This is a genomic window from Sulfitobacter sp. SH24 (genome assembly GCF_965641895.1).
Lineage (GTDB): Bacteria > Pseudomonadota > Alphaproteobacteria > Rhodobacterales > Rhodobacteraceae > Sulfitobacter > Sulfitobacter dubius.
The window spans coordinates 560,271-671,551 of record NZ_OZ282575.1; the positions used below are offsets into that span (position 1 = coordinate 560,271).

111 protein-coding genes, 1 tRNA gene and 1 pseudogene (2 of these 113 cut by a window edge) are annotated in these 111,281 nt (G+C 58.9%); 63 read left to right on the top strand and 50 right to left on the bottom strand.

What is annotated here, in order from left to right:
- The 5 genes from ACSQ16_RS05185 to ACSQ16_RS05205 form a co-directional block, all read right to left on the bottom strand.
- Positions 1 to 1,719, bottom strand: partial view of a TonB-dependent receptor domain-containing protein gene (locus tag ACSQ16_RS05185; RefSeq protein ID WP_243261395.1) — the 5' portion only. 264 nt of this gene lie to the left of the window's left edge; the window shows 1,719 of its 1,983 coding nt (coding positions 1–1,719); the start codon lies at positions 1,717 to 1,719; its stop codon lies off the left edge, out of view.
- Positions 1,720 to 2,258: 539 nt separating this feature from the next.
- Positions 2,259 to 2,333 (bottom strand) — tRNA-Gln (locus ACSQ16_RS05190).
- Positions 2,334 to 2,395: 62 nt separating this feature from the next.
- Complete coding sequence (locus ACSQ16_RS05195) at positions 2,396 to 3,739, bottom strand: mechanosensitive ion channel family protein (RefSeq protein WP_317405779.1); 1,344 nt, start codon at positions 3,737 to 3,739, stop codon at positions 2,396 to 2,398.
- A gap of 67 nt (positions 3,740 to 3,806) precedes the next feature.
- Positions 3,807 to 4,799, bottom strand: a complete 993-nt coding sequence (locus tag ACSQ16_RS05200; protein WP_243261393.1) for an NADPH:quinone reductase — start codon at positions 4,797 to 4,799, stop codon at positions 3,807 to 3,809.
- Positions 4,800 to 4,876: 77 nt separating this feature from the next.
- Positions 4,877 to 5,386: an SH3 domain-containing protein gene (locus ACSQ16_RS05205; RefSeq protein WP_243261392.1), complete on the bottom strand. Its 510-nt coding sequence runs from the start codon at positions 5,384 to 5,386 to the stop codon at positions 4,877 to 4,879.
- Positions 5,387 to 5,541: 155 nt separating this feature from the next.
- Between ACSQ16_RS05205 and ACSQ16_RS05210 the strand changes: the two genes are divergently transcribed.
- The 5 genes from ACSQ16_RS05210 (at position 5,542) to ACSQ16_RS05230 (ending at position 12,090) form a co-directional block, all read left to right on the top strand.
- Entirely contained in the window at positions 5,542 to 6,528 is a 987-nt protein-coding gene (locus ACSQ16_RS05210; RefSeq protein WP_243261391.1) for a 2-hydroxyacid dehydrogenase, read from the top strand.
- A gap of 101 nt (positions 6,529 to 6,629) precedes the next feature.
- Positions 6,630 to 8,033, top strand: coding sequence for an FAD-binding oxidoreductase (locus ACSQ16_RS05215; protein WP_243261390.1), 1,404 nt, complete (start codon positions 6,630 to 6,632; stop codon positions 8,031 to 8,033).
- A 262-nt stretch (positions 8,034 to 8,295) separates the two neighbouring features.
- Positions 8,296 to 8,649 (top strand): TM2 domain-containing protein, encoded by a 354-nt coding sequence (locus ACSQ16_RS05220; RefSeq protein WP_243261389.1) that lies wholly within the window; start codon positions 8,296 to 8,298, stop codon positions 8,647 to 8,649.
- 205 nt (positions 8,650 to 8,854) lie between these two features.
- Complete coding sequence (locus ACSQ16_RS05225; protein WP_243261388.1) at positions 8,855 to 11,347, top strand: GcvT family protein; 2,493 nt, start codon at positions 8,855 to 8,857, stop codon at positions 11,345 to 11,347.
- Between the two features lie 11 nt (positions 11,348 to 11,358).
- Entirely contained in the window at positions 11,359 to 12,090 is a 732-nt protein-coding gene (locus tag ACSQ16_RS05230) for a hypothetical protein (RefSeq protein WP_243261387.1), read from the top strand.
- Between the two features lie 92 nt (positions 12,091 to 12,182).
- On the opposite strand, the gene ACSQ16_RS05235 is transcribed toward ACSQ16_RS05230, so the two are convergent.
- The 11 genes from ACSQ16_RS05235 to xdhA all read right to left on the bottom strand — a co-directional run bounded on the left by ACSQ16_RS05235 (position 12,183) and on the right by xdhA (position 24,612).
- A complete protein-coding gene (locus ACSQ16_RS05235) occupies positions 12,183 to 12,971 on the bottom strand; it encodes a glycoside hydrolase family 25 protein (RefSeq protein WP_243261386.1) in 789 nt (262 codons plus the stop codon).
- A complete protein-coding gene (locus tag ACSQ16_RS05240) occupies positions 12,968 to 13,621 on the bottom strand; it encodes a DUF938 domain-containing protein (protein ID WP_243261385.1) in 654 nt (217 codons plus the stop codon). Before ACSQ16_RS05240 ends, ACSQ16_RS05235 begins: the two co-directional genes overlap by 4 nt.
- Positions 13,618 to 14,556, bottom strand: coding sequence for an aldo/keto reductase (locus ACSQ16_RS05245; RefSeq protein ID WP_243261384.1), 939 nt, complete (start codon positions 14,554 to 14,556; stop codon positions 13,618 to 13,620). The genes ACSQ16_RS05240 and ACSQ16_RS05245 overlap by 4 nt, the downstream gene beginning before the upstream one ends.
- A 65-nt stretch (positions 14,557 to 14,621) precedes the next feature.
- On the bottom strand, positions 14,622 to 15,239 hold the full coding sequence (locus ACSQ16_RS05250; protein ID WP_243261383.1) for a glutathione S-transferase family protein: 618 nt from the start codon (positions 15,237 to 15,239) through the stop codon (positions 14,622 to 14,624).
- A 114-nt stretch (positions 15,240 to 15,353) separates the two neighbouring features.
- Positions 15,354 to 16,427: a BMP family ABC transporter substrate-binding protein gene (locus ACSQ16_RS05255; RefSeq protein WP_243261382.1), complete on the bottom strand. Its 1,074-nt coding sequence runs from the start codon at positions 16,425 to 16,427 to the stop codon at positions 15,354 to 15,356.
- 71 nt (positions 16,428 to 16,498) lie between these two features.
- The gene (locus ACSQ16_RS05260; protein ID WP_243261381.1) at positions 16,499 to 17,419 is read right to left on the bottom strand and encodes an ABC transporter permease; all 921 of its coding nucleotides are present in this window, start codon (positions 17,417 to 17,419) and stop codon (positions 16,499 to 16,501) included.
- On the bottom strand, positions 17,419 to 18,501 hold the full coding sequence (locus tag ACSQ16_RS05265; protein WP_243261380.1) for an ABC transporter permease: 1,083 nt from the start codon (positions 18,499 to 18,501) through the stop codon (positions 17,419 to 17,421). Before ACSQ16_RS05265 ends, ACSQ16_RS05260 begins: the two co-directional genes overlap by 1 nt.
- A 42-nt stretch (positions 18,502 to 18,543) precedes the next feature.
- Complete coding sequence (locus tag ACSQ16_RS05270; protein ID WP_243261379.1) at positions 18,544 to 20,061, bottom strand: ABC transporter ATP-binding protein; 1,518 nt, start codon at positions 20,059 to 20,061, stop codon at positions 18,544 to 18,546.
- Positions 20,058 to 20,813, bottom strand: a complete 756-nt coding sequence (gene xdhC / locus ACSQ16_RS05275; RefSeq protein ID WP_243261378.1) for a xanthine dehydrogenase accessory protein XdhC — start codon at positions 20,811 to 20,813, stop codon at positions 20,058 to 20,060. Before xdhC ends, ACSQ16_RS05270 begins: the two co-directional genes overlap by 4 nt.
- Positions 20,810 to 23,224 (bottom strand): xanthine dehydrogenase molybdopterin binding subunit, encoded by a 2,415-nt coding sequence (gene xdhB, locus ACSQ16_RS05280; RefSeq protein ID WP_243261377.1) that lies wholly within the window; start codon positions 23,222 to 23,224, stop codon positions 20,810 to 20,812. Before xdhB ends, xdhC begins: the two co-directional genes overlap by 4 nt.
- A complete protein-coding gene (gene xdhA, locus ACSQ16_RS05285) occupies positions 23,221 to 24,612 on the bottom strand; it encodes a xanthine dehydrogenase small subunit (RefSeq protein ID WP_243261376.1) in 1,392 nt (463 codons plus the stop codon). Before xdhA ends, xdhB begins: the two co-directional genes overlap by 4 nt.
- Positions 24,613 to 24,811: 199 nt before the next feature.
- Here xdhA and dnaE point away from each other — a divergent pair, with 199 nt between their 5' ends.
- On the top strand, positions 24,812 to 28,348 hold the full coding sequence (dnaE, locus tag ACSQ16_RS05290; protein ID WP_243261375.1) for a DNA polymerase III subunit alpha: 3,537 nt from the start codon (positions 24,812 to 24,814) through the stop codon (positions 28,346 to 28,348).
- Positions 28,349 to 28,444: 96 nt separating this feature from the next.
- The gene (locus tag ACSQ16_RS05295; RefSeq protein WP_243261374.1) at positions 28,445 to 29,011 is read left to right on the top strand and encodes a hypothetical protein; all 567 of its coding nucleotides are present in this window, start codon (positions 28,445 to 28,447) and stop codon (positions 29,009 to 29,011) included.
- Between the two features lie 13 nt (positions 29,012 to 29,024).
- Here ACSQ16_RS05295 and ACSQ16_RS05300 read toward each other — a convergent pair whose 3' ends face one another.
- Positions 29,025 to 29,219, bottom strand: a complete 195-nt coding sequence (locus ACSQ16_RS05300) for a SlyX family protein (RefSeq protein WP_093928613.1) — start codon at positions 29,217 to 29,219, stop codon at positions 29,025 to 29,027.
- Between the two features lie 167 nt (positions 29,220 to 29,386).
- Here ACSQ16_RS05300 and hisS point away from each other — a divergent pair, with 167 nt between their 5' ends.
- The 3 genes from hisS to hisG are packed head-to-tail and all read left to right on the top strand — an operon-like array spanning position 29,387 to position 32,651.
- Positions 29,387 to 30,883 (top strand): histidine--tRNA ligase, encoded by a 1,497-nt coding sequence (hisS, locus tag ACSQ16_RS05305; protein WP_243261373.1) that lies wholly within the window; start codon positions 29,387 to 29,389, stop codon positions 30,881 to 30,883.
- Positions 30,883 to 31,965: an ATP phosphoribosyltransferase regulatory subunit gene (locus ACSQ16_RS05310; protein WP_243261372.1), complete on the top strand. Its 1,083-nt coding sequence runs from the start codon at positions 30,883 to 30,885 to the stop codon at positions 31,963 to 31,965. The genes hisS and ACSQ16_RS05310 overlap by 1 nt, the downstream gene beginning before the upstream one ends.
- Entirely contained in the window at positions 31,962 to 32,651 is a 690-nt protein-coding gene (gene hisG, locus ACSQ16_RS05315) for an ATP phosphoribosyltransferase (protein ID WP_093928178.1), read from the top strand. Before ACSQ16_RS05310 ends, hisG begins: the two co-directional genes overlap by 4 nt.
- A gap of 172 nt (positions 32,652 to 32,823) precedes the next feature.
- Here the strand turns inward: hisG and ACSQ16_RS05320 are convergent, their stop codons facing one another.
- Positions 32,824 to 33,276, bottom strand: a complete 453-nt coding sequence (locus ACSQ16_RS05320; protein WP_394805066.1) for a DUF1489 family protein — start codon at positions 33,274 to 33,276, stop codon at positions 32,824 to 32,826.
- Between the two features lie 134 nt (positions 33,277 to 33,410).
- Here ACSQ16_RS05320 and ACSQ16_RS05325 point away from each other — a divergent pair, with 134 nt between their 5' ends.
- Positions 33,411 to 35,690, top strand: coding sequence for an adenosylcobalamin-dependent ribonucleoside-diphosphate reductase (locus ACSQ16_RS05325; RefSeq protein WP_243261371.1), 2,280 nt, complete (start codon positions 33,411 to 33,413; stop codon positions 35,688 to 35,690).
- 534 nt (positions 35,691 to 36,224) lie between these two features.
- Here the strand turns inward: ACSQ16_RS05325 and ACSQ16_RS05330 are convergent.
- From ACSQ16_RS05330 to ACSQ16_RS05340, 3 genes are all read right to left on the bottom strand, one after another.
- A complete protein-coding gene (locus tag ACSQ16_RS05330; protein ID WP_435988600.1) occupies positions 36,225 to 38,066 on the bottom strand; it encodes a TniQ family protein in 1,842 nt (613 codons plus the stop codon).
- Positions 38,067 to 38,396: 330 nt separating this feature from the next.
- Positions 38,397 to 40,184: an ATP-binding protein gene (locus tag ACSQ16_RS05335; RefSeq protein ID WP_435988601.1), complete on the bottom strand. Its 1,788-nt coding sequence runs from the start codon at positions 40,182 to 40,184 to the stop codon at positions 38,397 to 38,399.
- 2 nt (positions 40,185 to 40,186) lie between these two features.
- Positions 40,187 to 41,302, bottom strand: a complete 1,116-nt coding sequence (locus ACSQ16_RS05340; protein ID WP_435988602.1) for a hypothetical protein — start codon at positions 41,300 to 41,302, stop codon at positions 40,187 to 40,189.
- Between the two features lie 480 nt (positions 41,303 to 41,782).
- Here ACSQ16_RS05340 and ACSQ16_RS05345 point away from each other — a divergent pair.
- Positions 41,783 to 42,785, top strand: a pseudogene (locus ACSQ16_RS05345) (IS110 family transposase).
- 261 nt (positions 42,786 to 43,046) lie between these two features.
- On the opposite strand, the gene ACSQ16_RS05350 reads toward ACSQ16_RS05345, so the two are convergent.
- The 7 genes from ACSQ16_RS05350 to ACSQ16_RS05380 form a co-directional block, all read right to left on the bottom strand.
- Positions 43,047 to 43,397 carry a hypothetical protein gene (locus ACSQ16_RS05350; protein WP_435988603.1) on the bottom strand — a complete coding sequence of 117 codons (351 nt, stop codon included), beginning with the start codon at positions 43,395 to 43,397 and terminating at the stop codon, positions 43,047 to 43,049.
- Positions 43,398 to 43,724: 327 nt separating this feature from the next.
- Positions 43,725 to 44,345: a DUF6634 family protein gene (locus ACSQ16_RS05355; protein ID WP_435988604.1), complete on the bottom strand. Its 621-nt coding sequence runs from the start codon at positions 44,343 to 44,345 to the stop codon at positions 43,725 to 43,727.
- Positions 44,335 to 45,225 carry a metallophosphoesterase gene (locus tag ACSQ16_RS05360; protein WP_435988605.1) on the bottom strand — a complete coding sequence of 297 codons (891 nt, stop codon included), beginning with the start codon at positions 45,223 to 45,225 and terminating at the stop codon, positions 44,335 to 44,337. The genes ACSQ16_RS05355 and ACSQ16_RS05360 overlap by 11 nt, the downstream gene beginning before the upstream one ends.
- A 355-nt stretch (positions 45,226 to 45,580) precedes the next feature.
- Positions 45,581 to 46,519, bottom strand: a complete 939-nt coding sequence (gene rarD, locus ACSQ16_RS05365) for an EamA family transporter RarD (RefSeq protein WP_435988606.1) — start codon at positions 46,517 to 46,519, stop codon at positions 45,581 to 45,583.
- A gap of 179 nt (positions 46,520 to 46,698) precedes the next feature.
- A complete protein-coding gene (gene pcaF / locus ACSQ16_RS05370; protein ID WP_435988607.1) occupies positions 46,699 to 47,898 on the bottom strand; it encodes a 3-oxoadipyl-CoA thiolase in 1,200 nt (399 codons plus the stop codon).
- Complete coding sequence (locus ACSQ16_RS05375) at positions 47,895 to 48,572, bottom strand: 3-oxoacid CoA-transferase subunit B (RefSeq protein WP_435988788.1); 678 nt, start codon at positions 48,570 to 48,572, stop codon at positions 47,895 to 47,897. Before ACSQ16_RS05375 ends, pcaF begins: the two co-directional genes overlap by 4 nt.
- A 17-nt stretch (positions 48,573 to 48,589) precedes the next feature.
- Positions 48,590 to 49,309 (bottom strand): 3-oxoacid CoA-transferase subunit A, encoded by a 720-nt coding sequence (locus ACSQ16_RS05380; protein ID WP_435988608.1) that lies wholly within the window; start codon positions 49,307 to 49,309, stop codon positions 48,590 to 48,592.
- 105 nt (positions 49,310 to 49,414) lie between these two features.
- On the opposite strand from ACSQ16_RS05380, the gene ACSQ16_RS05385 reads away from it, so the two are divergent.
- Positions 49,415 to 50,176 (top strand): IclR family transcriptional regulator domain-containing protein, encoded by a 762-nt coding sequence (locus ACSQ16_RS05385; RefSeq protein ID WP_435988609.1) that lies wholly within the window; start codon positions 49,415 to 49,417, stop codon positions 50,174 to 50,176.
- Between the two features lie 71 nt (positions 50,177 to 50,247).
- Here ACSQ16_RS05385 and ACSQ16_RS05390 read toward each other — a convergent pair whose 3' ends face one another.
- Both ACSQ16_RS05390 and ACSQ16_RS05395 read right to left on the bottom strand, forming a co-directional pair.
- A complete protein-coding gene (locus ACSQ16_RS05390; RefSeq protein WP_435988610.1) occupies positions 50,248 to 50,466 on the bottom strand; it encodes a DUF2798 domain-containing protein in 219 nt (72 codons plus the stop codon).
- Positions 50,467 to 50,681: 215 nt separating this feature from the next.
- Positions 50,682 to 51,575, bottom strand: coding sequence for a LysR family transcriptional regulator (locus tag ACSQ16_RS05395; protein WP_435988611.1), 894 nt, complete (start codon positions 51,573 to 51,575; stop codon positions 50,682 to 50,684).
- A gap of 133 nt (positions 51,576 to 51,708) precedes the next feature.
- Between ACSQ16_RS05395 and ACSQ16_RS05400 the strand changes: the two genes are divergently transcribed.
- Positions 51,709 to 52,131, top strand: coding sequence for a DoxX family protein (locus ACSQ16_RS05400; RefSeq protein ID WP_435988612.1), 423 nt, complete (start codon positions 51,709 to 51,711; stop codon positions 52,129 to 52,131).
- Positions 52,132 to 52,190: 59 nt separating this feature from the next.
- The gene (gene ygiD, locus ACSQ16_RS05405) at positions 52,191 to 53,015 is read left to right on the top strand and encodes a 4,5-DOPA dioxygenase extradiol (protein ID WP_435988789.1); all 825 of its coding nucleotides are present in this window, start codon (positions 52,191 to 52,193) and stop codon (positions 53,013 to 53,015) included.
- Positions 53,016 to 53,079: 64 nt separating this feature from the next.
- Here the strand turns inward: ygiD and ACSQ16_RS05410 are convergent, their stop codons facing one another.
- The 3 genes from ACSQ16_RS05410 to ACSQ16_RS05420 all read right to left on the bottom strand — a co-directional run bounded on the left by ACSQ16_RS05410 (position 53,080) and on the right by ACSQ16_RS05420 (position 55,967).
- Entirely contained in the window at positions 53,080 to 54,372 is a 1,293-nt protein-coding gene (locus ACSQ16_RS05410) for a TRAP transporter large permease (protein WP_435988613.1), read from the bottom strand.
- A complete protein-coding gene (locus ACSQ16_RS05415; protein ID WP_435988614.1) occupies positions 54,369 to 54,869 on the bottom strand; it encodes a TRAP transporter small permease in 501 nt (166 codons plus the stop codon). Before ACSQ16_RS05415 ends, ACSQ16_RS05410 begins: the two co-directional genes overlap by 4 nt.
- 66 nt (positions 54,870 to 54,935) lie before the next feature.
- Entirely contained in the window at positions 54,936 to 55,967 is a 1,032-nt protein-coding gene (locus tag ACSQ16_RS05420) for a TRAP transporter substrate-binding protein (protein ID WP_435988615.1), read from the bottom strand.
- Between the two features lie 299 nt (positions 55,968 to 56,266).
- Here ACSQ16_RS05420 and ACSQ16_RS05425 point away from each other — a divergent pair, with 299 nt between their 5' ends.
- The 11 genes from ACSQ16_RS05425 (at position 56,267) to ACSQ16_RS05475 (ending at position 66,542) form a co-directional block, all read left to right on the top strand.
- Entirely contained in the window at positions 56,267 to 56,740 is a 474-nt protein-coding gene (locus tag ACSQ16_RS05425; protein WP_435988616.1) for a MarR family winged helix-turn-helix transcriptional regulator, read from the top strand.
- Between the two features lie 210 nt (positions 56,741 to 56,950).
- Entirely contained in the window at positions 56,951 to 58,096 is a 1,146-nt protein-coding gene (locus ACSQ16_RS05430) for a muconate/chloromuconate family cycloisomerase (protein ID WP_435988617.1), read from the top strand.
- Between the two features lie 72 nt (positions 58,097 to 58,168).
- Entirely contained in the window at positions 58,169 to 59,557 is a 1,389-nt protein-coding gene (gene benA / locus ACSQ16_RS05435; RefSeq protein ID WP_260013273.1) for a benzoate 1,2-dioxygenase large subunit, read from the top strand.
- An 11-nt stretch (positions 59,558 to 59,568) separates the two neighbouring features.
- Entirely contained in the window at positions 59,569 to 60,096 is a 528-nt protein-coding gene (gene benB / locus ACSQ16_RS05440) for a benzoate 1,2-dioxygenase small subunit (RefSeq protein WP_260013272.1), read from the top strand.
- A gap of 71 nt (positions 60,097 to 60,167) precedes the next feature.
- A complete protein-coding gene (gene benC / locus ACSQ16_RS05445) occupies positions 60,168 to 61,190 on the top strand; it encodes a benzoate 1,2-dioxygenase electron transfer component BenC (protein WP_260013271.1) in 1,023 nt (340 codons plus the stop codon).
- Entirely contained in the window at positions 61,187 to 61,966 is a 780-nt protein-coding gene (benD, locus tag ACSQ16_RS05450; RefSeq protein WP_260013270.1) for a benzoate diol dehydrogenase BenD, read from the top strand. The genes benC and benD overlap by 4 nt, the downstream gene beginning before the upstream one ends.
- A 40-nt stretch (positions 61,967 to 62,006) precedes the next feature.
- Entirely contained in the window at positions 62,007 to 63,179 is a 1,173-nt protein-coding gene (locus ACSQ16_RS05455) for an ABC transporter substrate-binding protein (protein WP_260013269.1), read from the top strand.
- A gap of 57 nt (positions 63,180 to 63,236) precedes the next feature.
- Positions 63,237 to 64,106: a branched-chain amino acid ABC transporter permease gene (locus ACSQ16_RS05460; protein ID WP_435988618.1), complete on the top strand. Its 870-nt coding sequence runs from the start codon at positions 63,237 to 63,239 to the stop codon at positions 64,104 to 64,106.
- Positions 64,107 to 64,110: 4 nt separating this feature from the next.
- On the top strand, positions 64,111 to 65,115 hold the full coding sequence (locus ACSQ16_RS05465) for a branched-chain amino acid ABC transporter permease (RefSeq protein WP_435988619.1): 1,005 nt from the start codon (positions 64,111 to 64,113) through the stop codon (positions 65,113 to 65,115).
- Complete coding sequence (locus ACSQ16_RS05470; RefSeq protein WP_435988620.1) at positions 65,108 to 65,851, top strand: ABC transporter ATP-binding protein; 744 nt, start codon at positions 65,108 to 65,110, stop codon at positions 65,849 to 65,851. The genes ACSQ16_RS05465 and ACSQ16_RS05470 overlap by 8 nt, the downstream gene beginning before the upstream one ends.
- Positions 65,844 to 66,542, top strand: a complete 699-nt coding sequence (locus ACSQ16_RS05475; RefSeq protein WP_435988621.1) for an ABC transporter ATP-binding protein — start codon at positions 65,844 to 65,846, stop codon at positions 66,540 to 66,542. The genes ACSQ16_RS05470 and ACSQ16_RS05475 overlap by 8 nt, the downstream gene beginning before the upstream one ends.
- 43 nt (positions 66,543 to 66,585) lie before the next feature.
- On the opposite strand, the gene ACSQ16_RS05480 is transcribed toward ACSQ16_RS05475, so the two are convergent.
- Both ACSQ16_RS05480 and ACSQ16_RS05485 read right to left on the bottom strand, forming a co-directional pair.
- On the bottom strand, positions 66,586 to 67,485 hold the full coding sequence (locus ACSQ16_RS05480) for a LysR family transcriptional regulator (RefSeq protein ID WP_435988622.1): 900 nt from the start codon (positions 67,483 to 67,485) through the stop codon (positions 66,586 to 66,588).
- Between the two features lie 96 nt (positions 67,486 to 67,581).
- The gene (locus tag ACSQ16_RS05485; RefSeq protein WP_435988623.1) at positions 67,582 to 68,457 is read right to left on the bottom strand and encodes a dioxygenase; all 876 of its coding nucleotides are present in this window, start codon (positions 68,455 to 68,457) and stop codon (positions 67,582 to 67,584) included.
- Positions 68,458 to 68,695: 238 nt separating this feature from the next.
- Between ACSQ16_RS05485 and ACSQ16_RS05490 the strand changes: the two genes are divergently transcribed.
- The 7 genes from ACSQ16_RS05490 to ACSQ16_RS05520 all read left to right on the top strand — a co-directional run bounded on the left by ACSQ16_RS05490 (position 68,696) and on the right by ACSQ16_RS05520 (position 74,278).
- Entirely contained in the window at positions 68,696 to 69,076 is a 381-nt protein-coding gene (locus ACSQ16_RS05490; RefSeq protein ID WP_435988624.1) for a hypothetical protein, read from the top strand.
- Entirely contained in the window at positions 69,073 to 69,930 is an 858-nt protein-coding gene (locus ACSQ16_RS05495; RefSeq protein ID WP_435988625.1) for an alpha/beta fold hydrolase, read from the top strand. The genes ACSQ16_RS05490 and ACSQ16_RS05495 overlap by 4 nt, the downstream gene beginning before the upstream one ends.
- An 80-nt stretch (positions 69,931 to 70,010) precedes the next feature.
- Positions 70,011 to 70,777, top strand: a protein-coding gene (locus ACSQ16_RS05500) for an IS5 family transposase (protein WP_435988626.1) whose coding sequence is annotated in 2 segments (ribosomal slippage) — positions 70,011 to 70,359 and positions 70,359 to 70,777 — 768 coding nt in all. Because the reading frame shifts where the segments join, the coding sequence is not laid out codon by codon here.
- A gap of 84 nt (positions 70,778 to 70,861) precedes the next feature.
- Entirely contained in the window at positions 70,862 to 72,376 is a 1,515-nt protein-coding gene (locus ACSQ16_RS05505) for a sensor histidine kinase (RefSeq protein WP_435988627.1), read from the top strand.
- Positions 72,373 to 72,981 carry a response regulator transcription factor gene (locus ACSQ16_RS05510; RefSeq protein WP_435988628.1) on the top strand — a complete coding sequence of 203 codons (609 nt, stop codon included), beginning with the start codon at positions 72,373 to 72,375 and terminating at the stop codon, positions 72,979 to 72,981. The genes ACSQ16_RS05505 and ACSQ16_RS05510 overlap by 4 nt, the downstream gene beginning before the upstream one ends.
- Before the next feature lie 91 nt (positions 72,982 to 73,072).
- The gene (locus tag ACSQ16_RS05515; protein ID WP_435988629.1) at positions 73,073 to 73,555 is read left to right on the top strand and encodes a GlcG/HbpS family heme-binding protein; all 483 of its coding nucleotides are present in this window, start codon (positions 73,073 to 73,075) and stop codon (positions 73,553 to 73,555) included.
- A gap of 57 nt (positions 73,556 to 73,612) precedes the next feature.
- On the top strand, positions 73,613 to 74,278 hold the full coding sequence (locus ACSQ16_RS05520) for an ankyrin repeat domain-containing protein (RefSeq protein ID WP_435988630.1): 666 nt from the start codon (positions 73,613 to 73,615) through the stop codon (positions 74,276 to 74,278).
- A 414-nt stretch (positions 74,279 to 74,692) separates the two neighbouring features.
- On the opposite strand, the gene ACSQ16_RS05525 is transcribed toward ACSQ16_RS05520, so the two are convergent.
- Positions 74,693 to 75,004: a bestrophin family ion channel gene (locus ACSQ16_RS05525; RefSeq protein WP_435988631.1), complete on the bottom strand. Its 312-nt coding sequence runs from the start codon at positions 75,002 to 75,004 to the stop codon at positions 74,693 to 74,695.
- Positions 75,005 to 75,044: 40 nt separating this feature from the next.
- The gene (locus tag ACSQ16_RS05530) at positions 75,045 to 75,914 is read right to left on the bottom strand and encodes a LysR family transcriptional regulator (protein WP_435988632.1); all 870 of its coding nucleotides are present in this window, start codon (positions 75,912 to 75,914) and stop codon (positions 75,045 to 75,047) included.
- Positions 75,915 to 76,079: 165 nt separating this feature from the next.
- Between ACSQ16_RS05530 and ACSQ16_RS05535 the strand changes: the two genes are divergently transcribed.
- The 11 genes from ACSQ16_RS05535 (at position 76,080) to ACSQ16_RS05585 (ending at position 85,607) form a co-directional block, all read left to right on the top strand.
- Positions 76,080 to 77,195 (top strand): S-(hydroxymethyl)glutathione dehydrogenase/class III alcohol dehydrogenase, encoded by a 1,116-nt coding sequence (locus ACSQ16_RS05535; protein WP_435988790.1) that lies wholly within the window; start codon positions 76,080 to 76,082, stop codon positions 77,193 to 77,195.
- Positions 77,196 to 77,252: 57 nt separating this feature from the next.
- The gene (gene fghA, locus ACSQ16_RS05540; RefSeq protein WP_435988633.1) at positions 77,253 to 78,092 is read left to right on the top strand and encodes an S-formylglutathione hydrolase; all 840 of its coding nucleotides are present in this window, start codon (positions 77,253 to 77,255) and stop codon (positions 78,090 to 78,092) included.
- 255 nt (positions 78,093 to 78,347) lie between these two features.
- Positions 78,348 to 78,602, top strand: coding sequence for a DUF6522 family protein (locus ACSQ16_RS05545; protein ID WP_435988634.1), 255 nt, complete (start codon positions 78,348 to 78,350; stop codon positions 78,600 to 78,602).
- A complete protein-coding gene (locus ACSQ16_RS05550; protein WP_435988635.1) occupies positions 78,599 to 79,792 on the top strand; it encodes an NnrS family protein in 1,194 nt (397 codons plus the stop codon). The genes ACSQ16_RS05545 and ACSQ16_RS05550 overlap by 4 nt, the downstream gene beginning before the upstream one ends.
- Complete coding sequence (locus ACSQ16_RS05555; RefSeq protein ID WP_435988636.1) at positions 79,789 to 80,457, top strand: NnrU family protein; 669 nt, start codon at positions 79,789 to 79,791, stop codon at positions 80,455 to 80,457. Before ACSQ16_RS05550 ends, ACSQ16_RS05555 begins: the two co-directional genes overlap by 4 nt.
- A 229-nt stretch (positions 80,458 to 80,686) precedes the next feature.
- The gene (locus tag ACSQ16_RS05560; protein ID WP_435988637.1) at positions 80,687 to 81,139 is read left to right on the top strand and encodes a c-type cytochrome; all 453 of its coding nucleotides are present in this window, start codon (positions 80,687 to 80,689) and stop codon (positions 81,137 to 81,139) included.
- Between the two features lie 12 nt (positions 81,140 to 81,151).
- Complete coding sequence (locus ACSQ16_RS05565; protein WP_435988638.1) at positions 81,152 to 82,501, top strand: cbb3-type cytochrome c oxidase subunit I; 1,350 nt, start codon at positions 81,152 to 81,154, stop codon at positions 82,499 to 82,501.
- 2 nt (positions 82,502 to 82,503) lie between these two features.
- Complete coding sequence (locus ACSQ16_RS05570; protein WP_435988639.1) at positions 82,504 to 83,298, top strand: CbbQ/NirQ/NorQ/GpvN family protein; 795 nt, start codon at positions 82,504 to 82,506, stop codon at positions 83,296 to 83,298.
- Between the two features lie 5 nt (positions 83,299 to 83,303).
- A complete protein-coding gene (locus ACSQ16_RS05575; protein ID WP_435988640.1) occupies positions 83,304 to 85,187 on the top strand; it encodes a nitric oxide reductase activation protein NorD in 1,884 nt (627 codons plus the stop codon).
- 1 nt (position 85,188) lies between these two features.
- Positions 85,189 to 85,371 carry a protein NnrT gene (locus ACSQ16_RS05580; protein WP_435988641.1) on the top strand — a complete coding sequence of 61 codons (183 nt, stop codon included), beginning with the start codon at positions 85,189 to 85,191 and terminating at the stop codon, positions 85,369 to 85,371.
- Positions 85,350 to 85,607 carry an NnrT protein gene (locus ACSQ16_RS05585; protein WP_435988642.1) on the top strand — a complete coding sequence of 86 codons (258 nt, stop codon included), beginning with the start codon at positions 85,350 to 85,352 and terminating at the stop codon, positions 85,605 to 85,607. Before ACSQ16_RS05580 ends, ACSQ16_RS05585 begins: the two co-directional genes overlap by 22 nt.
- Before the next feature lie 109 nt (positions 85,608 to 85,716).
- Here ACSQ16_RS05585 and hemN read toward each other — a convergent pair whose 3' ends face one another.
- Positions 85,717 to 87,072: an oxygen-independent coproporphyrinogen III oxidase gene (gene hemN, locus ACSQ16_RS05590; RefSeq protein ID WP_435988643.1), complete on the bottom strand. Its 1,356-nt coding sequence runs from the start codon at positions 87,070 to 87,072 to the stop codon at positions 85,717 to 85,719.
- Between the two features lie 185 nt (positions 87,073 to 87,257).
- On the opposite strand from hemN, the gene ACSQ16_RS05595 reads away from it, so the two are divergent.
- The gene (locus ACSQ16_RS05595) at positions 87,258 to 87,806 is read left to right on the top strand and encodes a cytochrome c oxidase subunit 3 (RefSeq protein ID WP_435988644.1); all 549 of its coding nucleotides are present in this window, start codon (positions 87,258 to 87,260) and stop codon (positions 87,804 to 87,806) included.
- Entirely contained in the window at positions 87,803 to 88,072 is a 270-nt protein-coding gene (locus ACSQ16_RS05600; RefSeq protein WP_435988645.1) for a nitric oxide reductase F protein, read from the top strand. Before ACSQ16_RS05595 ends, ACSQ16_RS05600 begins: the two co-directional genes overlap by 4 nt.
- Before the next feature lie 82 nt (positions 88,073 to 88,154).
- Here the strand turns inward: ACSQ16_RS05600 and ACSQ16_RS05605 are convergent, their stop codons facing one another.
- The 4 genes from ACSQ16_RS05605 to ACSQ16_RS05620 all read right to left on the bottom strand — a co-directional run bounded on the left by ACSQ16_RS05605 (position 88,155) and on the right by ACSQ16_RS05620 (position 90,518).
- Complete coding sequence (locus ACSQ16_RS05605; RefSeq protein ID WP_435988646.1) at positions 88,155 to 88,250, bottom strand: hexameric tyrosine-coordinated heme protein; 96 nt, start codon at positions 88,248 to 88,250, stop codon at positions 88,155 to 88,157.
- Between the two features lie 86 nt (positions 88,251 to 88,336).
- Positions 88,337 to 89,428: a YeeE/YedE family protein gene (locus ACSQ16_RS05610; RefSeq protein ID WP_435988647.1), complete on the bottom strand. Its 1,092-nt coding sequence runs from the start codon at positions 89,426 to 89,428 to the stop codon at positions 88,337 to 88,339.
- Positions 89,429 to 89,537: 109 nt separating this feature from the next.
- Positions 89,538 to 89,945, bottom strand: coding sequence for a YbaN family protein (locus ACSQ16_RS05615; RefSeq protein ID WP_435988648.1), 408 nt, complete (start codon positions 89,943 to 89,945; stop codon positions 89,538 to 89,540).
- A gap of 144 nt (positions 89,946 to 90,089) precedes the next feature.
- Positions 90,090 to 90,518, bottom strand: coding sequence for a pseudoazurin (locus ACSQ16_RS05620; protein WP_435988649.1), 429 nt, complete (start codon positions 90,516 to 90,518; stop codon positions 90,090 to 90,092).
- 100 nt (positions 90,519 to 90,618) lie between these two features.
- Here ACSQ16_RS05620 and ACSQ16_RS05625 point away from each other — a divergent pair, with 100 nt between their 5' ends.
- Complete coding sequence (locus tag ACSQ16_RS05625) at positions 90,619 to 91,308, top strand: Crp/Fnr family transcriptional regulator (RefSeq protein ID WP_435988650.1); 690 nt, start codon at positions 90,619 to 90,621, stop codon at positions 91,306 to 91,308.
- Here the strand turns inward: ACSQ16_RS05625 and ACSQ16_RS05630 are convergent.
- A complete protein-coding gene (locus ACSQ16_RS05630; protein ID WP_435988651.1) occupies positions 91,302 to 91,526 on the bottom strand; it encodes a DUF1858 domain-containing protein in 225 nt (74 codons plus the stop codon). The two genes, ACSQ16_RS05625 and ACSQ16_RS05630, sit on opposite strands and share 7 nt — an antisense overlap.
- 221 nt (positions 91,527 to 91,747) lie before the next feature.
- On the opposite strand from ACSQ16_RS05630, the gene nirK reads away from it, so the two are divergent.
- From nirK to ACSQ16_RS05645, 3 genes are all read left to right on the top strand, one after another.
- Positions 91,748 to 92,896: a copper-containing nitrite reductase gene (gene nirK, locus ACSQ16_RS05635; protein WP_435988652.1), complete on the top strand. Its 1,149-nt coding sequence runs from the start codon at positions 91,748 to 91,750 to the stop codon at positions 92,894 to 92,896.
- Positions 92,897 to 92,953: 57 nt separating this feature from the next.
- Positions 92,954 to 93,790 carry a formylglycine-generating enzyme family protein gene (locus tag ACSQ16_RS05640; RefSeq protein WP_435988653.1) on the top strand — a complete coding sequence of 279 codons (837 nt, stop codon included), beginning with the start codon at positions 92,954 to 92,956 and terminating at the stop codon, positions 93,788 to 93,790.
- Between the two features lie 96 nt (positions 93,791 to 93,886).
- Positions 93,887 to 94,429 (top strand): flavodoxin domain-containing protein, encoded by a 543-nt coding sequence (locus tag ACSQ16_RS05645; RefSeq protein WP_435988654.1) that lies wholly within the window; start codon positions 93,887 to 93,889, stop codon positions 94,427 to 94,429.
- Positions 94,430 to 94,491: 62 nt separating this feature from the next.
- Here the strand turns inward: ACSQ16_RS05645 and ACSQ16_RS05650 are convergent, their stop codons facing one another.
- Together ACSQ16_RS05650 and ACSQ16_RS05655 are read right to left on the bottom strand one after the other, a co-directional pair.
- Positions 94,492 to 94,899, bottom strand: coding sequence for a group III truncated hemoglobin (locus ACSQ16_RS05650; RefSeq protein ID WP_435988655.1), 408 nt, complete (start codon positions 94,897 to 94,899; stop codon positions 94,492 to 94,494).
- Positions 94,896 to 95,051, bottom strand: coding sequence for a hypothetical protein (locus tag ACSQ16_RS05655; RefSeq protein ID WP_165935597.1), 156 nt, complete (start codon positions 95,049 to 95,051; stop codon positions 94,896 to 94,898). Before ACSQ16_RS05655 ends, ACSQ16_RS05650 begins: the two co-directional genes overlap by 4 nt.
- 64 nt (positions 95,052 to 95,115) lie before the next feature.
- Here ACSQ16_RS05655 and ACSQ16_RS05660 point away from each other — a divergent pair, with 64 nt between their 5' ends.
- Positions 95,116 to 95,580, top strand: coding sequence for an RrF2 family transcriptional regulator (locus tag ACSQ16_RS05660; protein ID WP_317406639.1), 465 nt, complete (start codon positions 95,116 to 95,118; stop codon positions 95,578 to 95,580).
- A gap of 10 nt (positions 95,581 to 95,590) precedes the next feature.
- On the opposite strand, the gene ACSQ16_RS05665 is transcribed toward ACSQ16_RS05660, so the two are convergent.
- Positions 95,591 to 96,052 (bottom strand): hemerythrin domain-containing protein, encoded by a 462-nt coding sequence (locus tag ACSQ16_RS05665; RefSeq protein WP_435988656.1) that lies wholly within the window; start codon positions 96,050 to 96,052, stop codon positions 95,591 to 95,593.
- A gap of 138 nt (positions 96,053 to 96,190) precedes the next feature.
- Here ACSQ16_RS05665 and ACSQ16_RS05670 point away from each other — a divergent pair, with 138 nt between their 5' ends.
- The 9 genes from ACSQ16_RS05670 to ACSQ16_RS05710 all read left to right on the top strand — a co-directional run bounded on the left by ACSQ16_RS05670 (position 96,191) and on the right by ACSQ16_RS05710 (position 103,998).
- Positions 96,191 to 98,368, top strand: a complete 2,178-nt coding sequence (locus tag ACSQ16_RS05670; RefSeq protein WP_435988657.1) for a heavy metal translocating P-type ATPase — start codon at positions 96,191 to 96,193, stop codon at positions 98,366 to 98,368.
- Positions 98,365 to 98,541, top strand: a complete 177-nt coding sequence (gene ccoS / locus ACSQ16_RS05675) for a cbb3-type cytochrome oxidase assembly protein CcoS (RefSeq protein WP_435988658.1) — start codon at positions 98,365 to 98,367, stop codon at positions 98,539 to 98,541. Before ACSQ16_RS05670 ends, ccoS begins: the two co-directional genes overlap by 4 nt.
- Positions 98,538 to 100,190, top strand: a complete 1,653-nt coding sequence (gene ccoN / locus ACSQ16_RS05680; protein WP_435988659.1) for a cytochrome-c oxidase, cbb3-type subunit I — start codon at positions 98,538 to 98,540, stop codon at positions 100,188 to 100,190. Before ccoS ends, ccoN begins: the two co-directional genes overlap by 4 nt.
- A gap of 5 nt (positions 100,191 to 100,195) precedes the next feature.
- The gene (gene ccoO, locus ACSQ16_RS05685; RefSeq protein ID WP_435988660.1) at positions 100,196 to 100,972 is read left to right on the top strand and encodes a cytochrome-c oxidase, cbb3-type subunit II; all 777 of its coding nucleotides are present in this window, start codon (positions 100,196 to 100,198) and stop codon (positions 100,970 to 100,972) included.
- Positions 100,973 to 100,976: 4 nt separating this feature from the next.
- Positions 100,977 to 101,147, top strand: coding sequence for a cbb3-type cytochrome oxidase subunit 3 (locus ACSQ16_RS05690; RefSeq protein ID WP_435988661.1), 171 nt, complete (start codon positions 100,977 to 100,979; stop codon positions 101,145 to 101,147).
- A complete protein-coding gene (gene ccoP / locus ACSQ16_RS05695; RefSeq protein ID WP_435988662.1) occupies positions 101,138 to 102,016 on the top strand; it encodes a cytochrome-c oxidase, cbb3-type subunit III in 879 nt (292 codons plus the stop codon). Before ACSQ16_RS05690 ends, ccoP begins: the two co-directional genes overlap by 10 nt.
- A 292-nt stretch (positions 102,017 to 102,308) precedes the next feature.
- A complete protein-coding gene (locus ACSQ16_RS05700) occupies positions 102,309 to 103,070 on the top strand; it encodes a DUF2189 domain-containing protein (protein WP_435988663.1) in 762 nt (253 codons plus the stop codon).
- 173 nt (positions 103,071 to 103,243) lie between these two features.
- Positions 103,244 to 103,456 carry a DUF2945 domain-containing protein gene (locus ACSQ16_RS05705; protein ID WP_243254587.1) on the top strand — a complete coding sequence of 71 codons (213 nt, stop codon included), beginning with the start codon at positions 103,244 to 103,246 and terminating at the stop codon, positions 103,454 to 103,456.
- A complete protein-coding gene (locus ACSQ16_RS05710) occupies positions 103,453 to 103,998 on the top strand; it encodes a DUF488 domain-containing protein (RefSeq protein ID WP_435988664.1) in 546 nt (181 codons plus the stop codon). The genes ACSQ16_RS05705 and ACSQ16_RS05710 overlap by 4 nt, the downstream gene beginning before the upstream one ends.
- Positions 103,999 to 104,379: 381 nt before the next feature.
- Here the strand turns inward: ACSQ16_RS05710 and ACSQ16_RS05715 are convergent, their stop codons facing one another.
- On the bottom strand, positions 104,380 to 105,486 hold the full coding sequence (locus ACSQ16_RS05715) for a DSD1 family PLP-dependent enzyme (RefSeq protein WP_435988665.1): 1,107 nt from the start codon (positions 105,484 to 105,486) through the stop codon (positions 104,380 to 104,382).
- 200 nt (positions 105,487 to 105,686) lie between these two features.
- Between ACSQ16_RS05715 and ACSQ16_RS05720 the strand changes: the two genes are divergently transcribed.
- Together ACSQ16_RS05720 and ACSQ16_RS05725 are read left to right on the top strand one after the other, a co-directional pair.
- On the top strand, positions 105,687 to 106,139 hold the full coding sequence (locus ACSQ16_RS05720; protein WP_435988666.1) for a GNAT family N-acetyltransferase: 453 nt from the start codon (positions 105,687 to 105,689) through the stop codon (positions 106,137 to 106,139).
- Positions 106,140 to 106,217: 78 nt separating this feature from the next.
- Positions 106,218 to 107,762, top strand: coding sequence for a phospholipase D family protein (locus ACSQ16_RS05725; RefSeq protein WP_435988667.1), 1,545 nt, complete (start codon positions 106,218 to 106,220; stop codon positions 107,760 to 107,762).
- A 31-nt stretch (positions 107,763 to 107,793) separates the two neighbouring features.
- On the opposite strand, the gene ACSQ16_RS05730 is transcribed toward ACSQ16_RS05725, so the two are convergent.
- Genes ACSQ16_RS05730 through ACSQ16_RS05740 form a run of 3 tightly spaced genes read right to left on the bottom strand, consistent with a single transcriptional unit; the run spans position 107,794 to position 110,043 of the window.
- Complete coding sequence (locus ACSQ16_RS05730) at positions 107,794 to 109,053, bottom strand: D-amino acid dehydrogenase (RefSeq protein WP_435988668.1); 1,260 nt, start codon at positions 109,051 to 109,053, stop codon at positions 107,794 to 107,796.
- A gap of 52 nt (positions 109,054 to 109,105) precedes the next feature.
- On the bottom strand, positions 109,106 to 109,546 hold the full coding sequence (rnk, locus tag ACSQ16_RS05735; protein ID WP_132446016.1) for a nucleoside diphosphate kinase regulator: 441 nt from the start codon (positions 109,544 to 109,546) through the stop codon (positions 109,106 to 109,108).
- Positions 109,543 to 110,043, bottom strand: coding sequence for a hypothetical protein (locus ACSQ16_RS05740; RefSeq protein ID WP_435988669.1), 501 nt, complete (start codon positions 110,041 to 110,043; stop codon positions 109,543 to 109,545). Before ACSQ16_RS05740 ends, rnk begins: the two co-directional genes overlap by 4 nt.
- 377 nt (positions 110,044 to 110,420) lie before the next feature.
- Between ACSQ16_RS05740 and ACSQ16_RS05745 the strand changes: the two genes are divergently transcribed.
- Positions 110,421 to 111,281 carry the 5' portion of a mechanosensitive ion channel family protein gene (locus ACSQ16_RS05745; protein WP_435988670.1) on the top strand. Its footprint extends 45 nt past the window's final position, so the window shows 861 of its 906 coding nt (coding positions 1–861); its start codon is at positions 110,421 to 110,423; its stop codon lies off the right edge, out of view.

A 111,281-nucleotide genomic window follows, 5' to 3' on the forward strand; every position in this document is an offset into this window, starting at 1 on the left:
GACATCGCCGCCCAAAAGAACGCCGTTGTTAAGACGGTGCGCAACTTGGAAGGTCAGGAAATCTCCCATCGGCATCGTCAGGTAGTTGCCGACATAGGAGTCCGAAGAACGGCCGTTGATTTCGGTATCGATGCGGGCGAAACCGGCGCGGAAGAAGCCATCCTCCCATGCGGTGCCGAGACCAAGCTCAAAGCCACGGGATTGCACGTCTGCCGACAAGGCAGGACCACCGCCCCAAGTGGCAGCGCGAGCATTGTCAATGTTGGTGGCAAAGATCTTACCGTCAACGATCCATGCTCCCAAGGCGTAGTTTGCCGCGATGTAAAGGTTGTCGGCGGTGACTTCTTCGATGTCGGATGTAGAGTAGTCCCAAGCAGGGTTGAGAATGTAGTTCTCTGCCAGTTCTAGACCGCCCCAAACATGGGAGTAGCCCGCGCTGACGGTCAGCTCGTTCGAGATATCGTATTCGCCCGAGATATTGCCCGACAGACCGGATTCAGACTGCGAAGAACCATCGGTGCCTTCGAAATCCTGAAAATCAGCCCGCGCGCCGAAAGAAAGCCGCGCATTGCTGCTGGGCTCCATCCGCGCTTGGGCAAAAAGGCCGATGTTGTTTAGTTTTTCACGAGCCGTCTCACGCGCGCCGGACGCAATGGCGAGATAGTCCAGATCGGCTTCGTCAGCGTAGAAATCCAAACCTGTGTTCAGTTCACCCCAGCTAAGTTCAAAACGGTTCGAGAGTTCGCCGTTCAGGCTTACGGTCTCACCTTGGGTGACCGAATTGGTTGACAGGTCCGTCTCGTCATTGACCAATTCCGTGCCGCTATAGGCCAGCCGCGCGGTAGGGTTCCACATGGCCGTCGGCGTGGTGTCGCTATAGCTCAAGACAATGTTGGTCCGCTCCAGATCATAGGGACGCTCTGCCGGGAGGGGGCGGCCACCAAAGATGGTGCCGATATTGGCGCGATAGGGGCGGATTTCATCGTCGACCACACGCTCGTAGGATAGCTCGACCCGGTCGCCAGTTTGGGCTTCGTAGGCCAGTTTTCCAAGCCCGCTAAGAAGATCGGTGCCAGAGCCGATGATATCGTCGCCGTTGCCATCTTCACGCAGGCCGCCATCAGCTACCTTTGCAAAGCCAAGGTATTCAAACCCCCCTTCGCGGCCGTACAGCGTTAGACTGTTCGAAAAGATGTCGCCATTGCTATCATATTCAAACTTGTAGCGTCCGCCAAACGTCTCGTCCGCAGCCAGCAGATCGCTGGCGTCTTTAGTTTCATAGGCCAGCGCGCCACCCAAAGCACCGGGTCCGGCATCTGCGGGGGCCACACCGGGATCGACACGGGCGGCTTTCAACAGGGCGGGGTCGATCAGCGTGGTTGTGTTGTGGTGGAAAACCTTGTTGTTCTGCCGCGCCCCGTCGATAGAGATGGCGAGGTTGTTCTCTTCAATGCCGTTCACATAGACCTTCTGTGACATCGGAATGGAGCTGCCCACAGCAATGGTGGGCTCGGCTACAAAAAGCTCTGACAGGTCGGCAGGGTTGCTCAGCGCCAAGCCCTCGCTTGAGACTGAAATGGTGTCTTCTTCCATCCCTGGCACGGATGGCATTTCCAAAACGATAGTTCCCAAAAATGCTTCTTCACTGTTGCTCTGCGCCTGACCTGCGGCGGGTATCATCCCTGCGGCGAGGCAAGCAAATGCGTGTGTTGTCTTCATTAGTTTCCCCTTAATAAAAAGGCTTACAGCCGGCCAATCAACCAACTGAAGCTGCTATTTAGGCGATTCCTTATAGAAACTGTCAGGAATCTCAAGGGGGATAGTCAGGTCATCAAAGTGTTTAGCTATTTTGACTGATTCTGTGCCTTTACAGACATAGTCCGGAGGGAAAGGAGCGCGAGTTCCGCGGGCTTGCGGCAGGTCGCAGCTACTCGTGCTTGCCCATCCCCCGGACGGACTTGTTGTACGGGCTCTGTGATGGGGCTGCTAAGAACGGTGTAGCGATTGAGCATTGCGACGCTGGCCAGGGTCTCTGTAACCGCAACAAACTTTCCACCAATCCGATCGCCTGCCAAACGGGCACTCCGAACTGCACCTTCAGGGTGAGACAGGTCGAGATCAGAATATTACTGAGTTAGCACTGGCGACCACACCTGCCTGTCGGCGATGGCGTGCAGATCATCCGGATTCATGAAGTGATCCCAGCATGGACTTGTGCGGCGAAGCCCAAGGGCGAGTAGTTGATTTTTAAGGTGTGTTGGCTGGGATGGTAGGATTCGAACCTACGGTACACTGTACCAAAAACAGTTGCCTTACCACTTGGCTACATCCCAACACAGGGCGCTAATTAGAGTTCTCTGGCCCGGGGTGCAAGACCCGTTTTTGATAAATTAGCCTATTCTTCGGCTGCATCAACAGAGAGCAGGTCTTCACGGGGCAATTCGGCACGTTCCTGCGCTACGATGCGGGTCAATTCACGGTCAGCCTGCGCTTCAACTGGCTGTACGGGGGCGGGATTGGCTCTCTCCGTTGGCGATTGAGGCGAATCTTTCCGCTCGGTGCTGGACGATTCGCTTTGCGTTATCAATCGGTAGGCCGGAGGCTGTGCGGTAAGCCCTGCCGCGTCGAAGGCGGTCAATGTCAGGCGAATCGCTTCGCTGCGCGCGGCGGCCAGATCGGTGGTCTCTTGGTTGATCCAAGCGGCGAATTGCATGTTGATCCAGTGATCGGCCACCTCTTCAACCCATGCGGCGGCTTCGGGGGAGAGGAGGACGAAATGCAGGTCATTCAGCACCTCCAGCGCCAATTCCCGGGCGCGGGCCAGATCGGCGTCGCTGGCCACCGAGAGGGTAAAGGTGAACCGCCGCTCGGCATTGCGTGAGTAGTTGATGATGCGGCTTTTAAAGACCGTCGCGTTCGGAATGCGCACATGGTTGCCATCGTAGCTGAGCAGGATCGTGGCGCGGCTGGTCAGGCGGATCACCTTGCCGGTGTCGCCATCAATCTCGACCGTGTCATTGGGGCGAAACGGTTGTCGGATCGACAGCATGACGGAGGCAATGAAATTCTCCACCGTGTCACGCACCGCAAAACCGATGGCGAGGCCGACGATCCCCGCCGCACCAAGGATGCCCGAGAGAAGCGCCGTTGCGCCGAGGATATCAAGCGCCACGACTAGGGCCGCGATGATAAAGGCCAGACGGATGATCTGGCGGTAAATATCTGCGATAAAGGCGTTGGGGGCGAGCCGCTCCCACGGGTTGCGCAGCCGCGCTAGTGCCAGTCCGACAACGACGATCAGGGCAAAGACCCCAAGCGCCACTAGGGCCAGCGGAAGGAAAGCCACGGCCTGCTCCATCCGGTCGCGGAAGCGGTCCACTGCAGGGTTGAGCCGTTCGGACACATCGGTGCTTTCGCGGACCTCGTTACGGATCGCCACCACCCCTTCGACACGGCCTGCGAGCTCGCTCAGACGTGCGGCGCTAGCGGCATCGAGCGTGGTGCCGCGCAGGGTGACGATGCCGGAAGAGACGGAGACGCTGACCTTCTCAAACCCATCAAGCTCGCGCAGGATGGCGCGGATCCGGTTGGCGATGGCGGCATCTGCTGTGGCGTCCCCTTCGACGGCGATGGTGCCTTCGGGCTGGTCGTTGTCCTGCGCCGAGGCAGGGGCCAGCGGCAGAGCCAGAAGCAGAAGCAGACACAAGAGCAGGCGGAGTAGGGCAGTGATCAGGCGCATGGGGGTCTCCGTCAACGAACGAGGCCGCCGCCCCTCCGTGAGGGCGGTGACTTGGTCAATTAGTGCGCTACCCCTGACAATCGAGCAGCACCGCCCCGTTGCGGTGTCCGGCCTCGACAAGTTCATGGGCGCGGGCAGCTTCGGAGAGCGGCAGGACAGTGTCGACAGGACAGCGCAGGGCGCCATCTTCCAGCGCATGATGCAGGCGGGTGATCGCCTGTTCGCGCGGGCCTGCGGGCAGCAGATAGATTAGGATGATGTCGATGGTCACCGCTTTGAACAGCAGCGGGTAGAAGGGCAGTGTGGGCGACATTTCCCCTGCCGAGCCATAGGCGGCGATGCGGCCGTTGGGGGCGATGACTTCGGTATCGGTGGTGAGGTTCAGGCCGAACTCCGTTTCGACGATGGTCTCGACAGGCTTGCCGCCGTTGGCGTCCAAAACGGCGGCGGCGAGATCGGGATCGGCGTAGCTCAGCACCGCATCAGCGCCAGCATCGCGGACCAGATCACTGTCGCGCGGGCTGCAGGTGGCAATCACCTTGGCCCCGCCCCATTTCGCCAATTGCACGGCAAGGTAGCCCACCGTTCCGGCACCGCCTTGAATAAGCACCGTCTCCCCGGCCACCCCGCCGCCGCCGAAAACGGCGTGGCAAGCGGTCAGCCCCGGAATCCCAAGCTGCGCGCCGGTCTCAAAAGAGACGCCTTTGGGCAGCGGCACGGCCTGATGCGCGGGCAGGGTGATCCGCTGAGCCGCCGTGCCAAAGGCGCGCTGCCATTGGGCGTTCCAGACCCAGACCTTTTGACCCACCCGGGCAGAATCAACGCCTGCACCCACCGCGATAATCTCTCCCGCGCCATCGCTGTGGGGGATGACCTGTGGGAAGGGTGGTTTGGTCACGCCGGGGCGGGTGCCCGCGCGGGCCTTGACGTCAGAGGGGTTCACGCCCGAATGGCTCAGCGCCACGCAGACCTCGCCGGGTTGCGGTGCGGGGCTGTCGATTTCCGACAGGCGCAGCACATCGGCAGCGGCTCCGAATTGGTCATAGGTGATGGCGTGCATGGTGCTTTCTCCGGCTTGAATTCAACGCGCAGAGTGGCGCATGCGCCGGGATCATGCAATTGGCCTGAAGGGCGGGCTTATTCGCGCAGTTCCTGAGGGCCGACACCCCAAAGCCGTACTTTGGGCGCCCAGCCGGTAAAGCCGCCCGAGCGTAGTTCGCACCATTCCAAAGTGCATTCGCCCAAACGCGCCACCACGCCCAGTTCCAGCCGCGCCACCACGGCGGCCTTTGGGTCTGGGTTGACGTGAAGCTGCAGCATGTCTTGCTCAACCAGCACGGTGCGGGTGCCCGACAAAAGCGAGTAATGCACCCAGCCGCCCATGCCGTCGCGGTCCTCTACCCGGCGCCAATGGCCGTGTTCGGCGGTGATCCTGAGCGGCAGATCGCGGCGTTTGTAAACCCAGTCGATCCGATGCGACAGCGAAGGGCCGCGACGCACGTTGCCCTCTGAGGCTTTCATCGAAACGAATCGGGGGAGGGGCAGGTTGGTGACCTGTCCGCGCGCCTCTTCTGCGGCCCCGGGGCTTGCCTGAGCCAAAAGCAGCGCGCCCACCAAAAGGGTGCTGCGAAAGAAAGCGGTTATCATGGAATTGCCTGCTATGCGGTTCACTGCTGTGGGTCGGTGCTGTGCAAATCTGCGGGTTATTGTTGCTCTTTTTCCGGCGCGAGTTCTTGTGCCTCGTCGCTGCATGAGACACCATGCCCCGGAAACGAGGCGACGCCAAGACCGGGAGAGCAGGCATGTCAAAGAAGCGGTTGAGTGTTGTAGTGACGCGACGGTTGCCAGAGGCGGTGGAAACACGGCTATCAGAGCTGTTTGACGTGACCCTACGCGAAGATGACAGGCCCATGACCCGCGAGGAATTGGGCGCGGCGATGCGCCAAGCGGATGTGCTGGTGCCAACGATCACGGATGAGATCGACGCGCCGCTGATCACCCAGGCGGGCGAGCGGTTGAAACTGATCGCGAATTACGGGGCGGGGGTTGATCACATTGATGTGGCCACCGCACGCCAGCGTGGCGTATTGGTGTCGAACACCCCCGGTGTGCTGACCGACGATACCGCCGATATGACCATGGCGCTGATCTTGGCCGTCACCCGCCGTATGCCTGAGGGCATGGCGGTTATGCAGTCTGGCAATTGGGATGGCTGGGCGCCGACGGCCTTGATGGGCGGTCGGGTCGGCGGGCGTCGTTTGGGCATTCTGGGCATGGGCCGGATCGGTCAAGCCGTGGCGCGCCGGGCGCGGGCCTTTGGGATGCAGGTGCATTACCACAACCGCAAACGTCTGCGCGAAGAGGTCGAAGGCGCTTTGGAGGCGACCTATTGGGACAGCCTTGACCAGATGGTCAGCCGGATGGATGTAATCAGCGTCAACTGTCCACATACGCCCAGCACCTTTCATCTGATGAACGCGCGCCGTTTGGGCTTGATGAAGCGAGACGCTGTGATCGTAAACACCTCACGCGGGGAGGTGATCGACGAGAACGCCCTGACGCGGATGCTGCGCACTGGTGACATCAAAGGCGCGGGGCTGGATGTTTATGAGCATGGGCGGGAGATTAATCCCCGTCTGCGCGAGTTGAAAAACGTCGTGCTGCTGCCGCATATGGGCTCTGCCACGCTCGAAGGCCGGATTGAGATGGGCGAGAAGGTTTTGATTAATATCAAGACCTTTGACGATGGTCACCGGCCGCCAGATCAGGTTGTGCCCTCCATGCTGTAAGCCCGCAGGGGCGGCGGACTGGCGGCTATTGGATGAATGTATTTTCGCAGTTGCGTCCGCAGGCCTTCCTGCGGCGCACAGACGCTGTTGGGAGATGAGAATTGACGAAGATCGCAGAATTGCCGCGCAATGAGGCGGGTATTGCCGCCGCGCTAGAGGAACTGGTCCAAGCCTTTGGGCCCAATCTGCTGACGGGCCAAGCCATTCGCGAACAGCATGGCCACACCACCACATGGATCGAGACGCAGGCCCCCGACGGGGTGGTCATGGCACGTTCGACCGACGACGTGGCGCAGGCGGTGCGCATCTGTGCGGCGCATAAAGTGCCGGTGATTGCCTTCGGTACGGGAACCTCGCTGGAAGGACATGTAAACGCCCCGGCGGGCGGGATCTGCATCGATGTCAAGCAGATGGACCAAGTGCTTGAGGTGAACGCGGGCGATCTGGATTGCCGGGTGCAGCCCGGCGTGACCCGCGAAGCGCTGAACACCCATCTGCGCGATCAGGGGCTGTTCTTTCCGATCGATCCCGGTGCCAATGCCTCGCTCGGTGGGATGACGGCGACACGGGCCAGCGGCACCAATGCGGTGCGCTATGGCACGATGAAAGATAATGTGCTGAGCCTTGAGGTGGTCATGGCCGATGGCCGGGTGATCCGCACCGGGGGCCGGGCGCGGAAATCTTCGGCGGGCTATGATTTGACGCGGTTGATGGTGGGCTCGGAAGGGACGCTGGGGATCATCACTGAGATCACGCTGCGCTTGCAAGGCATTCCCGAGGCGATCTCCTCGGCGCGCTGTTCCTTTCCGACGGTGCAAGCGGCCTGCGAAACGGTGATGGCGGTCATCCAATATGGACTCCCCGTAGCCCGGATTGAGCTTTTGGACGCCGATGTGGTGAAGGCGGTGAACGCCTATTCCAAGCTGACCTTGCCCGAAACCCCGCTTTTGTTGTTGGAGTTCCACGGCTCAGAGGCGGGCGTGCGCGAACAAGCCGAGACCTTTGGCATGCTGGCCGAGGAATTCGGCGGCACCGGCTATGCGGCGACCACCACGCCCGAAGAACGCAACAAGCTGTGGCAAGCACGGCATGATGGCTATTGGGCGGTGCTGGCGCTGCGTCCGGGGTGCAAGGCCGTGGCCACAGATGTCTGCGTGCCGATCTCGCGGCTCGCCGATGCCGTGGTCGCGGCACAGGCGCGGGCGGAGGAGTTGAAGCTGATCGCGCCCATCGTGGGCCATGCGGGGGATGGGAACTTTCACGCGTCGCTACTGATCGACATGGACGACGCCGACGAGGTGGCGCGGGGCGAGACCTTCGTGAGTTGGCTGGCGGAATTGGCGATCTCCATGGACGGCACATGCACCGGCGAGCACGGGATCGGGCAGGGCAAGCGGGCCTATCTGAGCAAGGAGTTGGGCGCTGCGGTGGATGTCATGACGACCCTCAAGGCGGCGCTGGATCCGGACAATATTCTGAATCCGGGGAAGATTCTGCCGGGGTGAGATGGCGTGGCCTGCCCTGATGTTGTGCGGCGGGAAATGAGGTGCACGGTATTTGGAAAAGGATGAAGTTGGGGGGGAGGGGCGCCTCAATGTCCGGTTTCGCGGTTTGCAACTCTGGTTGAGACAGGACGTATAGATTCCCCGCAAAAATTGAATTCTGAACTATACAATGAATTTCTTGCTGATACTTTTGTTGGGCAGGTGATTAAAAGCTGCAAAGCCGTATTAAGGCATTGTTTTAGTAAACGAACTAGGGACTTTCATGACACTTTCTACAGAACAGCAAATTTTGATTGAACAGCGCGTGACCAATGAGGCGAAATCGGTTGTCGTAGCTTACGTTCTTTGGGCTTTCTTGGGTGGGTTTGGCGCGCATCGCTTCTACCTCGGGAAGACAGGTTCGGCCGTAGCTATGCTTTTGCTAACCATCTTTTCGATCCTGACGATGGCTATTCTCATTGGCATGTTCACTCTCATCGCCGTCGGTATCTGGGTAATTGTGGATGCTTTCTTGATCCCCGGCATGATCAATAACGAACGTAGCAAGCTGCGAGATCAGCTGACGTCTAATGCCGATATTACCAACGCCGCACTACTGAACAAGGCTACCATCTAACTTTTCGGATTATTCTGAAAGCGGATGCGCGTCCAACAGGGCGCGCATTTTTTGTGAACAACCCTTTCATTATGCATGGGAAGGTCCTTTCGTAAGAAAGATTTTCCTATTGCGTCGCTTTTCCCCACTGAGGGGTCGGGAGACTAGCGCAGTGCTGTTCATGGCGCACTAAAAGAGAGAATGTTAGGCATAGAGGAACCTGATCATGAAAACGCAAGTCAAAGCTTTGGTTGTCGGTGGCGGCGCGGTTGGCACCTCGATTGCCTATCATCTGGCGAAGGCCGGTTGGGATGATGTGATGCTTTTGGAGCGGGATGAGTTGACGTCGGGCTCGACGTGGCATGCGGCGGGGCTCTTGCCTTTGTTTAACATGTCTTTTGCGACGACGCATATCCATCAGTACTCGGTCGAGTTTTATAAGACCTTGGAGGCTGAAACCGGGCTGAATGCGGGATTTGCCGTGGTGGGTAATCTGAGGATGGCCCAGACGGATGCAAGGATGGATGAGTATATGCTCTATGCCTCCACCGCGGAAACCTGTGGCGTGCCGTATGAATGGCTCACCCCGGATGAGATCAAGGCGAAGTGGCCGCTGATCGAGACATCGGATTTGAAGGGGGCGCTTTATCACCGGACCGACGGGTATATTAACCCTGCTGATGTAACCATGGCGATGGCCAAGGGTGCGCGGCAGCGGGGCGTGGCGATTGAGCGCAAGTGGCAGGCGGATGCGTTTGAGTGGAATGGCACCCATTGGGAAGTGATCTGCACCAAGATGGTGGAGAAGGGCGGGAACCTTGTGCCGTCGGAGGAGCAGATCGTTATCACCGCCGAGCATGTGGTTACTGCCAGCGGCAACCATGCGCAGCGCACCGCGCAGATGCTGGGGATCAAGATGCCTGCGATTCCCGTGGAACATCAGTTTATCGTCATGGATCGCGATCCGGCGCTGGTTGATTATCGGGCAGCGGGGAACGTTGAGCATCCGGTGATCCGCGATGCCGATGCGCAGAGCTATGTGCGTGAGGAACGGGGCGGTTGGATCCTTGGGGTCTATGAGAAAAACGCGCCGGCGCGGTTTGAATATGGGGTGCCGGACAGTTTCCGGGCGGATCTGTTTCAGTTGGATTTGGAGCGGATCGAAGATCAGTATATGGCGATGAACCACCGCATCCCCTCGGCTGAGGATTGCGGGTTGAAGGACGATTTCAACGGGCCGATTTGTTATACGCCGGATGGTAATCCGCTGGTGGGCCCTGCGCCGGGCTTGCGCAACATGTGGTTGGCGGAAGGGTTTTCGTTTGGGATCACGGCTGCTGGGGGCACGGGCTATTACCTCGCGCAGATGATGGTTGAGGGCGAGGCCGAGATCGATATGGCGAGCCTTGATCCCAACCGCTACGGCGATTGGATGACCACGGAATATGCCGCGCGGAAGAATGAGGAAGCCTACGATCACGTGTATATTCTGCACCACCCGGATGAGGAGCGCCCCGCTTGCCGGCCGCTGCGGACCTCTCCGGCATATGACCGACAGGCGGCGCGGGGGGCGCAGTTTGGGCAGGTGAACGGCTGGGAGCGGCCGAATTATTTTGCGCCTGAGGGGTTTAGCGACCATGACAGCCGCTCGTTCCGGCGCGGGGGCTGGTGGCAGCATGCGGTGGAAGAGGCGCGGGCCATTCGCGAGGGTGTGGGGCTGATTGATGCCACGGCCTTTACCAAACATTTGGTCCGCGGTCCGGGGGCGACGGCATTTCTGGATTGGTTTACCTGCAACAAGCTGCCGTCGGTGGGGCGGATCAATCTGACCTATGCGCTGACCGGGGCGGGGACGACGCGGACGGAATATACCATCGTGCGGCTGGCACAGGATGAATATTATCTGGTCTCTGCGGGGGCGTGGTCGGCTTATGACAGTGACTATCTGCGCAAGGCGATTGCCGACAAGATGCCTGAGGTGGGCTATGTCGAATGTCATGACGTGACCACGCAGTGGGGTGTATTTGCGATTGCTGGGCCGAAGTCGCGTGACGTGTTGCGTGATTTGGTGCGGGATGCGGAGCCCGACACGGTGCTCAGCAACAAGCGGTTCCCTTGGCTGACCATGCGCAACATTGAGCTGGGCATGGTGCCGGTGCGGGCGATCCGGGTGGCCTATACCGGGGAACTGGGCTGGGAGTTGCACCACCCGATCGAAATGCAGAACCATCTCTTTGATGCGCTTGAGAAAGCTGGCGAACCGCATGGGATGAAGCTGGTTGGTGCCCGGGCGCAGAACTGGCTCAGGCAGGAAAAGAGCTACCGTGCTTTTGGCAATGAGTTGGGCCGGGATGCAACGCCGCTAGAGGCCGATCTGCCACGTTTCGTGGATCTCAGCAAAGAGTTTCACGGGAAGCAGGCGATGGTCGATCACGGCATCCGCGTGAAATGCGTGACGCTGTTGATCGACGGGCCCGAGGATGCGGACCCCTGGGGGCGCGAGGTGCTCTATAACGGCGAGCGGCGTACCGGGCGGCTCACGTCGGGTGGCTATTCCGTTGCATTCGGCAAGAGCATCGGCATGGGCTATGTGCAAGCTGAAGACGCGGTGGTAGGAACAAAGCTGAAGGTAAAGATGCTTGACCGGATGTGGGAGGCCGAAGTGGTCGAAGACAGTCCCTATGATCCGAAGAACCAGCGCATCCGGGCGGACGGTTGATCCGGCGGGGGGTGCTCGCATTTTTCTGTGTGCTGGCGCTGACGGCGGCGTTATTGCGGGACAATCCGGTTGTCAGCGCGGCGCAGGGCTATGCCGCGGATGTGGCGACCACGGCGGCTGCGTCCTATGTCACGTTGCGCACGTTGAACGCCTTTTTGTCGACCGCGCAGGAGATCGAGGTGGGGCTCTCGTTCATCGCTTCGGGCTCAGCGCGGCCATTGAAAGTGTTGGAGCCGATTGACGACACGGTTGAGCGTATCGCCGGGTTGGTCTTTGGCGTGATGGTGGCTACGGGCGTGATCGCGGTGGCCTTGGGGCCGGTGAGTGCGATTGGCCTGGGGTTGTTGGCGGCAGCGCTGGCAGTCTGGGCGCTGAGCAAGCGCGGTCACGCAGGGCTGCCACGGCGGCTGGCGTGGTATGGCGGGTTTTTAGGGCTTGCCTTACCGCTGGCCTTGGTTGTGTCCGAGCCGCTGGCGGGGCAGCTTACCGAAGGGGCCTATCTGCGCAATATGGAGGTGATTGAGGAGATCACCGCCCGTGTCGGCGGCAGTGAGGCTTTGGGTGAAGAAGAGCCGGGTCTGACAGAATACCGACAACTTGCCAGCAATCTTTGGAGCCGGGCGGATGAGTTAATCGGCGCTTTGCTGGCGGTGTTGGGCGTGCATGTGTTTCGGATTTTCCTGTTGCCGCTCTTGCTGGTGGGCGGGCTTTTTGTCGTGGCACGTCATTATGCGCGGGATTGACGCGCAACAGTGGCGTTGCGCGCGGGGCTGCTGAGGCGCAGCGGTATTTAAGAAAGGATGAAAGGGGGAGGAGGTGCGCCCCCCTTTGGCGTTTAGCGTGCGGCGCGGGTGGCGATCCAGTTTTGCCATTGGGCGCTGTTGCCGGAGAAGGCGTTGAGGTCTACGTCACCGCCGATGCCGGGGACGATGCCGGTGGCGCTGTATTGCCAGAAGCGCCAAGTTTGGCCGGGGTAGGCCTCGGCTGGGGTTTTGGCGGTGGTGCGCAGCCAGAAGTCATAGCCGTTAAAGCCGGATAGGCCATTTTCGCGGTAGAATTTTGGGGTTGTATAGATGATCGGGCGCTGGCCGTAGTGACGCTCTACCACGGCGAGCCAGCGGCGCATTTGGTCGCGGACCTCTGATGCTGGGGGCCGGATGTGGGCGCAGGTGGGGGAGAAGGGGTTCCATTCCATGTCGAGCACCGGGGGCAGCATGCCGGGGGTGCGCGGCACGTTGCGGATGAACCAGCGGGCCTGATCCTCGGGCGAGGTGCAGAAGTAGTAGAAGTGGTAGGCGCCGCGTTTGACAGCGGCTTGGCCTGCGCCTTGCCAATGGGTATCGAAGTTAATGTCTTTGAGGTCGCCGCCTTCAGTGGCTTTGATGAAGGCGAAGTTCACACCGTTTCTGCGGGCGGTGTTCCAGTCGATGTTGTTCTGAAAACGGGCCACGTCGATCCCGTGGACGGGGAAGGATTGCGGATTGCGACCGTTGAAGTCCACCGGGTCACTGTCGCTGAACCGCGCCGGGAAGAGCGTGCCGGGATCGGCGGGAGGCGGGTTGCCGGGGCGGCCACAGGCGGCGAGGGCCAGAAGCGACAGGATCAGGGCGCGACGGAGGATCATGGGCTGGGGTTTCCTGCGATAAAGGCGAGATTGTTGGCGGGCATGGCTACCTCGTCGATGGGGCTGAGGCCAGCATCGCTAAGCCAGCGGGCCATGTCGAGGTTGTCTTTGTAGCCGATCATTGGGTCTGCGGCGCGCAGTTCGGCGTCAAAGCGGGTGTCGCCGGGAGAGGTGGTTTGGCCTGCGCGTTTGAACGGGCCGTAGAGGATGAGCTTGCCGCTGGGGGCAAGGGCGGCGGCAGCCTCGGTGATGAGGCATTGGGTGGCTTCGGTCGGGATCAGGTGCAGGAGGTTGGCCAGCATGATCAGGTCGAAGGGGCCATATTCGCCCGCCCAGCCGGGGCTGGTGGCGTCGAGCGGAAGGGGGGAGGCGATATTGGGCAAGGCGGCCTCGGCTGCGTAGGCGTTGATGCTGGCGCGGCGGGCGGTGTCGATGTCGCTGGGGTGCCATGTGAGACCGGGGAGGCGTCTGGCGAAGCCCAGGACATGTTGCCCGGTGCCACTGGCAATCTCCAGCGCGCGGCCTGTTGGTGGCGCGTGATCCGCCAGCAGATCGCAGAGCGCGTCGAGGTTGCGCGCGGCGGCGGGTGCGAAGAGCCGGTCGCCGCCGGCAGCCTCGGCGACGCTGGCACTGGGCGGCAGGCGGGTCATGTCTGTGCTTCCAGCCGGTCGGTGGCGGGTGGCGGCGTTGGCGAGAGGGCTGCAATCGCGGCGTAGGTCTGCGGCGTCATCTGATAGGTCAGCGCCGCGAGCGAGGGTTCAAGCTGCGCCAAAGAGCGGGCAGAGATGATCGGCGTCGGCCGCGTGGGGTGGGCTGCGGCCCACGCCACGGCGAGGGTTGCAGGATGAGTGCCCAGATCGCGGGCGAGAGCGGCCAGTCCGGCTGCGGCGCCGTGCATTGCTTCTTGACCGTAGCGGGCGGCATAGCGCTCATCTTCGCTCAGGCGGCCTGTGCCCCCGGTGGCGTATTTCCCGGTCAGCAAGCCGCCGCCCAGAGGGGAGTAGGGGGCGACGAGGATGTCGAGGTCGTGGGCCATGGGCAGGGTTTCGACCTCGGCTTGGCGTTTGACGAGGTTGTACATCGGTTGGATCACGGCGATCTCAAGGCCGAAGTCGGCGGCGATATGGGCTGCTTTGACGACCTGCCATGCGGCGAAGTTCGACAGGCCCACTTGGCGGATGTGGCCGTGCTGTTTTACCTCGGCCAGCGCGGCGAAGCTTTCGGTCAGGGGTGTCTCGGGGTCGAAACGGTGCAGGTAGAGCACGTCAAGCGTATCAAGCTGCATCCGCTGGCGCGACGTCTCGGCAGAGGCGAGGATATTGGCGCGCCCTGCGCCGCCGGTATAGGCGGCTTTGGTGGCCACGATCAGGCTGTCGCGGCGGTCTTGCACAAACTGGCCCAGAAGCGTCTCGGACGCCCCATCGGTATAGACATGCGCCGTGTCGAAATGCGTGATCCCCGCCTCGATACAGGCGTCGAACATCGCGCGGGAGGCTGTCGCATCAGCGCGACCACCGAACTGCATGGTGCCGAAGGCGAGGCGGCTGGCGGGGGTGCCATCAAGGCTGGTAAGCATCTGTGTCATGCCCGATTGGTGGCATGGGTGCCGCCCGCGCGCAATGGGTTTGGCGCGGGGCAGGCGGTGGGGCGCTAGGCCGCTTGCGGCTCACCCTTTTCAAGGGCGCGTTGATAGGCCGGGCGGCTTTGAATCATCTCGACGAAGCCTTTGAGGGCGGGGTAATCCGCGGCGCGGCCTTGGCGCATGGCAACCTCGGCGGGGAAGCTCAGCATAATGTCGGCTGCCGACAGCGTATCTTGCACGAAGTGGCCGGAGGCCCGCACGAGGCTGTTCATGTAGCTGTAGTGGTTGTCCAGCTCGGAGCTGATGCGCGGGTGCAGAGGGGCTGCGGCATCGCCCAAGCGCGAGACATAGAGGTTGAGCAGGATCGGCGTCATGGCAGAGCCTTCGGCGAAATGCATCAATTCCATATGGCGCAAGAAGGCGGGCGTATCGCGTTCGGGAATCATTTCGGGGGCGAAGCGGGTGCAGAGCAGATCGACGATGGCGGCGCTTTCGACAACCAACTGGCCGTCAATCTCAATCATCGGGGATTTGCCCAGAGGGTGCACCAGTTTCAACTCGGGCGGGGCGAGGTTGGTCTTGGCATCCCGTTGGTAACGGATGATGTCATAGGGCTGATCCAACTCCTCCAGCAGCCAAAGGATGCGCTGTGAGCGAGAGCGGTTGAGGTGGTGCACGGTGATCATGGCAGGGCCTTTCGCGAAGTGGGAAGGGCGAGCCTAGCAACACCGACACGGGCCGCAATGAAAAAGGGGCGCGCGGTTGCCCGTGCGCCCCTGTCGTCTATCAGCCCGTTCGGCTTATTGCGGGATCGTGCCTTCGATGCCTTCGACATAGAAGTTCATGCCCGCCAGCGTGCCGTCATCGGCGGTCTCGCCTTCGGCCAGCCACGCGGAACCGTCCTGCTTGTTGATCGGCCCGGTGAAGGGGTGGTAGTCGCCAGACGCGATCTTGTCTTTCAGTTCCAGCGCTTCGGCTTTCACGTCCGCAGGCACAGCGTCAGAGATCTCGCCGATGCCGACCATGCCCGGCCCAATGCCGTCCCATGTGTCTTTGGATTCCCATGTGCCATCCATGACCGCTTTGACGCGGTCGATGTAGTAGGGCGCCCAGTCGTCGATGATCGAAGAGACGCGCGGCTTGGGACCGTATTGCGCCATGTCGGAGGCTTGACCGAAGGTGATCACGTTGCCCGCTTCCTGTGCCGCCGCTTGGGGCGCGGTGGAATCGGTGTGTTGCAGGACCACGTCGGCGCCCTGTTCGATCAGTACCTTGGCGGCGTCGGCTTCTTTGGCCGGGTCAAACCATGTGTAGGCCCAGACGATTTTGAACTGAACGTCGGGGTTTACTTTCTTGGCGTGGATATAGGCGGAGTTGATGCCGCGGATGACTTCGGGGATCGGGAAGGAGCCGATGTAGCCGATGATGTTGCTTTCGGTCATCGAGCCCGCGATGTGGCCTTGAATAGCGCGGCCTTCGTAGAAACGCGCGGAATAGGTCGAGACGTTGTCGGCGCGTTTGTAGCCGGTGGCGTGCTCAAACTTCACATCGGGGAATTTCTTGGCGACGTTGATGGTGGGGTCCATGTAGCCAAAGGAGGTGGTGAAGATCAGGTCAGCACCGTCGAGCGCCATCTGCGTCATCACACGCTCGGAATCGGGGCCTTCGGCAACGCTTTCGACGAAAACGGTCTCGACCTTGTCGCCGAACTCTTCTTCGACGGCCAAGCGGCCTTGGTTGTGCTCATAGGTCCAGCCGCCGTCGCCCACGGGGCCGACAAAGACAAAGCCGACCTTGGTCTTGTCTTGGGCAACAGCGCCCGAAGCAAGGCCGAGCGCAAGTGCCGCGCTGGTCATAAGGGTGGTTAGTTTCATGAGGTTTCCCCTGTTTACGTGCCCCTTGCCGGGGCTTGATGTGCGGCGCAGGGCCGCGTGACGTTATGCCCCTAGTTCGAGGCGTGGAAGGTTCGGCCCAGTGAGGCCGGCGCGGCGCTTTTGTCCGCCGACAGCACCACCAGAACGATGATGGTGATGATATACGGTGACATTGCCAGATACTCTACCGGAATGGCAACGCCCGCGCCTTGCAAGTTCAATTGCAACTGGGTGATGCCGCCGAAAAGATAGGCACCCAAAAGCGCCCGCCATGGCTTCCATGAGGCAAAGACGACGAGGGCAAGGGCGATCCAGCCGATCCCGGCGGTCATGCCTTCGGTCCATTGCGGCACACGGATCAGGCTGATGTAGGCCCCGCCCAAGCCCGCGCAGGCCCCGCCGAAAAGGATCGCGGCGGTGCGGATGCGTTTGACCTTGTAGCCAAGCGCATGGGCCGCGTCGTGGCTTTCGCCCACGGCGCGCAGGATCAGCCCGGCGCGGGTGAACTTCAGCACCGCCCAGACCCCGGCGACCAGCGCGATCCCGAGGTAGAGGATGATGTCATGGGTAAAGAGGATCGGGCCGATCACCGGGATCTCGGCCAGCGGGCCAAAGTCGATATCGCCCAGCCGGGGCGGTTTGATCCCGACGTAGCTTTGCCCGATCAGCGCCGAAAGGCCGAGGCCGAAGAGCGTCAGCGACAGACCAGAGGCGACTTGGTTCGCCAAAGTGACTTGGGTTAGGAAGGCAAAGAGGAGGCTCAGCGCCGCGCCCCCGATAGCGGCGGCGGCAAAGCCGAGTAATGGCGAGCCGGTCTCGACCGCCGTGGCAAAGCCGCAGATCGCGCCGGTGATCATCATGCCTTCGACGCCGAGGTTCAGTACGCCGGATTTCTCGACCACCAATTCGCCGATGGCGGCGAAGATCAGCGGCGTGGCCGCGACCAAAAAGCCTGCGACGAACAAAAGCGGGTTGATTGCAGAAAGATCCATCAGACAGCCTCCGCCGCGCCAAAGCGCAGCCGGTAATGAGTGAAAACGTCCAGCGCGAGCAGGAAGAACAGGAGCATGCCTTGGAACACCTGAATGGCGGCGGCGGGCAGGCCGAGGTTCGACTGCGCGATGTCACCGCCGATATACGTCAGTGCCATCAGCCCGCCCGCAAGCAGGATGCCGATGGGATGCAAACGGCCAAGGAAGGCCACGATGATCGCGGTAAATCCATAACCTACGTTGAAGTCGATGGTGATCTGACCCGAGGGACCGGAGACTTCGAACATGCCCGCAAGCCCAGCGAGCAGACCCGAGGTGCCAAGGCAAAACAGCACCAGCCGCGCCGGGTTCACGCCTGAGAACCGCGCCGCGCGGGGCGCTTCGCCGGTGACGCGAATGGCAAAGCCGAGACGGTGTTTGGTTAACAGCACATAGGCAAAGATCACCGCGATCAGCGCCGCGACCACGCCCCAGTGCATACCAGAACCGGCAAAGAGTTCGGCGTTATGGGCAGAAGCGTATTGTTGCAGGTTGCGCGAGCCGGGAAAGCCGTAGCCTTCGGGGTTTTTCAGCAAACCCAATGACATAGACGCAAGGAACTGCTCGGCGACATAGACCAACATTAGCGAGACGAGGATCTCATTCGTACCAAAACGCACCTTCAAAAGGGCCGGGATCATCGCCCACGCCCAACCGCCCAAGGCCCCCGCGAGCACCATCAGCGGGAAGATGTACCAGCCCTCCGCAGGGTAGAACGCCAGCCCTACAGCCGCGCCAAAGATGGCGCCCATGATGTACTGCCCCTCGGCCCCGATGTTCCAGATGCCCGCTTTGAATCCAAGGCTGAGGCCGATGGCGATCAGCACCAAGGGCGCGCCTTTGATCAGCAGTTGCGGGCGGTAATAAAAGGCATATTCGCCAAACAGTGGCTGCCAGAAAATCGTTTGCAGCGCCTCGACCGGGTCTTTGCCAAGCACGGCGAACAAGAGCCCGCCGAAGATGAAAGTGGCCAGCACCGCCATGATAGGCGTCGACAGCGAAAGGGCCCGACTGGGCTGCGGGCGCTTTTCAAGGCGGATCACAGATCACCCCCAATGGTCAGAGTGAAAGATGCGAGGTTTGGCTTAGACATGCGCCACCTCCATGCCATGTGCGCCACCCATCATCAGGCCAATCTCTTCGACAGTCAGCCCCTGCGCGGGGCGCGTTGACGACAGGCGGCCTTCGTTTAGCGCGGCGAAATTGTCGGAAATCTCCATCAACTCATCAAGGTCTTGGCTGATGACGATCACGGCGGTCCCGCCCGAGGCGAGATCCAAAAGCGCCTGCCGGATCGCGGCGGCGGCAGAGGCATCGACGCCCCATGTGGGCTGGTTCACCACCAAAAGCTCAGGCCGTTGCAGCACTTCGCGTCCGATAACGAATTTCTGCAAGTTCCCACCCGACAGCGACCGCGCCGCATTGCCGGGGCCGGGGGTGCGCACGTCAAATGTCTTGATGATCTTCTCGGCAAAGCTGCGCGCCTTGCCCCAGTCGAGCATACCGCCCCGCTCCAACCCTTCGCGGGCGGCACCGGTGAGCATGGCGTTTTCTGTGAGCGACATATCCGGCACGGCGGCGTGGCCAAGCCGTTCTTCGGGGGCGGTCAAGACGCCCAGTGCGCGGCGGGCGGTGGGGCCAAGAAGGCCGATGTCGCGCCCGTCAAAGGTAATCATGCCCGCGCCGACCAGTGTTTCACCCGAGAGCGCGTTGAGCAATTCGTCCTGCCCATTGCCCGCGACGCCGCCGATGCCCAGCACCTCACCGCGCCGCACCTCGACCGAAATCTCGCGCAGCGGCATGCCGAAAGCATGGGCCGATCGCGCCGAGAGTTTGTTCAGCGTCAGCGTCACCTCGCCCGGCTCTTTGCTGTCGCGCGTGGGTGTTTTCAGTGCTGAACCGACCATCATTTCTGCCATGTCGCGCGCCGAGGTCTCACGCGGGGTGCAATGGCCGACGACCTTGCCCAACCGCAGGATCGTCGCGCTGTCGCACAGGCTGCGGATCTCTTCGAGCTTGTGCGAGATATAAAGGATCGCGGTGCCCTCTGCGCTGAGCTTGCGCAGGGTCTTGAACAGGATTTCAACCTCTTGCGGGGTCAGAACCGATGTCGGCTCGTCCATGATCAGCAGTTTGGGATCCTGCAGCAGGCAACGGATGATCTCAACCCGCTGACGTTCCCCCGCCGATAGATCGCCGACGATGCGGTCCGGCGCAAGCGGCAGGCCGTAGGTGTCCGACACATCGCGGATTTGCTGGCTGAGTTCACGCATGCGCGGCGGGTTTTCCATGCCGAGGGCGATGTTCTCCGCCACGCTGAGCGCATCGAAAAGCGAGAAGTGTTGAAACACCATGCCGACGCCCGCCTGTCGTGCCGCATGGGGATCGGTGGGGGCAAAGTTCTCGCCCCGCATTTGCATCTGGCCCGCGTCAGGTTTGACCAGCCCGTAGATCATTTTGACCAGCGTAGACTTGCCCGCGCCATTCTCGCCCAGCAGGGCGTGAACCTCACCCGGAGCGATCCGCAGGGACACGTCATCGTTCGCGACGACGCCGGGGTAGGCCTTGGTCAACCCAGAGAGGTCGAGAAGTTTGTCAGTCATGCGGAAACCTTTGTCTGGGTCCGGGCGATGAGAGAGATCAACGCACCATGTGCAATCTGGGCGGGCAGCTTGCCCAGCGACTTATCGCCAATAGGGCAGATGATGCCAGAGGGATCCAGCCCCATGTCGCGCAAGCGGCGGGAAAACCGTGACTTTTTTGTGTCAGAGCCGATCAGGCCGACGCTCTCTGCCCCGCGTTTAAGCAAGGCAGCGCAGAGGGCGAGGTCGATGTCATGGGAATAGGTGAAGATCAGGTGATGCGCGTTTTGCGGCGCGTGGGCGGCAAGGCGCGGCATGTCGGCGGTGGGCGCTATAGCAACACGGGGTGGGACGTGATTGGGGAAGCGGTCGCGGGCGCTGTCGATCCATGTGATGGCAAAGGCACGCGGCGGGCATGCGGCCACCACCGCGCGGCCCACGTGCCCCGCGCCCCAGAGCCAAAGGGGCGTGTCGCTCTGCACATTCGGCAGTGGCAGTGGGGTGGCCGCGTCCAATGGGCGCGGCGAGGTTGTGTAGCGCAGGCTCACCGCGCCGCCACAACATTGTCCTAGGCCGGGGCCGAGCGGCACGGTCTGCGTGTCCTCAAGCCGCCCGTTGGCTAGCATTTTGCGGGCATGTGCAATCGCCTGATGTTCCAGCGCCCCGCCGCCGATGGTGCCGTCGATACTGTCCGCCGTGACTTTCATCACCGTGCCCGCATCGCGCGGGGCCGATCCGCGCGTGGCGGTGATCTCGACGAAAATCGCGGTCATTTCCGCGCCCGTCCCACGGCGGCCAGGACGGCCTCGGCTGTGGCGGGCGCTTGCAGATCGCCGTAGTTGTCGCCGCAGGCCGATACCGCATCCGACAACGCCATGAAGGCCGAGATGCCCAGCATGAAGGGCGGCTCGCCCACGGCCTTGGAGCGGTAGACCGTCTGCGCCGGGTTGGGTTGGTCCCAGAGCGTCACGTTGAAGACGGGCGGCCGGTCGGAGCAGGCCGGGATTTTGTAGGTCGATGGCGCGTGGGTGCGCAGGGTGCCGGTTTCGTCCCAGACCAGTTCCTCGGTCGTGAGCCAGCCCGCGCCTTGTACGTATCCGCCCTCAATCTGGCCGATGTCCAGCGCGGGGTTCAGCGAGGCGCCCGCATCATGCAGGATGTCAGTGCGCAGGATGCGGTTTTCGCCGGTCAGCGTGTCGATCACCACTTCGGTGCAGGCGGCACCATAGGCGAAGTAGTAGAACGGCCGCCCGTGTCCGGCGATGCGGTCCCATTCGATGTCGGGCGTTTTGTAAAATCCCGTGGCCGAAAGGCTGACGCGGTTCTCGTAAGCCGAAGCGGCAGCGGCGGCGAAGGTGATCTCCTCGCCCCCGATCCGTACCATGCCGTCGGCAAAGCGCACTTGATCCGGCGTGGTCTGGTAGCGTTCCGCCAGATGCGCCGCCATGCGGTCGCGGATCGTGTCGCAGGCATTTTGCGCGGCCATGCCGTTGAGGTCCGAGCCCGAGGACGCCGCCGTGGCCGAGGTGTTTGGCACTTTGGCGGTATCGGTGGCGGTGATCTTGACCACCTCGGGCGAGACGCCAAAGCGCGAGGCCGCGACTTGCGCCACCTTCTGGAACAGCCCTTGGCCCATCTCGGTGCCGCCGTGGTTCAGGTGGATCGAGCCATCCTGATAGACATGCACCAGCGCGCCCGCTTGGTTGAGGTGCGTAAGCGTGAAGGAGATGCCGAATTTCACCGGGGTGATGGCGATGCCGCGCTTGAGTAGCGGGTTTTGCGCATTCCACTTCCCGATGGCCGCGCGGCGGGCGTCGTAGTCGGCGCTTTCGACCAGTCGGTCGGTCAGCGCGTTGATAATGCAATCGGTCACCGGCTGTTGGTAGGGCGTGGTCTGCACATCGGATGGCGTGGCCGGGATTGCGGGTTTGCCCGTCGGCACAGGGGGCGCGCCGCGTGACGATAGATCGGCCTCCGCATCCGGCGGGGTACGGTTGTCGATGGCGGTGCCGGTGTTCTCCACCTCGGTCGGGCGGTGGGCGTTGTCGGTGTAGTAATTCGCCCGGCGCACGGCGAGCGGGTCGAGGTCCAGCTCTTGGGCGATATGGTCCATCACGCGCTCAATGCCGACGATCCCCTGCGGGCCGCCGAAACCGCGAAACGCCGTGGCGCTGGCGGTATTGGTGCGCAAGCGGTGCGAGGTGATGCGGATGTCGCGCAGGTGATAGGCATTGTCGGCATGCAGCATGGCGCGGTCGGCTACGGGCAGCGACAGGTCCATCGACCAGCCGCAGCGGGTGTAATGCGTGACGTCCAGCGCGGTGATCCGGCCCGCCTCGTCGAAGCCGACATCGTAGCTGATGCGGAAATCATGCCGTTTGCCGGTGATGATCATGTCGTCATCGCGGTCATAGCGCATCTTGCAGGGCTTGCCGGTCAGCAATGCCGTCACCGCACAGGCCACGGCCAGCGCATTGCCCTGACTTTCCTTGCCGCCGAAACCGCCGCCCATGCGCCGGGTCTCGACCCGCACGGCATGCATTGGGCGGCCGATGGCATGGGCTACTTTATGCTGAATTTCGGTTGGGTGCTGGGTCGAGGAATGCACCAGCATGTCGCCATTGTCCTGCGGCAGCGCCATGGCGGCCTGACCTTCAAGATAGAAATGCTCCTGCCCGCCCATTTCGATCTGGCCCGAGAGGCGGCGGCTGGCCTTGGCAAGCGCTGTCTCAGCATCGCCCTTCTGGTAAATGCGCGGGCCGTCTTCGAACCGGCTGTCGGCGGCGAGCGCCTGCTCGACGGTCAAGATCGGATCACGCGGGGTGATCTGTGGCGTGCCCAGTTGCGCGGCGCGCCGCGCGGCAAGGTGGCTGGTGGCCACGACCAGATAGAGCGGTTGGCCCGCGAAATGGATTTCGCCCGTCGCCAAAAGCGGCTCGTCATGGTTCGAGGGTGAGGTGTCGCAGTCATGGACGAGATCATCGGCGGTCAGCACTTTGACCACGCCGGGCGCAGACCGCACGGCGTCGAGGTCAAGCGCCGTCAATTCGCCCGCCGCGACGGGGCTGAGGCCAAAGGCCAGATGCAGCGTGCCGCGCGGCGTGGGGATGTCGTCGACATAGCGTGCGGCGCCGGTGACATGGAGCATCGCCGCATCATGGGGAAGGGGCTTTGCAACGCTCATGCCGAGACCTCCAGCAGGTTGGTGGCTTGACCGTTGGCGTCATGGAAATAGCGCAACAGCATGTTTTGCGCCGCCTCCATCCGGTAGCTGGCAGAGGCGCGCATGTCCGACAGTGGGGTGAAGTCTTGTGCCATCGCCTCCATCGCCTTGCGGATGGTTTCTTCGCTCCACGGCTGGCCGACCAGTGCCGCCTCAGCCGCAGCGGCGCGTTTCGGTGTTGCCGCCATGCCGCCAAAGGCGATGCGCGCGGTGAGGATTTCGGTGCCATTGCCGGTGATCGACATACAGCCGCAAACCGCCGAAATGTCTTGATCGAAACGTTTCGACAGTTTGTAGCAGCGCAGGGTGTCATGCTGGCGCGGCACGGTGATGGCTTCGACGAATTCGCCCGGCGCGCGGTCTTGCTTGCCGTAGTCGAGGAAGAAATCCTCCAGCGGCAACTCGCGACGCGCATCACCGCGCCGCAGTTGCAGGGTCGCCCCAAGCGCAATCAGCGCGGGCGGGCCGTCACCGATGGGCGAGCCATTGGCGATATTGCCGCCCAAGGTCGCTGCATTGCGCACCTGCGTCGAGCCATAGCGCCGCAGCATGGTGCCTAGGCTGGGGTGCAGGGGGCTCAGTTTCGCCTCAACCTCGGTTAGCGTCGTCATCGCGCCAATGCGCAGGCCGGTTTCATCCTCGGTAATCCCGCGTAGATCCGCGCAGCGGTTGAGGAAGGCCACGGCGCCAAGATCGCGGAAGCCTTTGGTGACCCAAAGGCCAACATCTGTCGCCCCGGCGATCAGTGTGGCGTCCGGATTGTCGAGATACCAGGCGGCGAGTTCGTCGCTGCTTTCGGGTTGCACATGCGGTGCGCCGTTGGCTTTGGCGGGCGCGGGGATGTCCTGCGCCAACTTTGACTTGAGGGTGCGTAAATGCTCTGGCACCGGCGCGCCTTCGGCGGCTTTGGCCGCGCGGATGATCGGCGCGTAGCCAGTGCAGCGGCAGAGGTTGCCTGCCAGTTGCACGTCATGGTCCGTTGCACCGTTTAAATGCGCCGTGGCCATCGACACTACGAACCCCGGCGTACAGAAACCGCATTGGCTGCCGTGGTGTTCGACCATCGTCTCCTGCACCGGATGCAGCGTGCCATCGGCGCTGGCCATGCCCTCAACCGTGGTGACGGCTTTGGCATTCACCTGCGGGAGGAAGAGGATACAGCCGTTCAACGCACGGCTTCCCTCCGCATCGGTAATCATTACCGAACAGGCCCCGCAGTCGCCCTCGTTGCAGCCCTCCTTGGTCCCGGTCAGCCCGCGTTCTTCGCGCAGCCAGTCAAGCAGGGTGGTGGTCGGGGACACGTTGGAGAGTGACACGACTTCTCCATTGAGAAGAAAAGTGATGTCCATTGGTTCTCATCCGCCGCGGTACAAAGTGGCCCATATCATTGCGCGGGGTTCGATGCGGCGTAGAACCGGGCGCGGGCGAGGTAGAGGTCAGGCTAGCGGGGCAGGGGGCGTTTTGGCAAGGAAAAATACCTTGGGCGAAAAATGCGCTGGGCGCGATCGGGTGCTGGTGCCTCAGGGGTGGCTGGCGTAGTTTGCGGCCATGTCAAATGATCCCCGATTCATTCATCTGCGTAGCCATTCCGAGTATTCCTTGCTGGAGGGCGCGCTGCGGCTGAAAAAGCTGCCCGGCATGTGCCGCGATGCGGGCATGCCCGCGCTGGCACTGACCGATAGCAACAACATGTTTGCGGCGCTGGAGTTTTCCGTCGCTATGGCTGGCGCCGGTGTGCAGCCGATCATCGGCTGTCAGGTTGATGTCGCCTATGTCGAGGTGCAGCCCGGTGAAAAGCCGCGCCCACCCGCGCCGATGGTGCTGCTGGCGCAGAGCGAATTGGGCTATGAGAATTTGATGAAGCTGAACTCCTGCCTCTATCTCGACAAGGGCGGGGCCGTGGCAGAGGTGACGCTGGACGAGTTGGAAGCGCTGAGCGCCGATATCATCTGCCTGACCGGTGGGCCAATGGGGCCGGTGGGCATGCTGTTGCAAGGCGGCCAGCGCCCGGCGGCAGAGGCGCTGATGGCGCGGCTGCAGGGTGCCTTTGGCGACCGGCTTTATGTCGAGTTACAACGCCACCCCGAAGACGGCGGCCAGCCCGAGCCTGAACGCCTGACCGAGCGTGGCTTTGTCGAGATGGCCTATGCGATGGACATCCCGCTGGTGGCCACCAATGACGTCTATTTCCCCAAGCCCGACATGTATGAGGCACACGATGCGCTGATCTGTATCTCGGAAGGTGCTTATGTCGACCAGCAGCAACCGCGCCGCCGTCTGACCGCGCAGCATTACTTCAAGTCCCAAGCCGAAATGGCAACGCTCTTTGCCGATCTGCCCGAGGCGCTGAGCAACACCGTCGAGATCGCCAAACGCTGCGCCTTCATGGCCTACCGCCGTGATCCGATCCTGCCGAAGTTTGCCGATGATGAGGTCGCCGAGCTGCGCCGTATGGCCAACGAGGGCCTTCAAGCGCGTCTTGCTGTGATCCCCCATGCGGTGAGCGTTGAGGAATACCAAAAACGTCTCGATTTCGAGTTGGGCATCATCGAAGGTATGGGCTTCCCCGGCTACTTCCTGATCGTTGCCGACTTCATCCAATGGGCTAAGGATAACAACATTCCGGTGGGGCCGGGCCGGGGCTCGGGTGCGGGCAGCCTCGTGGCCTATGCGCTGACGGTCACCGACCTCGATCCCCTGCGCTACTCGCTGCTGTTTGAACGTTTCCTCAACCCCGAACGGGTTTCGATGCCCGACTTCGACATCGACTTCTGCATGGACCGCCGCGAAGAGGTGATCCGCTATGTGCAGGAGAAATATGGCCGCGACAAAGTGGGGCAGATCATCACCTTCGGTGCGCTGCTGTCCAAGGCTGCGGTGCGTGACATCGGGCGTGTGTTGCAGATGCCTTATGGGCAGGTCGATCGTCTGTCCAAAATGATTCCGGTTGAGGGGGTCAAACCCGTCAGCATTGAAAAGGCGCTGGCGGATGAGCCGCGTCTGCGGGAAGAGGCGAAGAACGAAGAGGTCGTGGCGCGGCTTCTCGACTACGGCCAACAGGTCGAAGGCTTGCTGCGGAACGCATCGACCCACGCGGCGGGGGTGGTGATCGGGGATCGACCGCTCGATCAGCTTGTGCCGCTCTACCAAGACCCGCGCTCTGACATGCCCGCGACGCAGTTCAACATGAAATGGGTTGAACAGGCCGGGCTGGTGAAGTTCGACTTTCTGGGCCTGAAAACCCTGACCGTGATTCAGAATGCCGTGGATCAGATCAAGGCGGGGGGGCGGCATCTGCATCTCGCCGCCGATGGGCGCGAGCTTTACCAACCACCCGAGGGGCACGTTGACGACGTGGCCACGATCCCGCTCGACGATGCTGCGACCTACAAACTCTATTCCAGCGCCAAGACCGTTGCCGTGTTCCAGGTGGAATCCAGCGGCATGATGGATGCGCTCAAGCGCATGAAGCCGACCTGTATCGAGGACATCGTGGCTCTTGTGGCGCTTTACCGTCCCGGCCCGATGGAGAATATTCCGACCTATTGTGAGGTGAAGAACGGCCAGCGCGAATTGGAATCGGTGCACCCCAGCATCGACTACATCCTTGAAGAAACCCAAGGCATCATCGTTTATCAGGAACAGGTGATGCAGATCGCGCAGGTCATGGCGGGCTACAGCCTTGGCGGCGCGGACTTGCTGCGCCGGGCGATGGGTAAGAAAATTGCCGAGGAAATGGCCAAGGAACGTCCCAAGTTCGAAAAGGGCGCGATGGCCAATGGGGTCGATAAAAAGAAGGCGGCGGAGGTTTTCGACCTTCTGGAGAAATTCGCCAACTACGGTTTCAACAAGTCCCACGCTGCGGCCTATGCGGTGGTCAGCTACCAGACCGCTTGGCTGAAAGCGAACCACCCGGTCGAGTTCATGGCCGGGGTGATGAACTGCGATATTCACCTGACCGACAAGCTGGCGGTGTACTTCGAAGAGGTGCGCAAGCGGCTGGAGTTGCCTTGGGTGCCGCCTTGTGTGAACCGCTCGGATGCGACGTTCAAAGTGGTCGACGGCGCGCTGGTCTATGCATTGGGCGCGTTGAAAAACGTCGGGCTTGAAGCGATGAAACTGGTGACCGAGGGGCGTAAGGTAGATGGCGTCGATAAGCCCTTTGCCACGCTTTATGACCTCGCACGGCGAGTGGACCTGAAGCGCGTCGGCAAGCGGCCTTTGGAAATGCTGGTGCGCTCGGGGGCCTTTGATCAACTCGACAGCAATCGGCGACGGGTATTCCAATCGCTCGACGGGCTGGTGAGCTATTCGGCGGCGATCCATGAGCAGAAGGCCAGCAATCAGGTTTCGCTCTTTGGTGAGGCGGGCGACGATCTGCCAGAGCCGCGCATGTTGCCCTGTGATGACTGGCAATCGGCGGAGCGGTTGGCCGAAGAATTTAAAGCGGTTGGTTTCTACCTCTCTGGTCACCCGCTTGATGACTACATGGTGCCGCTGCGCCGTAAATGGGCGCGGGAAACCGGGCTGCCCTTCCTCACGCTGGACGAGTTGACCGAGAAGGTCAGCACACGCGGCGCGATGAATGCCCGGCTGGCGGGGGTCGTCGCCGGGCGGCAGGAGCGGAAATCGGCGCGAGGCAACCGTTTTGCCTTTGCGCAGCTATCGGACACCACGGGCGGCTATGAGGTGACGCTGTTCTCCGACACGCTGGAACTGGGGCGGGAACATCTCGAAGTCGGCTCGAAGATCGTCATCACGGTTGAGGCCACGATGGAAAGCGATCAGCTTAAATTGCTGGGCCGGTCGGTGGCACCCATTGATGCGGCGGTGGCGGATGCGGGCAGCATGGGGCTGCGGGTCTTTATCGATGGGCCGGGGGCGATTCAGGCGGTGGCCGATGTGCTTGACGGCGCGCGCCAAGCGGTCAAGGCGGCCGGCAAGGGGCCGGTGCAGTTCTGCCTGATGGACCCAAGCCTGCCGGGCGAGGTTGAGGTCGATCTGGGCCGGGAGTTCCCCGTGACACCGCAGATCAAAGGCGCGATCCGCTCGCTCGACGGGGTGATGGAGGTCGAGGAAATCTAACCCCGGCGGCGCGCGCAGATCCGCCCTTTTTCCGCACGTTAGTGGACGGCAAGCGGTGGCTGCGCTAATTCCCTGACAACCAAAGGGGAGCCAACCATGTACCGACGCATCAGCCTTCTAGTTATGGCAGCGCTTCCCTCAGCCTGCGGCATCGCGCCCACGGCGCCATCGCCACAGGTCGCGGAGATCGGCTTTGGCACCGCTTTGCCCTTTGGCGAGGTCGCCCGCGTCTGTGATGTGCGCGAGCAGGAGTTGGGGAAGATGGTCGAAGAGCCTGCGGCACGGGGCTACCGGCTGTTCGATTCGCAACCCGGCAGCGCGGGGCCGCGCAGTTTCTATATCACCGGTTTTGCGGATGATTGCGCGCGCCAGTTGACGGCAGCAAATGTGTTGTTCGGCACGCCGTCGGTCTATGAGCAGTTGCATTATGGCCCGGGCGGGGAAAACCTGCCCATCGCCGAGACCGACGCGGCCTATGAGGCGATCAAGGCCAGTGTCTGCGGGGCGGGGCGCGGCAAACCCTGCGGCAAGCGGATTGGCACGCTCGATAAAACGGCGTTTTTCGTCAATGCTTATGAGCGGTTGGGCGAAACCGCGCGCTGGTCTGAGGTGCTGGTGCATGACGGGGCCGTGGCCGCCGTGGCAATGAAATCAGCGAATTGAGCGAAACTGCGGCTCAGTAGTGCGGCGGCCGTTCGTCGCCCAAAAGCACCGCGCCACCGCCTGAGGCATCCCGCTCCCCCTCGCGCTGCATCAACATATGCACGCGGCGGTTCAGGGTGACGATCTCATCCTCCTGACGGGTGACGATCTCTGACATATCGTCGACCGCGCGGGTCAGGTGGGCGATCTGCTCTTCGAGTTGGTTAATTCGTTCTGCGGTTTGATCTGGGGTTTGTTCTGACATAGGGGCGCGTCCTTTTTGCGCGATTTAGCATGGGCGGGCGGCACAAGACAGGGGCAACACGCAGCGTTGCTTGCCCTTGCGGGGGGCTTGGGCTAGACGCGAGGCCAATTGATGCACCGAGGATCCTTGCCATGGCAAAGCCCAAGAAAACCCCCCGTCCCAAGGCGCAGACCCCAAAGGGGTTCCGCGATTATTTCGGGACCGAGGTGACCCATCGGGCCGAGATGCTCGGCAAGATCGCCGCAGTTTACCACCGCTATGGGTTCGACGCGCTGGAAAGCTCGGGCGTGGAGACGGTCGAGGCGCTTGGCAAATTTCTCCCCGATGTGGACCGCCCGAACGAGGGCGTCTTTGCGTGGCAGGAAGATTCCGAAGGCGACAAACCCGGCGATTGGCTCGCGCTGCGCTATGATCTGACAGCGCCTTTGGCGCGGGTCTATGCCCAGCACCGCAACGATCTGCCGATGCCCTACCGCCGCTATGCGATGGGGCCGGTCTGGCGCAATGAAAAACCGGGGCCGGGGCGGTTTCGTCAGTTTTATCAGTGTGATGCGGATACCGTTGGCGCGCCATCGGTGGCGGCAGACGCCGAGATCTGCGCGATGCTGGCCGACTGTCTTGAGGAAGTCGGGATCGCACGCGGCGACTATGTGGTGCGCGTGAACAACCGCAAGGTGCTGAACGGTGTGCTGGAGGTTGCGGGCCTTGCCGGTGACGACAAAGATATCGAGCGTGGCATCGTGCTGCGCGCCATCGACAAGCTGGACCGGCTGGGGCCAGAGGGCGTGCGCGCCTTGCTGGGCGAGGGCCGCAAGGACGACAGCGGCGATTTCACCAAGGGTGCCGGATTGGCAGATGGGCAGGCCGATGTGGTCATGGGCTTCATGCAGGCCAAACGCGACAGCGGTGCCGAGACGGTGGCGCGGCTGCGCGAGTTGGTCGCGGGCTCCGATGTCGGTGTGCAGGGTGTGGATGAGCTTGAGTTGATCTCTGACCTTCTGGCCGCGGGTGGCTATGGCCCTGACCGGGTGGAAATTGATCCGTCGGTGGTGCGCGGCCTTGGCTATTACACCGGTCCGGTGTTCGAGGCCGAGCTTACCTTTGAGATCAAAGACGAAAAGGGCCGCGCGCGCAACTTCGGCTCGGTCGCGGGCGGTGGGCGCTATGATGATCTGGTCAAGCGGTTTACCGGGCAAGAAGTGCCTGCCACGGGCGTCTCCATCGGCGTTGACCGGCTGCTGGCCGCGCTTGCTGCGAAGGGGCGGCTTGAGGCCGAGGCGACTGGCCCCGTCGTTGTCACCGTGATGGACCGGGACCGCATGGCCGATTATCAAGCAATGGTCGCGGAACTGCGGCAGGCGGGCATCCGGGCGGAGGTCTATCTGGGCAACCCAAAGAACTTCGGCAACCAGATGAAATACGCCGACAAGCGGCAAAGCCCGGTCGTCGTCATCGAAGGCGGCGACGAACAGGCGCGCGGTGTGGTGCAGATCAAGGACATGGTGCTGGGCGCGCAGCTTGCGCAGGAGGCCAGCCATGATGAGTGGAAAGAGCGCCCCAACCAATATGAGGTGCCCCGTGCTGATCTGATCAAAGCGGTCCGCGATATTCTGGATCGGGCGAGTTGATGCCGACACGTTCCGAAACGCTGGCGCGGGCCGCGTCGCTACGCGCGATTTTCGACGCGCAGGGCGCTGTGCTCGTCGAGCCGCCGATCCTGCAACCGGCCGACACGCTGCTGGACCTCTACGGCGAGGATATCCGCGCGCGCGCCTATGTCACCTCGGACGCGCTGCGTGGCGAGCAGATGCTGCGCCCCGATTTTACGGTGCCGGTGGTGCAGATGCACATGGCCCATGGGGCCGAGCCCGCGCGCTATACCTATTCCGGCGAGGTTTTCCGCCGTCAGGAACACGACCCGAACCGTGCCAATGAATACATTCAGGTGGGTTTCGAGGTCTTCGACCGCGCCGACCCGGCGGCGGCAGATGCCGAGGTTTTCGCCCTGATCGCTGAGGCGATGCAGGGGCTGCCGGTGCGCCCGGTGACGGGGGATATCGGTGTGCTGATGGCGGCGGTGCAGGGGCTTGATACCTCGCCCGCGCGCAAACAGGCATTGATGCGGCACATCTGGCGGCCCCGCCGGTTTCGTGCCTTGCTTGACCGTTTCGCGGGCCGGAGCCCGGTGCCCGCGTCGCGTCAAGCCTTGTTGGCCGGTGACGCCGCAGACGGCGGCGCGCCTATGGTGGGGCTGCGCTCAAGCGCCGAGATTGACGCGCGGGTTGCAGCCCTGCGCGAAGATGCCAAAACCGCGCCGATCTCAGAGCAACAGGTCGATCTGTTCGATGCCCTTCTCGAAGTGCGAGAGACGTTGCCGAATGCGCTCAGCCGTCTGCGCGATCTGATGGTGGACATGCCCGCGATCGCTGATGCGGTGACTGGCGTGACCGACCGTGCCGAGGCGATGCGCGCACGTGGGATTGATACCGATGCCTTGCTTTTCGAGGCCAGCCACGGCCGTTCTTCGATGGAATATTACGACGGTTTTGTTTTTGCCTTCCGGGCGGAAACACGCCCCGATCTGCCCAGCATCGCCACCGGCGGGCGCTATGATGCGCTGACGCGGCGACTGGGGCAGGGCGATGAAATCCCGGCGGTGGGCGGCGTAATGCGCCCCGGCCTGATGCTGGAACTGGAGGCCGGGCAATGACGCTGAAACTTGGCGTGCCGTCCAAGGGGCGGCTGATGGAAAAGACTTTTGAGTGGTTCGGTGCGCGTGGCGTCCGCCTGCAGCGCACCGGATCTGATCGCGAATATGCTGGCAAGGTCGAGGGGGTTGAGGATGTCTCTCTGGTGCTGCTCTCAGCCGGGGAAATTCCGCGAGAGTTATCGGCAGGGCGGATCCACTTAGGCGTGACTGGCACCGATTTGGTGCAGGAGAAACTGGCGCTTTGGGACCAATTGGTCGAGCCTCTGGAAGAGTTGAACTTTGGCCATGCCGATCTGATCATCGCGGTGCCGCAGGCGTGGGTTGATGTCGATACGCTGGATGATCTGGATGCTGCGGCGGCAGCCTTTCGCGCCGAACATGGGTTCCGGCTGCGCATCGCGACCAAGTATCACCGTTTGGTGCGGGAATTCCTGCGCACCCACGGGGTCGCCGATTACGCGTTGGTTGACAGCCAAGGCGCGACCGAAGGCACGGTGCTGAACGAAACCGCCGAGGCGATTGCGGATATCACCTCAAGTGGAGAGACTTTGCGCGCCAATCACCTGAAGGTCCTAAGCGATGGGTTGATCCTGCAATCGCAGGCGACGCTTTGGCGGTCACGCATGGCGCCGTTGGAAGACCACAGCCGCAAAGCGCTGAAAACCCTGATTGCGCAACTGACCTGAAGTCGCGTTATAGCGCGATTATTCTTTTCTATCGCAACACCCGGAGCCTAAAGTTCCGGGTGTTTTATTGTGGGGATCACATAGCAAAATGTCGGACCATGACGATGGCAGGGTGACGGCGACGATCAAATTGTACCGCGCCAAGGTCTATGCGCTTTACGCCTGAATTGGGTCAGAGCACGCCAATTTCGGCCAATGCGCGGTTCAATTCGACTGGCAGTTCGGTCTCCTCTTCGCGGCCCTCGGGCAGGTCAGGGGGCGCGTCTTCGGATTTGAGGTATCGCCAGCCTTGGAACGCGCGGCGTAGGCTGTTCTGCGTGCGGATGATCTCGGGGTCCAGCACGATGGCGCATCGGCGGATGCCATCGGCGCGGGTGATCTCTTCCAGACGCAGGATGCGCTGACGGGCCTGAATCACCCCTTTGATCACCCAATAGATCGATCCGCCGTTGAGAATCTCGGCTTCGCGCTTGGGCCACATGCGGGTCACATGACGCGGCAGGCCGTCTTTCGTCCGCACATCTTTGCGCGCCTGCCATTTGGTGAGGCTCTCGACGCCCTCGGTGCCGACCGAAAGTTTGATTAGGTTGATTTTATCGGTCACATCGCCCCCCAGCGATTCCATTGGTCTACGCCATATAAGGTAGTTGGATTTCAATCACATGCAAATTCTTGTGGGTTCGGCGGCATTTTTCCTGTTTTCGTTTTCGCGCACCCTAGCTATGAAGGGCCCCTGCCACTGACCTCAGGAGTTTCAAAATGTCCCGCTTTACCGCCCCGATCGCCGAACAAATTTGGGATATGAAATACCGCTTTAAGGGGGCCGATGGCACCGCGAAAGACGTGACGGTAGAGGACACTTGGCGCCGCATCGCGCGTGACCTCGCGCAGGTCGAATCGGAGGCCGATGTTTGGGAAGACAAATTCTTCGGCGCGCTGGAGGATTTCAAATACCTCCCCGCTGGCCGCATCACCGCAGGGGCGGGCACCGCGCGCCGTGTGACCCTGTTTAACTGCTTCGTCATGGGCACTGTGCCCGATAGCATGTCCGGCATCTTTGACATGCTGAAAGAGGCCGCGCTTACCATGCAGCAGGGCGGGGGGATCGGCTATGACTTCTCCACCATCCGCCCACGCGGCGCGGATGTGCTGGGCGTGTCGGCAGATGCCTCTGGCCCGCTGTCGTTCATGGATGTTTGGGACGCCATGTGCCGCACAATCATGTCCGCAGGCAGCCGCCGTGGTGCAATGATGGCCACCATGCGCTGTGACCACCCTGATGTCGAAGACTTCATCTCGGCTAAATCCGATCCGGCCCGCCTGCGCATGTTCAACATGTCGGTGCTGGTCACCGACCCCTTCATGGAAGCCGTGAAGGCCGATGGTTCTTGGGAACTGGTTTTTGGCGGCAAAGTCTACAAGACCGTGCAGGCACGTGATCTGTGGAACAGCATCATGCAGGCGACCTATTCTTATGCCGAGCCGGGCGTGATTTTCATCGACCGCATCAACTCTGCCAACAACCTGAACTATTGTGAGACCATCGCGGCCACCAACCCCTGTGGTGAACAGCCGCTGCCGCCTTACGGTGCCTGCCTTTTGGGGTCGATCAACCTTGCGCGTCTTGTGGCGCAACCATTTGATGCGGCAGCGCATCTTGATCAGGACGCCATGAGTGAATTGGTCGCCACCGCCGTGCGGATGATGGACAACGTCGTCGACGTGTCGAAATTCCCACTTCCCGAACAACAGGCCGAGGCACAGGCCAAGCGCCGCATCGGCCTTGGAGTCACCGGGCTTGCGGATGCGCTTTTGATGGTCGGCTTGCGCTATGGCAGCGACGAGGCCGCGCAACAGACCGAGGAATGGCTGCGTGCGATTGCCCGTGCCGCCTATCTTGCGTCAGTAGAACTGGCCAAAGAAAAGGGTGCTTTCCCGCTGTTTGATGCAGAAAAGTTCCTCGCGTCCGGCACCATGATGCAGATGGACGACGATGTGCGTGACGCGATCCGCGAACATGGCATCCGCAACGCCCTGCTGACCTCCATTGCGCCCACAGGCACGATCAGCCTCTATGCGGGCAACGTGTCTTCGGGGATCGAGCCGGTCTTTGCTTACGCCTACACCCGCAAGGTGCTGCAAAAGGACGGGAGCCGAACCGAGGAAGAGGTCGTCGATTACGCCGTGCAGATGTGGCGCGAGCTGAAGGGCGACGCACCGCTGCCCGACTATTTCGTCAACGCTCAGACCCTGCCGCCTGCGGATCACGTGAAGATGCAGGCCGCCGCGCAGAAATGGATCGACAGTTCGATTTCCAAGACCATCAACTGCCCTGAAGATATCTCTTTTGACGACTTCAAAGATGTCTACATGCAGGCATGGGATCTGGGCTGCAAAGGCTGCACCACCTACCGCCCGAATGACGTGACCGGATCGGTCCTGAGCGTGTCGTCCGAAAAGACAGACAAGGCCCCCGCCGACAGCCCCGATCAGGTCAGCGAAGGCGGCGAAATCGTATATATGTCAGATCCGCTGGACCGTCCCGCCGAGTTGGAGGGCAACACCTACAAAGTCAAATGGCCCGACAGTGAGCACGCGCTCTATATCACCATCAACGACATCGTGCTGAACGGTCATCGTCGTCCGTTTGAGGTCTTCATTAACTCCAAAAACATGGAGCATTTCGCTTGGACTGTGGCTTTGACGCGCATGGTCTCTGCAGTATTCCGGCGCGGCGGCGACGTGTCTTTCGTCGTAGAAGAGCTGAAGGCCGTCTTTGACCCGCGTGGTGGTGCTTGGATGCAGGGCAAATACATCCCCTCCATCCTCGCGGCGATTGGCGGCGTGATCGAACAGCACATGATCGCTACCGGTTTTATCGCGGGCGAAGGCATGGGGCTGAAGACTGATCCACAAGCGAAGGTCGTCGGCTTGGACGCCCCGCGTGGAAAGTCTTGTCCGTCTTGCGGGCAGTTCGACCTGCGCATGGTCGAAGGGTGCATGACTTGCGGGAGTTGCGGGCATAGTAAGTGTGGGTGATGGGGCGTTTGGGCTTAGGCAGTCCAAGGAGAAGCGTGCGCAGAGAAAACTTAAAAGCGTGCGCAAAACCTTGGAGGTGCTTGGGTTTCTACATCGCCTCAGTCACAAGTAGCTGAAAAAAATGGGAAAAGAAGCGCCGCCTTCGCTCTTTTCCTTTTTTCCGATGCAGTAAAGAGCGCTTAAAGGTCCGTCGGTATGTCTGAGCGCAGGTAGACATTCCCATACTCTTCCGCAACGGGGGAGAAGGGGTTGACCGATCGGGCCCCTCACTTTGGAGGACAGCTTCTGCGAGCTTATGTCTAAGGACAGGGACATCGTGCGCGGAGTGAAATACCGTTCGTGGAAATACGCGGCATGCTCATCGGTGATTTAGTACTGCAGGCAGTGAAACGAGAAGCGGGCGCACGATCCTTTAATAACGGTCCTGCTCGGCATCATACTTCGCAATTCAGCTGTACTGCCGAACCGGAATGGTTCGCTACGAAACTGTAAACAAGGAAGGCGGAGCATTCAGCCCCGCCCACCTCTTGGAGTTTATCCGCAGTCGTAACCGACTGCTGAGTCCACCTCCGCCCGGAGAAAGAGCTTTCCATAATCAATGCCATCAGGGCTGAACGGGTAAACGCCAGCGGCAGCAAGTAAGGCGGACATCTGTTGCCAGGATCTTCCATGCGCTCTGGACATGGTCCGGTATGTGTAGAACATCTCGTGGAACTGAACCGAGTCCACCTCTGCGAAATACCGTTGCATGGCGCGGGTTCGGGGGTTCCGGATGGAGGTCGCCGTTGTATGTCCATTCGAGATAAGTCGGTTAAGAAATACCGGCTGCCCGATACCCACGGTCTTTGCGAAAATCTCCAAAGACATGGCGGGCGGCCCATCATCTGAGAGAGCCGCCGAAACCTCGTCGTGATAGACGTAGATAGCCTTGTACCCATCGAAATCGGAATGATTGCCGACCCGCCGGACCCGGCCTTGCTGGATTGCCTTTACGATATCGCCAGGTCGGATCTTCAATCGTGCTGCAGATTTTGAGATGTGTTCCCAGCCGTGTTGGGCCTGTCGGAGAGGCTCGGCTCCGGCAAGCAGGCTGTCAATAAAGGCCTGCCCTTCCCGGGGATCCCAGATATTTTTCGTGGTGGTGTCTGCCAACTTCGGAGCAAGGACACCATCCTCTGACAGCCGGTCGAACTGGGATCGTGACATGCCGAGACCTTCGGCAAAGGCCTTTGCTGGCAGCAGGGTCGTCAGTGAATCGAGCAGGGGCGCGGCAGCATCTGCGTCGAACACTGCCCAAGCGTCAGGACGGACGTCATTCAGGATTCCTGCGCTCTCGAGCATCTTCCGCATACGGCGTGGGTCGATCCCTGTTTCCCGGGAGGCCGAACGCACCGAATGTAATCGTCGCCTTTCCACTGGTTCCCCGAGCAAATCATCTCCGGCGTTGAGAGGCCAAGTTTCAAGCAGGTGATCCCGCAGGATGGCACGGAAGGGAGCATATTCAGGGATATCGGCGTAGTCTCGGGACAAACGGTCATATAGAACCGGATAAATTGCCTTTGGCCCCTGATGTGGATCTCCGGGTAGGTCCTGCAAGCGTTGCAAGGCGGTCGTGATAGACTCTGGACCATGCCGGGAGACCTCATATCCCATTTGTAGTAGCGCCCAGCGATCCTCCGGGTCGACGTCCGATGGCGCTGTGGTCTCATGGCGCATGCGGGCACTTCCCAGTAAAAAACAGAAGGTGGAGGCTGCGTGCAGAGGATGCAGATCTAACCAGCCGTTTCCCGGCCCATCAACCAGCCTGGCTTCCAGCCACTTGTCGAAGTCCGTCAGTTCACGAATCTCGCGGTCAAACTCACCGGCAACAATGGCTGGCGCGATAGACCGGAATTGCGTCACGGTGTCATATCGCGCGAAGGGCTGGGTCTCCCGCCAGAGCGGGACAAGAGGGTGCTCATGCGCAAGGCAGATAGTCACGTGCGGAACCAGCCAGTGCCCGCGGATTGCCATCGAATGCTCTGGTGAACGTTCCGATGCACTGGCGTCCTGTTTCAGACAGATGGGACATCCCCGGATTTCAGGGCTGCGGATGGTTTTTGCAGGATAGATTTCGCCGCAAAGTTCATGGCGACGACCTTCAAGTTTTGTTCCCGACCAGTGTTGCAAGCACTCGTGATCAGTCCCGCCCAACAAGGCTAGTATCCTGATCATATCTTGTTCACCGTTCAGAATGCGCTGGAAGGGAATACCCAGTTCAAAGCCGAATTCCCGTAAGTCCACTTTATTTGCTGCCGCCAGCCTAGACATCTGGGAGAACGCGGTTTCCCGCGGGACGGAGGCTGTCCTGAGAGGAAGGGGCGCGACATTGATCATCAGTTGCTCTTATTGTTCGTTTCATCACCCAGTTATGCCACGTTTAGTCAACTGCAAGCTAATACCCTGTTTCAACGGCCGTCTTTCGTACAGCCGGATCCACAGCATCAACAATCAAGCTCCATTGGGGCTTTGTCAGTCGCATCCGAATGAGACCAAACCTCTCTACGTGAGATGGCCCAGGAACGGAGCGCAACGCGATGTCAATGTAGTCTCTGCCTCAAGTCACCAACACCAACGGCCCAAAGCTGCCTTTAGCATAGGGTCGATGCAACGGCAGCTATTTAGCCGGTAGGCGGCAGCCAGTGACTTGACGCGAGCGTCTGATTGTCAATCATCGTCACTGCCCCACAGATCGACGAGGTTTACATCACTGCTGGCCGGTTCTTGCTCTTTCGGCAGTTTGTCAACTTGCATGAGCATCGGAATGTCAAAACTAGTTCCAGTTACAACGCACGCGCCTTGGGGAAGCGTCGGTATTTGCCCTCGAGAAAGGCTGTCCAGCGTCGATATGGTATTTTCCAAAAGCGCAAGATCTCTGTCATTCACAAGGCGATGAATGAAATAGTTATGCAATTGCGAGACAATAGTCGGGGAGATGTCCGCTGGTCTTTGGCTGGCAATCGTAAGGAAAACACCAAATTTTCGACCTTCTTTGATGATCTCTTCGAACAGTTCTAAGCGATAATCTTTCCAGCTTTCCGCCTCACGATTTGATTGCTGTGAAAGTATGTTGTGCGCCTCATCGACGATCAGATGGAGAGTAGTCGAAGGTGGGCTTGTCACGACGCTTCTATGCTGCTCATAAAAATGCTTTGCGATAAGAATAGGTAAGATTTTCTTCACGTCTTGCTTGCATTCCCGCAGAGAAATAACGGTTACGAGCCGATCTTCATCATCAGCCAGCTCGCCAACGGAGATAACACGCGAGAATTCCTCTTTCAGAGAGTCAATGCGGCGCAAAAGCGGTTGTATGTGCTCGTATTGTGCAGAGCCGAATTGGACATCGTTTATAAGTTGCAAACTGGCGCGAACCTGCAATTCCGTGAAGCCCGAGAGGTTTTGCAAGTCTATCCGAGAAATTTGTGGTTCGAAGATTGCACCGAAATGGGCTTCGTTGTCCGGATACCGCGTTTGACCGTCTATTATCAGATAAAAACTTCGGTTAGTGTTGTTCCATCCAACTTTGCCAACTAACTCCGCTAGATTCTCAGCGTCAGGCATCTGTCTGACAAGCGATTTAACTTGCTCAAGCGCCTCGACGCTGGGATCAGTCGAACACAGGACGCGTCGAATGGTAGCTCGGGCGTAGTGTGTCAAACTATCTGGAACGTCAATGAACCTAGCGCGACCAGATATGGTTCGCCTCAGGAATGGTTTTTGCGTGTTCGTTGTGGCTTGAAAGAGAATACCAAGCGTTTCAGCGTCCCAAAACTCATCGTCGTGGATCTTGAAACGGTCGCCCTCGGCGTTGCGCGTTGTCAGCCGAACAACCTTTTTATGATCGGCTCCAACAAGTTGATCACCAGTGTATTCACCATTGAAATCAAGAACCACAAACTTGCTGTGGGATGCGATACTATTGAGCTTGTTAGCGAAAAGCACTGTGAACAGCTTCGTCAACGTGTTTGATTTTCCGCTGCCGGTATTGCCAAAGATACCCAAATGCGAGTTGAAGAGCTTTTGCCAAGGAAGAGCTATCGGTAGGTCTTCTTTCAAGAGCTTGCCAATAATATAACCGTCTGAAGATTTGCTTTCGAAAATGCTGCCAACCTGTTGCTCCGACAGAAGTGTAGCAATATCACCGATCTTAGGCAGGTACTTAATACCATCCTTAAATGCGTCGTCCTCAATGTACCCAATTGGCCGCAACTTTAACTTTCGCGTAAATAACTTCTCGCTTGCCTCAAGTTCGAAGTTTCGCTCATCCAAGTATTCACCTTCAACGGTACAGACAATTTCACGGAAGCCGTGCGAAATGGACACGAACTCTCGGATAGAGATGCCTTTGAATTTCTTCCCATTGAAAAAGTGTGTCTCATGGTTTGAGTTCTCGAAGGCTCTGACAGAAACTTCTACGCCCATTACCGCTACGACTTCGCCAATTTGAATGCTCATTGCTATGCACTCGTTGGCTTGGTTGTAAATACTTCATTGTTGAAAGCCGAAAAATCGAGCAACCCGTCTATCCGTATCAACTCAACGTTCGCAAAGCCAAGAAACCTTTTTCCCATCGAGTGCTTCTCGCTGTCGTCGAAGCAGCAAACGTACATATGAAGGGATGGGTTCGAAAGCGAACGTTTTACCAGGTTCAGGATATGTTCATCTGCGAATGAGAACCCAAATGCGATGAATACGGTGTCAGGCTTCTCAAGCTCGTAGCTCAGTAGCCGCAACATCTGATAATAGTGCTCTTCGAAAACAGTTTCGTAGAACTTCCATTTCGTTGGATTTACAATCGGAAGAGCTTTGTATGCTTTTTGAAATGCTTCGTTTTGTGTAAAGGTGACGTCTGCAGGAGGATTCAGATCCTCATCCGTGAAGGAATCATCCAACAAGCCATCGAAAAAGTCCTGATCTTCTCTGAGAGGCACGTCTGAAATTCGCCGCTTCGCACGATCCAGATCATAGGATACCTCGATTTTTTCGCCGTCTTTGTACCAGTAAACACTGCCATGTAGCTCGATCAGGTTTACTTGAGGAACACTCTTAGAGTGACGATCGAAAGCCCCATGATCCTGAAAGTACCTTCCAAAGTTACGCGCATTCAAAGTGCGCTTAACAAATCCGTCAGTTCCATCATTCAGATGGAAGTCATACGAGCCAAGCCTCAGAAGGGCCTCGGCCGTGTGGGCAATCATCCCATCGTAGTTGGTTGTGAAAATGTTAACCCTTTTTTTATGACTCTTCTTGCTGAGGATCTTCAAAATCGTTTCAAGGAATTGGCGGTAGTTTTCAACCGCTGCGTCCTGCGGCGCGGTGTTCATAACCGCATGGCGGGGATCATACTCGGCGGCAGGAAGAATAACCTCATGAACATACCAAGAGAAAAGATGCGCTAAGAAGTCTGCATCTTCTTCATACTTGGTCGCCAACGTTTCGACGGTATGCGCTTTGCCAGATCCTTTCTCCTTAACTCGCAGAGCAAGGGTTGGGAGCAAACCATAGGATGCGCCAGAGCCGAGCAGAAAATTCAGGTTCTTCTCGTAAATGTCTGCTTTGTTGATTTTCGACAAGGTGACTCGTCCCTCGATTGAATGCAGGAAGAACACCACTTTTCCGCAGGGATTGCACGCGTTTTGCGCATCAAGCAGGCTGCAAGAGCGCAACATTATGAATGGCGGTACCCCACTGAGCGATAACAGAAAAATTCTTCCTAGATGCTCACCTTTCTTACCCTTGGAACTCAGGTCCAACTAGGAGAAAGCATAATGCAAAGCAGACTTTCGCGCGACCTGCAGCGAAGGTCCGGAATCCGCCGATTCTGTTGAAAAACTCTGTGCTGCATTTGCAAATTTTGAAATGTGGGAAATCGTTCCCCGACGAGCTCATTGCAGCTCTGTGGTGCCGTTGATCTTTGGGCAAATTAGAATTTTGTTCTGCCCGATTTAGGATCAACGCGCTGTATGGGAGTTTTTCAACATGGCGTAATCATCAACCCATCTTTTGAAACCGCGGTAAGGTTAGGATCTTACGTCATTTTGAGGAGCTGAAAGATGGAATATTTTGCAGGATTGGATGTCTCGATGGAAGAGACACACATATGCGTTTTGGATCGGGAAGGCGTTTTGATCCGGGAAGGAAAGACTGCCACGTCCCCAAAGGCAATCAGCGATTTCCTCGCCGTTGGGCCGGAGTGCAAAGGAGACTGGCAGGATGGCCCCGATGCTCTATCACGGCCTTGTTGAACTCGGCATTTCTGTTCAGTGCATTGAGAGCAGGCAGGCATATCAGGCTTTAAAGTCCTTGGCAGGGCACAAGACAGATCGCAATGACGCACGTGGCTTGGCACATCTGGCGCGGACCGGGTTCTATAAACCGACACATGTCAAATCGCTGTCTGCGCATGCCGTCCGCTCGCTCATCGCCGCACGCAAAAAGCTGGTTGGGCAGCGTGTCACTATCGACAACCAAATCCGCGGGTTGGTTGTCGTATTTGGGGTGCGCCTACCACGTGCCTTGTCGCCAGCATTCAAAGACGCAGCCTTGGCCGTGAGTGACGGTGTGCCCGGCCTCCATGCCGCACTTTGTGGGTTGTTTGCAGCACGCGATGCCATTCTGGCGGCCGTTGCTGCGATTGATGGTGATATCAAGAAGATGACCCGTAGATCCAAAGTCTGTCAGCGCCTGATGACAGTACCTGGCGTCGGTCCGATCACGGCATTGGCCTTTGCCGCAGCAATTGATGATCCGCATCGATTTAAGAAATCACGCGATGTGGGGGCTTATCTCGGGCTGGTGCCACAACGACATCAATCTGGCGAGATCGACTACACTGGGAGCATCTCGAAACGAGGTGATGTCAAAGTTCGGACGCTCCTTTACGAGGCAGCAAATGTCATGCTGACCAGATATGCCGCGCCGCTCAAGCTGAAATCATGGGCGCTGGCAATCGCTGCCCGGTCTACGATGCGAAAGGCGCGCGTTGCTTTGGCCAGACGTCTCGCAGTCATTCTTCATGCCATCATGCGAGACCAAACCAACTTCAAAGCGGCCTGAAATTGCTAAATTCAAAGCGAGGATTCCAAACACCAGTTCCCAGCGGAAACGATGCCCGAGGGAGGGCGTAGGACACGGCGTGTATTCTGTAGCAGCGGCTTCGGCCAAATTGCGGTTTCAACCTTGCCGACCTACCTCCAGCCAACCCCATCCTGAGCCCTGGAGCTCGAAGAGAACAAAGGCAACCTCAGACATCGACAGCAATTGGAAAAGCGCATTGACAGATTAGAGAACAGAATACGCCTTCGTCCCAGAGACTGCTCAATAGAAGATTCCCGCCCCCACAGATTCTATGTACTCGACGACTCGCTGCGCTTTGCCTGCCTGAACGAGTTGCATCGCAGTTTGGCTATCAAAGCCCGCCAGTGGTTCGGACCTATACCACTGATAAGCCATGACCGGTGTAGCGAACCGAGGTCCCACTTTGTTCAGTACATCCACAAGGTTGTTTAATCGGTTCTGCGTCTCATCCGACATCATCTGCGGGCCTTGCAGTTCCTCCAGATCGACCCCCGCTGCTACGGCTAATTCAGTGACGGAGGTACGCAAGATGAACGCGACTTTTCGTGCATCAGCTTGTCCGTGGTGGTTGAAACAATCAATTGAGTGCATCGCAATCTACCTTCCGACTAGGACGTTTCTACAGCTGCGTCCTTTCTTTCTTCGTCTTCGACTTGGGCAGCGTCCTGGTTCTCAGGCGTCTGAATTGCGGCAAGTCGTTCCAAGGGGGCCGACTCGACGAACCGCCTCACGAGGTCCATGTCCGGGCCAGTGCTTTTTGCCGATAGGTGGTAGGCGCGCCAGGATACAAATAGAGCTGCGCCGCAGCCGATTATGGCTGTGATTGAAAAAATTGCCTGGGGGCTCAGGAAGGTGTGGGTCTGATCTGCGCTGTAAACTAGACAGTTTTCGATGTGACCTTTCAAGTATCTACTAAGGCTAAGCATCGCTGAGCCCTGCGGAAACGTGGTCTGCTTTGATGTAAGCTTGGACCTCGGACGGGGTGAGCATAAGGGCGTCTGCGAGACCAACCCGGCCATAGAGTATTGAGCCCAGTTCTTGCTGGTTTGCACGATCACCCAAACGGTACCATCGGGTCAACGTGCGGGCCCACGCACCCTCTGTGTCCAACCCACAAAGCCGAGACGTATTAATGAATTTACCCCGCAGTGTCGGGTGCCCAACCTGCGCTCCGATTAGGATCGCGCCTCCGTATGTTGGATCAAGGATGGAAGACCATGGGGAGAGGGTTGGCGCTAGATCAAGTTCGGCAGTTGACGGCCCCAACTTGCTGAGTTCGAAGGACCGCCGCGTCATGCGTGTCATAAGCTCGACTATCAGCTTCTCCCTGCACGACATCCAATTCGCTACTGGGAAACTGAGCCTGTCGCCCACGTCGACTCTTGTCACCGTCAAGTTGAGCTGTCCGACCGCTTCATGAATCTCGGGCGGGATGGTGTCGGCTACGGCATAGGCAGCGCCATCAGTATCAGTGATTACAAGTGGGGCGCATCGCCTTATAGTCTCAAGAAACTTGAGGTCAGCCCAATTAGGATCCATCGTGGCTCACCCAAAGACCTGCTTCGAACAGATATTCACTCTCTGGCCGAGGGAACTCCCGACAATATCCCACGCTCACGTTCCGAACGTCGGTTGGTCCAACCATGGCCCGTAGCCGGCGATGTGAATGGCCAAAGAACCATGCTGATGGGGCAAACCTCTCAATTAGGTCTGTTAAATCAGAGTGGAATGCAGGTGTAAGGCCATCCACTGGCCCTGCGACCGACAGATGGGCCCCATGATGGGTCACAACAACCGTGCGGCCTGCCTTCCCCCAAGGGTGGGGGGACATCAACTTGTCCTCAAGCCATGTGCGATGGTCGCGGTGAACTGCAAGCGTGTCCGCGGGCTCAATTTCGGTCGCTGAAGGTTGCCACGTGATCCTGTCTCCCTCATCTGGAATTGCAGGGGGGGCTACCCATATATGGGAGTAGTCCCGCATGACGCTTCCCGCGATGCCCATCGCTGTTTCAGCATCTCCCAACAGATCGAAATCCGTCCAGAGCGTACAACATAGGAACCGTGTGTCGCCGTGGTGCAAGTCTTCTTTCTGCACGTAATGTGCGCCGACGGAACGTGTGTGTTTAGCAAGGAGATAGTCATCCGAAAGAGTACCGCCGTAATAGTCATGGTTTCCGGGCATCACATAGATGCGTTCTGGCGGGAGGTGCGGTGTCAATTGAGCAAGCCCCTGGATCCACTTACGCGCAGGTCCATCCGTAAGGTCTCCGGCGATTATGAGTCCATCAAGCGTGTCGTTCACGACGGCATGAAGACCCAGCGAAGCAATCGGATCAGTCCCTCTGTGCTCGTATGTATTGGCATGCAAGTCCGAAAGGATCGCGATCCGGCCGCTGTTGAATGGAATTGTCAGTGTCATGCCGGAAGCCCTCGCCTATGGGAAGCTGATTTCCCATCCATATGACACTTTGCTGATATTTGAGTCAACTACATGTTTTTAAACGATTTTATAAGAATATACCTATTTCGTTATTAGCAAGCTTTCAGAATTCAGTATATGTAGCCTAATATGGGTATTCAGAGGATGTTTCTGCCGTTTTTCGCAAAACTGGCGCTTTTGAATATGGTCGTGGTTTCAAATTTCGCAAAGGAGCACGGGCCAGTGAAAGCCAGCTGAACCTATGTCTGGAATATTGCTGTTCTAGCGAAGCCTAACCGTGCAAGGAAAAAGCAAAAGCTCTGCGCAGACTTCCGGTTCCAGATAGCTCTAGCGCCTAACCTTGACCTACAGGACCCTTGGCTGGACGGCTCCGTCGCATCTGTTGAAGCAGAGATGACGAGTAAAGGATCAGCGCCGCCCAGATCATCGGAAAGGCGATCATTCGCGCGCGGCCAAACTCTTCGCCGAATACGAATACTGCGACGATGAAGATCATGGACGGCGCGATGTATTGCAGAATTCCGATCGTCGACAGCCGCAGGAGTTTCGCACCGTTGGCATAGACCAGCAAAGGCACCGCGGTAACCGCGCCACAGCCGAGCAAGAGCCAGGTATCGACCGGCGCCCCGGTGAAGTTCCCCTGACCGGTCGCCGCAAGGTAGGCGATATAGGCGAGGGCCGGGACAAGCAAAAGCAGCACTTCGAGCAAGAAACCTTGGTTCGGCCCGATCGGCAGGCTTTTCTTGGCCAGCGCGTAAAAGCCCCAGCTCAGTGTCAGCCCCAAGGCAACCCAAGGGATCGACCCGGTGTCCAGCGCCAGCACGAGCACGGCCCCTACGGCGAGGCCCACTGCGAGCAATTGCCGCTTGGACATGCGTTCGCCCAAGAGAAGCGCGCCCAATAGAATGCTGAACAGAGGGTTGATGTAATAACCCAACGCCGCATCAAGCGCGTGGCCCGAGGCGATCGCCCAGACATAGATGCCCCAATTGATCGAGATCAGCGTCGCCGTTACCGCACCCATGAGCAGCGTTCGAGGGGAGAGCAAAGCAGCCTTCAAATCCCGCGTCCGCCGCATCGCCACTAGAACAAACGCGGCAATCGGCACAGACCAGACCACCCGGTGCGCAACAACTTCGGCAGCCGGAATATGCGCTAGTGCCTTCATATAGAGGGGCAGGAATCCCCAGAAGACATAGGCTGCAATGGCAAAGGCCAGACCTTGGGATGTGTCTTCGTTTGTTTTGCTCTTGAGGCTGTCGGGGTTGCGCATGGGAGGTCCTCCGCATCCGTCCTAACCCCTTCTATGAAGGCCTGCCAGTGTCAAACTACTGGTCGTCTGAATGGCTGAACTTGCAGGCAGGGCTTGGAATGGCGCTAGGTCGGTTACCCCTCATTTCGGATATCTACCGGCAACAAAGGGATCGCCATTCCAGTGCTACGCACAGCGGCTCAGACGGCCTCCAACGCGATTGCGATCCCTTGGCCGACACCGATACACATTGTGGAAAGGGACTTCTCTCCGGGATTTAACTCCAGCATGGCCGTGCCGGTGATCCTTGCTCCCGACATGCCAAGCGGATGTCCAAGACTGATTGCACCGCCGTTGGGGTTCACCCGTGGGTCGTCGTCTGCAATGCCCAAATCGCGCAGGGTGGCAAGGCCCTGTGACGCGAAAGCCTCGTTCAGTTCGATGATGCTGAAATCCTCTTGTTTCAGCCCGAGCCGCGTCATCAGCTTCTTTGACGCAGGCGCAGGACCAAAGCCCATGATGCGCGGTGCAACTCCGGCAGTCGCGCCGCCGAGGACTTTGGCGATGGGAGTCAGCCCATGTTTCTCTGCGGCCGCTTTCGTGGCGAGGATCAATGCGGCAGCACCATCATTGACGCCGGAAGCATTGCCCGCCGTCACCGTGCCATCCGCTTTGACGAAGGGTTTAAGCTTTTGCAGCGCTTCCAAGGTGGTCGAAGGGCGGGGATGTTCATCTTCTGACACAAGGATAGGATCGCCCCGGCGCTGTGGGATAGAGACAGGCACGATCTCTTGCGCCAGACGCCCGCTTGCCATGGCGGCGCCTGCTTTTTGCTGGGACCGCAGGGCGAAGGCATCTTGATCTGCACGGTTAACGTCAAAATCCTCCGCCACGTTCTCCGCGGTTTCGGGCATTGAATCGACGCCGTATTGTGCCTTCATCATCTTGTTGACGAAACGCCAGCCGATGGTGGTGTCAAAGACCTCGTTGTTCCGAGCGAAGGCGGTCGCGGCCTTGGGCATTACGAAGGGCGCGCGCGACATGCTCTCAACCCCGCCCGCAACGATCAATTCAGCCTCTCCAGCCTTGATCGCCCGCGCGGCGGTGATCACCGCGTCCATGCCAGAGCCGCAGAGCCGGTTCATCGTGGTGCCGGGGACGGTCTCGGGATAGCCCGCCAGTAGCAGGGACATGCGCGCGACGTTGCGGTTGTCCTCGCCCGCCTGATTGGCGCAGCCAAAGATGACTTCGTCAATTGCCGCAGGGTCCAAAGAGGGGTTGCGTTCAATCAGCGCCTTGAGGGGCACAGCGCCCAGATCATCGGCCCGGACAGAGGACAGCGCCCCGCCATATCGGCCAATAGGGGTGCGGATGTAATCACAGATATAGACGTCGATCATGCCAGTTCCTCCGGTACGATAAGATCGGCAACATCACCTTCAATGTGCAACGTGGCCCCGGTGACGGCCTGTAGAGCGTCCATGCTGAGCCCCGGCACTTTCTCCCGCAGGATGAACCTGCCGCCCTTGATGTCGATCACCGCGAGCGAGGTATAGACTTGGGTGACACATCCCAAGCCAGTGAGCGGGAAGGTGCAGCGCTCGACCAGTTTCGGGCCGCCATCCTTGGTGACATGATCGGTGACCACGGCCACCCGTTTGGCACCATGCACAAGATCCATCGCGCCGCCCACGGCAGGCACGCCCTTGGTGCCGACGCGCCAATTCGCCAGATCGCCATTCTGAGCCACCTGATAGGCCCCCAGAACGGCAAGATCGAGATGCCCGCCGCGGACCATCGCGAAACTGTCGGCATGGTGGAAGAACGCGGCACCGGGCTTGAGCGTGATGGGCTTCTTGCCGGCATTGATCAGATCCCAATCCTCTTCACCCTCTTTCGGAGCCTGACCGAAACCCAGAACCCCGTTTTCGGTGTGATAGGTCACATCGCGGCCTTCGGGCTGAAATTTGGCGATCATCTCGGGGAAACCGATGCCGAGGTTGACGTAAGACCCGTCTTCAATGTCCTGCGCCGCGCGCCATGCGATCTGCGCGTTCGAAAGTTTGCCCTGCATGATGTTGAACTCAGCCATCAGTAAACCACTCCTGTGCGCACAAGCACTTCTTCCTGTTGAGGTTCTGCCACTTCCACGATGGCGTCGACGAAGATGCCCGGAGTGATGACCTCCTGCGGGTCGATGCTGCCCGGCTCCCCCAGCACGCTGACCTGCGCGATGGTTTTTGCTGCCGCCATGGCCATCAGCGGGTTAAAGTTGCGTCCCGCCATGCGGTAGGTCAGGTTGCCGGTGCGATCCCCGTCCTGACCCTTGATCAGCGCGTAATCCGCCTTCAGCCATCTTTCGCGGACATACATCTTGCCATCAAATTCCTCGGTCGGTTTGCCTTCGGCAAGTTCCGTGCCGAAGGAGGTCGGCGTGTAGAAGGCGGGGATGCCGGCACCGGCGGCGCGGATGCGCTCGGCCAACGTGCCTTGGGGCACGAGGTCGAGTTCGATCTCGCCCCCGAGGTATTTTTCATTGAACGCTTCGGCGTTGGAGCTGCGCGGGAAAGAGCAGATCATCTTGCGGACCATGCCCACTTTGATCATCGCCGCGATCCCGCAATAGCCGTTGCCCGCGTTGTTGTTAATGACAGTGATGTCCGCCGGGCTGCCGGTGGCGCGGAAGCGATCGATAAGGGCGTGGATCATTTCGATTGGCGCGCCAGAGCCGCCAAACCCCCCGATCATAATCGTCGCCCCATCCGGAATGTCGGCTACGGCCTCAGCCACAGTAGGAACTGTTTTGTCCATTGCTGGTCTCCTCAAGTTGCAGAGGGTCTAGCGGTCGGGCGTATGCAGAGCCAGAATTTTGTGCGTATGTTGACATTTGTTCGCTATGCGTAATTTCATGTGCGTATGACGAACAAATCCAGCAACACAATTTCCTCTCTCGCCAAGGGGCTTCGGGTGATCGAATGTTTCAACGCACAGCGCCCCAAGCTGTCGATCAGCGAGGTCGCGGCGCTGACCGGGCTTGACCGTGCCACCTCGCGCCGGTGCCTGTTGACGCTCCATGCCGAAGGCTACGCTGCCTATGACGGGAAGTTCTTTACGCTGACGCATCGCTGCCTGCGCCTTGGCACCGGGGCCATTGGTGGCTTGCAACTGCCCCAGGTCGTGCAGCCGTGGCTGGATCAACTGACCGAACAAATCAGCCAAAGCTGCTCCGTCGCCATTCTTGACGAGACTGAGATTGTCTATCTCGCCCGCGCGTCGCAGCGGCGGGTCATGTCGATCGGCCTGATGCCCGGATCACGCCTGCCGGCACATAGCACCTCCATGGGGCGGGTGCTGTTGGCCGCGATGCCAGATGCGGAAGCGCGCCGCGTCATTGAAGCGTCCGATCTGTCCCCGCGTACCCGGTTCAGTCTGACAGACCCGGAGGAAATCATGGCGCAGGTACAAACGGCGCGGACGCGCGGCTATGCGATGGTCGATCAGGAGGTTGAGATCAGCCTGCGCTCGCTCGCGGTGCCGGTGCTCAACAGCAAGGGGGCCGTGGTTGCAGCCCTGAACACCGGGATGGCAGCAACGCAGCCGGACCCGGCGGAATTAGTCGAAAGTTACCTGCCAGCATTACTGAAGGTGCAGGCCGGGATTGCCCGCATTCTTGGATAGGGGCGCGCAGGGGATGGCGGTCATGCAGCGGGTCATCCCCACTGCATAAATGGATTCACGCCAAATTCGGTTTATTTTGCGATGGTCCGATTGGCGATTGCGAATGCCAATGGCGTCGTGAATTGGGTGAAGACAAACGCGATAGGCCAGGCGGTGAGCGCTTGCCAAGGCCAAGCCAATAGCCATTCCATAGTAAGCCCCATGATCAATAGCGACATTGTGCCTGACATTAAAACCGCCATCATGAAGGTGATGAGGATTTGAGCGAGGATAAGAGTTTTCAGGTTCATTTAGGTCGTTTCCATGTTGCGGTCGGAGGGGGGAACACAACTCCCCCGGCACCGACCATGATAGGTCGATGCCGAGGGTTCGCAGGATACTGCGACTGGATCTCTGGAAGTCAGAGGGCCGGAATAACCAACCGGCCTCAGAATCTTTTCGGCGGTTAAGACTTACCGCCAGAGGCCTGACCGTGCAAGGTGATCTACCTTTAAAGCTTTACGCTTTAGAAAGAGGTCCCGCCGATGTCGGCCACGATAAAATCGATGAGCGTCCGTACCTTGCGCGGCAGGGCGCGGCCTTCAAGGTAAACAGCCGCCACGTCCCCTTTTTCCCCGGTCCACTCGGCCAAAAGCGGCACCAACGCGCCGCCCTCAATGGCGTCACTCACCGCGAAACTCGGGATATAGGCCACTCCAAGCCCCTGGCGCGCGAGTTCTGCCGCCGAATGAGCGGAGTTCACTTGAAACCGTCCTTTGACCTGGACGACCCGCTCCTCAGACGCTCGGGTGAAGTTCCAGCGACGCGGAAAGCGCCGGTTCGTGTCGACGATGCAGGCTACCTCGGACAAGTCTTCAGGCTTTGCGATCTCGGGGCTCTGGGCCAAAAAGGCGGGGCTGGCCACAAGAATGCTTTCGAAGCTGGTCAGACGGCGGACCTTCATGGACGACAGATCAAAATGGCCGATGCGCAAGGCAAGATCGATCCCTTCTGATGCAAGGTCCGCATAGGTATCGCTCAATCGCAGATCGATGGTTAGATCAGGATACTTGGCGCCGAAGCGTGCCAGCATACCGGCCACGTAAATCTCGCCAAAAGTGACGGGGGCCGTTATCCGGAGCGGACCGGACAGGCCTTCGGATCCTTGCGAAACTTCCTCTAGGAGGTCGTCGATCCCATCAAGGAGTGCGGGGACACGAGCAAGTAATGTTTCCCCTGCCGGGGAAAGACCAACTTGTCGTGTCGTTCTTTGCAGCAGGCGAACCCCAAGCCTTAGTTCAAGCTCGGCCACATACTTTGACGTCAGGCGGTTGGAGGTGCCCAATTCTTCGGCCGCCGCTGTGAATGATCCAGATCGGGCCGTCGCCACAAAAGCGCGCAATTGATCGAAAAGGTCCATCTTATTCAGTACATTTTATGGATAGTCATTCCATATATTCGCCATTTTGAGCAAAGGAGGCAAGGCGTATGTAGGGGCCACACCAACAACAGGCCGCTTGCGGGTGGCCTCCCCCCGAAAAGGAAACAAACGAATGCCAACGCAATCTAATACCGATCTCGCCGCACTGGCGCTCCGCCTTTCCAGCGGTGTTCTCTTTCTCGCCCACGGGTGGATGAAGGTGAGCTTGTTCACCATTCCCGGCACCATCGCATTTTTTGAAAGCCTCGGTCTTCCGGGCTTTTTTGCCTACCTGACCATCCTCGGCGAGCTTGGCGGTGGTCTGCTGTTGATCGCTGGCGTTGCCGTGCGCCTTGTGTCCGTGCCGTTGATTGCCATCCTTCTTGGGTCGGTCTGGGCCCATGCCGGGTTCGGCTGGACCTTCTCGAACGAAGGTGGCGGCTGGGAATTCCCGCTGTTCTGGGCGGTTGTTCAAGGCGTGATCGCCCTGCTGGGTGCGGGCGCCTATGCGCTGCGCCTGCCGGTGATTGACCGTGTCTTGGGCAAATTCGCCTGATCTGCTGAAACCTCCCGGATCACCCGATCAAGGGTGATCCGGCCAACCGAGGAGACGTCATTATGCAGACCCATAGCTTGCACAGCCTGCGCGATCGTTTCGCGCCTACTCAAAGAATGCCGGTTGTCTTTCTCGGCCATGGTAGCCCCATGCACGCCATCACGGAGGGGCCTTTCAGCCGGGCATGGACCACTTTGGGGCAGGGTCTTCCACGGCCAAACGCGATCCTCGTTGTATCGGCGCATTGGATGACGCGCGGAACAACGCTGGTCGATGTCTCCGCACTGCCGCGCACGATCCACGACTTCAACGGCTTTCCCGACGCGCTCTATGCCGAGCAATACCCGGCCCAGGGCCATCCGGAACTGGCGCGCGAAGTTGTCTCTCTCCTCGCGAGCCACCGGGCCGAGGAAGACGACACCTGGGGGCTGGACCATGGCGCCTGGGCGGTTCTGAAGTATCTCTACCCCGAGGCGGATGTTCCTGTTTTTCAGGTCTCCATTGACATGGCGGAGGGGTTGGCACATCAACTTGAGATCGGCCAAGCACTGTCCGAGCTGCGAGACCGGGGCGTGCTCATTCTCGGGTCTGGCAATATCGTTCATAACCTGCGGCGGCTGAGCTTTGACGGAAGACCCGAAGCTTTTGCGCTGGAGTTCGATGATCTGGTCACCGGTCGTTTGATCGACCGTGACTTCGAAACGCTGGCAAATCGCGAAACGCTGGGCTCTCTTCTGACCGAAGCGCACCCCAGCGTGGACCACTACTTGCCCGCGCTCACGATCGCGGGCGCATCGGATCAGCGCGATGACCTGTTGTTCATGACCGACAGTATCGACCTTGGGTCGATTTCCATGCGGTCCTTTATCTTCCATCCGAAATAGGCGACGGCGGCCTTCCGAGATGTCTAGGTGCAGAGCGCGGTCGTCCAACCCTCTGCACCTGCGCTTACCCGATTGTTGATCCCAGCCAGAGTGTGATGCCGGGAAACGCGATCAGCAGAGCAAGACGCACCACGTCCACCGTGATAAATGGGATGAGCCCTTTAAAGATACGGATAACCGGCACGTCGGGCAGCACGGCCTTCAGTACGAATACATTCATTCCGACAGGCGGTGTGATCAGGGCGATTTCGGTCACGACGATCACGATGATACCGAACCACACCAGATCGAACCCCTGCGCCACGACGATAGGTGCAAAGAGCGGCACGAAGATCAGGATAATGGCCATGGAATCCATTACACAGCCAAGCACGAGAAAAACGAGCATGATCGCAAAGATCAGGGCGTAGCCCTCAAGGCCGGTCGATTGCACGAAGGCAAGAATTCCGCCTGCGAGCCCTGATAGGGTAAGCAGCTTGGACAGCATCAAGGCGCCGAACAGTACCGTATAAAGCGAAATCGAAGTATAGGCCGTATCGATGATCACCGCGCGCAGTACCTTCCAAGAGAGCCGTCCGTGGAGCGTTGCCACCAGTATGGCAAGACCTGCGCCCATGCCCGCCGCCTCGGTCGGCGTGAAAAGTTTGGCATAAAGTCCGCCGATGATCAGGCCGAACAGCAGCACGAAGGGCCAGATGCCCGACAAGGCAAGAATCCTATCGCGCCAAGGCGTACGATCCCCCTGCGGCGCATGCTCGGGATGGCGCGCGGCGACCAGCCGGATCGCAAGCATATAGAGCGCAAGCCCAAGTAGACCCGGCACGACCCCGGCAATGAAGAGCGCGCCGATGTTTGTCTGGGTCAGAATGCCGTAGACCACCATGATGATGGAGGGCGGGATCAGAATGCCGAGGGTGCCGCCAGCGGCAATCGTGCCCGAGGCAAGCTCATCGGAGTATTTGTACTTTTTCATACTGGGGTAGGCGACCTTGGCCATGGTTGCCGCGGTGGCATAGCTGGACCCGCAAACGGCAGAGAACCCCGAACATGCCACCATGGTCGAAAGCGCCAATCCGCCCCGTACATGACCGACGAAAGCATAAGCCGCCCGAAACAGGTCATGGGCGATGCCGGTGCGGGATATGACGTTGCCCATCAGTATGAACATCGGGACGACCGCGAGGTCATAGGAAAGCACCGCTTCCGAGATCGTCAGTGGCAGCAGCTGGAAGGCAATGTTCCAGTTTATCGCGAACCCGATGCCAGCGGTGGAGACCGCGAGAAGGGCAAAGGCCAGCGGCACCCGCAGAAAGGCCAAGAGAATGGCCGCGAACATGGCAATAGAGCCGACAATCATAGTGCTTCTTCCTCGTGGGTATCTGCGGGGTCCACCATTGGGCCAGCAAAGGCAGTGGCGAAGGCGGCCAAAGCGGATAGGGCACAGCTGAGCCCCATGTAGAAATAAAGGGGGGCGCGGGGGGCGCGGAGGGCTTGGCTCACTTCGGAAATGCGCGCGGCGGTGAAGCCATGTTTGATGAAGAGCCAAGCGATCATCGCCAGAACGACCACCACAAGAGCCGAGATGAGAGCACGCCACCACGCCATCGAGGGCTTGCCGATCACCTTGTCGAAAAGGTCGATGGTCAGATGTGCGCCTGCAGCCGTGACCAAGGGCAGGCCTGCAAAGACGACAAGGGCCATGAGATGCTCTGTAATGTCATTTGCCCCGTAGATCGGCTTGCCGATTAAACGGCGTCCAATGACATCCGCAAAGGTCAGGGCAACCATTGCGAGTAGAAACAAGGCCATCATCAGTTCCACAGCCCTGCGGATTTTCCACGCTATGTGCAGCATGATATTTCTCCTGAAAAGAAAACGGGGGCCGTCGTATCGGCCCCCGACAAGTCACTGAGGTGCGGGTTATTCGGCGGCGAGGGCCTTATATGTCGTGTTGTAGAAATCGAGCATGGCCTGTGGGTCTTCGACGCCGGCGGCTTTGGCGTTCAGAACCCAATCGCCGACCATCTCGCCATAGACCACATCTACCGCAGCGATGAGTTCCGCTGAGGCGTCAGATACTGTGTGACCGTCGGCCTTGAGCTTCTCATATGCCGCGGGGTTCTGTACGTCGAAGTTCTTACCCCATTTCGCTGACAGGCCTTCGCCGATGATGCCTTCGATGGCAGCTTGGTCATCGGCGCCGAGCGACTCCCATTTCGCGCCGTTCATGATCACGAAGAAGGACGCGTCATAAAAACCGTTGGGGAAGATCGTATGATGCTTCAGGCTGTCTTCGAGCCGGAAGTTCACGACCGATTCCATCGTGTGAAGCGACCCGTCGATCACGCCGCTTTCCAGCATTTCATATGCCTTCGTCGCGGGGGCCGCCACTGGAACCGCGCCAAGCGAGGTCAGCAGTTTTTCCTGAATGGGGCCGCCCATGCGAAACTTCTGGTTTGCTACGTCACCGGGGGTGACCAGATCCTTTGCGCCATGGTGCAACTGCCCGCCGCCGAACAGGCCTACCGCCAGCATCTTCACCCCGTCAAAGGCCTCAAGATCGGATAGGTACTTATCAAAGGTCTGCCACAAAGCGCGGCTCTGCGCTTCGGCATTCGTGCCAGCGTTAGGGAATTCAGAGAACCACAGCGAAACGAATCGTTCAGGTTCATAGGTGAAGTTCCCCCAAGTGATGTCCGCGACACCGTTTCGGGCCAGCTCCCAATGCTGGGGCGGGCTGGCCAGCGGCGCGGGCAGGATCGTCACGGTGACCCGGCCCTCTGTCACTTCGGAGACCTTTTGGGTGAACGGCACCAGAAAGTCGGTATGGACGAAATGGGTGGGTGGCACCCAAGACGAAAGGGTAAGTGTTTCTGCGCTGGCGGACTGTATCGCCGTCGTTGCAAATGCGGCCGTCGTCAGGCCAAAGCACAGGGCTCTTGCTGCTATCATCGGTATTTCTCCCTCGGTTTTATCAGAAAATTCTGCGGAGCTGTGCGCCCGGGCCTCCCGCCCGGTCGCAGCCGCCTCTCATGGCAGTGAAATCATGTGCTCAGCCCCCGTTCATCGCAAACGTGCTTAGCCTTGCGGCCATACCAGCGCGGGCCTAAAACTAATCTCACATTAAGATGATTGCAGCTTAAGATAATTATCGCAAGCGGGATTCTTGTGAATTTATGCGTTTTGCGCCAAGCAAGGTAACGGGTGATACCGTTTTGGTAATTTCTCAACAGAGCGGGCAGCAGCAACGAATGACCAAGAACTCGACCTTCAAAAACGAGCGTTTGACCTATCGGCTAAATATCCTCGCCGATGAAGCCATTGCCGCGAATGACGAGATATTTCTCAGGGAAACCGGATGTCGCATCCGCGATTTGCGGGTGTTGCGATTGGTAGATGATGCGCCCGGCACAACGTTCGCTGAACTCGCTAAGATCAGCGGGTTCGAGCGCAGTCTTACCTCGCGCATCATCCAGAACCTGCTGGCCGCAGAGCTGATCCAACGCGAGAATTCCCCCAAAGACGCGCGGGTTTTCTTTCTGTCGACCACGCCAAAAGGAAAAGAGATGCGCCTAATTGGCAGGCGCATTTCCGATCGGCTGGAGAAGGTGCTGACCCAACCGCTGTCTGAGGACGAGCTTACCACGCTTAACGGTCTTCTCGCGCGGCTCGGGGGATGGGTAACCTCTGAAGATTATAAGGCTGCTCTCGACCCGGATGATTGACGTCGAGCAAGCGGAAAGTGTCAATGCGGGACTGCACCGAGAGCCTGAACGCATTTGTGCCTGCGGCTGACCAAAAGATGAACGCTGTCTAGGAGCCACGCGGCGCGTGAAATCGCAGGGTATCACCCAAGACCCCACCCATCATCGACAGAATCCGAATAGGGCGGGCATTCTGTGCTGCAGATGAAAACTTGCAGATGCGGTGAACCCATGACGAAGATCGACCAAATTGAAACGATGATCCTCGACATCCCGACCATCCGAGGACACGTGCTTTCGATGGCGACGATGCGCACGCAGACCGCTGTCTTGGTTCGGATCAGATGCTCTGATGGGTCGGAAGGGATCGGTGAGGGCACGACCATCGGCGGTCTGAGCTACGGGGCCGAAAGCCCTGAGGGCATCCAATCTGCAATTGATACCTATATCACGCCGCTCTTGTTGGGCCGTGAAGCTGATAATGTGAACGGCGCGATCCAACTGATCGACAAATTGGTAAAAGGCAACCGCATCGCCAAAACCGCGGTTGAAATCGCGCTGTGGGACGGGTTGGGCAAACGGCTCGGTGTTCCGGTCTCGCAACTGTTTGGCGGGGCGGTAAACCAGAAATTGCCCGTCGCATGGACCTTGGCATCGGGAAATTCCGATACCGACATCGCCGAAGCGCAGGAGATGATCGAAACCCGGCGTCACAATATCTTCAAGCTGAAGATCGGAAAGCGGTCCGTGCGGGAGGATGTCGCGCATGTGGCGCGTATCAAGCAGGTCGTGGGAGACGCGGCAAGCGTGAGGGTGGACGTCAACACGGCTTGGTCCCTTCAGGAAGCACGCTGGGGTTTGAAGGGGCTGCAGGATGCTGGCTGTGAGCTGGTAGAACAACCTGTCGCCGCGCGCTATCGCCGGGCGATGGCCGAACTGACCAAGGGCTATGAGATCGCCGTCATGGCGGATGAAGCTCTAAACGGCCCGGAGGACGCTTTGGCTGCCGTCCGTGAGAATTGCGCCGACGTTTTCGCCGTGAAAGTTGCCCAGTCTGGGGGGCTCAAGCGCGCCTCGGAGGTTATCGCCATCGGTCAGGCCGCTGGTCTTGGCCTCTACGGCGGCACCATGCTTGAGACCGGATTGGGCACCGCAGCAGCGCTGCAACTCTTTGCGACGATCGAGACCCTGCACTGGGGCACCGAATTTTTCGGACCCTTGTTGCTGACAGACGGGATCCTCGCGGAGCCGCTCATTTACCGCGACTTCTGTGTCGAAGTCCCGTCCGGCCCGGGCATCGGTGTCACACTCGACCCCGACAAGATCGCCGCATTCCGACGTGGTGCGCAACGCAGCATGAAAGCCATCGCCGGCTGATTGCCAGCGGGGGAAACGAAAAAATCAGCCGACACGCTGGAGAAGCGTGACGGCGTTTAGGAGGAGGACCAAATGTTCACGCAATCCAATCTCGATGAGTTCCAGACGCGCCTTGACGGCGCGATCCAAGATGATCCGGAGAACGGTGTATTCCGTTGCCGCCGGGACATCTTCACCGATGAAGAGATGTTCGAACTGGAGATCAAACATATCTTCGAAGGCAACTGGATCTACATGGCGCATGAAAGCCAGATCCCGAACCCGGGCGACTACTTTACTCTGACGATGGGGCGCACGCCGGTTGTCATCACCCGTGACAAGGATGGCGAGCTGCACGCGCTGGTGAACGCCTGTTCGCACCGCGGGGCGCAGCTTTGCCGGTTCAAACGTCGCAATCAAAAGACATTTACCTGTCCCTTCCACGGTTGGACCTTTTCCAACACCGGCAAGCTTTTGAAAGTCAAAGACCCCAAAGGCGCAGGCTACCCTGAGCAGTTCAATACGGACGGCAGCCACGACCTTACCAAAGTGGCAAAGTTCGAGAGCTATCGCGGGTTCCTGTTCGGTTCGCTCAGCGAGGACGTTCAGCCGCTGAAAGACTACCTCGGCGATGCTTGCAAGATGATCGACATGATCGTGGATCAGGCCGACGAGGGGCTTGAGGTCCTGCGCGGCTCGTCGACCTACACCTATGACGGCAATTGGAAACTACAGGCCGAGAATGGGGCCGATGGCTATCACGTCTCGGCGGTTCATTGGAACTATGTGGCGACCACGGCCCACCGCACCGACGATGGTAAGGAAGACGACATCAAGGCAACGGATGCAAGCAAATGGGCCAAGCAGCGGGGCGGCTTTCACGCCTATGAGAACGGTCACATCCTGCTCTGGACCGAATGGGCCGATCCGACCAACCGTCCGGGATATTCGCGCCTTGAGGAATGGACTGAAAAGCACGGCGAAACCAAAGCCGACTGGATGGTAGGTGTGTTGCGCAACCTCTGCCTCTATCCAAACGTTTTCCTGATGGATCAGTTCAGTTCGCAGATCCGGGTCTTCCGCCCGATCAGCGTCAATGAGACCGAAGTGACCATCTATTGCATCGCCCCGAAAGGGGAGAGCCAGGAAGCACGGACCCGCCGCATTCGGCAGTACGAGGACTTCTTCAATGCCTCAGGGATGGCCACACCGGATGATACCGAAGAATTTCGGGCCACACAGCGCGGCTATGCCGGTGCCGCACATGCCAAATGGAACGACCTCACCCGCGGGGCGACACAGTGGATCAAAGGGCCGGATGAGGATGCCAAGAAGCTGGGGATCAACCCGATCTTATCTGGCGCGCGGACGGAAGACGAAGGGCTTTTCGTGATCCAGCACAGCAACTGGCAAGAGCGCATGAACCAAGCCATCGCAAAGGAGCGCGAAAACGCGCCCGATGCGACTTTGGCAGCAGAATAAGGGGGGCCGACATGAACACTGCAACACTTGACCGCACAGAGGCTACCTCGGCCATGAGCTATGAAGAGATCCAAGCGTTTCTCTTCGCAGAGGCCCGCGCCCTCGATGACCGGGACTGGGACACTTGGTTGGCCTTCTACCACAAGGATTGCCCCTTCTGGATGCCCGCTTGGGATGACTATGATACGCTGACTGAAGACCCGGCGAACGAAATCTCCTTGATGTACTATCCCAACAAACAGGGCATTGAGGATCGCGTCTTTCGGATTAAGACCGACCGGTCATCGGCCACGTCACTGCCTGAGCCACGGACCAATCATTACCTCTCTGGTATCGAGGTGCTGGCCCGCACCGGCAGCGAGATCAAGCTGCGCTTCAACTGGCAAACGCTGAGCTACCGCTACGGTGCGACTGACCAACACTGGGGCACGTCTTTTTACACGGTCGACATCACCGGCCCCAAGCCGTTGATCACTGACAAAAAAGTAGTCCTGAAGAACGACCACATCCACCACGTGATCGACGTCTACCACACTTGATCCCGTTCAGTCGGGAGCCACTACACCCCCGCGCAGCCCGGCAGGCTGCGTGGCCAAGGGAGGAGCATGCCATGACGAGCTACAATGTCGCCCTGAACTTCGAGGATGGTGTCACCCGCGTCATCCAATGCGATGACGATGAGAAGGTAACGGATGCGGCCTTCCGGCAGAAAATCAACCTGCCGATGGATTGTCGCGATGGTGTTTGCGGCACCTGCAAATGCTTTGCCGAAAAAGGCACCTACGAGCTTGAGTTCTACATGGACGAGTCCATGAGCGACGAGGAAGCCGAAGCGGGCTATGTGCTGACTTGTCAGATGATACCCGAAAGCGACTGTGTGTTGCGCGTGCCGACATCATCCGCTGCCTGCAAAACTGCGCCGGAAGCCATCGAAGGCGAGGTGCTGGCCGTCGAAACCCTTTCTGAGACATCCTTCAGCCTGAAGCTGAAACTGGCCAAACCCATGGGTTTCCTGCCCGGGCAATATGTCAATGTGACCGTCCCGGGAACCGGACAGCACCGCTCCTATTCCTTCTCTTCCGCGCAGGGCGGTGATGAGGCGACCTTCCTGATTCGCAATCTGCCCGGTGGGGTTATGAGCAGCTATCTGAGCGAGCGGGCCAAACCGGGCGACCAGGTGACGCTCACTGGTCCGATGGGGGCGTTTTACCTGCGCCCCATCGAACGCAACCAGCTTTGGCTGGCAGGTGGCACCGGCCTCGCACCTTTCCTGTCGATGCTGGAGCAATTGGCCGAGCAGGGGACCGACCAGCCCATCAAACTCTTTTACGCGGTGACCCGTGCGGCCGATCTGGTCGAATTGGACCGGGTCAACGCGCTGGCCGAGAAGATTGGCAATGTCACCGTCGTGACCGTCCTCGCAGCAGAGGACGAGGCGCACGACCGCAAGGGGTTTGTGACCGATCACCTTTCGGCAGAAGACCTTTGCGGGGGGGATTGCGATGTCTACCTTTGCGGCCCGCCGCCCATGGTGGATGCGGTGCGGTCTCACTTCGACACATTGGGCGTGGCACCGGTGAGCTTTCATTATGAAAAGTTCAACCCGACAGAAACCTCGGCAGAAGCCGCATGAGCGCGCGTTTCGAAGGCAAGGTTATGGTGGCCACGGGTGCGGCGCAGGGCATCGGTCGATCGGTGGCAGAGCGCGCGGCGAAAGAGGGCGCACGGGTTCTGATCGTCGACCGATCTCCCGCCCGCAACGAGGTGGTCAAAGCGATCCGCAGCGCCGGGGGGGAGGCCCAAGCGATCAGCGTCAACCTCGAAACATGGACCGGCTGCGCAAAGGCCATGCAAAAGGCCGTCGATCTCTGGGGCCAGATTGACATCCTGATCAACAACGTGGGCGGCACCATCTGGGCCAAACCCTATGAGCATTATGAGCCAAAGCAGATCGAGGCAGAGGTACGTCGCTCGCTTTTCCCGACACTGTTTTGTTGTCGTGCTGCGATCGACCATATGTTGCAACGCGAAAGTGGCGTGATCGTCAACGTATCTTCCATCGCCACACGGGGGCTCAACCGCGTGCCCTACGGCGCGGCCAAAGGGGGGGTGAACGCGATCACCGCGAACCTTGCCTGGGAGATGGCCGAGCGGGGCATTCGCGTGGTGGCGACAGCGCCCGGTGGCACCGAAGCGCCCGCGCGCGTGGTGCCGCGCAATCCGAATGCCGAAGAAGAACAACGCGAGGACTGGTATCAGACCATCGTCGACCAGACGATCCAGTCCTCCTTCATGAAACGTTACGGAACACTCGACGAACAGGCAGGTCCGATCCTGTTTCTGGCGTCGGATGACGCGTCCTACATCACCGGCGTCACGGTGCCGGTGGGTGGGGGCGATCTTGGTTAGACCCTGAGGGGGGGTCTTAGTTCAACTGGAGGAGAACATAATGAAACGTACTATTCTGGCGGCCCTTGGGCTCGCCACCGGTCTGGCTGTGCCTGCCGCTGCGGAAGACTTCAAGGTCGGTATGCTGCTGCCTTTCTCAGGGGTTTACGCCTCGCTTGGCAATGAGATCGAAGCAGGCTTCAACCTTGGCATCGAAAAGTTCGGCTCGGAAACCGATGCAACATTCGAGATTGTCAGCGAGGATACCGAGGTGAAACCCCCGGTCGCCCTGGGCAAAGCGAAAAAGCTGATCCTTCAGGATAAGGTTGATGTCATGGTGGGCATCGTCAGTTCCGGCGTTCTGGGTGCTGTGCGTGATATGGTACATGGTGCCGGCGTTCCCCTGATCGTCGCCAACGCCGGCAACGACGAGGCCACCGGGGTCAGTTGTTCGCCCTATATCACGCGCATGTCGTTCTCCAACGGGCAGGTGAACCGCCCGATGGGCAAATGGATGTATGAGCAGGGGATCCGCAAGGTCTATACCCTCGCGCCTGATTATGCCGCCGGACGGCAGATGATTGGCGGCTTTACCGAGACATTCACCGCAGCGGGCGGAGAGATCGTCGGGCAGGAATACACGCCGTTCCAGAAAACGCAGGATTTCGGACCCTATCTGGCCCAAGCCAAATCCAGTGGCGCTGATGCGGTGTTCGTCTTTTATGCGGGTGGTGAGGCGATCTCCTTCGTGAAACAGTACGATAGCTTTGGCCTGAAGGCCGATCTGCCGCTCTACGGTTCCGGCTTTCTGACGTCTCCGCTTTACGTGAATGCCGAAGGTCCCGCCGCCGAAGGGGTGATCACCGCTCTCCATTATGCGCCGACGATCGATAGCCCTGAGAATGCTGCCTTTGTATCGGCCTTCAAGGAGAAGACGGGCCGTGCGCCTTCCGAGTTTGCAGTGCATGGCTATGACGCGGCCCGCGCGCTGATCGAGGCGACAAAAGCAGGTGCGACGGATCGCGAAACCCTCGCCAACGCCTTGCGCAAGGTCAAGTTTGATGGCCCGCGCGGGACGCTTTCGATTGATCCTGCGACCAACAATATCGTCCAGCCGATCTACGTCTACGAGACGGTCGCGGGCGATGGCGGACAGACACAGAAAGTCTTGGCGAAGCTTCCTGCGGAAGCGGACCCCGCCAACGGCTGTGAGATGGCTCCGGTTTCAAACTGATGCCAGTAGCCCGGCCGCGTATCTGCGGCCGGGTCTTTCCAACAAGGAGGGCCTTCCATGTCACATGACCTTGGCTTTTGGATACTTCAAGCGCTGAACGCGCTGCAGCTTTCCATGCTATTGTTTCTTCTTTCTATCGGCCTGACCGTGATCTTTGGGTTGATGCATTTCGTGAACCTCGCGCATGGGGCGCTCTACGCGCTCGGCGCCTATTTCGCGGCCTCCCTCGCGGCGGTTGGCGGCTATTGGCTGGGTTTCTTTCTGGCGCCGGTCGCTGTCGCCGGTGTCGGCATGTTGCTCTACTCAGGCCTGATCAAGCGCATGCGGAAATCTGGTCCGATGGCGCAGGTGCTTGTCACCTTCGGATTGATCTTCGCGCTGCTCGATCTCACCCGCATCTTTTGGGGCGATCTGGCGCTTGGCATTGCAGTGCCTGATGTCTTTCAAGGGCGAACGGCGTTTCTTGGGGTGGAATACCCGACTTACCGGTTGTTCATCATCGCCCTTGGTCTGGCCGTCCTCGCCGCTTTGGGCTTTGTCCTTCGGCGCACGCAAATCGGCGCAATGATCCGAGCGGGCGTCGACAATGATGTTATGGCCGCCTGCCTGGGCATTAACGTCGAGCGGCTGTTCTTTATCGTTTTCTGCGTGGGCTGCGCGCTTGCAGGTCTGGCCGGTGCGGTGGCCGCGCCCTTGCTGAGCGTGACGCCTGACATGGGGCTGCAAATCCTGATCCCGACGCTGATCGTGATTGTGATCGGTGGGCTTGGATCGCTTAAAGGCGCCATTGCCGGGTCGCTGATCTATGGCTGCGTTCAGACTTTTGGCGCTGTGCTTGCCCCACAACTGGCCTCCGTTCTCATCTATGCGCTCTTGGCTGCGGTCCTTGTGATCAAGCCAGTGGGCCTCTTTCCGGCGAAAGGATAAGCTGATGTTCAGCCACAATACACTTCGCTACGCTTTCTTGGTGATGCTCTCTGGTGGGGCACTGTTTCAGGCCTTTGCGGCCGAGTATTTCGGCCTCGAAATCCTGACCGAGATCCTGATCCTTGCTATGCTGGTTTTGGCGCTCGACATTGTCGCGGGCTTTGGCGGTATGGTCTCACTCTGCCACGGCGCGCTGATGGGAGTGGGGGCCTACGCCTTCGCGCTCTTGTCTACCCAGTTCGGCGCAACGCCTCTGATGGCCATGGGTGCCGCGATCGCTATTACCGGCGCAGCGGCTTGGGTGATTGGTGCGGTCTGTTCGCGCAGCCACGGGATTTACTTCATCATGGCCACGCTGGCTTTCGGTCAGATGGCTTACTCCTATATTTTCGAAGCACCGCTCTTCGGAGGCGATGATGGGCTGGGGGGCATCTCGCGTCTTGACCTCACCTTGATTGGCGTAGACCTCAACGACAGCCGCAGCTTTGCTTTGTTCTGTCTGGTGGCGCTCGCAGGGGTCTACCTGATGTCGGTTCTGATCCTGCGATCGGGTCTTGGCCGTTCGCTGACGGGCGTCATGCACAACGAACAACGCATGCGGGCGCTTGGGCTGACAGTCTGGCGGGTAAAGGCGGATGTCTTCGGGCTTTCGGGCATGATCGCTGGCCTCGCCGGGGCGCTGACGGCCCAGCATATTATGTATATCTCTCCTGGCCTGCTGGGCTGGACCGTTTCGGGCGAGGCACTTGTCGTGGTCATCCTTGGCGGATTGGGCACACTGGTAGGCCCGCTTGTCGGCGCCGTCGTCTTTGTCCTGCTCAAGCATGAGCTGAGCGCTGTGACGACCTATTGGCACCTTGTGGTGGGGGTTGTCCTGATTGCCGTAGTGATGAGCCGGGCAAACGGAATCTACGGCTTTATCGAAGGCCGTTGGAGTGTCTGGAAAAGCCGCCGAGGCACCAATCGGCCCGCCACCCGCGCTGCACGGGAGGTTGTTACCGATGCTTGAGACACGTAATCTGGAAAAGAGTTTCGGCGCGGTCCATGTGACCCGAGATATTTCCCTGAAGCTGGAGCGCGGCGAACGGCGGGTCATCCTTGGGCCTAATGGCGCAGGCAAAACGACGCTATTCAATCAATTGGTCGGTGAACTGACCCCGAGTAGCGGAAGCATTCATTTGGCAGGCGAGGATGTAACGACCTTGCCGGTTGCGAAGCGGGTACGTCGCGGTCTGTCACGCAGCTACCAAAAGAACACACTCTTCGATGGGCTGACCGTGAGGGAAAATCTCGGGCTAGCAGCGGCGGTTCATACGGGCCATGCGACGCGCCTGTGGTCAGACAGCCTGTCGAAACCCGAAGTCCGTGAGATCGTTGCGGAAGTCGCCGAACAGGTTATGTTGCTGCCCTATCTCGACGCCAAAGTCTCGGAAATCAGCTATGGGGTCCGAAGGCAGCTGGAAGTCGGCGTGGCGCTCGCTACGCGGCCGCTAGTGCTGCTGATGGATGAACCCACCAGTGGCGTGGGCCCAGAAATGGCCAAGGGGTTTCACGACCTGCTGAACAATCTGCCCCGTGATCTGACCATGCTGATTATCGAGCATGATATGGATCTGGCCTTTGATGTCGCGGATACCATCACCGTTCTGAATTACGGCGAAGTGGTCTTTGACGGATTGCCGGAGGCGGCCCGGGGGTCGAACTTGTTGAAAGAGATTTATCTGGGGAGTTGGGAAGATGCTTGAACTTAATGCCATCGAATCCGGCTATGGTGAGACCCAAGTTCTTTATGGTCTTTCTCTGAAGGCGCAGAAGGGCAGTGTATTGGCCGTGCTGGGACGCAATGGGGCGGGAAAGTCCACGACACTTAAAACGATCATGGGGTTACTGCCGCTGAAGTCTGGAGACATCGTTTTCAACGGCGCGCCGATCGCCGCGCAGCCCTTTAATATTGCCAAAGCCGGGATCGCCTATGTCCCAGAAACGCGCGATATCTTTCCGTCCCTGTCAGTGCGGGAAAACCTTGAGCTTGCCGCCAAACGGTTCGGTGGGCCAAAGGCCGAATGGACAATGGAACGTGTGTTGGAGGTCTTTCCCCGGCTTGCAGAACGCATGGACAACGGCGGGGCCCAGTTGTCGGGGGGCGAGCAACAGATGCTGGCCATTGCCCGCGGTCTGCTCATGAACCCGGAATTGCTGATACTCGATGAGCCGACAGAAGGCTTGGCCCCCATCATCGTCAAGCTGCTGCATGACAAGCTGCAGGAACTGCGAGACGGCGGTATGTCGATGGTTATCGTAGAACAAAACTTCGGGTTTGCCACATCACTCGCGGACGACGTCGTGGTCGTTGGCAAGGGACAGGTTGTTTGGTCTGGGACCGCAGCGGAGATCAGGGCGAACGGAGAGGTTCAACACACTTGGCTTGGCGTGTGATACACACGGCAGGCCGAGGCTTACGAGAGGGACAGTCTTCAGTCTACCTCTTTAGGGGGCTGCTTCGGGAGACTTTCTGGGCGACATTCACGAAGTTTTTGACGTGGACTCCCTGATCATCAAGGCGGTAACTCACCGATAACTCGGTGCGCGCAATTTCGGGTTCAATATTGAGAAATTTCATGCCTTTGCGCGGCGCGCTCGAGACAGACTCCGGAACAATGCAAACCCCTTCGCCCACCGCCACGAGGCTTAGGGCAGTTTGAAGGTCCATACACCATAGCCTTAAGGGCGCTTCAAACCCCGCCTCCTTGACCGCGTTGAGGACCATATCGGCATAGCTAGGGCGTGGCCGCTCCGGGTACAAAATCAGATTGTGGGTCATCAATCTTTCAAGCCGTGCTACCGTGCGCCCTCCAGTATCAACGACATCAGGAAGCGCGAGGATCAGTTTTTCTTCGGCAAGATGCTTAGAGAGAAACTCAGGGTCCTTCAGGGTAGGGCGGGCAAACACCGCGTCCAACTCGCGCGACACCAAAGCACGATGCAGGTCCGCGTTGTTCATCGGAATGAGGCTGAGGTTAACCTCGGGGTAATTGGCGCGGTAAGATCGGATGATATTGGGCAAAATCCCAAAGGTCGCCGACCCTACGAAGCCAATCCGCAGCCTGCCTTCCGCCCCTTGGCCGAGGCGGCGCAATTCCAGCCGCGTATCATCCAACTGAGCGATGATCGACTTTCCGCGATGAAGCAGCCGCTCACCGGCCTGTGTCAGGCTGATGGAGCTTCGACCCCGATTGAACAGCACCGCGCCGAGGTCTTCTTCTAATTGCTTGATCTGGCGGCTCAGAGGCGGCTGCGCCATGTCGAGACGTTCCGCGGCGCGGCCAAAGTGAAGCTCTTCCGCCACGGCGATAAAGTAGCTGAGCTGCTTGAAATTCATTGTGACGCTCCCCCCGAAAGCTGATGTTATGTGATCCCCACTCACAAAAAAAGGCCCCCGCAGGACGGGGGCCAGTTCACAGGGAGGTGTGAGAAATTACTCGGCGGCCACGGCCTGCGAAACCGCGCCTTCTTTGAGGACGAAATCGAACTCGAAATGCAGGTCCGTACCTAGGTCTTGGCTGGCCCGGTTGAACTTGCCGATCAGGCTTTCCTTCACGGCAAAGACACTGTCATCGTCAAGCCACGCGCTATCGGCATCATAGATTTGGCTAATCAGAGGGCGATAGCCGTTTTTGGAAATCATGAAATGCATATGGCCGGGGCGGTTCGGGTGATGCCCCATGAAGCGCAGTAACTCGCCAGCGGTTTCATCATCGGGAATGGGGTAGGGGACCGGACGTACGGCGATAAATGCGTAATGGCCGTTTTCATCCGTCTCAAAGCGGCCTCGCAGGTTGTATTCCGGTTGATCAGGATCGAGGTTTTCATAGATACCATTGGGCGCGTCCTCCCAAACGTCGAGCGTCACGCCGGCAATGCCATTGCCATTCTCGTCTTTGATGTGACCTTCGAAAAAGACAGTCTCTTCATTTTCGAAGTGCTTTTGAATGATCGACGCGCCCTTGGGCAGCACTGGCGGATTTTCCCGATAGAACGGCCCCAGCACGGTGGATTCACTCTCTTTGCCTTCGACCGGGTTCGTCATCATATCGACAAGGACTTCGAGACCCAAGATATCGCCCAACAGAATGAACTCTTGCCGGTTGTCATCGCACAGCTTGCCGGCGCGTGCGAAGTAGTCGCAGGCGGCGAGGAACTCATGGTGTTGGAGTTTTACATCCTTAATGAAGCCATGCAGGTGCTTGATCATTGATGTCGCGATCTCGCGCTCGCGGCTGCTGATATCCCCGTGTTTACCGAGGCTCTCTGTCACGACGGCGGTGATATTGTCTTGGTTAACGATGCCCATGGTTTCCTCCTCCTGGCAGTCTGGGAGCGAGCTGCGTCTGCACTCCCGTTGAACTGACCATCCGCGATCGGGGTCCTTTGCCCAATGCCTGTCTTGGTATTGAGTGATACCGCGCCGCAGGCCGAGCGTCCCTCGGCATGCTGCGCTGGTTTCAGAGTATCACCCCATACCCCTGTTGGCATGGCGCGCGGATGGGGGATCGTGGCACCAAGCTTGCATCCATGTATGGGAGGCTCAGGTGATCGAGAATTTTAAGCGTATTCAAGCCACACTCGCAAAGTCGCCGCATCTTTTGCGGCTCGGGCGGCTCTTTTCTGAGACGGTCCTTATCGAAGTGGATGGCGACGAATATTACCTGTCCTTCGAAAAGGGGCATATCACCCAGATCGAACAGGGGCCGAGCCGCAAAACACCTTGGCGTTTCGCGCTTCGCACCGACGCTGAGGCCTTGGGCAAGTTCTGGCAGCCGCGCCCGGAACCTGGATTTCATGACATCTTTGGCTTGGTGAAGATTGGACGGGGGCGGATTGACGGGGACATCCTGTGTCTCGTGAAAAACCTTCGTTTCTTCAAGGAAGTTTTGGGCATCGCACGCGCGCAGGAGGGAGTATCCGCATGAGCATCGAACCGATTACTGGCCGCTACATCACCATCGAGGTCGAAGGCGCCGCCCGACGTATCTATTTCGAAGAAGCAGGGCAGGGCCGCCCTGTTCTCTGCCTGCACACAGCCGGTGCTGATACGCGGCAATGGCGCCATTTGCTCAACGACACCGACCTTACCGCCGCATACCGTTTGATTGCATTCGATATGCCTTGGCACGGGAAATCCTTGCCGCCGGAAGGGTTCGAGACCGAGGAATACCTGCTCACCACCGACGCATATATCGAAACCATCCTTGCAATGATCGAGGGGCTTGGGTTGGAGCGTCCTGTGCTTGCTGGCTGCTCCATGGGGGGACGTATCGCGCTGCAGCTTGCCGCTTTGCATCCGGAAAAGTTTAGTGGGTTCATTGCTATCGAAGCCTCAGATTTTCAGCCCGCGTGGTACGACATTGACTGGTTCCACCGTCCCGACGCCCATGGCGGAGAGATGGGTGCGGCGCTTGTCTCGGCCAATATCTCGCCCTACGCGCCATCGGCAGAGCGGGCAAATACGCTTTGGATGTTCATGCAAAGCGGCCCCGGTGTATTCCGCGGCGACCTTAGCTTTTACACTAAGGATGACAGTCTGATCGCACGGCTGCCACAAATTGATACAAGCCGCACGCCGGTGCATATCATCGTTGGGGCCTACGATCTCACCTGCACCCCCGAGGATGCAGCGCGTACTGCAAAGGCAATTCCGGGGGCGACCCTGTCTGTTATGGACGAACTGGGCCATTTCCCGATGAGCGAGCACCCGGAAGGGTTTCGTCCTTTCTTTGCAAAGGCCTTAGATAAGGTGGCTAGTTTAGAGGCTGTGATGGTCTAAGGCACTGCTGTGACTAGGGTCAGGATGCTTTGATTTCGCGCGCACAGCATGATTCACCGCTCGGAAAATGGAGCAGTGATATGAGCGATCTTTTCTGGCTGACCGACGCGCAGATGGCGCGTCTGGCGCCCTTCTTTCCCAAGTCACGCGGGAAGCCCCGGGTAGATGGCAAGAGGGTGCTGAGCGGGATTATCTTCATCAATCGCAATCGCAATCGCAATGGCTTGCGGTGGCGCGATGCGCCTGCTGCCTATGGTCCTCACAAGACGCTCTACAGCCGGTGGAAGCGGTGGAGCGAGAAGGGCATCTTCGCGCGGATGATGGCCGGGCCGGCGGCAGAACACGGCGAGAAGACGACCGTGATGATCGACGCGACGTATCTCAAAGCCCACCGAACTGCGACCAGTATGGCCTCCAAAAAAGGGGGCGTGGTCGCCTGATCAGTCGAACCAAGGGCGGCATGAACACCAAGCTGCACGCCATCTGCGACAGTCAGGGGCGACCGATCGACCTGTTCGTCACCGCCGGACAGGTCAGTGATTACATCGGCGCACGGGCCCTGCTGAGCGGTCTGCCAAAGGTCAAATGGCTACCCGGGGATCGCGGCTATGATGCTGACTGGTTCAGAGAAGCGTTGCAGAACAAGGGGATACGCGCCTGCATCCCAGGCCGAAAAAAGCGCAAGACGCCGGTCAAATACGAAAAGCGGAGATACAAGCGGCGCAATCGCATCGAGATTATGTTCGGAAGACTCAAGGACTGGCGCCGTGTGGCCACCCGATATGACCGATGCCCGAAGGTCTTCCTTTCGGCCATCGCCCTCGCCGCCCTCGTCATCTACTGGTAATGAATCCTGACCCTAAGCAAAGCCATTTCATATGACCGTATAAATACGGATTGGTGATTGGTGTGGCATCTGCGATGAAAACGGATGACTTTTTCAAACTCGCATACCGTCTGCCGGTACCTTGGAATATGGGTATTTGCCGTTTCACTTTCGCTATGTGCGCTAGCATTTTTTGAACGCCAGAGTTTGGTGCGCGAATTCACAACGAAAAGCTCCACGCTCCACCGACTGGCCTCGCAGCGCGCTGATCAGCATGATGCACATTTGACGTCTTTGTCAGCCATATTTTTGGCAGGTGAGGGTGCGCGCCAGGACTTACTTATAGACGTGGGTTCGACGATCATGCGGTTCTATCCGCGCATCACCTCCATAAACGTAATTCCGTTCGATACCTCAGAGCCGATAAACAAAACGCTGCATAGCCTAGCCAACGAGGACGCCGCGTTGGTCGTTCGGATGGCTCGCAACTCCTCCGGAGCGTTGCAGGTGGCGCAGATGCCTAACAGGTCTGACCACTATATGGTCGTCAAGCGCACTCCTAATACCGACGCGGCGCAGCATGGACTGGCGCTGGTCGTTGATGCGCGGGCTTTGGTCGCGTCCGATGATCAATTTTGGAAAGAGCCATCAGTGTCCCTGCGCCTTCTGATGCCGGACGGACGGGCTGCGCTGGTAGGTCAGCCTTCGCAGGAGATGCTGGGGTTTTCAAAGCCTCTTGGAAGCGCGTCGCAGCCATTCATATTGCAAACTGACCTGGCCATTCGGCTCGTAGACCTCGTGCCAATGGGAAAAGCACTGACTGCAATTCTATTGGTTTCAGCTTTGCTCTTTCTGACTGGTCTCGGGCTAAAACAGCGCGCGCGAACCAAAGAGGCCGAAAATCGGGCCAAGCTGAGCGCACAGGAGACCAGATTGGCACATGCCTCGCGCGTCAATGCGATGGGCGAGATGGCAAGCGGCATGGCACATGAACTGGCGCAGCCGTTGACGGCAATCCTCAGCCAAGCGCAGGCCGGTCGGCACTTGTTGCGCCGCGGGGATGTTGACCGTCTTGGCTCAGTGCTCGATGACACGGTCGCGCAAGCGCAGCGGGCAGCGGACATTCTTGAACGTCTGCGGCGCTGGAGCAAACCAAACCGCGCGCCTTTGAAACCTTGCGCCCTTCATGAGGCCGCTCAATCGGTACAACGCCTATTAGCACTGGAGGCGAAGAGCAGAGGGGCTACGATTGTGTTGTCGCTTCAAGAGGCCTCACATCTTGTTGATGCGAACCCAGTCGAGCTGGAGCAGATCATTTTTAACCTCGTCCGAAATGCACTTGATGCCTCTGAAGGGGCGTGGGTCACGATCCGGACCGGAGTTGATAATGGATTGGCCATTTTGGACGTCACCGACACTGGGCCTGGCGTCCCTGACCACCTCAGACCACGCATCTTCGAGCCTTTTGTCACCGGCAAACCTGAAGGGACAGGGCTTGGACTGGCTTTGTGCCAGCGCCTGGCCGAAGAAATGGGGGGTGAGATTGCGCATCTATCCGACGCGGTCGAGACCACGTTCCGCTTGTCCCTCCCGATTTCAGCCCACACGGTAGCAGCATGAGTAAAAACGTCTATTTGGTCGATGATGATGAGGCAGTGCGCAGCGCCCTAACGCTATTGCTTGAGACCGTGGGGCTGACTGTGCGCAGCTTTGCCTCTCCTGAGGCTTTCCTGAACCAAGCCGCGAACCTGTCGCAGGGATGTTTGATTTTAGATATTCGGATGCCCGCAATCTCGGGCCTAAAACTACAAGAAAAGCTGAACCAGCAGGGAATGACGTGGCCCACTGTCATCATCAGTGGTCATGGTGATATCGAAGCCTGCAGACGGGCATTTCGTAATGGTGCGATTGATTTCCTCAGCAAGCCCGTTGACGAACAGGATCTAATCGACGCAATCCAGAAGGGCCACGCAGAGCTTGAAAGGCGAGAGCAAGTCATAGCCGAACGCGCCGAAGCCGTCGCGTTGGTTCATAATCTTTCAATGCGTGAACAAGAAGTGCTTGAGATGATCGCGAAAGGTCTGACCACAAAACAGATCGCAGATGCGCTCGGCCTGTCACCGCGTACGGTTGAAAGCCACCGTGCCGCGATTGCGGTCAAAGCAGGCACATCTTCGGCAGCAGAGTTGACGCGATACTGGCTGGAAGCGCAGGCCGACCCGTAGAACTACGGATATACCTGCGAGGGCTACGAATGTTGCGATTTGTTGGGCGGGATTAGAACCGGAGTATCTGTTCAACAAAAGGAACCTTTCGATGATTCGTTCACTTACCCTCGCGGCCACACTTCTGGCCCCCGTCTCGACTTTCGCGCAAGACTTGCCAACGGCCCCCTATCTTCCGCTCAATATGGCGACACAAGCAGCCCAAGCCGCAGTCGATGCCTGTGCTGCTGAGGGCCACAACGTCAGCGTCGCGATTGTCGCCCGCAGCGGCGTGACCAAAGCGACCCTCCGCGCTGACAATGCAGGCCCGCACACCATTGGGTCGAGCACCGGCAAAGCATTTACGTCTGCCAGCATGGGCCGTGACACAGCCGGTTTGGCCGGCTTCATTGGTGCAAACCCTGAAAACGGTGGCCTGCGCGACATGGACAGCCGTTTGGTCATTCAAGCGGGCGGTCTGCCGATCAAGATTGGCGGCGCATTGGTTGGCGGCATCGGTGTCGGCGGCGCACCATCTGGTGCCATTGACGAGACATGCGCGCGTGCCGGCCTTGACGCCATTGGTGCCGAATAGAGCAAACATGACCCGCCTTTTGATGAGGCGGGTCACTGCAACTAAAAGGTGACCCCTATGCTTCGTTCTTTGATCATCGCCGCCGCACTGTCACTGAGTGCCGCAGCTTTTGCACAAACCGCTCCGTCCGCCTCTGACATTGCGTCGTACCGCGGCTTGCATCTCGCGGCCCACAAAGGGCAGGTGGCAGAAATCGAAAGCTTGATAGCAGCAGGAGAGGATCCGAACATGCGGGATCGCTCAGGACGTACGCCAGCGCATATCGCTGCTTTTGCCTCGCATGACGACGCTCTTTCGGCGCTTGCGACGGGCGGCGCAGACATGAATGCCCTCGAAAACCGCGCCTACGATGTATTGACGATCGCGGCAGTGGCGAATGACCCCGAGCTGGTGTCTCTTGCCATGGAATTGGGCAACAAGCCGGATCTCGTCACCAGCGTTTACGACGGCACCTCTTTGATCGCTGCGGCGCATCTTGGCCACCACGAGGTCGTTGCCCGCCTGATCGCTGGGGGCGCGCCGCTCGATCACGTCAATAACCTTGAATGGACAGCCCTGATTGAGGCGGTGGTTCTGGGGGATGGCGGGCGTGATCACATCAGGACCGTGGAAATTCTCGTCAAGGCAGGGGCCGATAAGTCCATCCCCGATCGCGACGGGGTCACCCCACTTCAACATGCAACGGAGCGCGGTTACGAAGAGATGGTTATGCTTCTCAAATAGCCTTTGGGTTAAAACGAGCCGTTTTATCCTTGGTCATTGCGGCTCGTTAAATCACGAACGACCTTTCAACCCATAAACCATCTCGCCTGATTTTAGGCGCACCATTACGCAGGGGATAACTCGTCAGGAAAATGTCTTCTACCGGCGGATAGAGCAACGTCATATCAGAACATATCGCCACCATTCGATCAAATTGCACCGTTCCATTGTCCTGAGATTATCGGCGCCACTGCCGCCGACTATCTGGTTTTTGCTGACTTCCCGGATGCTTTGACTTGGGGCGGCATCGGTATCATTCTGAGTTCCGGGCTCCATGTATTTTGGCAAGTGCCAATGCCATCAAATCGCGCCAGCATGCCCTCAAGATGGCGCAGTACCCGCCGCATCCTGTCGCGCTGCTGCGTCTCCGCCCTCTCAGACAAAGATGCTCAGATGACGGCCCAAATTTCGAAGATTGGCGACCATCGCACCCCAGAGCTTACGGGCCTCCCACCAGCGATCATAAGCAGCATTATTGCGAAAACCGAGAAACAGAGACAGCGCGACGCCAAAAATCCCCATGGCGGCCATGGAATTGCTTGGCAATACGATAACGTGATGATCCATCAGCAGCACAACCGCTGTCAGCAAAGCGACCCCGATAATCCTGCTGGTGATTTTCGGAACGATCGATCGCTGCATGACAAAAAACAGCTTCAGCGCGCTTGGTGGCTCCCTCACGATCATCCTGACTTCCTCTTAAACTGTAGAGCAATGATATTTCGGTTCATCGCAACCCTTTCCCAAGGTGATCAAGCAATAGTCGCACTTTTGGCGAAAGATGCCGGTTCTGCGGATAGATCGCCCATATGCCATCGTCCGGTGCGCGATACGTTTCCAACACAGAGATCAATCGCCCGGCCCGAAGTTCTGCCTCGACATAATAATCCGGCAGCTGGATGATCCCTAAGTTCTTCCGCGCTGCATCAACCAGTGACGCGCCACTGTTGCAGCGTAAATTACCTTTCACCCGGATATGGCGGGTGGTCCCTTTTTCCTGAAACCGCCAATAGCCCAAAGTGCCTTGAAGACAGTTGTGCGTGTCAAGTTCGGACAGGGTGTGCGGGGTTCCGTGAGCGGCAAGGTATTCGGGCGCAGCGCAAGTGAAATGCCTGCGAGAGGCCAACCGCTTTGCCATCATGGAACTGTCTTCCAACTCTCCCAGCCGAATTGCGAGATCGTAGCTTTCCGCGACAAGATCGAGCAGCTGATTGGTCAGCTTGAGGTTGACCTCAAGGTCAGGATAGCATTGGAGAAAATCGTTCACTAATGGTGCGATGCGGTTCTCGCCAAATGTCACCGGCGCTGTAAGGTTCAGCCGTCCTTTTGGGCTCTGATGCAGATCGGTAATCGCGCGCTCGGCTTCGGCCAGCCCGTCAAGCACCTGCCGGCAATGGTTGTAATACACCTGACCAGTCTCGGTGATCGAGACCTTGCGTGTGGTGCGGTAGAACAGCTTGGTGTCCAGTCGCGCCTCAAGTGCGCCGACTTGGCGGCTGACCTGAGCAGTGGAAATCCCCAAGCTGTTGGCAGCAGCAGTAAAGCTTTGGGCTTCGGCGACGGCAACAAATTCTGATACCCCCTCCCAACTCAGCATGATGATCCTTTCGATCTTAACAGCGGCACGATTATTGCCGCTGGGTAACGGTGTTTTTCAATAACCCCGGATTATCGCCAATGCGAAACAGTGTAAATGACAGTCCTATACAACGTCACCCCCCAATTTAGCCCTAACCGCGAAGTGAGACCCATGACCGATATCATCAAATGCAAAGCGGCCGTCGCCTGGGCCGTCAACGAACCGCTCTCGATCGAGGAAATCGACGTGATGCCGCCTAAGGCTGGCGAAGTGCGCATCAAGATCATTGCTTCAGGCGTTTGCCATACCGATGCATTCACCCTGTCCGGGGACGACCCCGAGGGCCTGTTCCCGGTCATTCTCGGCCATGAGGGTGGTGGGATCGTCGAATCCATCGGCGAAGGGGTCACCAGCGTCGCCGTGGGTGACCACGTAATACCGCTCTACACGCCAGAATGCGGCGAGTGCAAATTCTGCAAATCCGGCAAGACCAACCTGTGTCAAAAGATCCGGGAAACCCAAGGGCGCGGTCTGATGCCTGACGGCACCAGCCGCTTCTACAAGGATGGCCAGCCAATCTTGCACTACATGGGCTGTTCGACCTTCTCGGAATACACAGTGCTGCCCGAGATTTCGCTCGCAAAAGTGAACGCCGAAGCGCCGCTCGAAGAGGTCTGCCTGCTGGGCTGCGGTGTCACTACTGGCATGGGGGCCGTGATGAACACCGCCAAGGTCGAGGAAGGCTCCACCGTTGCGATCTTCGGCATGGGCGGTATTGGTTTGTCCGCTGTGATCGGTGCGACGATGGCCAAGGCCAGCCGGATCATCGTGATCGACATTAACGAAAGCAAATTCGATCTGGCCCGCAAGCTGGGCGCGACCGACTTCATCAACCCAAAAAATCACGACAAGCCGATCCAAGAGGTCATTGTCGAAATGACCGACGGCGGCGTGGATTACTCGTTCGAGTGTATCGGCAACGTCAATGTCATGCGGTCGGCGCTGGAATGCTGCCACAAGGGCTGGGGTGAATCTGTGGTCATCGGGGTCGCCGGCGCGGGTCAGGAGATTTCGACCCGTCCGTTCCAACTGGTCACAGGCCGGGTCTGGCGCGGGTCGGCCTTTGGCGGTGTGAAGGGCCGGTCGGAGCTGCCTGACTATGTCGAGCGCTACATGCAGGGTGAATTCAAGCTGAATGACTTTATCACCCACACCATGGGGTTGGAGGACATTAACGAGGCCTTCGATCTGATGCATGAGGGCAAAAGCATTCGTTCGGTCATCCACTTCGATAGCTAAAATCACGGGCCGCGCTTTGCCAAGCGCGGCCCATCAATTCTTCTTACGAGGTGCCGCATGTCCCTTCATATCACCAGCGCAAACAAAGGCTTTGGCGGCTGGACCAAACACTATAGCCATCATTCTGACCTGTTGAATTGCGATATGCGGTTTGCGATCTACCTGCCGCCGCAGACGGCGCAGGGGCAAAAAGTGCCGGTGATCTATTACCTATCTGGCCTGACCTGCACGGACGAGAACTTTGTGCAGAAGGCCGGGGCGCAACGTCTCGCGGCGGAGCTGGGGGTGGCGCTGGTCGCGCCGGACACCAGCCCGCGAGGCGAGGATGTGGCCGATGCGAATGCCTATGATCTGGGGCAAGGGGCCGGGTTCTATGTGAACGCGACAGAGGCGCCGTGGAACCGGCATTACCAGATGTATGACTATGTGCTGCACGAACTGCCAAAACTGGTCGAGGAGACCTTTCCGGTGACCGATCAGCGGTCAATCTTTGGTCACTCAATGGGCGGGCACGGGGCGCTGGTCTTGGTGCTGCGCAACCCTGAGCGCTACAAGTCAGTCTCGGCCTTTAGCCCGATCTGCAACCCGGTGAATTGCCCTTGGGGGGAGAAAGCGTTTTCCGCCTATCTGGGCGAAGATCGCAAGACGTGGGAGGCCTATGATGCGAGCCTGCTGATGCGCGGAGCCAAGGGAGGACCGCCAGCGCTGGTGGATCAGGGTGAGGCGGATGATTTCCTGGTCGAGCAGTTGAGGCCGGAAGCGCTGGATGCGGCGGCTGAGGCTAGCGGCTATCCTCTGGCGCTGAGGCGGCACGAGGGCTATGACCACAGCTATTACTTTATCTCAAGCTTTGTAAATGATCACATGCGGTTTCATGCGGAGCATCTTGGTCACTGACGCCCTCTTGGCGCTTATGCTTCAAGCGGGAATGGCGGCGTCCTTGATTGATCAAAGGCGTCATATTTAATTAAGGCAGGCCGTCTAACCAACCATTCGCATTTACCTAGAAATCTCTTTGGATCCATTACCCCTGGGCATCCTCAGATCCGTAGCCTTAGTCCTAAAAACAATTAAGAGATTGCGCCAAAGCAAACTCGCGGCGCCCTCGTTGCAGTAGGATCGCGAACTAGGAACGCAAAGAAGGGACACGCCATGAAAATCGCGATGAAGGATGGCCAACCCGTGATCGACGCGGTCGATCTTGGGCCGCTCTTGGGGCTTGAGCCTGCGGCGATGCAAGACGGGATGCGGCGCGGAGAGATCACCAGCCGCTATGAAACCGGAGAGGATGAAGACGCCGGGCGGTTTCGCCTAACGTTTTTCTATGGAGGCACAAGGCTTCGGTTGACCTGCGCCGAAGACGGCACTGTCATTAGCCGCAGCAAAGCAACGGTGGTCCCGAGATGACGGTACAGACAACCGCAGAACAAATGCGCGCATGGCACGGCCCGGCGCTGTTCAGCTATGGGTTTCGGCCATTCTTTCTCTTCGCGGCGGTCTGGGTGATCTTTGCGATGGGGATCTGGCTGCTGGTGCTGGCAGGCAGGCTTGACCTTCCCAGCCGTTTTGATCCGCTGTCGTGGCACGCCCATGAGTTCCTCTTTGGCTACCTCGGCGCGGTGCTGGCGGGGTTCTTGCTCACCGCCGTGCCGAATTGGACGGGGCGCTTGCCGATTGTCGGCTGGCGGCTTGCGGCGTTGTTTTTGCTTTGGTGTGCCGGACGCGTGGTGGTCATGATTTCGGCAGGTTTACCGACTGCCGTCGCGCCAGTGATTGATCTGGCCTTTCCACTGGTGCTGGGGGCTGTGATCCTGCGCGAGATTATCGCGGGGCGGAACTGGCGCAACCTCGTGGTGCTCGCATTGCTGACGGTGTTCACATTGGCAAATGGGCTGTTTCATTGGGAGGCGCTACAGGGCAACGTCGCGGCGCAAGGCACCGGGCTGCGGCTCGGTCTGGCCACGGCGATTATGATGATCGCGGTGATCGGCGGGCGGATCATCCCATCTTTCACACGCAATTGGTTGGCGCGCATGGAGAATCCGGCCCGCCCTGCACCACCGATGCAGCGCCTGGATAAGCTGACCTTGTTGGTCAGCCTGCCGGTGCTGCTGCTCTGGGTCCTGCATCCCGAAGGGGCGATAACCGGCGGCGTTCTTTTGTGCTTCGCAGGGCTGCACCTTATCCGGCAAGCCCGCTGGAAGCCGTTGCAGACACTGCGCGATCCATTGGTCTGGATACTGCACCTCGCCTATGCCTTTATCCCGGTCGGCGCTTTTGCCCTTGGCCTTGCGCTGGTCACGGGCGGCAGTAGCGCGGCGGCGCAGCATCTGTGGATGAGCGGGGCCATCGGCGCCATGACACTCGCCGTGATGTCTCGCGCCACGCTGGGACATACCGGGCAGGCCTTGCAGGCGGATCGAGTAACGGTAGCAGTCTATCTCAGCATTATCGCGGCGACCGCGTTGCGCAGCCTCGCGCCGCTTTGGGCTGGCGCCACGCATCTGTCCGGCCTCTTCTGGCTGTTTGCTTTTGCCGGTTTCTTGCTGGCATATGGGCCAGCGTTGTGGCGGGCGAAGCCAAAGGGTTCACGATGAGTTGGTTGGGTTTTGCCGGGGTCTTTGCGCTGTTCTTTGCCACCCATTCGATCCCGGTCCGCCCAGGAGTAAAGACGCGCATCAGTGAGCGGATCGGGGCGCGGGGATTTGGCATTGGCTATACACTGCTTTCCACGGGGATGCTTGCCCTGCTGATCTGGGCGGCGGGGCAGGCGCCTTTTGTCTCACTCTGGCCGCAGATGCTCTGGCAGCGGCATGTGGTGCATCTGGGAATGCTGGTGGTTTGCCTGATCCTCGCTTTCGCCATTGCGCGGCCGAATCCCTTTTCATTTGGTGGGGCGCGGAATGCTGAATTTGACCCACAGCAGCCCGGTATCGTGAAGCTCACGCGGCATCCAGTGCTGCTGGCGCTGGCCCTGTGGGCGGGGCTGCATCTGCTGCCGAATGGCGATCTGGCGCATGTGCTAATGTTCGGAGTTTTGGGCAGTTTCGCCATCGGAGGCCGAGCGCTGATCAACCGGCGCAAACGGCGAGAGATAGGCGTGGCGCAATGGGAGGCCCTGAATGCAGCGGTTTCTCGGGCTCCGTATCTACAACTGCCAAGGTCTTGGAGAGGCGCGCTGTTCCGCCTGTTTGCCGGGGTCGGAGGCTTTGTCGCACTGCTAATACTGCACCCGCTTGTGATCGGGGTTTCAGCGCTCTGAGCAGATCATAGACGCGTCGACTTATTCTTAACGAAAAGGGGCGACACCGAAGTATCCCTTTTAGCATCGAAATACCAACCATGGAATTTTGCTATCAGTTGCGCAGTGCATAGCAGACTATCGTTTGCCAAACAGATGGTAAAATTCCCCAAACTTTGCGCCAGCACAAACTCTCGCCACTTTATTCGCAGTAAGCAATGCCATGCCACGTTCCAAGGAGCCTTTTCGCATGGCCGAATTTCTGACCAAGTCGCGGGCGCGCAACATCTTCTACGGAGGCTCGATATTCTTTGTCGTCGTCTTCATCGGGATGACCGTCCATTCCCACAAATACGTCGTCGACGTCTCAACAGCAGGCATGCCGCTGAGCGAGGAGGTGATCCACGGTAAACATATCTGGGAGGAGAACTCCTGCATCAACTGTCACAGCCTCCACGGCGAGGGAGCCTATTTCGCCCCCGAGGTGGGCAATGTGATGACCCGCTGGGGGGTGCTGGACGATCCAGAAGGCGCGTTCGAGATATTGAAAAGCTGGATTGAAGCCCAGCCCAGCGGCATCGAAGGCCGCCGCCAGATGCCGCGCTATGAGCTGACCGATGAAGACATTCGGGGTCTCGCAGAATTTCTCAGATGGGCTGACGAGACCGACACGCAGGGCTGGCCGCCCAATGACGCGGGATAAGGGATAGATACAATGAAATACGAAACACAAAGAGTAGCCTACTGGTATTTCCTCGCCGCCATGGGGCTATTTGGCATTCAGGTTCTGGGGGGGCTGCTCGCGGGGTGGGTTTATGTCTCGCCGAACTTTCTATCGGAACTGCTGCCTTTTAACATCATCCGGATGATCCACACGAACGCGCTGATTGTCTGGCTGCTGCTGGGCTTCTTTGGCGCGGCATATTTCCTGATACCTGAGGAATCCGAACGGGAGATCTGGTCCGTCAAACTGGCCTATCTGCAACTTATCATCCTTGTAGTCGGGACTTTGGGCGCGGTCGGTTCTTACCTTGTCGGCATCCATGGCGGGCGCGAGTTTCTGGAACAGCCGCTTTGGGTCAAATTTGGCATTCTCGTCGCGGCGGTTATCTTCTTGGTCAACGTCTCCATGACGGTACTGGCAGGGCGCAAGACTGCGATCACGGGCGTGCTGCTCATGGGATTGTGGCTGTTGTCGCTGCTATGGATTTTCGCATTCATTAACCCGGACAACCTGAGCCTGGACAAGATGTACTGGTGGTTTGTCGTTCACCTCTGGGTCGAGGCGACATGGGAACTGGTGATGGCGGCGATCCTTGCGTTTTTGCTGCTCAAGCTTACTGGCGTGGACCGTGAAGTGGTGGAAAAGTGGCTCTATGTCATCGTAGCCACCGCGCTCTTCTCGGGCATCCTTGGCACTGGACACCACTTTTACTGGATCGGTCTGCCCGGCTATTGGCAATGGGTTGGTTCCATCTTCTCGACCTTCGAGGTGGTCCCCTTCTTTCTCATGATGTCGTTTGCCTTTGTCATGGTCTGGAAAGGGCGCAAGAACCATCCCAACAAGGCCGCTTTGTTGTGGTCGCTTGGATCGAGCACCGTGGCCTTTTTTGGGGCTGGGGTCTGGGGGTTCTTGCACACGTTGCACGGGGTTAACTTCTATAGCCATGGTACGCAGATCACCGCGGCGCACGGGCATTTGTCCTTCTACGGCGCCTATGTGGCCCTGAACCTCGCGATGTTCAGCTATGCGATGCCGATGCTGCGCCAGCGAGCGCCTTATAACCAAGTGCTCAATATGGCGAGCTTCTGGCTGATGACGGGCGGGATGGCCTTTATGACCTTCGTGCTGACCTTTGCCGGCACCATTCAGACCCACATGCAGCGAGTCGTGGGTGACTACTATATGGATGTGCAAGACAGTCTGTCGCTCTTTTACATGATGCGCTTTGGCGCGGGGGTCGCGGTGGTGATCGGAGCACTTCTGTTCCTCTATGCGATGCTTGTCGTCCGCAAAGAGGAGATCATCGAACCTGGCCCCGCAAACCCTGTACCCGGAGAGTGACGATGAATATCGCAACCACGCCTGCTTTGCCGTTCTATCGTGAGACAGGCCAAGAATGCGCCCTGTTCGAGACGGCCTATGAAAACGGTTTGCCCCTTCTTTTGAAGGGGCCGACCGGCTGCGGCAAAACCCGGTTCGTAGAGTATATGGCCGCGAAGCTTGGCAAACCGCTCTATACCGTGGCCTGTCATGACGACCTCTCGGCGGCGGACCTGATCGGGCGATACCTGCTGAAAGGGGGGGAGACCGTCTGGGTCGATGGACCGCTCACCCGCGCGGTACGGGAGGGCGGCATCTGCTATCTCGACGAGGTGGTCGAGGCGCGCAAAGACGTGACCGTCGTCTTGCACCCGCTCACCGACACGCGGCGCAGCCTGATGATCGACCGGACGGGCGAAGAGCTCCAGGCGCCGGCGGGCTTTATGTTGGTGGCGAGCTACAACCCTGGCTATCAGAATGTGCTCAAACGGCTGAAGCCTTCGACCCGGCAGCGCTTCTTGTCAATTTCCTTCGACTTTCCGGATGCCGAGACCGAAACCGCGGTCGTTGCGCGTGAAAGCGGGCTGGCCCCCGGACGCGTGACAGCCTTGGTGCGCTTGGCCGGACATATTCGCAGGCTTTCGGGGATGGACCTCGAAGAGGGCGTCTCCACCCGCCTGCTAATCTATGCCGCCACCTTGATGGCTGGTGGCATGGGGGTTGAACAGGCGCTGGAAGCGGCGGTCATCGAGCCTTTGAGCGATGAGCTCGATGTGCAGCAATCGCTGCGCGATCTTGTCAGCACGATTTACGGATAGGCCTCATGCATCTGCTCGATCTCATGGACCCGGAAGAAGCGGTCGGAAATATTTGGCATGATCTGGCGCGTGAGATCGGCGCTGATGCAGTCTATCCGCAATCCGCAGTTGCGCTTAGCTCGCTGCGTCCCAGTCTGGCGGTCTTGTTTCGTGCCCTTGGCGGGGCGCCCGGCGTGGAACTGGCAGAAGCGGCGGCCACGCCAATGCAACACCGCCGCCCCCTGCGGCGCAAGCTTGGTGCGGGGCAAGAACGCGAATGGGTGGCGCAATTTGACGGAGAGCGGTTAAGCCTGCCGCCTGCCTTTGCGGTTTTCCCAGACCCGCGGTTGAACAAGGCGGCCTACTTCTGGCTCACAGCATTGGCCGCCCTGACGGATATGGAGCAGATATGTCTTCCCGAAGAAGCGCCCGCGCGTGATTGCGCCCAGATCAGCGCGAATGCGGTGGCGGTGCGCGGCGCATATGCCGCCTGTCCCGGCCTGCGCGAGGCCTATGACACAATGGCTCGGTTTTGCGCGACACATCGGCTCGCCGTGATGCGCCCGACGACGGAAGCGCTTCTGGAGGCTGCGGTCTGTGCCGAATTGAATGGGGCAGGCGGGCCACTGCCGGTGTTTGAATCGGAGCGCAGCTATATGCCCATTGCGCCAGTGCCAATCTGGCTGCGCCTTGCACGGCCTGGGGCCGGTGCTGCTGCGGTCGAAGATCTTGCGGAACCACAGGCCGCCCCTCCCGCCGCCGCCTATGCGCAGCGCAAACTTGGGGCGCGCAAGGATCACGAGCAGAACGACCGCAAAGACAGTTTCATCATGCACCGTTTTGAATCGATCCTGTCCTGGGTGGAATCGATGAACATCAACCGCAGCGTTCATGACGACGATGACGAGAACGCGCAGAAAGCGGCGGATGATCAGGACGAAATTGCTCTCACCAAGAACGAGCGCAAAGCGGCGACCCGGCTGCGGTTGCATCTTGATCTGTCGCCCTCAGACGCCGATCACGAAGCCTTGGCAGGGGTGCATACCTACCCGGAATGGAACCACAAATCGCGCAGTTATATGCCGGATCATTGCCGTGTTCTGGACGCGCCCGCACGGCCCGAAGGGGCGGCGTTCTCAACAGATGAGCGGCGCGTACGGGATGTGCGGCGCCAGTTCGAAGCCCTGCGCCCACGTCGCATCCTGCAACCACGTCAGGTAGATGGAACGGAGCTGGACCTTGACGGGCTGTTGACAGCGCAGGCCGATCTGCGCGCCACCGGGCGCGGTTCGGACCGTATCTGGCAATCGGCGCGCCAGATCGAACGCGACATGTCCGTGGCCTTTCTGATCGACAATTCACGTTCTACCGAAGCCGCGATCGGCGACACCAGCGTCATCGAAGTGGCGCGGCACACAATGGCTGCATTGGCGGTTGGCATCGACGGGCTGGGAGATCGGCTTGGCATCTGGGGATTTTCGTCCCTCCGACGCGACCGGATTTTTCTGACCCGCTGCAAAGGATTTGACGATCCGATGTCCGCGCAGATTTCCGCAAACATCGGCGCGCTAACCTCCGGGCACTACACCCGTCTTGGCGCGGCAATCCGCCATGTATCGGCGCAACTGGTCGAAGAACCAAGCGCACGGCGGCTTCTAATCGTTTTGACCGATGGCAAGCCCAATGACCTTGATCACTACGAGGGACGACATGGGATCGAAGACAGCCATATGGCGGTGCGCGAAGCGCGAAATGCGGGGCTGGCTCTGCACGGCATTGTCATCGACGAGGATGGACAGGATTGGTTCGCGCGGATCTTCGGGCGTGGTGGGTTCACGCTCTTACCTGACGGCCGCAAGCTCGCGCGCGTCTTGCCGGATATCTATCGTACTCTCACTCAGGAAACCTGACATGCGTTACATTCTTTCTTCTCTCTTGGCCTGTGTGGTGTCTGCATCCGGCGCCGTGGCAAGTCAGTTTGACCGCCCCATTCCGCAGGCCCAATCGGCCACAGCAGAACTTTGGTATGCGCTTGCCTGCCTGTCTTTGATCGCGGCCATGGTGGCGGTTCAATGGCTGGTTTCGCGCCGATGACCGGGACGGGGTGGTCCACCCGTAAGATCGCACTGGTGCTCTACCCATTCGGCGCAGGCGCTGCCGCGGTGAATGTGTTTTTCGCCTCCCTGATCCTCAGTTGGGTCGGGGGGCCTGTGCTCGGCACGGGCTGGTCACTGTTGCTCGGCGCGGTGATCGGCGCGCCAGCGACGTGGTTTTTCGCAAGACACATCAGGCATCTTATGGATGAGGCGGATCAATCGACGTCGTCCTAGGCCGAAGCGCGGGCGCTATGACGCATGCGCTCCGGTGGCGCTGGACTGGCTTTGAGCCAAATGAGGGAACGGTGGGTTGCGGCGGACAGATCCCTGCCGCCGTAAAGCTTCAGGATGCGCGGGAGTAGCGCACACCTTCCGGAACATGGAGATCCAGCACGGAGGCGATCATCCGCGTCAATGGTCGCCCCTCCGCTGTGATTTCCAACCTCTGGCCAACCTTTCGGACAAAGGGCGCAAATCGCGTGGTAATTGCGTCAAGGTAGGGCGCAAGACTTTCCGCACTGGGGCCGAGATCCTTGGCCATCTCATTCAGATCAAGAGCAAACTCACACATCAATGCTTCGATCGCGCGGGCATGGAGCCTATCGGTCTGCGTGAATTCGAACCCCCGCGCCCCCGGAAATATACCGCTTTCGATCCGCTGGATATAGGCCGCCGTTGCCGCCGCATTTTGCACATAGCCGCTCGGAAAACGCGAGATGGAGGAGGCGCCCAAGCCGATCAAAGTCTGGCACCGATCGGCCGTGTAGCCCTGAAAGTTACGGCGTAACTGCCGGTTTTCCTTGGCGATCGCCAACGTGTCGCCGGGGCGGGCAAAGTGGTCAATGCCGATGCCGATCAGCCCCGCCTCCTCAAACCGTTTGGCGGCGTTGGTCGCCAGAAGATAGCGGTCCAGATCACCGGGGAGCGCCGCTTCCTCGATCAGTTTCTGTCGCTTTGCGACCCAAGGCACATGGGCATAGCCAAACAAAGCGACCCGGTCGGGCGCGAATGTGAGCACCTTTTCGATGGTGTCTTCGATCCGGGCGAGGGTTTGATGGGGCAATCCATAGACCAGATCGGTATTGAGCGACGTGATCTCCGCCGCCCGCAGATCTTGAACACAAGCGCGGGTGGTTTCGAAAGATTGAATGCGTCCGATGGCCTGCTGCACCAGCGGATCGAAATCCTGAATGCCGATGGAGGCGCGGGTCATCCCTTCCTCAGCAAGCGCATCGATCTTGGTCCGGTCGACCATTGTGGGGTCAATCTCTACCGAGAACTCGTAATCCTCCGCGATTGGAAAGACGCTGCGTATCGCCCGCGCCAAGCGCTTGATTAACGGCGGGGGTAGGATTGTCGGTGTGCCGCCACCCCAGTGCAACCGCCCCATCCGGATGCCTTCGGGCAAGGTCTCGCGCAGCAACTCAAGCTCGGCCTCCAGCGTTTCTATGTAGCTTTCCACCGGGCTGAGCGTCTTGGTGCCTTGCGTATGACAGGCGCAGAACCAGCAAAGACGCTCGCAAAAGGGAACATGGATATAGACCGACACCGGATCACGCGTGTCCAGAGACCGCAGCGCGTTTTGCTGGAAATCAGCCCCCACCGTGGGCGAGAACACTGCCGCTGTCGGATATGACGTGTAGCGCGGCACCCGCGCATCGAAGAGGCCAAGGGCCTGAAGGGTTCTTACATGTTCCATATCTCATCTCTACGTCACCCCGCAAAATGCGGTCTTTGATATGGCGCAAACAGCGCCGTAAAAAGTTAATCTTATACGGACAGAATGAGATAATCAGTATTGTTTATGCGCAATAAGAGCCTTACTTTAACCGCAGCGGCCCCGGCGCAATGCGCGAAACCAAAACGACATTGAAAGAGCCCTCCATGGCTGCCAGTAGCGCGTTAGATGAACTGCCCGGCGATTTGCTGGTGTGGATACTTATCATCAGCGAGCTTTTGGTTTTTGGCGCGGGTCTTTCTGTGTTCCTCTCCGTTCGGATCACCGATACCCTCGGCTTCGCACAGGCGCAGGATATGCTGGATCGGACGGGGGCAGGGATCAACACGATCTTGTTGATCACCAGCGGCTTTATCGCGGCGCTTGCCTGTCACCTGCGGCGCGAGAACCAGCGGCCCGCTGCGCGGCTCTCTTTGGTTGCGGCGGCGATGCTCGGGATGGTGTTCCTTTGGATCAAGGGCGTTGAGTTTGCTGACAAGGCTGCACAGGGCATCGTCTGGGATACCCATGCCTTTTTCAACTTCTACTTCCTCCTCACCGGGTTTCACGCGGCGCATGTGGCCTTTGGGGTCGTTCTTCTTTTGCTGGTGGCCTGTTGGGACCGTACCGAGAATATCGAAGACGCAACTGCCTTTTGGCATATGGTCGACCTGATCTGGGTCATCCTATTCCCCGTGATGTACCTCCTGCGATGACAGTCCGGTCGCTTGTCGTCGCATGGGGCGCGCTTTTGCTCCTTAGCCTTGGCTCTGCGGTTCTGGCGCAGGGGGCGGTCTGGTCGCTCTGGCCGGTCCCCTTAGCCGTGATCGTGATGGGGCTGGCGTGGTTTAAAGCCCGCATCATTCTGCTGCAATATTTGAAGCTGGCGCAGGCACCATCCTGGCGGCGCGGTTTTCAGTTCGCCTCCGCCCTTATGTGCTTGCTGTTGCTGGCTTTGTATCTCGCGCCGCTTGCGCTTTGAGCGGCCGCTACGGGGGCAATCAGTCGGTGTCGCGCCAATAGTCATTGACCGCAGAAACCCTGGCGAAATGCGTCGCGACCACCTAACTGACGGCAATAAGAGACTCCGCGTTTTCTGCAAAATTGGGCCACATGCGGTCACGGGTAGCTGCATCGGGTTGGGTCAGCTTCACCACCATGCGCGACAGTTTTACGGCGAGTTCATAGCCCTCTGCAGAGAGCGCGAGCCCGTTCTATCTACCCCCCTTCGATAGCACGCCGAACGTCAGCGCTGTGCCGTAGACAAGGGCGCGGTGTTTGTGCCTGCCGGAGATTGTACACGCCCGTCGATAAGGCGATCCGCGACCATTCCGCCCAGCCACATCGAAACCAGCGCAACCCAAGCGGTAAGCGCAAAAGTCGATCCGCCGGTGACACCTGCGCCAATCGTGCAGCCGCCTGCGGTCATTGCGCCAAACCCCATAAGCGCCGCGCCGGACAGATAGCGACGCATTGAACGCGCACCGTCCCAGCCTTGCCACTCCAATCGCCCCGCGGCCCAAGCGGAGGCGAAAGCCCCCGTGGCGACCGCTGGTACAAGCCCGATGTCAAAGTTCAGCGCCAAGCCAGAAGAGAGCAAAAACATCAGCGTATCGGCGGAGGGGCCGGAAAAGGTGAGACTGCCCACCGGCACCGGATCAAAGCTCACCCGCGACAACGCATAGGTCAACGCCCAACCGATCGCCACGGCAAAGCCTACGCCGCTGCCAAAAAGCAGCACGCTGTGTGACACCGCTGCGCGACGGGCGATAAGCAGCGCAAGCAGCGCGAATGCCACCCCGATGGCGATACCCATTTCTTGCGGTAATCCAAAGGTTGCGAGCAGGTTGGGGTTTGGGCCTTTCGTGACCCAAGCCCCCGACACCGCTTCGCGAAGCGGGGAGAAGATGCCGCGCAGGCTCATCTGTGCGACCACGGCAAACACCAAGCCCGATAGAATGGCGCGTAGGTTGCCCGTCGCCCCCAGCACCAGCAACCGACCGGGGCACCCTCTGGCCAGAACCATGCCGACACCGAAAACCAGACCGCCAATCACCGCGCCCGATAACGTGCCGGGAGAGGCAAGCCAGCGGCTCTCGGAGAGATCCAACATTCCGGACCAATGCAACCCCTGCGTCCACAGCAGGGCGGTGGAGAAGGTCAACAACCACACCGCCATGCGGGGGCCAAGCCGCCCTTTTGCCATTTCGACAGCAGCAGCGCGTAGGCAGAACCGGCTGCGCTCGGCCGAGACGCCAAAGACCAGCCCCGCCAGCACCCCTGCAAGAGCCGCGGCGGCGGGGTCGTCCAACTGCTCAACGATTGAGATAAGGTCCATAGCGATCTCCTTTGCGCACAGCAGTAGGGGCTGCGGAAGGTTCACTCTTTGTGGTAGATCAAATCCCGCTACAAATATCGCGGCGATGAAGCCTGTCGATCCCGCTCGGTCAGCTTGGCCGGGTCAGGATGAAAGCGGCAGCAACAGACATACAAAGCGCTTGCAGGATAAGGACAAAAGGCGCCACCGCGAGAATATAGGACAACACCAGCACGCCCAGCATCATCCCAACTGCAAGGACTTTGTAGCGGCGGGCGATGGCACCATTCCTCTGCCAATCGCTGATGATCGGTCCGAATACAGAATGGCGGCGAAGCCACGCCTCAACCGAAGGCGCGCTCTTGGCGAAAGCGAAAGTCGCGAGCAGCACCAATGGGGTGGTTGGCAGCAGAGGCAGCACGATGCCCAAGACGCCCAGAGCCAGAGCCAGAGAACCGGCTGTGAACCAGAACATCCGTTTGAAAATAGGAGCGCGCATCGGTTCTCTCACGCTTTGTTGCACCTGAATATGGGCCATTCATCTCTCTTTCGAAAGCTCTTTGCCCATGGGGTGGCTACTGGAAAGACTCGCGCAGCTAAAGTGTGGTTGAGCTAAAAGTGTGTCAAAACCTAAAGAGCGGCGCAAAAGCGCCGCCCTGTTTGTCGTAGCGTTAGGCCTGCCTCATTCGACCTTTTCAAACAGATCGGCCATGCGGCCTTTGGCCTTGCCTTTCTGCTTCACGGCTTTGGCCTCCTCAAGGTTTACCGCATCGCCCACTTGGATCAGGGCGATCATACCCATCGCGTAGTGCGGGGTGCATTTAATGCCGTAGAGGCCCTCTTGCTCGACCTTCAGATCGAACTCCTTGTTGAACTTGGTCTTGAAGCGCTCAGCCCCCTCGGGAAGCATGCCCTTGATGTCTTCGACATTGTGGCCTTTGTCGGTTGGCAGAAAGCGGATCACGTCGCCCACTTCGGCTTTGACAAAGGCGGGCTCAAACACCATCGCCCCTTCTTTGCCTTTGTTGAGCATCTGGACCTCGAAAGTCTCTGCCTGGGCGCTTACAGCAATCATCGCGAGCATTGAGCCGGCCATCAGTTTCTTGATCATCTTGAATTCCTTCCTTAGTGATCGTGTTGTTTCGTCGAGACCTGATATGCGCTATGCCTCGCTTGTAAACGTTGCTCTATAACAAACTCTTGGGACAAACGTGTCGAAACTTGATGAAAGCCTTCTAAGCGGACTGCCGCCCTTCAGCCGATTAAGCCGCCCGCAAATTCGTGAAATCCTTGATCAAGCGCGCACGCAACGGTTTGAGGAGGGTGTGGAGGTCTTTGGCGAAGGCTTGGAAGCGACCCACTTCTATTTGCTACTGGACGGCTATCTGCGCGTTGTGCGCACCACGCCAGGGGGCGAGCAAATTATTGTGCTGCACATTTCACCCGGCCAGCTTTTTGGCATCGCCGCCGCCCTTCAGCGCGATACCTATCCGGCCACGGCGGTCACAGCAGCGGAATCGATTGTGCTGTCTTGGCCTTCGCATCTTTGGCAGGGTTTCACTGCGCAATATGATGGCTTCGCCACCGAGTCTTACAAGACAGTGGGCCAGCGTTTGGGGCAGATCCAAGACACGATGACCGAGATTGCAACGCAGGCTGTTGAGCAGCGGGTTGCGGCGGCGGTGTTGCGCATGGTCAATCAAAGCGGACGCAAGACGGAGGAGGGGATCGAGATCGGCTTTCCCGTCACACGTCAGAATATCTCAGATATGACAGGCACGACCTTGCACACGGTCAGCCGGATGCTCTCGGCGTGGGAGAAAGACGGGATCGTGCGGTCTACGCGCAAACATATCGTTGTTACAGCGCCGCATCGTTTGGTGGAGATCAGCGGTCACTGATCCTTCTTTGCCGTTAGCAGCCGCTGTTTGATATCAGCGCGAAACTGCGCCTCCTCTAAGCCTGCGCGGCGGCAGGCATCCGATAACGAATAAAACCGCGCGACCGGGCAGCCAGGGCAGGCCATGTTGTGCTTGAAAAACACGGTTGCCGCTTCGGGCCAATGTTCAAACAGCGCTGCCAGAGACAAGTCCGGGGCGTCTAAATCCGGTTTATGCATGATATCCTCCTGACCATCTCCCCAGATTGCCTCAGCGGTCGCAACCTGTCTTTGCGCCCGCGCAAAGTGCCTGACTTTTACCCTGAAAATCGCCGGGCATTGGGGGATTCGTCTATCTAATTGGTTTTGCTGCCGGAAGTTTGCGCTCGCGCAAAGTTCGCCCTGCTGCGCTCACGCTATCGATGTCTCAACAGCAATACAGTCCGAAAAGGGGACACCAAATGTTGACACGTCGCGCCGCATTGATGGGAGCTGCAGGCATCGCCGCACTGCCCGTTCTGGCGAAAGCCGCCAGTGCTGAAGAAATCATGGACACTTCGATGGCCGAGCCCGTCGATCTGTCGAGCCTCAAACGGATTAAGCACAAGCTTGTGCGCCCGCCAATGGTTCACGCCCATGAGCAGACCGCGCCGGCAGAGCCTCGGGTGGTCGAGTTCGAATTGCAGATTGTTGAAAAAGAGGTTGAGGTCGACGACGGCGCCTACCTTCAGGCGATGACCTTTGACGGCTCGATCCCCGGCCCGCTGATGGTGGTGCATGAGGGCGATTATGTTGAGCTGACCCTCTACAACTCGCCCGAAAACTTTATGCAGCATAACATCGACTTCCATTCGGCCACAGGGGCCTTGGGAGGTGGCTCGCTGACCCTTGTGAACCCCGGCGAAAAGACCGTGCTGCGTTTTAAGGCGACACGGCCTGGCACTTTTGTTTATCACTGCGCCCCCGGTGGTCCGATGATCCCCTGGCACGTCGTCTCTGGCATGGCCGGCGCGATCATGGTTCTGCCGCGTGACGGGCTGCGTGATCCTGAGGGCAAGCCGGTCAGCTATGACAAGGTCTTCTACATCGGCGAGAACGACTTCTATATTCCGCGCGACGAGGCGGGGGAGTTCAAACGCTTTGAGGACGTGGGCGAGAGCTATCCCGATACACTTGAAGTGATGAACGGGCTAATCCCCAGCCATGTGGTCTTCAATGGTAGGGTCGGTGCGCTGACCGGGGACAATGCCCTGACCGCGAGCCAGGGGGAAAAGGTCCTCTTCGTTCATAGTCAAGCCAACCGCGACAGCCGTCCGCACCTCATTGGCGGTCACGGAGATCTGGTCTGGGAACGTGGCAAGTTTAACAACCCGCCCGCCCGCGATTTGGAAACTTGGTTCATCGCAGGCGGCTCTGCCGGGGCGGCGCTTTATGAGTTCTTGCAACCGGGTGTCTATGCCTATGTGAACCACAATCTGATCGAGGCGGTGAACCTTGGTGCCACCGCGCATATCGTGGTCGATGGCGATTGGGACAATGATCTCATGGAGCAGGTACAGGCACCCGTCGAATATGATGCGGCCTATGAAGGCAGATCGGCACTGCCGTGATCAAGAGAGAAGGGCGACCGTTTCGCGGTCGCCCTTTGTTTTATGGAGGAATCTGTCATGGGAAAATTGCCGGTCGGCCCCGGATTGGGTAAAGCGGCTCTTTTTGCCGCGGGTATCTTATTCCTCAGCAGTCTGTCCATGCTGCGGGAGGGCGCTGAGCCTGAGAGCGGTCCGGTCCTTATCACAGTTTGGGCCGGCGAGGTCAGCCTGCGCCCGATGGGGAACTTTTCGAAAGAAGGCAAAGCGACCGAGGCGCCGGTCTCGCGGGTTCAACTGCCCTCATTCAAAATGATGAAATACCAAGTTTTTCAGTCGCAATACGGTCTCTGCGTCAAGGCGGGCGCCTGCATGTCTGCGCCGGCAGTGCAGGTCGCGGATACCGCCCAGCACCCACAAACCAATGTCAGCTGGCGGGACGCGACCCGTTATGCCGCTTGGTACTCTGAGCAGACGGGGCAAAGCTGGCGGCTGCCCTCGGTCGAGGAATGGCACAGGGCGGCGGCGGAGCGCTATGACGCACAGATTGATGACGCAGGAGGCGTTGAGGTAGATCTCGATCCCGGCGCGCGGATGCTGGCGCAATATGCAGATGGCAATGCCGCCCGCGGGAAGGCGGTGTCAGGCCTGCGCCCCATAGGTGCGTTTGGTGAAAACGCATTGGGTTTTGCGGATATGGCTGGCAATGTATGGGAATGGACCGATGGCTGTTTCGCGAACGGCGTCGTGCGCGAGGACGGAAGCGTTGAGCGCACGGCGGACTATTGCGGCGTCAGGATCGCCGCCGGAGCGCATCGTGCAGCGGTGATCAATTTCGTGCGGGACGCCAGTGTGGGTGGCTGCGCGGTTGGACTACCACCGGATTACCTGGGATTTCGACTGGTTCGTGCGCGTTAGTTCCTGCTTGGGAATCGCCACATTTGTTGATCCTGCTCAAAGTTGGTCCCCATAAGGCGGGATATGCTTGGTCGTATCACAAAGGAGGAACGCACCATGCATATGCTCATCGCCTATTCCACAACCGAAGGCCAATCGGCCAAGATCGCCCAGTTTGCGGCTGATCAACTGGCGCGCAAAGACCATGAGACGACCATCCTTGATTTGGATGAGACCTGCGATATGCCGGATCTGACCGCTGTTCAGAGCGTGATCTTGGTGGGTTCCGTCCACGAACGTCGCCATTCTTCTGCGCTCGAGACCTTCATGCAAGCCCGTCGTGCGTGGCTGTCGTTGCGGCCGGTTATGCTCATCTCCGTCAGCCTCAGCGTGGCCTTCAAGCACGGGCGGGAAGAGGCGGAGGAATATGTTATTGAAACCCAAATGCGCACGGGATTTACGCCCGATGAGGTTGTCCTCGCGGCGGGCGCTGTGAAACCGAACAGCTACGACTACTTCGCGAAATCTGTGGTGCGCTTTGTGGTGCTGAATGATCGGGAGTTCGAGATGGGGACGAGTGAACATGAGTTTACGGATTGGGAAGTGCTGACCGATCGGTTGGAGGGATTTGCGGCAGCCTCACTTGGTCGCACTGCGTGAACACGCGTAATCCCTCTACTGGAAGGTGGCGATCGCTTTCAGTGAAAAGGCAGGTTAGTTGATCAGTACAGCGACAGCTTTGGAATAGCACTTGCGGCGTCTTTCGGCGTCAGCCCATAGCTCAGCCCACGCCCGACCCGATGTGCCAAGGCGGACCAACTTTGCGCAAGATCGGCGGGGAGTTCTTGGGACAAAACTCGGTCGAATAGCTCAAGCCAGATCGGGAAATGCTCCGCATGCACATTCCCCGCAGCTTGGTGAACCTGCATCGGATTGCCGTCATAGCTGCGCTGCAACAACAAGGCGTTGCGCCAGAAACGTCCGATTTTCTCTTCATGTGTAGGCCAGTCGGTCACATGGGCGGCAAAGATCGGCGCCAAGTTCGGATCTTGCCGAATAGCGCTGTAGAACCGCGCTACCACGCGGTTGATCTGTGCTTCGGTAACCGCAATGCGGGGCGGCATTGTCATACGGCGAAAATCCAGACGAAAATGAGGCTCAGGATCAGATAGACAAGCGTGTTGACCATCCAACGGATTAGACCTGCTTCGCCTTCGGGGTCGACGCCAAGCCGCTCGCAGACTTTCGTGCCGGGCCAGAGGAATGCTTCGGATAGGGTCATGAGAACATCCTTAATAGGTATTTATAATGCATAATATATACACGCTTTTAAATACGTAATGCAAATGCTAAATATTGTACTCATGCAGCTTGATAAATTCTCAGACTATGCCCTTCGCATCCTTATCACCCTTGCGGTGAGAGCTCCGGACCGCGTGGCGACCTCGGAAATCGCCAAGCTTTTTCAGATATCTGAAAACCATCTTTCGAAGATTGCTACACAGTTGACGCGCGAAGAATTTGTAATATCAGAACGTGGCCGGAACGGCGGCCTTACGCTTCGCCATCCTGCCGAAACGATCAGCGTGGGTGCCGTTCTTCGAGCTCTAAAAAAAGACGCGCCTGTAGCTGAATGTTTCGGAGGCAACAAAACCTGTCTTATCTTGCCGGTTTGCGGACTTCGAGGCCCTTTGGCAGACGCGCAAGAGGCCTTCTTCGCTACTCTGGACGGCTACAGTCTGGCAGATGTTCTGGGGCCCCGAGGGACCATGGCAGCAATGCTCCGCATTGAAGCGGATACCGCGCAGTAATCCTTGAACGCTATCTATTCAGTGCGTGCCGGTACATCGGCAGAATTACCTCGCGATCAAACGCAACATGACGGCGCAAAGGTTGAAACAGTCCGCGCAAGAAATATCCCAAGGCCTCAGCATCGTTTTGCGCCGGATCGTGAGCGAAACCGTTGATTGCATCAGCCAGCATCGCGGCATGATCTTCATCCTCGATATGTTCAGCACGCAACCTATCAAGCATTTGCGCGGATGTGTCACTGGTCTGCCGTAGAATCGGAAATACCTCTCTTTCTTCAAGTGACTGGCACTGAGTTAATGTCGGTACCAAACGACCGGCCAGGCGGACTGCTGCGTAGGTGTCGAGTTGACGGGGCAGCGTGTCAGCTAAGTCTTCTAATGCGCTGCAGAGAATTTCCTGCTGCGCCAATCCTGCTCCAAACGCATGGATTCGTCGGGAGCAGGATTGGGTGTTCGGATCGTTTACTAACATTCACATTGCCTCCGTGGATCGGGTGCGATAACAGCGCTATGGTAATATACGTTTTTAGAATGCGTAATTTGATTTACGTCAAAGAATTTTATAATGTTCTGATAGATCAACGAGACAAAGAACTTTCAGGTCCTACACATGCGCAGCGATCAGCCAACCAATCCCAGTATCTTCCAGGACGTCGTCTTGACCGCGCCCACGATCCGCTGTGGCAGCTGCGTAGCAAAGATTGAGCGGTCTTTATCAGGCATCCCTGGTGTCGCGCGGGTGCGGGCAAATCTTACCCTGAGGCGGATCAATGTGACGCTGGCTCAGGCAGATGGCGCGTTGCAGAACGTGCTTGCTGAACTGGAAAACATCGGTCACCCGAGCCGTTTGATCGACAGTGCTGATCTGTCAGCAGAAGCGAAAGATGACACCGAGGTCGCGTTGCTTAAAGCCGTTGCTGTCAGCGGTTTTGGCGCCATGAACGTGATGCTTTTATCGGTTGCGGTCTGGTCGGGTGCCTCGGATGCGACACGCGACAGTTTCCACCTGATCTCAGGCATCATCGCCCTGCCCATCGTGCTCTATGCCGCGCGGTTCTTTTTTGTCTCTGCTTGGGGCGCGCTGCGCCGGGCGAGCATGAATATGGATGTGCCGATTGCGCTGGCCATCGCGCTGGCCTTGGCGCTGAGCCTGTTTGAGACCCTGCGCGGTGGCGAAGATGTCTTCTTTGACGCGGCGGTGACGCTGACGTTCTTCCTGCTGATTGGGCGCTATCTGGACTACCGCATGCGCGGCAAGGCGCGCTCGGCGATGACGGGGTTGCAGCGGCTTGCGGTGCGCGAGGCATGGGAAGTGACGCCCGAGGGCAAGCTGCGCACCGTGGCCGCCGACGCGATCCGCCCCGGTATGGTGCTGCGCATCCCGGCGGGCGAGCGCATCCCGGTGGACCTGCGCATTACCTCCGGCGCCAGCGATTTGGACCGCTCGCTTCTGACGGGCGAATCTGCGCCAGTTGCGGTGGCTACGGGCGATGAGGTGGAGGCCGGCGCGCTGAACCTGACCGGCCCGGTCGATGCCATGGCGCTGCGGCCTGTCGAAGACAGTTTCCTTGCCATGTCGATGCGGATGCTCGCCGGGGCCGAAGAGAGCCGCAGCACCTATGTGCGCATTGCCGACCGCGCAGCCCAGCTTTATGCGCCGGTCATTCACCTTGTCGCCTTTGCCACTTTCGTCGGCTGGTTGCTCGCCACCGGCGACTGGCACCGCGCCGCCTTTGTCGCGATCAGCGTGTTGATCGTCACCTGCCCCTGTGCGCTGGCCTTGGCCGTGCCGGTGGCGCATGTCGTGGCGTCTAGCCGCTTGATGGCTGAGGGCGTGCTGATCAAGGAGGGCTCTGCGCTGGAACGCTTGGCCACCGCCACCCGTGCGATCTGGGACAAGACCGGGACGCTGACCGATGGCAGCCCGGTGCTGGCCGAGGGCCTTGGCACCGCCCCCGGCAGCCATGCCGCCGCAACCCTTGCCGCCCATTCCGCGCATCCGGTGGCGCGCTGTATTTCCGCAGCCTGTCCCGCCCCAGCCCTGCCGGTTCAAGAGATCCGCGAGCACCCCGGCTATGGCGTTGAGGGCCTTATCAACGGGCGCCGCGCGCGCCTTGGCCGCCCCTCTTGGGTTGCCGACATCGCCGGAGAGATGACACAGGGCGACGGCCCGGCCTTCGCTTTTGCCGGTGAACAGATACAACGTTTCCCCCTGCGCGAAACCCTTCGCGAAGGCGCCGCAGAGGCTGTCGTCGCCTTGCGCGATGCGGGGTTGCCGAGCGAAATCCTCTCGGGCGATGCGCCTGCCGCCGTGGCGCGTGTTGCGGCGCAGCTGGAGATTCAAGACACGCAGGCCGGGCTGACCCCACAAGACAAGGTCACACGGCTGCAAGACCTCTTGGCCCAAGGCGAGCGCCCCCTGATGGTCGGCGACGGACTTAACGACACCGCTGCACTCGCTGCTGCGCATGTCTCTATGTCCCCCGCTTCGGCCACCGAAGCCGGGCGCGCGGCGGCGGATTTCGTCTTCCTGCGCGAGGGGTTGGACGCGGTGCCGCTGGCGCTTAGCGTAGCACGCCGCACCGCGGCCATCGTGCGCCAGAATTTCGGCCTCGCCATCGCTTACAATTGCATCGCCGTGCCGCTGGCGATCGCAGGTCATGTCACCCCGCTTTTTGCCGCCATCGCCATGTCGGGTTCTTCCATTGCGGTGGTCGCCAACTCGCTGCGGCTGAACCGCCGCAGTGCTGCACGGCCCGCGCTCCAGCTTCAAGAGGCCCCGGCTTGACGATCCTGCACCTTCTCATCCCTGTCACCATCCTCATGGGGCTGACCGGCCTCGGAGCTTTTTTCTGGAGCTTGAAAGACCGTCAGTACGAAGACCTCGCCGGGGATGCCGAACGCATCCTCCATGACGACAGTGACACCCCAATGCCTCCCCGAAAGGAAACAATCAGATGATGGAAAACCTAACCATTGCAGAACGCCAACAGGCCATGCTGCTGTCGGGCGGGCTGGCGCTGATGGGCCTTGTTCTTGCCATTGTCGGGCATGGTGATGCCATGGGGGCCCATGGCTGGATCACGCTGTTCTTTGCAGGCGGTTTGTTCTTTGTCGTCGGCAACGCGCTCTATGCGCCGGAGCCGACCCTTGATCGGAGCACCAGTTACTACGATGATCCGACCAAAGTGGGCATTCTGCTGTCGCTGTTCTGGGCGGTGGTGGCCATGGGGGTTGGCGTCTGGGTCGCGGCACAGTTGGCTTGGCCCGACTTTCGCTTTGACGCGCCGTGGTCGAGCTTTGGCCGCATCCGGCCCGTGCATACATCTGGCGTGATCTTTGGCTTTGGCGGCAACGCGCTGATCGCCACGTCTTACCACGTGATGCAACGCACTTCGCGGGCGCGGTTGGCCGGGCATGTCTCGCCTTGGTTCGTGCTGCTGGGGTTCAACCTGTTCTGTATCATCGCGGCGTCGGGCTACCTGATGGGCATCACCCAGTCCAAAGAATACGCCGAGCCGGAGTGGTATGCCGACATCTGGTTGGTGATCGTCTGGGTCACCTATTTCGTGCTCTACATGCGCACGCTGGCCCGCCGGAACGAGCCGCATATCTATGTGGCTAACTGGTATTATATGGCCTTTATCCTTGTGGTGGCGGTGCTGCATATCGTTAACAATCTCGCCGTGCCTGCCTCCTTCGGGGCCGCGAAAAGCTACTCTGCCTTCTCGGGCGTGCAGGACGCGATGACGCAGTGGTGGTACGGGCATAACGCCGTGGCCTTCTTTCTGACCGCGGGTTTTCTTGGGATGCTCTACTACTTTCTGCCCAAGCGGGCAGGGCGGCCGATCTACTCCTACCGCCTGTCGATCCTGTCGTTCTGGGGCATTGTGTTCTTTTATATCTGGGCAGGCTCGCACCACTTGCATTACACCGCTGTGCCGCAATGGGTTCAAACCCTCGGCATGACCTTTTCGGTGATGCTCCTTGTGCCCAGCTGGGCCAGCGCAGGCAACGCGCTGATGACGCTTAACGGTGCATGGGGTAAGGTGCGCGACGATGCGACGCTGCGCTTTATGATGGTCGCGGCGGTGTTCTACGGGCTGTCGACCTTTGAAGGCTCTTTCATGGCGATCCGGGCCGTGAACTCCTTGTCGCATTACACTGATTGGACCATCGGCCACGTCCACGCAGGGGCCATGGGTTGGGTCGCACTGATCACCTTTGGCTCGATCTATGCGGTGGTGCCGATCCTGTGGCGGCGCGAAGGGATGTATTCGCCCAAGCTCGTCGAATGGCACTTCTGGCTCGCCCTGAGCGGGACCGTCATCTACGTCTTTGCGATGTGGAACAGCGGCATCATCCAAGGGCTAATGTGGCGCACATACACCGAAAGCGGCACGCTGGCATATTCCTTCACTGACTCATTGGTCGCAATGCATCCCTACTACGTTGCGCGCACCATCGGCGGGGCGTTCTTTCTCTCGGGCGCAATCATTGGAGCTTTCAACGTCATCATGACAATTAGAAAGGTCCGTGAGGACACTCCGGAACTCGATTATCCGACCAAATCCGAAGCGGGTGAACCCGCGGTACCAGCTGCGGAGTAATGGCTATGTTGCGCAAAATACTCAAACCCTTCTCGAAGTTTTTCGAATTCCACGCGCGGAGCCACTATCGTGCCGAGCGGCATTCCATGGCTCTGACAATAGGGATTATTGCGGCCTCGGCTGTGGGCGGCTTTGTCGAAATCGCGCCGTTGTTCAGCATTGACGAGACTGTCGAAGCGGCGCCCGACATGCGTGTTTACACGCCGCTGGAGCAGGCCGGCCGCGATATCTATATCCGCGAGGGCTGCTATGCCTGTCACAGTCAGATGATCCGAAGCCTGCGTGACGAAGTAGACCGCTATGGCCCCTATTCTCTGGCTGTAGAAAGCCAGTACGATCACCCGATGCTCTGGGGGTCAAAGCGTACCGGGCCGGACCTTGCGCGGGTTGGGGAAAAATTCTCAGATGAATGGCAGGTGCAACACCTTGTCGATCCACGATCACTGGTGCCGGAGTCAGTGATGCCGCAATATGCTTTCCTGCTTAATGCGCCTCTCGAAACTGCGAGCCTTCCCGGACGGTTGGCGGCACTTCGGGCCGTGGGCGTGCCCTATAGCGATGAGCAGATTGAGAACGCGGCAGACGATGCGCGAGGCCAAGCCTATCCGGATACCGAACGGGCTTATGCAGTTGAGGAACGCTATGGCGAGGCGACGAACATTCGTTTCTTCGATGGCCGGCGAGACCGACTGACCGAAATGGACGCCCTTGTGGCCTACCTACAGATCATGGGCGGCCTGACTGATCTGCCTCAAAAAACTCAAATAGCTGAAGGGGAGTGAGACCATGGATCTAAGCTATGAGACCCTATCAACTATCGCGAAGTCCTTTGGGCTATTCTACCTAATCGCTTTGTCGATTGGGATTACCATTTATGCCTTTTGGCCAAGCTTAGGAAAACGGTTCGATAAGGCTGCGCAAAGCGTGCTGGACGATGAGGAGGGCCCATGTCGGTAAAGAAGCGCGATCCGCTCACAGGTCACGAAACCACTGGGCACGAATGGGACGGCATTACAGAGCTGAACACCCGCGTCCCTCGCATCGTTTGGTTTTTTGTCGCCGTTACTCACATATGGGCGTTGGTATACTGGGTGTTGATGCCCTCTTGGCCGCTCATCAACACCTATTGGAAAGGTCTGCTGAACTATGATCAAGCTATTGTGGTCGAGGATAAGGTCGCCAAGGCCTACCGCACGCTTGATGAATGGCGCGGCCCGCTAAGCGAGCTTTCGGCCGAGGAGATCCGGGAAATCCCCGAACTCATGGCCCATGTTGATCGTACAGCAGCTACGCTATTTGGCGACAATTGCGCGGCCTGTCATGGAACGGATCTTGCCGGGGCGCCCGGCTATCCGAGCCTTGTTGACGACGCTTGGCTTTGGGGGGGCGATAGCGAGACGATCATGGAAACCCTTCGGGTGGGGATCAACGCACCGCATCCGGAGACTCGCTATGCCCAAATGCTCGCCTTTGGTCGCGATGGATTGCTCAGCCGCCCTCAGATCCGGACTGTGGTCGATTATGTGCAGTCTCTTTCGGGCATAGAGCGGGACCTGCCCGCCGGCCGTCTGGAAGAGGGCGCCACGATTTTCGCTGAGAATTGCGCAAGTTGTCATGGCGAGAAAGCTCTCGGCATTCAAGACATGGGTGCGCCTAACCTGACTGACGAAGCTTGGGTTTATGGCGGCGACGACGCGACTATGTTCAAAACAATCCACGATGGCCGCCAAGGCTGGATGCCCGCCTGGGAAAATCGTCTGACCGACGCAGATCGGATGATGCTAACACTGTACATCCAAAGTCGCAGTGCGGAGGGGCAGCCATGACCCGACCACGCATCTGGGCCGCAGCCGGGGCGGCATTGCTGGTTTCCGGCTTTGTCGCAGCGAATGCGCATCTTGTCTCCGTCGCGATCGGGACGCAGCCCGATTGTGTTCTTCTTCCATCGCACAAAGAGGGCGCTGCCAATCGGGTAGCGAAACCATCATGCTGAGCGACCGTACCAACCATTCTGACTCTCCACCGCCCCCTGATAATCCACATGCAGGGGGGATCATCCCCCAAGTAACCCCGCCCTTGCCACGCGAAAGCCCGCATGCGCGACAACTGCCTGCAAACATGGCCTTTACTTGGCTCAAGCATGGCTGGTCAGATTTTCTTACCCATCCATCGTTAAGCCTGTTTTACGGCATTCTCGTCTTTGCGGTCTCGGCACTGGTGGTCTGGGGCCTGTTCCAATTCCGCTATGAATATGCGCTCTTCCCAGCACTTGCGGGCTTTGTGCTTCTCGGCCCGCTGATCGCGGTCGGCCTTTATGAGAAGAGCCGTCGGATTGAGGCGAATGAGCGGATCACCATGGGCGGTATGTTGTTTGCGCGTCCAGCGTCGAAGCACCAAGCGCTGTTTATGGGGGTGTTGCTGCTCGGCCTGTTCCTTTTGTGGCAACGGGCTGCTGTCCTTATTTACGCTCTGTTTTTTGGATTGGTCGACTTCCCCGGCACGGATGAACTGGTCCCAATGCTTCTGTTCACCCCAACCGGCTGGGCGCTTCTTGTGACGGGTGGTGCCATTGGCGCTCTCTTTGCGGCCTTTTCGTTTGCCATAAGTGTTTTTGCTGTGCCCATGTTGCTGACCGAGCGTACAGATGCGCTGTCGGCTATGGGGATTTCGATGGCGATGGTCTGGGCCAACCTGCCCGTGATGCTTGTATGGGGCGGCATCGTGGTCGTGCTAACCGTGTTGTCCCTAGCGACTGGGTTTTTAGCATTGGTTGTTGTTTTCCCCGTGCTGGGGCACGCTACATGGCATGCCTATCGCACAGTACGTCCCGACGAACGTCAGCAGGGCGAAAGTGAGCGGATGTTCGTAAGGCCGGCTTAAACGGGTGTGCGGAGGCAATGCCTAAGATCTCACACCCCTTGTTTTAACCGTATCTTTGAACCTGGCATACTTAACGAGGCAATATCCCACGAAGGGATCGTGAGACTATCCGAAAGGGATAAGGAACACTTGCTGCGGCATGCGTGTTTTACCCTCGAAGGAGGATTGCAATCATGCCAAAATTCAAACAAGGCGATCACGTCAGTTGGAACTCGGAGGCTGGGCGGGTCAGCGGCAAAATAACAAAAGTCCATGAGGCAGACTTCGACTACAAAGGGCATCGTCGTCGCGCATCCAAAGATGAGCCGCAATATGAGATCGAAAGCGACAAGACTGACCACATCGCTGCTCACAAGGAAGATACGCTCACCAAGCTGAAATCATGACCTTTCGATTTCACTCTATTGGCCACTCCACTCGAACACCGGAAGAGGTGATCGACATGTTGCAGTTTGCCGGGGTCCAGCTTTTGATCGATGTGCGATCTTTCCCGAAGTCCCGCAGATATCCTGCTTTCAACGATGACCAATTCCCCCAAACCCTCGCCCCATATCAGATTGGCTACCAGCATATGCTGGCGCTCGGCGGTCGGCGCCCAAAACAGAAAGAAGTGGACGACGATTTGAACGCCAACTGGCGTGTCCGCAGTTTCCAGAACTACGCGGATTATGCCCTAGGGGACGCGTTCCAGACAGCCTTCGCACAGCTAATCGATCTGGGGCAAACCAAGATCGTCGCAATGATGTGCTCTGAGGCAGTCTGGTGGCGCTGTCACCGGCGGATCATCACGGATTATCTTCTGCTGCATGGTCATTCTGTCGGGCACATCATGTCAGCAAGGAAAATCACCAAGGCGACACCGTCAAAAGCGGCCAAGCTTCGTCCAGACGGCACAGTGGTCTATCCTCCGCTGAATATTCCAGACTGAATTTAGAGGCCATTCTGCATGCGGTTTCCAGACAGCCTCAATCGTACGGGATTTTTTGCGAGAATTTTGATCGGTAGAAAAATATTTATATATCCCGGCGTGACTTAAAAATAGTGAAATCATCTATTTGGTGGAACTTGCCGCAAGAGTTGGCTGAGCACATTAGAGATCATTCGAGAAATTGCGGACGTACCGAAGACTTTCGTTAAGTTGCTTTGAGATTTCTGCCCCACGGCCAACGAATCCACGCGGCTCATGTATAGCTTGGCAGTAATGGCCCATATGCGCAGGCTGCAATCTTAATACTAGATTGAAAAGACAAGCTTGGACGTGCCGGTTACGGTTGATTGGGTTTCTGTGATGCGAGTTATGCTCTGCTTCTTACCAGCCGTTAAAACGCGGCCAAACGTCGAGCGGACCGCCGTCTTGCCGCACCAGATGGTAGCGGTCGTGCTGGGCGGCGGTGGCACAGGCGTGGTTGGGCAGGATCCTCAGGCGGGTGCCGACAGGAAGGTCCAGCGGCGGCGGGTTTGCCCCCTCGCGCTGCGCAATGATCCCGTGTTCCTGATTGGCGCTGACGACGATATGGTCGGTCAGGATTTGACCAGTCTCGTCGCACACCAGACCGTAGCCTTGGTCCACGTCCTGCGCCGCAGTGCCCCGGTCGCGGGACATGGCCATCCAGCCTGCGTCGATCATAGTCCACCCCTTTGCGGGTTGGTGGCCGATGACCGTGGTCAGAACGCTCAGGGCGATGTCATCTTGGGTGCAGACGTCGATCCCGGCCATGACCAGATCGAAGAACATATAAACACCGGCGCGCAGTTCGGTCACGCCTGTCAGGTCGCGCGCGGCATGAGCGGTGGGGGTCGAGCCGATGCTGACCACGGGGCAGGAGAGGCCCGCGCCGCGCAGGTTTTCGGCGGCGGTGACGGCAGCTTTGCGCTCCTGTTCTGCGAAGTCGGCATGGGCGTCGCGGCCCTGGACCGTATAGCTCTCGCCCGCATGGGTCATCACACCGCGCAGGCATTCGGCGGCGTGCAAGATGCGTCCGACCTCAACGAGTGCCGGGTCATCCGGACGCAGACCGCCGCGGTGACCATCGCTATCGATTTCGATCATTGCGGGGACAGCGGCCTCCGCCACGGCCTGTGCTTGGGCCGCGTTATCAAGGATCACGACCAGATCGCAGCCCTTCTGGCGCAGCGCCTGTACCCGCTTCAGCTTCTGCGGCGCAATCCCTACGGCATAGAGGATATTGTTGTAACCATCCGCGAAAAATACCTCGGCTTCGGCCAATGTCGAAACGGTAATCGGGCCGGGCGCACCGCCGGTAAGTTGGCGGGCAACATCAATGGATTTTGCCGTTTTAAGATGCGGTCGCAGCGTGACGCCGAGCTTTTGCGCATGGTCAGCGAGACGCGCGATGTTTCGTTGCATCCGCGCTTCATCAAGCAAAAGGGCAGGGGTGCCGGGAACGTCAATCATCGGGCAATCCTTTCGCGATTTTGCGATGGCTTAGCATCGAACGCGGCGGCGCGACATATGCAAACACATGTGACGCGGATTCGGCGATGCCGCTTGCAGGGACCACTGTCGAGCTATGCGCCGCGCACATCACGGGAAGACCATAACGGCTCTGCTGAATGGGCGCTGAGACCCCATCTTTGTAGCAGATTGGAAAGCACATGCAGGCGATAACTCCACAACCCGTTTCCCTATCCCTTCCCGCTCTCCGAAGGACACTCTTGCGGCATTATCGCCGCTTGAGTGAAGCATCGCGCAGATTGCGCTTCATGGGCGGCATAAAGGAAGAGGTCTTGACGCAAACGGCCAATAGCGCGTCGCCGAACGTCATGTTCGGGATCGAAGAGAATGGCGCCTATCGGGGCATCTTGGAGCTTCACATTCCTGAGGACGGGCGGGCCGAAATTGGTCTTTCTGTTGAAGATGCCTACCAAGGGCGCGGCTTTGGTCGTGCGCTGTTTCAGCGGGGCCTGTCTGAAGCGCGGGCGAGGCAAGTTCAGTCGGTTGATGTGCATTTCTCGAACGCGAATGCAGCGATCCGAAAACTTTGTCTCGAAATGGGCGGCGATATGCGCGTCAACGGCACAGATTCTCTGTCGCGCATCACCCTTTAGCATTCGCTCTTGCTCGACTGGACGCGTTTGCAAAGACATGCAAGCGTAGTTGCAAGTGAATTGAAGGACAGCGCTGCGATGATCAGGGCAATTGTAAAGTTTCTTGCCGGGCTCGTCGTCACCCTTGTCATAGTAATCTTTATTGCCCGTTTCGCCTTCCCTTTGCCAGAGGTTGAGAATCGCCACGATACAGAGGCACTGCTGCCCACGACGCAGGGACCGCTCGCGGATGCTTTGGCGAGACAGGAAGAAAGTCATGCTGGGCAGACCGGCGTCGCGCCCTTGCAAAACGGCGCTGATGCTTTCGCGGCGCGTATCCTTTTGGCGGATGCGGCGGTCTCCTCTATCGATGCGCAATATTACATTTGGCACGACGATTTGACCGGGACGCTCTTGCTCAATGCGCTGCGCCGCGCGGCGGATCGGGGCGTTCGTGTGCGGCTTTTGCTTGACGATAATGGAACGAGTGGACTGGATCCGGAGCTTGCTACGCTCGATGCGCATCCAATGATTGAGGTGCGCCTGTGGAACCCTTTCAACCTGCGTCGCTTCAAGATGCTGTCCTATGGCTTTGACTTTTTTCGGCTGAACCGACGGATGCACAACAAGTCATTCACCGTGGATGGTCACGCCACGATCCTTGGCGGGCGCAACATTGGGGATGAGTATTTCGCCGCCGGCCCCACCGCGCTTTATGTCGATCTGGACGTCTTGGCCGTAGGCCGGGTGGTGAACGATGTGTCGAGCGATTTCGATCGTTATTGGCGCGCAGGCGCGGTTCATCCGCAGGGGCCGATTGTCGGCGCAGCGCGAGAGGGCGATCCGCTGGCCAACCGGCTTTCCGCCCTAGAGGCCGACCCGCAGCTTTCAGAGTACCGAGAGATCCTGCAAAGCTCGGACATCGTAAACGCCCTTGCCGCGGGGGAGTTCGGGGTGGAATGGACCTCAGTGCAATTGGTCAGTGACGATCCGATCAAAGGCGAAGGCGCGGTGGCTTGGGAAGACCTTCTGGCGTCACGGCTGGCCGAGGCAGTGGGGGAGATTAAGACACGTTTTGACGGTGTGTCGCCCTATTTCGTTCCCGGTAAAGCGGGGGTGGAGGCTTTCGCCATGCTTGAGGGGCAGGGGGTTCAGGTTCGGATGCTGACCAATTCGCTGGATGCGACTGACGTGCTGCCGGTCCACGCAGGATATGCCAAACGGCGCAAGGATTTGCTGCGCAGTGGCGTGCAGCTTTATGAACTACGCCAGCAGGCGGCTGTCGATGCGCCGATTGACCGGCTCGGCCCCTTTGGGTCATCGGGGGCGAGCCTTCATGCCAAGACCTTCGCTGTGGACGGTGCGCGTATTTTTGTGGGCTCTTTCAACTTTGACCCGCGATCCACCACGCTCAATACGGAGATGGGGCTTCTAATTGACAGTGAGCGCATGGCGCAGGGGTTGCATGATGCCTTTGACGCGGACTTGCGCGGGCTGGCATGGCGGGTTGAACTGGACGACGGTGATCTGATCTGGATCGCCCCCCAAGAAAAGACGGTGACGACAGATGAGCCGGGGACCAGCTTGGCTAGGCGAATGGCCTTAATGGTCATCGGCTGGCTGCCGATTGAATGGCTGCTGTAACTTTGGCAGACGCCCGCCGCTGGGCTACCCGTCAGCGGGCATAACGCTCAGCCGTCAGTCCCTCCATCGAGATCTCTGGGGTCTTGCCCAAGACCAGATCAGCCACTGCCCGGCCTGATCCGCAGGCCATGGTCCACCCCAGCGTGCCGTGACCGGTGTTCAGGAACAGGTTGTCATATTGCGTTCCGCCAAGAACCGGCGTGCCATCTGGCGTCATGGGGCGCAGTCCGGTCCAGCCTTCGGCCTGAGAGACATCGCCTCCACGGGGGAACAAGTCATCAATCACATGTTTTACAGTGTCGACAGCATGCGGCCCCAGCCGATTGGAATAGCCCGCGATCTCGGCCTGGCCCGCAACGCGAATGCGGTCCCCCAGCCGTGTGATCGCGACTTTATGCGTTTCATCCATGATCGTTGATTGCGGGGCATAGTCATCATCAATGACGGGCAGCGTGACAGAGTAGCCTTTGACCGGATAGACGGGCAGCCGGACTCCGATGGGGTTGAGCGTCCGGACCGCATAGCTGCCCATGGCACAGACATAGGCGTCGCCCGTGACACGTTCGCCCGCCTCTGTATCGACACCGGCAATGCGATCATTTTCAACGGCGACAGCGCGGATCGGTTCGCCGTATTTGAAGGTCACGCCCATCTCTATACATTTCTCGGTCAGCCCAATGGTGAACATCCGGCAGTCCCCAGTGCGATCTGCGGTCAGACGCAGGCCACCGACAAATTTTCCCTGCACTTCGGCTAAAGCCGGTTCGGCGGTGATACAGCCGCTGCGGTCAAGCACCTCATAGGGGGAGCCGTATTCTGCCAAGACATCTTGGTCTGCTTTCGAGGCGTCCATCTGTTTGGCGGTGCGGAAGAGCTGCAAGGTGCCTTGCTCGCGCCCGTCATAGGTGATGCCCGTCTCGGCGATCAACTCAGGCATGACGTCGCGCGAATAGCTGGAAATCCGAACCATACGACCCTTGTTGACCCGGTAGCTTTCGGCATTGCAATTGCCAACCATACGCGCACACCACGCCCACATGGTAGGGCTGATGAGTGGCCATATAAACAAAGGGCGTCGCTTCATAAACATCCATTTCACGGCTTTCATTGGTATGCCCGGTGCCGCCCATGGTGAGGTCATGCCGTAGCTGAGTTGGCCCGCGTTGGCATAGCTGGTTTCCAGCCCCGGCCCGGATTGGCGATCGATGACGACAACCTCGGCGCCCTGTTTTGCCAAATAATAGGCGGTAGTGACGCCGATCACGCCCGCACCCATAACAACGACTTTCATACCAATTGCCTTCCTAGACCGCCCGGGCGCCGTGCCGCGGATGCGTTGAATTTCACCGTGACGTACCGCCCTGCGGATCGTTTAAGCCTTTCTCGACCTTGAGAATCGTCAACGTCCGCCGCTGGTTTGCCTGTCGCGTGTCCCAATAAAAGCTGGCACCCTCCCGCAGACCCAAGAGCGCGACGCCGATGGGTGTGATGATCGACACACGCAATCGGGTTATGTCAGCGTCTTCCGGGTACACGAGCGTCACTGTCTTATGCTGGCCTGTCGCCTCATCGCGGTAGGTCACCTTGCTCCCTATCCCGACGACATCCTCGGGCATCTGCGTGCTTTCAAGGATTTGCGCGCGGCCGATCTCTTGAAAAAACCGATCGGCCAAAGTCGGGTGCCGTTTCATTGCACTTTCGGCAAGGTCTTCGAGGTGTTCGAGATCCGCTGCATTTAAGACAAGATGCGGATTGCGATCTGCGACCTCAATGCTGCTGGTCATTTGGAGCACTCCTTCACGGACCGGGGGCGTTCATCTTTTGCTGCGGAGCTAGGTGACACAATTGAAACGACGGAGACCGTAGCAATACCGCCATCTTCGTTCAGCAGTGGCGCCCGCTCTCCCACGCGCATTCCAATCAAGGTGGCGCCGAGAAGAGACGCCACTGCAATCACGCCACCCGGTGCGCCGGGTCTTGCGCTATGCACAAGGAGGCCTGAGCAGGGAAGCGCTCCGTCGATTGCGTAAGCGACCTCAGACCCGCCAATTGCCACATCGACAAAGGGCAGATCAGCAACCGCGCGGGCATTCATCAACTTGTTGGCCAGCACATAGGCAAGCAAGGTCGACTCAGGACGAGACGTTGAATCGCAATCCTCAAGGTGGTTCTGCAGTTTGCGGTAGTCGGTCTGGGGCAGGACCAAAGGTCTGTTTTCGAGGGCACGAAAGACGGTGCGGTTGCTGGAATTGGGCTGAACTGATGCAAGAATGTTGGACATATTCTCTCCTCGGGCGCATGCGCCGCGTTCACGTTTTCAAGAATGTGAGGAGACCCCGGGGAGGATGTCAGACGCGCATGCGCCTAGACCGCCCGGGGATGCAGGCGGTTCAGAAGTAGAAATCTATAATGATCTACATGTTCCAACATGCGAATGAACTTAAGCACTGGAACACCGTTGTCAATCGGGCCACGTGACCATGTCGCAAGATGTTCGTGGCAAGGTAAGACGGCAGGCATTTAGATAGGCAGATAGTGACTGTGCAAAAGCGCGTGCCGGGGCCAACGGTTTAAAGTTCCCCTGCCGCTAAGGTATGTTAGCCTTTGCAGGAACCTGAATGCCAAAAGGCAGGCCCGAATAAACGAAGGACTGATCCTGTGGACCTGAAGCGACATTTTCGCCGGCTTATCTTTCCGCTGCTAGCAGCAGGGATTGGGCTCGGACTGGCGGTCTTTCAAGAGGACCTGCCCGAGTCTGTCGCGCAAAGCCAGAAGGTCACCTTGTTCCTTACGGCGGTCATCTATCTTTCCAGCGCTTGGCTCGCGAGCCGGGTCTTGGCGATGATTTTAGATCAGGCGGCGGGCAACCGACCTTATCCACGCCTGTTAAAGGACCTGATCGCCGCCGCGCTCTTCATCATTGCCCTGGCAGCGACGGCGGCGCTTTACATGGGGCAGGGCGCGATTGGGGCGCTTGCCGGTTCGGGCATCGTCTTGGCACTATTGGGGTTTGCCATCCGCAACGTTGTGGCTGACACTCTTTCCGGCATCGCGCTGGCGATGGAGGCTCCTTTTCGGATTGGCGATTGGGTCGATATCGACACATTGGCGCTGGCCAAGGTGATTGAAATTGGCTGGCGTACCACGCGGCTGCAAACGCCTGATGCCACCTATATGATCCTGCCCAACAGTCAAATCGCCCGGCACCGGATCACGAATTTCTCGGCCCCGAAGCGCGAGTTCAGATCGCAGGTCAACATCACGCTCGACCATGTCCTGCCGATCGACAAAGCGCGGGTGATCATGCTTGCGGCACTTGGCAATGCTAAGCTGATCCAGCAAAGCCCTGCTCCCGATGTGCGCGTGCAATCCTACGAAGAGGGGGGCATTTGTTATAAGGTGCGCTATTGGGTGCCGCGGTTCGAACTGGCCGTGGACTGCCGCGATGAGGTGTTTAGTCTCGTGGACGAAGCTTTGCGTGAAGTAGGCAGTATCGCGCCCTATCGGCGCATACAGTTG

Bases quoted from the DNA above. Each gene is read 5' to 3' on its own strand.
- ACSQ16_RS05195 (WP_317405779.1), bottom strand. From the start codon at position 3,739: ATGCGCCTGATCACTGCCCTACTCCGCCTGCTCTTGTGTCTGCTTCTG.
- ACSQ16_RS05200 (WP_243261393.1), bottom strand. From the start codon at position 4,799: ATGCACGCCATCACCTATGACCAATTCGGAGCCGCTGCCGATGTGCTG.
- ACSQ16_RS05205 (WP_243261392.1), bottom strand. From the start codon at position 5,386: ATGATAACCGCTTTCTTTCGCAGCACCCTTTTGGTGGGCGCGCTGCTT.
- ACSQ16_RS05210 (WP_243261391.1), top strand. From the start codon at position 5,542: ATGTCAAAGAAGCGGTTGAGTGTTGTAGTGACGCGACGGTTGCCAGAG.
- ACSQ16_RS05220 (WP_243261389.1), top strand. From the start codon at position 8,296: ATGACACTTTCTACAGAACAGCAAATTTTGATTGAACAGCGCGTGACC.
- ACSQ16_RS05225 (WP_243261388.1), top strand. From the start codon at position 8,855: ATGAAAACGCAAGTCAAAGCTTTGGTTGTCGGTGGCGGCGCGGTTGGC.
- ACSQ16_RS05235 (WP_243261386.1), bottom strand. From the start codon at position 12,971: ATGATCCTCCGTCGCGCCCTGATCCTGTCGCTTCTGGCCCTCGCCGCC.
- ACSQ16_RS05240 (WP_243261385.1), bottom strand. From the start codon at position 13,621: ATGACCCGCCTGCCGCCCAGTGCCAGCGTCGCCGAGGCTGCCGGCGGC.
- ACSQ16_RS05245 (WP_243261384.1), bottom strand. From the start codon at position 14,556: ATGACACAGATGCTTACCAGCCTTGATGGCACCCCCGCCAGCCGCCTC.
- ACSQ16_RS05250 (WP_243261383.1), bottom strand. From the start codon at position 15,239: ATGATCACCGTGCACCACCTCAACCGCTCTCGCTCACAGCGCATCCTT.
- ACSQ16_RS05255 (WP_243261382.1), bottom strand. From the start codon at position 16,427: ATGAAACTAACCACCCTTATGACCAGCGCGGCACTTGCGCTCGGCCTT.
- ACSQ16_RS05260 (WP_243261381.1), bottom strand. From the start codon at position 17,419: ATGGATCTTTCTGCAATCAACCCGCTTTTGTTCGTCGCAGGCTTTTTG.
- ACSQ16_RS05270 (WP_243261379.1), bottom strand. From the start codon at position 20,061: ATGACTGACAAACTTCTCGACCTCTCTGGGTTGACCAAGGCCTACCCC.
- xdhC (WP_243261378.1), bottom strand. From the start codon at position 20,813: ATGACCGCGATTTTCGTCGAGATCACCGCCACGCGCGGATCGGCCCCG.
- xdhB (WP_243261377.1), bottom strand. From the start codon at position 23,224: ATGAGCGTTGCAAAGCCCCTTCCCCATGATGCGGCGATGCTCCATGTC.
- xdhA (WP_243261376.1), bottom strand. From the start codon at position 24,612: ATGGACATCACTTTTCTTCTCAATGGAGAAGTCGTGTCACTCTCCAAC.
- dnaE (WP_243261375.1), top strand. From the start codon at position 24,812: ATGTCAAATGATCCCCGATTCATTCATCTGCGTAGCCATTCCGAGTAT.
- ACSQ16_RS05295 (WP_243261374.1), top strand. From the start codon at position 28,445: ATGTACCGACGCATCAGCCTTCTAGTTATGGCAGCGCTTCCCTCAGCC.
- hisS (WP_243261373.1), top strand. From the start codon at position 29,387: ATGGCAAAGCCCAAGAAAACCCCCCGTCCCAAGGCGCAGACCCCAAAG.
- ACSQ16_RS05310 (WP_243261372.1), top strand. From the start codon at position 30,883: ATGCCGACACGTTCCGAAACGCTGGCGCGGGCCGCGTCGCTACGCGCG.
- hisG (WP_093928178.1), top strand. From the start codon at position 31,962: ATGACGCTGAAACTTGGCGTGCCGTCCAAGGGGCGGCTGATGGAAAAG.
- ACSQ16_RS05320 (WP_394805066.1), bottom strand. From the start codon at position 33,276: ATGGAATCGCTGGGGGGCGATGTGACCGATAAAATCAACCTAATCAAA.
- ACSQ16_RS05325 (WP_243261371.1), top strand. From the start codon at position 33,411: ATGTCCCGCTTTACCGCCCCGATCGCCGAACAAATTTGGGATATGAAA.
- ACSQ16_RS05330 (WP_435988600.1), bottom strand. From the start codon at position 38,066: ATGATCAATGTCGCGCCCCTTCCTCTCAGGACAGCCTCCGTCCCGCGG.
- ACSQ16_RS05335 (WP_435988601.1), bottom strand. From the start codon at position 40,184: ATGAGCATTCAAATTGGCGAAGTCGTAGCGGTAATGGGCGTAGAAGTT.
- ACSQ16_RS05350 (WP_435988603.1), bottom strand. From the start codon at position 43,397: ATGCACTCAATTGATTGTTTCAACCACCACGGACAAGCTGATGCACGA.
- ACSQ16_RS05355 (WP_435988604.1), bottom strand. From the start codon at position 44,345: ATGGATCCTAATTGGGCTGACCTCAAGTTTCTTGAGACTATAAGGCGA.
- ACSQ16_RS05360 (WP_435988605.1), bottom strand. From the start codon at position 45,225: ATGACACTGACAATTCCATTCAACAGCGGCCGGATCGCGATCCTTTCG.
- rarD (WP_435988606.1), bottom strand. From the start codon at position 46,519: ATGCGCAACCCCGACAGCCTCAAGAGCAAAACAAACGAAGACACATCC.
- pcaF (WP_435988607.1), bottom strand. From the start codon at position 47,898: ATGATCGACGTCTATATCTGTGATTACATCCGCACCCCTATTGGCCGA.
- ACSQ16_RS05375 (WP_435988788.1), bottom strand. From the start codon at position 48,572: ATGCAGGGCAAACTTTCGAACGCGCAGATCGCATGGCGCGCGGCGCAG.
- ACSQ16_RS05380 (WP_435988608.1), bottom strand. From the start codon at position 49,309: ATGGACAAAACAGTTCCTACTGTGGCTGAGGCCGTAGCCGACATTCCG.
- ACSQ16_RS05385 (WP_435988609.1), top strand. From the start codon at position 49,415: ATGACGAACAAATCCAGCAACACAATTTCCTCTCTCGCCAAGGGGCTT.
- ACSQ16_RS05390 (WP_435988610.1), bottom strand. From the start codon at position 50,466: ATGAACCTGAAAACTCTTATCCTCGCTCAAATCCTCATCACCTTCATG.
- ACSQ16_RS05395 (WP_435988611.1), bottom strand. From the start codon at position 51,575: ATGGACCTTTTCGATCAATTGCGCGCTTTTGTGGCGACGGCCCGATCT.
- ACSQ16_RS05400 (WP_435988612.1), top strand. From the start codon at position 51,709: ATGCCAACGCAATCTAATACCGATCTCGCCGCACTGGCGCTCCGCCTT.
- ACSQ16_RS05410 (WP_435988613.1), bottom strand. From the start codon at position 54,372: ATGATTGTCGGCTCTATTGCCATGTTCGCGGCCATTCTCTTGGCCTTT.
- ACSQ16_RS05415 (WP_435988614.1), bottom strand. From the start codon at position 54,869: ATGCTGCACATAGCGTGGAAAATCCGCAGGGCTGTGGAACTGATGATG.
- ACSQ16_RS05420 (WP_435988615.1), bottom strand. From the start codon at position 55,967: ATGATAGCAGCAAGAGCCCTGTGCTTTGGCCTGACGACGGCCGCATTT.
- ACSQ16_RS05425 (WP_435988616.1), top strand. From the start codon at position 56,267: ATGACCAAGAACTCGACCTTCAAAAACGAGCGTTTGACCTATCGGCTA.
- ACSQ16_RS05430 (WP_435988617.1), top strand. From the start codon at position 56,951: ATGACGAAGATCGACCAAATTGAAACGATGATCCTCGACATCCCGACC.
- benA (WP_260013273.1), top strand. From the start codon at position 58,169: ATGTTCACGCAATCCAATCTCGATGAGTTCCAGACGCGCCTTGACGGC.
- benB (WP_260013272.1), top strand. From the start codon at position 59,569: ATGAACACTGCAACACTTGACCGCACAGAGGCTACCTCGGCCATGAGC.
- benC (WP_260013271.1), top strand. From the start codon at position 60,168: ATGACGAGCTACAATGTCGCCCTGAACTTCGAGGATGGTGTCACCCGC.
- benD (WP_260013270.1), top strand. From the start codon at position 61,187: ATGAGCGCGCGTTTCGAAGGCAAGGTTATGGTGGCCACGGGTGCGGCG.
- ACSQ16_RS05455 (WP_260013269.1), top strand. From the start codon at position 62,007: ATGAAACGTACTATTCTGGCGGCCCTTGGGCTCGCCACCGGTCTGGCT.
- ACSQ16_RS05460 (WP_435988618.1), top strand. From the start codon at position 63,237: ATGTCACATGACCTTGGCTTTTGGATACTTCAAGCGCTGAACGCGCTG.
- ACSQ16_RS05465 (WP_435988619.1), top strand. From the start codon at position 64,111: ATGTTCAGCCACAATACACTTCGCTACGCTTTCTTGGTGATGCTCTCT.
- ACSQ16_RS05470 (WP_435988620.1), top strand. From the start codon at position 65,108: ATGCTTGAGACACGTAATCTGGAAAAGAGTTTCGGCGCGGTCCATGTG.
- ACSQ16_RS05475 (WP_435988621.1), top strand. From the start codon at position 65,844: ATGCTTGAACTTAATGCCATCGAATCCGGCTATGGTGAGACCCAAGTT.
- ACSQ16_RS05480 (WP_435988622.1), bottom strand. From the start codon at position 67,485: ATGAATTTCAAGCAGCTCAGCTACTTTATCGCCGTGGCGGAAGAGCTT.
- ACSQ16_RS05485 (WP_435988623.1), bottom strand. From the start codon at position 68,457: ATGGGCATCGTTAACCAAGACAATATCACCGCCGTCGTGACAGAGAGC.
- ACSQ16_RS05495 (WP_435988625.1), top strand. From the start codon at position 69,073: ATGAGCATCGAACCGATTACTGGCCGCTACATCACCATCGAGGTCGAA.
- ACSQ16_RS05505 (WP_435988627.1), top strand. From the start codon at position 70,862: ATGACTTTTTCAAACTCGCATACCGTCTGCCGGTACCTTGGAATATGG.
- ACSQ16_RS05510 (WP_435988628.1), top strand. From the start codon at position 72,373: ATGAGTAAAAACGTCTATTTGGTCGATGATGATGAGGCAGTGCGCAGC.
- ACSQ16_RS05515 (WP_435988629.1), top strand. From the start codon at position 73,073: ATGATTCGTTCACTTACCCTCGCGGCCACACTTCTGGCCCCCGTCTCG.
- ACSQ16_RS05520 (WP_435988630.1), top strand. From the start codon at position 73,613: ATGCTTCGTTCTTTGATCATCGCCGCCGCACTGTCACTGAGTGCCGCA.
- ACSQ16_RS05525 (WP_435988631.1), bottom strand. From the start codon at position 75,004: ATGATCGTGAGGGAGCCACCAAGCGCGCTGAAGCTGTTTTTTGTCATG.
- ACSQ16_RS05530 (WP_435988632.1), bottom strand. From the start codon at position 75,914: ATGCTGAGTTGGGAGGGGGTATCAGAATTTGTTGCCGTCGCCGAAGCC.
- fghA (WP_435988633.1), top strand. From the start codon at position 77,253: ATGTCCCTTCATATCACCAGCGCAAACAAAGGCTTTGGCGGCTGGACC.
- ACSQ16_RS05545 (WP_435988634.1), top strand. From the start codon at position 78,348: ATGAAAATCGCGATGAAGGATGGCCAACCCGTGATCGACGCGGTCGAT.
- ACSQ16_RS05550 (WP_435988635.1), top strand. From the start codon at position 78,599: ATGACGGTACAGACAACCGCAGAACAAATGCGCGCATGGCACGGCCCG.
- ACSQ16_RS05555 (WP_435988636.1), top strand. From the start codon at position 79,789: ATGAGTTGGTTGGGTTTTGCCGGGGTCTTTGCGCTGTTCTTTGCCACC.
- ACSQ16_RS05560 (WP_435988637.1), top strand. From the start codon at position 80,687: ATGGCCGAATTTCTGACCAAGTCGCGGGCGCGCAACATCTTCTACGGA.
- ACSQ16_RS05565 (WP_435988638.1), top strand. From the start codon at position 81,152: ATGAAATACGAAACACAAAGAGTAGCCTACTGGTATTTCCTCGCCGCC.
- ACSQ16_RS05570 (WP_435988639.1), top strand. From the start codon at position 82,504: ATGAATATCGCAACCACGCCTGCTTTGCCGTTCTATCGTGAGACAGGC.
- ACSQ16_RS05575 (WP_435988640.1), top strand. From the start codon at position 83,304: ATGCATCTGCTCGATCTCATGGACCCGGAAGAAGCGGTCGGAAATATT.
- ACSQ16_RS05580 (WP_435988641.1), top strand. From the start codon at position 85,189: ATGCGTTACATTCTTTCTTCTCTCTTGGCCTGTGTGGTGTCTGCATCC.
- ACSQ16_RS05585 (WP_435988642.1), top strand. From the start codon at position 85,350: ATGGCTGGTTTCGCGCCGATGACCGGGACGGGGTGGTCCACCCGTAAG.
- hemN (WP_435988643.1), bottom strand. From the start codon at position 87,072: ATGGAACATGTAAGAACCCTTCAGGCCCTTGGCCTCTTCGATGCGCGG.
- ACSQ16_RS05595 (WP_435988644.1), top strand. From the start codon at position 87,258: ATGGCTGCCAGTAGCGCGTTAGATGAACTGCCCGGCGATTTGCTGGTG.
- ACSQ16_RS05600 (WP_435988645.1), top strand. From the start codon at position 87,803: ATGACAGTCCGGTCGCTTGTCGTCGCATGGGGCGCGCTTTTGCTCCTT.
- ACSQ16_RS05605 (WP_435988646.1), bottom strand. From the start codon at position 88,250: ATGGTGGTGAAGCTGACCCAACCCGATGCAGCTACCCGTGACCGCATG.
- ACSQ16_RS05610 (WP_435988647.1), bottom strand. From the start codon at position 89,428: ATGGACCTTATCTCAATCGTTGAGCAGTTGGACGACCCCGCCGCCGCG.
- ACSQ16_RS05615 (WP_435988648.1), bottom strand. From the start codon at position 89,945: ATGGCCCATATTCAGGTGCAACAAAGCGTGAGAGAACCGATGCGCGCT.
- ACSQ16_RS05620 (WP_435988649.1), bottom strand. From the start codon at position 90,518: ATGATCAAGAAACTGATGGCCGGCTCAATGCTCGCGATGATTGCTGTA.
- ACSQ16_RS05630 (WP_435988651.1), bottom strand. From the start codon at position 91,526: ATGCATAAACCGGATTTAGACGCCCCGGACTTGTCTCTGGCAGCGCTG.
- nirK (WP_435988652.1), top strand. From the start codon at position 91,748: ATGTTGACACGTCGCGCCGCATTGATGGGAGCTGCAGGCATCGCCGCA.
- ACSQ16_RS05640 (WP_435988653.1), top strand. From the start codon at position 92,954: ATGGGAAAATTGCCGGTCGGCCCCGGATTGGGTAAAGCGGCTCTTTTT.
- ACSQ16_RS05645 (WP_435988654.1), top strand. From the start codon at position 93,887: ATGCATATGCTCATCGCCTATTCCACAACCGAAGGCCAATCGGCCAAG.
- ACSQ16_RS05650 (WP_435988655.1), bottom strand. From the start codon at position 94,899: ATGACAATGCCGCCCCGCATTGCGGTTACCGAAGCACAGATCAACCGC.
- ACSQ16_RS05655 (WP_165935597.1), bottom strand. From the start codon at position 95,051: ATGACCCTATCCGAAGCATTCCTCTGGCCCGGCACGAAAGTCTGCGAG.
- ACSQ16_RS05660 (WP_317406639.1), top strand. From the start codon at position 95,116: ATGCTAAATATTGTACTCATGCAGCTTGATAAATTCTCAGACTATGCC.
- ACSQ16_RS05665 (WP_435988656.1), bottom strand. From the start codon at position 96,052: ATGTTAGTAAACGATCCGAACACCCAATCCTGCTCCCGACGAATCCAT.
- ACSQ16_RS05670 (WP_435988657.1), top strand. From the start codon at position 96,191: ATGCGCAGCGATCAGCCAACCAATCCCAGTATCTTCCAGGACGTCGTC.
- ccoN (WP_435988659.1), top strand. From the start codon at position 98,538: ATGATGGAAAACCTAACCATTGCAGAACGCCAACAGGCCATGCTGCTG.
- ccoO (WP_435988660.1), top strand. From the start codon at position 100,196: ATGTTGCGCAAAATACTCAAACCCTTCTCGAAGTTTTTCGAATTCCAC.
- ACSQ16_RS05690 (WP_435988661.1), top strand. From the start codon at position 100,977: ATGGATCTAAGCTATGAGACCCTATCAACTATCGCGAAGTCCTTTGGG.
- ccoP (WP_435988662.1), top strand. From the start codon at position 101,138: ATGTCGGTAAAGAAGCGCGATCCGCTCACAGGTCACGAAACCACTGGG.
- ACSQ16_RS05700 (WP_435988663.1), top strand. From the start codon at position 102,309: ATGGCCTTTACTTGGCTCAAGCATGGCTGGTCAGATTTTCTTACCCAT.
- ACSQ16_RS05705 (WP_243254587.1), top strand. From the start codon at position 103,244: ATGCCAAAATTCAAACAAGGCGATCACGTCAGTTGGAACTCGGAGGCT.
- ACSQ16_RS05710 (WP_435988664.1), top strand. From the start codon at position 103,453: ATGACCTTTCGATTTCACTCTATTGGCCACTCCACTCGAACACCGGAA.
- ACSQ16_RS05715 (WP_435988665.1), bottom strand. From the start codon at position 105,486: ATGATTGACGTTCCCGGCACCCCTGCCCTTTTGCTTGATGAAGCGCGG.
- ACSQ16_RS05720 (WP_435988666.1), top strand. From the start codon at position 105,687: ATGCAGGCGATAACTCCACAACCCGTTTCCCTATCCCTTCCCGCTCTC.
- ACSQ16_RS05725 (WP_435988667.1), top strand. From the start codon at position 106,218: ATGATCAGGGCAATTGTAAAGTTTCTTGCCGGGCTCGTCGTCACCCTT.
- ACSQ16_RS05730 (WP_435988668.1), bottom strand. From the start codon at position 109,053: ATGAAAGTCGTTGTTATGGGTGCGGGCGTGATCGGCGTCACTACCGCC.
- rnk (WP_132446016.1), bottom strand. From the start codon at position 109,546: ATGACCAGCAGCATTGAGGTCGCAGATCGCAATCCGCATCTTGTCTTA.
- ACSQ16_RS05740 (WP_435988669.1), bottom strand. From the start codon at position 110,043: ATGTCCAACATTCTTGCATCAGTTCAGCCCAATTCCAGCAACCGCACC.